The sequence below is a fragment of the Umezawaea endophytica genome (assembly GCF_025061645.1).
GTDB classification, from domain to species: Bacteria; Actinomycetota; Actinomycetes; order Mycobacteriales; family Pseudonocardiaceae; genus Umezawaea; species Umezawaea endophytica.
This window is the reverse complement of the sequence record NZ_JANYMP010000030.1, coordinates 11,946-118,151: the sequence shown is the minus strand read 5'-3', so window position 1 is coordinate 118,151 and position 106,206 is coordinate 11,946. Positions and strand designations below refer to the sequence as shown.

Below are 106,206 nucleotides of genomic sequence, written 5' to 3'. Positions count from 1 at the left end.
TGTTCGTGAGGACCCCCCGATTCACAACCTACTCGACGGGTCCGACAGTTTTTGGAGCTGGAGTGCGGAGGCCGGTGATCACCATGTGGATCATCAGGTCGTAGCTTTCGTTGAGCTTTTCCGGTAGCTGGAAGCCCTGGTCGATCTCCAGTACGGCGAAGCCGTGTGCGACCGCGCGCAGGCAGCGGGCCGCGTGGATGGCGGCGGAGTCTTCCAGGTCGTACGCGCGCAGGGCGGCCAGCATGATGTTGACCAGTCGTTCTCCCGCCTGCTCGACCTGTGGCTGGGGGGACTGGTCCAGTGCTGAGTAGCGGTGCGGGTGGGTCAGCACGTAGTTGCGCCAGGTGGTGAGGAGGGCGCGGATCGCGTCGTCGGCGGAGCGGCCCTGTACGGCTCCGCTGATCTCGTCGTTCAGCTCGTCCAAGATGCGCACCGACAGGAGTGCGCGCAGTTCGGCCAGGTTGCGGACGTGCTTGTAGAGCGACGGGGTGGCCACGCCCGCGCGGGAGGCGACCGCGGCCAAGGTCAGTGCGGTCGAACCCTCCTCGTCGACCAGGCGGAGTGCAACGTCGACCACGGCGTCGGCGGACAGCGCGGCCCTAGCCACGGGTGTTCTCCTTGAGGAAGGACAGGACGGCAGTGGCCACCTGGGTCGGGAACTGGACGTGGGCGTAGTGGCCCGCGCCCTCGATCACCTCGACGCGGCCCAGGCCCGACGGCATGGCCGCGACGATGCCTTCGCCCTCGGCGCGGGCGTCGGTCCAGTCGGGGTCGAGTGAGCCCTCGATGACCAGTGCGGGGCAGTGGATGGCGCCGAGCAGCGCGCCCGCGTCGGTGGGGGCGGACATGGCCATCTTGCTCAGCACGGCCATGCGGCCGGGCCTGCGGAGGTCGGTGTCCAGTGCGGCCAGGTGCTCGGTGAAGCGCGCGGGCTTGGTGCCGGGGTAGGCGTGGTCGAGGTAGCGCTTCCACAGGCCGACGCTGCGGAACACCCCCGTGCCCATGAGCAGCGACATGCCCTTGCGGTAGCGGGCATTGGTGAAGAAGCCGCCGAAGTCGACCTTCTGGGCGCGGGTGAACGGGCTGATCTCGACGACGGCGGTCACCGACTCGGGGGCCTGGGCGGCCGCGATGGTGGCTGAGCCGCCGGTGAACGAGTGGCCGACCAGCACGGCCGGGCCGCCGAGGTGCTTGACCACGGCGAGCAGGTCGGCTGCCGAGTCGGTGCGGGTGTAGGAGGCCCAGCCGGTGCTGGACTCGCCGTGGCCGCGCTGGTCCACGCTGGCCACGCGGTACCCGGCGGCGGCCAACTCGGTGGCCAGCTCGCGGTAGGCGGCCCGGTTGTCGCCCATCCCGTGGGCGAGCACGATCAGCGGTCCGTCGCCGATCACGTCGTAGGCGAGCCGTCCGCCGTCGAGCTCCAGGTACTCGGTCATCGTCATCACCTCAGGGGTAGCTAATGGCTGTAGCTCAAAAGCTAATGTCATTAGCCAAGCCTGTCAACCCGCGCCCGCGCGGCTCCGGGAGGAACAGAGGTGGGTGATCGGCGGGCCCCCTGCCTGCCGACCACCGCACGTCCGCGGTCCCCGCCACCCCCAGCGGTGGGGCTCACCAGGCAAGAGAGGTGAGCGGGCCATCAAATACGCCCGGACTCCGTTCTTCCCCGCAGGTAGGCGTGCCAGTCACCTATGTGGGTGATGTCCACGAGGTCCGGGTTGTCGAGGCAGTCGTTCCGCAGGACGGTCGCCAGGCACGCCGCGCCGTCCTCCAGTTCGATCACGCCGATCTCCAGCTCCGGCGGTTCGGCCGGGAGCAGGTGGTCGCGCAGGATGACGAGCGGGAGGTCGTAGACCTCGCCGACGACGCTGCCGCTTCCGGAGCGGTGCATGGCCGGGAAGCGGTCGCCCACCGAGAAGTAGCGGTACTTCGGGGCGCTGCGGGCCACGCACAGCAGGGGCGTGCCCTGGAGCTGCTCGTGGAGCGGTCCGCCGCGCATGCCGCCGCCGTTGAGGAAGATCAGAGCCACAGTGCCTCCTGGTCAGCGCAGTACAGCGGTGATGGCCTCTACGCCGAAGTAGAGGACGAACAGTCCTGCGATGCTGGTCATGATCCAGCCGATCTCGCGCCACTGGCCCTTGCAGACCTTGATGAGCACGTAGGAGATGAGGCCCGCGCCGATGCCGTTCGTGATCGAGTAGGTGAACGGGATGAGCGCGGCCGTGAGGAACACCGGGATGGTGTAGTCCGCCTCCTGCCACGGGATGCGGCGGACCTGCGCCATCATCAGGCCGCCGATCACGACCAGCGCGGGAGCCGCGGCCTGCGCCGGGACCACGGCGGCCAGCGGGGTGAACAGCAGCGTCGCCGTGAGCATCACGCCGGTGACGACGCTGGCCAGGCCGGTCCTGGCGCCCTCGCCGACACCCGCCGCCGATTCGAGGAACACGGTGTTCGGGGACGAACCGGTGATCCCGCCCGCGATGGCTCCCGCGCCGTCGACCAGCAGGATGCGGCCCATGCCCTCGACCTTGCCGTCCTTGGTCAGACCGGCCTCGTCGGAGACGCTGGTGATGGTGCCCATCGCGTCGAAGAACCCCGACAGCACCAGCGTGAACAGGAAGACCGTGGCCGAGATCGCGCCCGCCGAGGCGAAGCCGCCGAACAGGTCGACCTGCCCGAACAGGCTGAAGTCCGGCGCGGCCACGACGCTGTCCGGCACGGTCGGTTCGACCAGGCCCCAGCCCTCGACGTGGAACACGGAGTTGACCACGACGGCCAGGACGGTCGCCGTGCCGATGCTGATCAGCACGGCGCCGGGGACCCCGCGGCTCATCAGGACGATCATCAGCAGCAGACCGACGGCGAACACGACGATCGGCCACCCGACCAGGTGACCGTCCACACCCATGCGGACCGGGACGGTCGAGTGGGCCGCGTCCGGGGTCCTGGTGACGAAACCCGCGCTGACCAGGCCGACGAACGCGATGTACAGGCCGATGCCGACGGTGATGGCGATCTTCAGCGGAGCCGGGATGGCGTTGATGATCCGCTCCCGCACACCGGAGACGGCCATGACGACGATGCAGAGGCCCTCCAGCACCACCAGCCCGAACGCCTGGGCCCAGGTCATCGTCGGCGCTAGCTGGAACGCGACCACGCCGTTCACGCCGAGACCCGCCGCCAGCGCCAGCGGGGCGTTGCCGACCAGGCCCATCAGGATGGTCATCACGCCCGCGGCCAGCGCCGTGGCGGTCGTGACCTGCTCGATCGACAGCTTCGCGCCGGTGATGTCGGCGGAGGCCCCGAGGATGAGCGGGTTGAGCAATACGATGTACGACATCGCCACGAAGGTGGTGATCCCACCGCGCACCTCGCGGCCCAGGGTGCTCCCGCGTTCGCCAACGCGGAAGAACCGGTCGAGAGGTGTTCGTGCGGGGATGTCATTCCTCAACTGGGTCATGACGTCCTTTCCCATGCCGGTGGGCGCGTTCGGCGGGGCCCGTGCTTGCCGGCCCGGCCCCGTCGACCGCGTTTTCGTCTTGGTGCTCCGGTCAGCACCGGCCTTCTAGTAGTCGACCCGGTCCGTGCGGGACAGCCACGCCGAGAAGGGCGCGTCGTCCACGTCCGTGCTGACGCGGTGGACGGGCAGGCTCCAGTCCTCCCTGGGCTTGCCGAACAGCTCGTAGAACTCGCGGTCGTCGAACCCGGCCGCCGCCGCGTCGTGGCGGTCGGCGGCGAACACGACCCGCTCCACCCGCGCCCACAGCGCCGCGGAAATGCACAGCGGGCACGGTTCGCACGACGACACGAGCACGCAGCCGGTGAGCTTGAAGTCGCCGATCGCCTGGCAGGCGGCGCGGATGGCCACCACCTCGGCGTGCGCGGTCGGGTCGAGCAGCGGGGTGACCTGGTTGGTGCCGGTGGCGATGACCTCGCCAGCGCGGATGATCACCGCGCCGAACGGGCCGCCGCCGTCGGCGACGTTCTTCGTCGCCAGGTCGATGGCCTCGCGCAGCCAGGCCTGGTCGGCGTTGATCGAGGTGGTCATGGGGGTCTCCTCGGGCGTGCTCGTCCACGCCGCGGCCGGGTGGGCCGCGGCGGGACGGGGAACGCCTGCTAGGTCTGGGTGATGTGCTCGGGTCGGACCGGGACGCGGGTGAGCGCCAGGCCGGTCGCGGCCCTGATGGCGGCCACGACGGCCGGGGTGGACGAGATCGTGGGCGGTTCGCCGACACCGCGGACGCCGTAGGGCGCGTTGGGATCGGCCAGTTCCAGGACGTCGATGCTCATCGGCGGCATGTCGAGCACCGTCGGGATCAGGTAGTCGGTGAACGACGGGTTGCGCACCTTGCCGCCGACGGTCTGGATCTCCTCCATGACCGCCAACCCCAGGCCCTGCGCGGAACCGCCCTGGATCTGGCCCAGCACGGCCTGCGGGTTGAGCGCGTTGCCGACGTCCTGTGCGCAGTCCAGCTCGACCACCTTGACCAGGCCGAGTTCCACGTCCACGTCGACGACCGCGCGGTGCGCCGCGAACCCGTACTGCACGTGGGCGTTGCCCTGGCCCGTTTCCGGGTCCAGCGGCTCGGTCGCGCGGTGCCGCCACTCGACCGTCTCGTCGATCACGTCGTCGCCGACGAGGTCGGCCAGGTCCACTTCGGACAGCTCACGGCCACCGGCGAGCTTGGTCAGCTTGTCGCGCACGGCCGCGCAGGCGGCCTTGACCGCGCCGCCCGTGACGTACGTCTGGCGGGACGCCGACGTGGAGCCGCCGTTGCCGATGCTGGTGTCCATCGGCAGGATCGTCACGCGCTGGACGCCGAGTTCGGTGCGCACGATCTGCTGCATGATCGTCACCAGGCCCTGGCCGACCTCGCACGCCGCCGTGTGGGCCAGCGCGACGAGTTCGCCGCCGATGACCTGGACGCGCACGCGGGCCGTCGAGTAGTCGTCGTAGCCCTCGGAGAAGCAGACGTTCTTGATGCCGACGGCGTAGCCGATCCCGCGCACGACGCCTTCGCCGTGCGTGGTGTTCGAGACGCCACCGGGCATCGACCGCAGGTCGAGCGTCGTGGACACGGGCGGCAGGGGCTTGTCCTTGACCAGCTTCAGCAACTGCGCGACCGGCGCGGCCGAGTCGACCACCTGGCCGGTCGGCATGACCGAGCCCTCGGTCATCGCGTTCGCGATCCGCACGTCGACCGGGTCCAGACCGAGCTTCTCCGCGAGCTTGTCCATCTGGGACTCGTAGGCGAAACCCGCTTGCACGGCACCGAATCCGCGCATCGCGCCGCACGGCGGGTTGTTGGTGTAGAGGCCGTAGCAGTCGATCGTCACGTTGTCGACCTCGTACGGGCCGACGCCGAGCGTGGCCGCGTTCGCGACGACCGCGCCGGTGCTGGACGCGTACGCGCCGCCGTCGAGGAAGATCCTCGCCTTGACGTACACCAGCTTCCCGTCACGGGTGGCGCCGTGCTCGTAGTGCAGCACGGCGGGGTGCCGGTGCACGTGGCCGTAGAACGACTCCTCGCGGTTGTAGACCATCTTCACCGGCTTGCGGGTGTGCAGCGCCAACATGCACGCGTGCACCTGCATCGACAGGTCCTCACGGCCGCCGAACGCGCCGCCGACGCCGGACAGCGTGAGCCGCACCTTGTCCAGCGGCATGCCCAGCGCGCTGGCCACCTGGCCCTGGTCGACGTGCAGCCACTGCGTGGCGATGTACAGGTCGACGCCGCCGTCCTCTGCGGGCACCGCGAGACCGGACTCCGGACCGAGGAACGCCTGGTCCTGCATGCCGACCTCGTACCGGCCGGACACCACGACGTCGGCCGTCGGGGACTGGTCGCCACGGCGGATCGGCACGTGCCGCACCAGGTTGCCGCCGGGGTGCAGCGGGGTGTCGTCGGCCGCGGTCTCCATGTCCACCACGGGTTCCAGGACCTCGTACTCGACCTTGATCCGCTTCATCGCGCGGGTCGCGGTCTCCGGGTGGTCGGCGCCGACGAGCGCGACCGCCTCACCCTGGTAGCGCACGACGTCGACCGCGAGCACGGGCTGGTCCTTGTGCTCCAGGCCGTACAGGTTCGAGCCGGGCACGTCCTGGTGCGTCAGCACGGCGTGCACACCGGGCACCTTCAGCGCCTCGGTCAGGTCGATCGACACGATCCGCGCGTACGGGTGCGGGCTGCGCAGCGTCGAGCCCCAGATCATGTCCTCGTGCCACAGGTCCGACGCGTAGGCGAACTCGCCGCGCACCTTGAGGTTGCCGTCCGGGCGCTGGGGGCTGGCGCCGATACCGCCTGCGACGCTGGAGCTGAGTTCTGCGGGGGTGAGACTCATTTCGACACCTCGATCAACTTCGCGCTGGCGGTCCTGAGTTCACGGGCGAGGTCGTCGGCCGGTGCGGTGCGGAGTTCGCCGTCGGCGACCACGGTCTTCCCGCCGACCAGCAGCAGCTTCAACGGCGGTTGCGGCCCGAACACCAGTGCCGCCACCGGATCGGTGATGCCCGCGTGGTCGACGCCGTCGAGCCGCCACAGGGCCAGGTCCGCGAGCTTGCCGGGTTCGATCGAGCCGATCTCGTCCTCGCGGCCGAGGCAGCGGGCGCCGCCCATCGTGCCCAGCCACAACGCTTGGCGGAACGTCATGGCCTTCGGCCCGCCGCGCTGCCGGGCCTGCATGACCGACTGGCGCAGCTCAGCCACCAGTCCACCGTCCTCGTTGGACGCCGCGCCGTCCACGCCCAGACCGACCGGCGCGCCAGCGTCCAGCAGGTCGCGGACCGGCGCGATGCCGGTGCCCAGCCGTCCGTTGGACGTCGGGCAGTGCGCGGACCCCGTTCCCGTCGCACCGAGCCGCTTCACGGCGTCGACGGACAGGTGCACGGTGTGCGCGAGCCACACGTCGTCACCGAGCCAGCCGAGGCGTTCGGCGTACTCGGTGGGCGTGCAGCCGTTCTCGGCCTGGCACTGGTCCTCCTCGTCGATCGTCTCGGCGAGGTGCGTGTGCAGCCGGACCCCCTTGCGGCGGGCCAGTTCCGCGGCGCCGGTCATCAGCTCGGGGCTGACGGAGAACGGCGAGCACGGGCCGACGGCCACCCGGATCAACGCCCCGCGCGCGGGGTCGTGGTAGTCCTCGACCGCCTTCTCGGTCGCGATCAGGGCGGCCTCGGTCTCCTCGACGAGGTTGTCCGGCGGCAGACCGCCGTGCGACCGACCGCGGTCCATCGAACCGCGGATGGCGTGCAACCGGATACCGATCCGCCTGCCCGCGCCGACGAGCGCGTCGAACTGGTCGCCGCCCGCGCGCGGGAACACGTAGTGGTGGTCGGCGGCGGTCGTGCAGCCGGTCACCGCGAGCCGGGCCAGGCCCGCGGACGCGGCGGCGTGCGTGATGCCCGCGTCCAGCCCGCGCCACACCGGGTACAGCTCGGTCAGCCACTCGAACAGGGTCGCGTCCTGCGCGAAACCCCTGGTGGCCCACTGGTAGAGGTGGTGGTGGGTGTTGACGAGGCCGGGGGTGAGCAGGCAGCCGGAGCCGTCGACGTAAGTGTGCGGGCCGTTCTGCGCGGGCGCCGGACCCGAGCCGACGGACCGGATGGTGTCGCCGTCCACCACGACGTGGCCGTACGCGTGCTCGGTGCCCGCCGCGTCCACAGTGGACACCGCGACCCGGTCGATGACGGTGATCATCGGCGGGCCGCCGCGAGCCGGACGGCGTCCAGGATCTTCTCGTACCCGGTGCAGCGGCACAGGTTCCCGGCCAGCGCCTCGCGGATCTCCGGGTCGCTCGGCTGCGGCACGCGTTCGAGCAGGTCGTGCGCCGCGACGACGAGACCGGGCGTGCAGAACCCGCACTGCACCGCCCCCGCCTCCACGAACGCCTCCTGGACGGGGTCGAGCCGGTCGCCGTCGGCCAGGCCTTCGACCGTGCGGACCTCGCGGTCCTGCACCTGGCCCGCGGCGACCAGGCACGCGCACACCGGCACGTCGTCCAGGTACACCGTGCAGGACCCGCACTCGCCCTGCTCGCAGGCGTTCTTCGAACCGGGCAGCCCCAGCCGCTCGCGCAGCACGAACAGCAGGCTCTCGCCCTCCCAGACGTCGTCGGCCTGCCGCTGCTCGCCGTTGACGGTCACGTTCACGCGCATTCGCGGGCCTCCTTGCCGAGGTGGTCCTGCCACGCCCAGCCCAGCGTCCTGCGGGCGAGGACGGCCAGGGCGTGCTTGCGGTACGCGGCACTGCCGCGCACGTCGTCGATCGGGCTGGCCGCCTCCGCGACCAGCTCGCCGAACCGGCGCTTCACCGAGTCCAGCAGCGGTTCCGGCGCGGCCCAGTCCAGTTCGCCCGCCAGGAACTCCTCGGCCGCCGTGGCGCGCCGGGGTGTCGGGGCGGCCGAACCGACCGCGGCGCCGACGCGCTTCTCGGCGGGGTGCAGCGCGATGGCGAACGAGCACACCGCGATCACCATGGCGTTGCGGGTGCCGACCTTCGCGAACTGCTCTGGCCCCGGCGTCGCGTTCAGGTGCACGGCGGCGATCAGCTCGTCGGGCTCCAGCGCGTTGCGCTTCACCCCGAGGTAGAACTCGGCGGCCGGGATCATCCTGGTGCCGCGGGTGGACGCCACCTCGATCACCGCGTCGCCCGCGAGCAGCACCGGGTGCGTGTCACCGGCGGGGGAGGCGGCACCGAGGTTGCCGCCGACGGTGCCGCGGTTGCGGATCTGCGGCGAACCGACCGTGCGCGACGCCATCGCCAGACCCGGTAGCTGTGCGCCGAGCTGCTCGATGATCCGCGTGTACGGCACGCCGGAGCCGACGCGGAGCCTGCCGTCGACGGTCGTCCACTCGCGCAACTCCGCGATCCGGGTCAGGTCGAGCAGCGCCGACGGCCTGCGGTGGTCGAAGTTCAGCTCCACCATCACGTCCGTGCCGCCTGCGATCGGCACCGCGTCGGGCCGTTCGGCCTTGACGGCCAGGGCTTCGGCGAAGGTGTCAGGGCGTAGGAAGTCCATCAGCTGCCTCGGTAGGTCGAGTACGCGAACGGGGACAACAGCAGCGGCACGTGGTAGTGCTCGGCCGGGTCGGCGACGTGGAACGTCAGCACGACCTCGGGGAAGAACGGCGCGAGCGCGCCGGTGGCGAACACCAGCCGGTAGACGCCGACCTCGGTCGCGTCCCAGCCGGTGATCCGGCCGTCGGGGCCGGTCTCCCCGGCCGACACGAGGGTCCCGTCCGCGCGTTCGAGCCGCACGGCGAGCCCGGTGGCGGGCCTGCCGCGCTGGGCGTCCAGCACGTGGGTGGAAATCGTCACTCGCCCTCCAAACGGTGTGTGAGCCAGTACACAGAGGGCGACCATGGAACAGCTACGGCGGAGCGCATGAAGCCAAGGCTCCTACAGACAGGGCTTTTGTGCTTTCCTACAAACTCGATCGGACGATGGAGGTGAACGCGGTGGAGGTGCGCGCCCTGCTCGGCATGCCGGAGCTGCGGTTGCGCCTGAGGTCCGGCGACGAGCTGCTCGACCGGCCCGTGACCAGGCTCTACGGCACCGAGCTGCCCGATCCGGCCAGGTACCTGTCCGGCGGGGAACTGGTGCTCTCCGGCCTGCTGTGGCATCGGGAACCCGAAGATTGTGAAGTGTTCGTGTCTTCTCTCGCGCACGCGGGCGTGGCGGCGCTGGCGGCCAGCGAAGCGGAGTCGCGAGAGCTCCCCCCGGCGCTGCTGGAGGCGTGCGCGCGGCACCACGTGCCGCTGCTGGAGGTCCCGGTCGACCTGTCGTTCGCGACCATCACCGAGCGCGTGGTGCTTGAACTCGCCGCCGAGCGGATGAGTGACGCGGGCACGATGCTCGGGCGGCACCGGCGGCTGCTGACCGTGGTGTCCGACGGCCTGCCCGCGCTCGTCGAGGCGGGCGCGGAGGAGTTGGGCGCGAGCTGCTCGGTGCTGTCCACGACGGGCAGGCTGGTCGCGGGCGCCGAGGTGGACCTGCCCGCCGCGCTGGTGCGGGACTTCCTGCGGGCGGACCGGCTGCCCAAGGTCGTGCGCGGCACGACGCTGCTGCCGGTGGCCGAACGCGGCGGCAGCAGGCTGACGAACTGGATCCTGGCCGTCGCGGGGGACCTGTCGCACGACGAGGTCGCCGCGGAACTCGCCAGCCTCGTCGCGCTGGAGCGGTCGCGGATCGCGCAGGGCCGGGCGATCGAGAACCGGGCCGCCGGGCCGTTGCTGCGGCTCGTGCTGGACGGCTCGGCCGGGCCGGGCGAACTGCGGTCGCGGGTGTCGGCGGCGGGGTTCGACCCGGACGCGCCGCTGCGGGTGCTGGCGCTGTCGACGTCCGACCGCCGGATCGACCTCGCGGCGGCGGTGCTGGAGGAACTGGTCGCGTGGACGGCGCCGCGCGCGCTGGTCGCGACGATCGGCTCCGAGGTGTACGCGGTGATCTCCGCCGACGTCGAACACCCCGCCGACACGGCGCGGAAAGCGTTGCGCGCCTTGGAACCCGGCCTCGACTCGACCCGGCTGCTGGTCGGGATCAGCTCACCGGTCGGCGTCGCCGGACTGCGCGGCGCGGTGGAGGAGGCGTCGCACGCGCGGCGGCTGGGCGTGGCGCGGACGGGCCGCACCTGCGTGGTGGCGGGGGAGGAGATCGCGCTGCACCAGCTCCTCCTGGCCGGTGTGCCGGAGGAACTGCGCGCCTCGGTGCGCGCGCGGCTGCTGGGCGCGGTGCTCGACTACGACGCCGAGCACGGCACGGACCTGGTCGGCACGCTGAGGGTGTTCCTCGACGACTCGGGCTCGTGGACCACGGCCGCGGCGAAGCTGCACGTGCACGTGAACACCCTGCGGTACCGGATCGGGCGGGTGGAGGAACTGCTCGGCGTGGACCTGGGGCACTTCGCCACCAGGGTGGACCTGTACCTGGCCCTCCAAGCCGGGCCTTCCGCGCCGTAGAGGAACCCGTACAGGGCAGGCTCCTCCACGGCGCTTCCGGCGACGGGGGACGTCACCGGGCTTGTTGCCACGGCACTCTCGTCGGGCGCTGGCCGGTCAGGAGGAACTCCTCGATCGCGGCGGCCAGGGTCGGCACGGGGATCTCGCAGTGGGTCGGGAACTCGATCCCCGCGTACACGGTCCGCTGCTGCGGGCCCTCGCCCAACGTGACCCAGGTGCCGTTCGTGGTGTCCGTGTAGAGGATCGCGCCTCGATCGCCCCGCACCCCGACCGTCACCTCGTGGTCCGGGTAACCGGAATCCAGGGTGGGGCGGTCGGTGTGGATGAGGAGGGCGTTGTCGCTGCGGGGATCGGTGAGGCGGTCGAGCAGGCGGTGGACGTCATCGCCCTGGCGCAGCTTGTCGACTTGGCCGAGCCAACTCCGGTTGCCCGCCACGGCCACCGAGTAGTGCGCCTCGATCATGGCCCTACTCCTTGCAGGTCTTGTTGGTGTTGATGCAGTTGACCAGTCGCTTCATGATCTGGTCGGACATGACGTTGGCGAAGTCGTCGTGGTCGGTCAGCGGGTCGTGCTCCTCGGCCGGGAACGAGTCGACCGCGTACTGGCCGTTCTGCTGCACGTCGGCCGGGATGTCGTAGGTCAGGGTGATGCGCAACTGCGGGATGGCCTGGAAACCGTTCTGGCACTGGCCGTTGGCGTCGGCGAACGCGACGTGGTCGCGGTGGTTCGCGCTGTCGGTGTTCTTGCCGTCCCAGCAACCGGGGAAGTCGTGGATCCGCTTGACGTTGGCGCCGTTCGGGCAGATCGGGTACTTGTCGAGCAGCACCTTGTCCTCGAAGCCCGCGCACGTCCAGGAGGCCTTGGTGTTCTTGTCGCCGTTGATGGAGCGCTTCGCGTCGCCGTAGAGGATCTTGAGGAACTTGGGCATCGCGACCACGTCACCGACGGGGCTGCCGCGGAACGTGAGGTCCGCCGCCTTCGGCTCCTGGATCACGCCGTCGTTGCCGGGGAGCTCCTCGGCCGCGTCCTTGCCCAGGTTCGCCTCGTTCTGGGCCGCGTCCTCCGCGGCCTGACCGTCCTGCGCGCCCGCGTTCTGGTCCGCGTTCTGGCCGGCGTTCTGGTTGGCGTTCTCGTCGGCGGCGTTGTCCTTGTTGCCCTGGCCCTGCCTGTTGTTCTGCTGCCCGTTGCGCTGGTTGCCGTTCTGGTCGTTGTCGTTGTCGCGCTGGAAGCCCTGCGGCCGGTCGTTCTGGTTGCCGCCGCGCTGGTTGTCGTTGTCGCCCTGCTGCTGGTTCTGGCCGCCGCGCTGGTTGCCCTGCTGCTGGTTGCCCTGCTGGTTACCGCCCTGCTGCTGGTTCCGGTTGCCCTGCTGCTGGTTCTGACCCGCCTGCTCCTCGGCAGGGGCTTCCCCGGACGCCGCCGCGCCTTCCTCGGCGGCCGCTTCCTCCTCGCCCTTGTCGATCCGGATGACCGGCCAGAAGTAGGCCGACTTGTCGCCGTTCTTGCAGGTGGTTCCGCCCGCCTGGAGGCTCTCGTCGGTGGAGTCGGCGTCGGTCGTCAGGTTGCCGACGTAGTCGTGGAGGTGCTCCGCGCCGTTCTGGACCCCTGGAGCCGCGATGAAGTTGTCACCGTTGAAGTGCTTGTTCTCGTTCAGGCCGCAGTCGACGGTGAACGTGCCGGTGGTCGCGTCCTGCTGCGGTTTCGGGGTCTTGACGTTGGCCTTGACCGTGGTGATGTCGACGAACAGCGATTTGTCAGCGCCGTCAGCACGAGCCTGTCCCTGGTCGCCCGTGGTGGTGAACGCGACGGCCAGACCAACCGTGAGTGCCAATCCGGTCATTCCCGCTGTCAGCTTCGCGCGGCGGGAGAAGGTGTGCCGTCCCTGGGAACGCGTCATGTGATGTGTCACCTCGTCGTTTGGTACGCGCAGAGCGCTTCGATCCCCGGCCGCCTGACGGCGGTGGACACAGGGGCATACGTACCAATGCGCTGCCGATGCTCCTCCGCGATCCCGTCGTTACCTTTCCGTTATCATCCGGAAGGTGGGCAAAACGGACGTACGCGGGGTGTGACGTGGGGTTTCACGATTCCTTCACGCTTGGTGAATGAGCACCGCCTTGAAGCGGATTTAAGGCCGGTGTGACGTGGACGGCGTAGATCGCGCGGTCTGGTGGAAGTCGTTGGGGGACATGGGTTTCCATCCCGAACCCAGCGGCGCGTCGAGAGGCCGGGGGAGCGGGACGGGCTCGACCACCACGTCCCGCTCCGACGCCTCCAAGCCGAGGAGTCGGTGAATCGTCAACCGCAGGACGGTCGCCGCGGCACCCGGCCGGGAGGTGATCGACTTGGCGATGACCTCGTGACCACCGGTCGCGGCGTCGAGTTGCGGCAGCAGCGGCCGGGTGAGGTCGAGCGCCGTCGCCCGCCGCGCCAGCTCGTCGGCCGGACTGCCCGCGCGCACGTCCGGGAACGGGACCAGCGCGATCCGCCGACCGATCGCCGCCGCGTACTGCGTGGTGGACCCGTGGTCGCCGATCACCACGTCGCTCGCGACCAGCGTCGCCCGCCAGCCCTCCTCCGGCGGGATCACCAGCAGCCCGTCGCGCAGGCAGTCCGCCAACCACGCCCGGACCTGCCACGCGCCGTGCACCGACCAGATGTTCGGGTGCAGCACGGCCGCCACCCGGTACCGGTCGTCCGCCTCGTCCAGCAGCCGTCGGTAGACGTCCGGGTGTCCGCCGAAGACCGACCGCTCCGTCCAGGTCGAGCTGACGGTGACCAGCGTCCGCGAGGGTCCGACGCCCAGCGCGCGGCGGTAGTGCTCGCGGTGCGGCAGGCTCGCGACCATCCGGTCCAGGCAGACGTCCCCGGCGACGACGGCCGCGGGCACGGCCTCCGGGCAGGACTCGCGCAGCACGGCGAGTTCGGCCTCGTGCGACAGCACGATCGCCGTCGCGACCACCCGCCCGTCGCGCACCAGCGCTTCCCGCGCCAACCCGTGCGACCGCCACGGCCGCGTCCGGGACTTCATCGCCCCCACCCCGTGCGGCAGCACCAGCACCGGCCCCCGAACCCGGTCGACGCCTCGGTGGCTGGCCGCGACCACCAGGTCGAACCGGATCGCCACCGCCTGCCGCCACGGCAGCACCACACCGCCCAGCCCGCGCACGAACTCCTCGGTCCCGTGCCACGTGCCGTCCCAGTCCGGAACCGTGAACACGACCTGCACCCGGTGGTCCGCCAGCAGCGGCAGCACGTCGACGAGCCTCGTGCCCGCCACCACGTGCGGCACCACCACCAGGACGTTCACCATCCCGACCCGTGTGACCCGGCTCGCTGCTCCCGGCCCGACCGGTGCCTTCAACCACTCCATGGAGCAACCTTGCCCGTGCGGAAGTCACCCATTGGAGCCTTGCTCTTCCCGCAGGTCGAGAGGTTCCCTGGACGAGGGGGGTGAGGGCGTGGCGAATCGAGGTGGCACGACCTCGTCCACGACGGGCAACGCGGTGTCCGGCCAGGTGGCGGGTTCGGTGGTGCAGGCGGGCAGCATCGGCAGCGTGCACCTGCACGAGGCGGTCCCCGTGGTGGTCGTCCCCCGGCAGTTGCCGCCCGCGACGCGCGGGTTCGCGGGCAGGCGGTTCGAGGTGGACCACCTCGGTCGCTGGCTGGACGACGACGGGTCGCTGTGCGTGGTGATCAGCGGCGCGGGCGGGGTCGGCAAGACGACGCTCGCCCTGCGGTGGCTGCACGACGTGCGCGACAGCTTCCCGGACGGCCAGCTCTACCTTGACCTCGACGCGTTCTCCTCCACCGGACCGGTGAGGTCCGAGGAGGCCCTGGAGTGCTTCCTGCTGGCGCTGGGCGTAGCGGCCGACCGCGTGCCCCCCGACCTGGCCGGGCGCACGGCGTTGTTCCGGTCGATCACGGCGGAGCTCTCGCTGGTCGTGCTGCTGGACAACGCGACATCGGCGGCGCAGGTCAGGCCGCTATTACCCGCGTCGCCCACGTGCGCGGCCGTCGTCACGAGCCGGTGGCGGCTGGTCGGGCTCGGCATGGAGGGCGCGCGGTTCCTGGAGCTCGAACCGATGGAGACCGACGCCTCCCTCGAACTGCTCGCCAAGGCGGTGGGGGAGACCCGGCTGTCGGACGAGCGCGGTGCGGCGCGGGAGCTGACGACGCTCTGCGGAGGTCTGCCGCTCGCACTGTCCGTGGTGGCGGCCCGGCTGTCCGCGCACCCCCGGCGTTCACTGTCGCGCGAAGCGGGAGACCTCCGCGCCGAGCAGGACAGGTTCCCCGGCTTGGAGCTGGGGGCGGACGTCTCGGTCGAAGCGGTGCTGGACCTGTCGTACCGGGAGCTGACCTCGGGGCAGGCCGCGGTCTACCGGACCTGCGCGCTGCACCCCGGCCCCGAGTTCGGCACGGAGGTCGTCACGGACGCGCTCGGGGAGTCGTCGACGACCGCGCTGGCCGCCTTGGTCGAGGCGAACCTGCTGGTCGAGGTGGACGAGCACCGGTTCCGCTACCACGACCTGCTGCGGCTGCACGCGTTGCGCAAAGCCGAGAAGGAAACGCTTGCGGGGGAACGGCGTGAGCTGTCCTCGACGATGGTCCGCTGGTACCTCGACACCCTGGTCGCCGCCGACGCCCTGCTGCGCCCGACCCGCCGTCGAGTCGGCCCCCGTTTCGAGGCGCCCGCTGATCGCACAGGGCTGTTCGGCAGTCAGCGGGAAGCGCTGCGGTGGTTCGACGTCGAGCGCGCGAACCTGCGCCAGGCGTGCGTGCTTTCGGTTGACCTCGGCCTGGACGACCTCGCCTGGCAGTTCTGCGAGGCGATGTGGAGCGGCTTCCTGCACACCCGCCACTACGACGACTGGTTTGCCTGCCACGACGTCGGTGTCGCCGCGTCCGTGAGGTCGGTCAACCGCGCCGCCGAGGCCCAGTTGCGCTTGCAGCTCTCGTTCGCCTTCAGCGAGCTGAAGAGGTTCGACGAGGCGTCGGCGCAGGGCACGGCCGCGTTGAAGATCGTGGAGGAGAGCGGTGATCGGGGAACCGCCGCGGCGGTGTTGAACCAACTCGCGGGCATCGCGCAGGCCGGTGGCGACCTGGCGACCGCGTTGTCCCTGCTGCACCGGGTCAGGGAGATCAGGCAAGAGGTGGGCACCCCGCGCGCGTTGGCGTTCTGCGGAAGGCGGATCGGCCAGGTGCTGGCGGACCAGGGCCACTACCCGGAAGCGGAGCGGGAACTGGTCGCCGCCGTCGACGCGATGACGCGGCTGGGTGACCAGGTGCAGCAGGCGTGGTCGCTGGTGGCGCTGGGGAAGACGTACCTGCGATGGGGCAGGGCGGAACAGGCGGCCGAGACCCTCCGGCCTGCCCTGGAGATCATGCGCCTGATGGGAACCCCTTACTACGAGGCGGAGGTGCTGACCGCGCTCGGGGAGGTCGCCGTGGCGCTCGGCGACCTCCCCGCGGCGCGGCGGCACTACTCGGGTGCGCTGGAGCGGTACGTCCAGGTCGAGGAACCCAAGGCCATCGACCTGCGGGCGAGGCTCGACGCCGTGACGGAGGTCCCGTCACAAGTTGCCCGCGACAGCAGGACGTAGGCGAGCGCCGCGCACCGCACGTCGGATCCCGTGTGCCGCAATGAGATCCGCCTGCCGTCGCGTGACCACGCCCGGTCGCCTCCGGTCCGGAGCACCACCGCGCATCCGGGCAGTTCGCGGAAGACCTGCTCCGCCGACCTGGTCGACACGACGACGTCGCCGCACGACCACCGCTCGGGCGGCGCGATGTCCATGAGCACCACCAGGAAGCGGTCGCGCGACCCCCACCGGATCCAGTGCACGCCCGGCGTCACGCCGCGTCCTGGTGGCGCAGCGGGACGGGGAGCGGCAGGAGCGCGGTGCGGGCGGGTACGGCTGGTTCCGGCAGGTCGAGCAGCCGGTACATGGTGGTGCGCAAGGCCCGCGACGCTTCCCCCGGCCTGCTGGACAGCGCCTCGGCCACCGCCGCCCGTTCGACGCTCCTGAACTGGGGCAGCAGCGGGCGGTCGGGGTCCACCCTGGGCGCCGTTCGCGCCAGGACGTCCGCCAGGCTGCCTTCGCGGACGTTGTCGTCCGGGAACGCCGCCAGCAGCACGGGTTTGCCGATGGCTGCGGCGTACTGGGTCGTGGACCCGTGGTCCCCGAGGACCAGGTCGCTCGCGATCGTGGTGGCCCGCCAGCCCTCGTCCGGCGGGATGAGCAGCAGACCGGCGGCGACGTGGTCGTCGAGCCACGCCCGCACCTGCCAGGCTCCGTGCACCGCCCAGATGTTCGGGTGCAGGATCGCCGCGACCCGGTGGTCCCGCCGGGGCAGCTCGTCCAGCAGTCGGCCGCACAGCTCGAACCACGTGCCGAACGCGGAGTCCCGCGACCAGGTCGAGCTGATCGTGACGAGCCGCTGGTCGTCCGCGACCCCCAACGCCCGCCGGTAGTCGGCGCGGCGGGGGGTGCTCGCCACCATCCGGTCCAGGCAGACGTCACCGACCACGACGGCCGTGTCGAGCGCTTCCGGGCAGGACTCGCGCAGCGCCGCGATCTCGTCCTCGTGGGTCAGCGCGATGGCCGAGGGGAGCAGACGGCCGCGGCGGACCAGCGACTCCCGACTCAGGCCTCGGTGCGGGGTCGACGCCTTCCCCGCATGCCGCCCGAACTTGCGCGACGCCAGGCTGCTCGCCCCGTGCGGCAGCAGCAACACCCGGCCGTGCACCTGGTCCAGGTCGTTGTGCCCGGCGGCCAGGACGAGGTCGAACTCGTTCTCGACCGCCTGGTGCCACGGGATGACGAGTCCGCCCTGCCGTCGCACGAACTCCTCCGTTCCGTGCCACAGCCTGCCGGTCTCGGACACGCTGAACACGACTTGGACGCGGGAGTCGTTGCGCAGCAGCGGGATCACGTCGGAGACGAGCCTCGTGCCCGCGGCCAGGTACGGCACCACGACCAGTACCGTCCGGCAGCCCGCCACGGTGACGCGCTTGTCCGCGTCGAGCCCGACGGGCCCGCGGATCCAGTGCTCCCTCATCGCCGGACCCCCTTCAGCGCGTCGCCCGTGCCGCAGTCGAACGTGAGCACGCCGCGGTCGGCCAAGGCCTCGTGGTCCACGGCGCGGTGCCTGGTCATGACCACCACGGCGTCGACGGCGGACCAGTCCACGTCGTCCAGCGCGACGCTGTGCAGGGTCGCGCCGTCGAGCAGGTCGAGGCGCGGCACGTGCGGGTCGTGGTACTCGACCGACGCCACCCGCCTCAACTCCTCGACCACGGTCACCGCCGCCGACCGGCGGACGTTCGGGACATCGGCCTTGTACGTCACACCGACGACGAGGATCCTGCTCCCGCGCAACGCTTTCCCGTTCGCCCGCAGAGCTTCGGCCAAACGGTGGACGGTGTGCAGCGGCATCGCGTCGTTGACGGCGAGCGCCGCGTCGACCACCGGACTCCGCGCCCCCGTCCTGCTCGCGCACAGCGAGAAGAACCGCGCGGCGACCGGAACGCAGTCACCGCCCGCCCCGGCGCTCGGCGCGTGCTCCAGGAACCCGAACGGCTTCGTGCCCGCCGCCCGCAGCACCTCCGCCACGTCAACGCCGTGCACCCGGCACAACCCCGCGAGCTCGTTCGCCAACGAGATGTTGACCATCCGGAACGTGTTCTCGAAGACCTTCACGAACTCGGCGGCCAACGCCGACCCGACCTCCACCACCGGGTTGCCAATGGCTTCCACGAACCGGACCGCACGTTCGGCGCACGCGGGCGTGTACCCGCCCACGACCCGCGGCACCTCCCGGAACGGGTGGGATGCCCGACCGGGGTCGACCCGCATCGGCGCACTGGCGACGGCGAAGTCCACGCCCGCCCGCAACCCGGACCGCTCTTCCAGCAACGGCACCAGGTGCTCGTCCACCGTGCCGGGCGGACACGTGCTCTGCACCAGCACGAGACCGCCCGCCTCGATGACCGCGGCCACCGACTCAACGGCTCCTGTCAGCGCCGTCAGGTCCACCCCGCCACGAATGTCCGGCGGCGTCGGCACGCAGAGCACGTGGGTACGAGCCCGTGGAACACCACCACCCGACACCCGCAGCCGCCCACCGACGACCGCTTCCCGCACAGCGTGCTCCGACGCGGTACCGAGCCCGAAGCCCGGCACCGCTTCAACGATCCGCCGAACCCGCTCCGCCGACACGTCCAGTCCCAACACCGCGAAGCCCGCTTCGGCCGCGGCGAGCGCGGTCGGTAACCCGGTGAACCCCAACCCCAGTACGACGACATCCGGTGTCTCCACAAGTACCTCCACTTGTCCGGTGAGGAGTGACACCACCAGGCTGGGTTCGGAGGTTGTCGAAATGACTTCCGTCGACGGTCACCATGGCGTAACCGGTGGTAGAAGTATTAGTGAGCGATCTTCATGTCGATTCGACCGCTTTATTGCGGTATCTGCCGAGGCTGTCGTCCTTCAAAACTCCTTCAGTGATCTTTCATGCTTCCCGTCACACGATCGCATTAGTCCGAGTGGGCTACTTTCCGTCACATCGTGGTATCGGATGGTGACAAAACGCTGGTAAGAGGATCGGGGCGAGGGCACACTCGAAATCATTCATTGCTTCCGGCGAGGGGTGGCGCTGGTGACCATTAATTTTCGGATCCTCGGTCGAACATGCTTGCGAGTGGGCGACGGGTTCACTTCCGAATGGGGTAAGCCCAAGGAGCGCGGTGTGCTGGCGGCGCTGCTCGCATATGGCGGAAGACCCGTTCCCTCCCGTATTTTGGCAGAGTGGGTGTGGGGTGAGGATAGGCCTCCCGCTGATCCGATCGGCGCATTGTCGACGTACGTGGCCCGGATACGGGTGGCGCTGCGAAAAGCTGGGACGCTGTTCGAACTTCCCGGCGAAGACGGCTCCTACCGCTTGGAGATCGCTCCCGAAGCGCTCGACTACAAGATCTTCTGCACCGCCGTCGGGCAAGCTCGTGCGACGGCTCGCGCGGGCGACGACGTCCAAGCCGCCGCGCTGCTGCGGAAAGCCCTCGCGCTGTGGCGCGGAGATCCGTTGGAAGACCTGAACACGGAGAGGGCGACGAACTGGCGCCGGGTGGCGATCCGGGACGACTGGCTCCCGGCGAACAACGCACTGCTCGACAGCCTGCACCGGTTGGGCGATTTCGAGGGGATGCTCCACCTCCTCAAGGCGATCCAGGTAGAACACGATCAGGATTTGCTGCTCGCGAAGCGACATCTCCAGGCCCTGTACTCCCTCGACCGCAAGGAAGAGGCGATCGAGTACCTCTACGACTTCTACCGGCGTGCTCGGGCGGCGTCCCACGACATCCGGGCCGACGAACTCCGCGGCTACCACAACGAGCTCATCCGACCGGTGAGGCGATCCGTTTCCGCCGTCCACGGCGACTCCCGCCCGGCGCCCCGCAACCTGCCGTACGACGTGGACGGTTTCGCGGGCAGGCGTGACCTGCTCGCCGACCTCGACAACCTCGTCGTGGGCAGTCGGAAGTCCCGTGTCATCGCACTGGACGGACTTCCCGGTGTCGGCAAGACCGCGCTGGCGGTGCACTGGGCGCACCGGATGCGTGATCGATTCCCGGACGGCGCTTGGTTCGTGAACCTCAACGGGTTCGGCGAAGGTCCCGTCATAGATGAGAACGAGGTCGTCGCAGAACTCCTGGAGGCTTTCCAGGCGGCCGCTGACTGCCCGCCCACACCCGTGGCGCGCCGCGCGAAGCTGCGCGAGGTGTTGGACGGGAGGCAGATGCTCGTCGTGCTGGACAACGCCCACGACGCCGAACACGTCCAGTCGCTCATCCCGTTGCTCGCGGGCTCCGTGGTCGTGGTGACCAGCCGGGTCCGGCTGAGCGGGCTCGCACTCGCGCACACCGCCCGCGGCTTCACGGTCCTCCCGTTGGACGGAGACCTCGCGGCGTCCTGGCTCAGGGAAAGGATCGGTGGCCGTGCCCTCGCCGATCCCGAGTCGCTCGCGCGCTTGGCCTCGCTGGCGGGCGGTCTGCCGCTCGCGTTGGGCATCATCGGCGAGTACGTGGCCGCGCAGCAGGGCAAGCCTCTCCGGGACTTCGTCGCCCAGTTGAGGGAGCGTCGGGCCGTGCTCGGTCTTGGCGACAACGGCACGCGCACGGTGATGTCGTTGCGCGCGGTGTTCGACTGCTCGTACCGGGACCTGCCGCCGGAGCAGAAGCGCCTCTTCCGGTTGTTGGGCACGTACCCCGGACTCGACTTCCCGCCGCACGTCGCCGCCGCGCTGGTGGGAGTGCCGCCCGCTCGCGTACGGGACCAGCTCGACGGACTCGTGTGGGCCAGGCTGCTCGAAGCCCACGAGGACGACCGGTACCGCTTCCACGACCTGCTGCGCACCTACGCGAGCGAACGGGCGGAAGTCGAGGAATCCGCCGAGGAACGCGAACGCGCCGCCGTTCGGTTGGTCGACTGGTTCCTGCACACCTGCCACCACGCTGACCGGAAGCTCTTCTCCTACCGGGAGAGCGTCCCGATGACGGCGCTCGCGGACGGCGTCGAACCGCTCGACTTCGCCGACGAGGACGCGGCGATGAACTGGTGCGTCCGCGAACGTGCCGAGGTGGCAGGCGTCATCGACTACGCCTCGTCGGTCGGGCTGCACGAACACGTGTGGCGGCTGGTCCCCGCCGTGGGTGAGGTGATGATGCGGCAGGGCTTCAAGGACGAGGTCCTGCAAAGCCTGCGTGCGGCGGTGTTCTCCGCCCGGAAGGCGGCCAACAGGTACGCGGAGTCCGGCATCCTGGCCAACCTCGGCTTCGCGTACTCCCGGTTCCACGACCACGAGGAGGCCGACAGGTGCTTCCGCCGCGCCTACGACCTCGCCGTCGAGGTGGACGACCGGATCGGCGTGGCGACCGTGCTGCGCAACATGGCCGAGCGTGCGGCGGTGGTGGGCGACCACACGCGGGCGATGGAGATGTTCGGTCGTGCGCTGACGATCGCCAGGGACACCAACAATTTCGACACGGAAGCGGGCGTCCTGCACCGCATGGGCGAGGCGCTGCGGCGGCGGGGCAGGCTCGACGAAGCGCTCACCCACCTGCACCTCGCGTGGGGGATCAGGGAGCGCATCGGCGATGCCGACGGGCGGGGCACGACGCTCGCGCGGATCGCCGCCGTCCACCTGGAGAAGGGCGATCACCACGGCGCCTTGACGTTCGCCCACCAGGCCATCGTGGAGTTGGCCCGCACCAGGCACTTCGGGCTCGAAGGGGAGGCCGCCGCGACCGCTGCGACCGTGCACCGCAATCTCGGGAACCTTGAGGACGCGGCCTTCCACGCCCGGCGAGCGGTCGAGTTGAGCAGAACGGCCCGAGACCCGTTGGGACAGGCCGCCGCTCAGGACCTGTTGGGGCAGGTGATGTGGCGGCAGGGGTCCCACCGGGAGGCGCGGGAGTGTTGGGAAATGGCGTGCAGCCTCTACGCGGACCTGGGTGATTCGAGGTCGGACAGCATACGACTCCACCTCGACGAGCCACCCGACGACAAGGCCGACTCCGCTTGACGCGTGGTGTGTCTGTGGAGTGAAAAGCGCACTTGTGACCACTGGGCAATTTGCGGTGAGATAGGTGCGGATTGTTCAACTTTTTGCGCTGGAGAATTTGTACTCAACTGGGTGACGGGTGTACTTAGAGTGTTCTTTGGATCGCTTGAGACCGCTTTATAGCGGCTAAGGCGAAGGGTCGAGTGACGCCTGATCGGGGTCGGAAACGTACCCTCGTGACGGACCGCTGGTCCAGTGCGGCATGATCACCTCGTGCACAACCCGAACAGGAAGTTCCTCAAGCTCGGACCGCTGGGTCCGGTGGTGCGGCACGGCGTCGCCATCTGCGCACTCGTCGCTGGTCTCGCAGTCGTCTCGGCTGGGCAGGCGAACGCGGCTGAAGAGGTCTCGACCCCGACCTCGCCCACAGTGACCGTCACGGACGACTCGCCTGTCAAGGTCCTCGGGCCGAAGCGCTACTGGGACGTCGAGACATCGTCGTGGCGGTGGGGATAAGGTCATTCGCGCGCGGCTGACAGCTTGATCAGACGCGGCATCTCGTCCACGACGCAAAGGGTCGGCCCGGTTCTGCACGGGCCGACCCTTTGTCGTTGATGGCAACCTTGAGAGCTGTCCCCGGTTGCTGATGAAATGGTTTGCAAGAAGGTGATTGGTACTAGACCAATTGTCAAGAATCAGACAATGCGAGCGCATTCGCCTTGTTGAGCCACCGTGTGTGGATGGCCGCGCAGATGAGGACGAACGTGGTGACCCCGGCTGCGCAGAGGAGTTGGAGGCGGGCGATTGGGTCGGTGGCCATGAGGATGACGATGGTGGCGATTCCTGCCAGGGCCAGGTAGCTGAGGTAGGGGTGGGCCCACATGCGGAAGGTGAGTAGGTGTGGGGTGGTTTGTTCCAGGTGTTTGCGCAGGCGTAGTTGGGAGAGGGTGATCAAGGTCCAGACGATGAGGACTGTGGAGCCCGCTGCGCTGATGAGGACCAGGAAGATGGTGTCTGGGTAGAGGGCGTTCAGTAGTACTGAGAGGAAGCCGAAGGTGGTGGAGAAGAGGACTGCTCTTCGTGGGACTCCGTTGGTGCGCAAGGACTTTGGGGCGTCGTTGCGGTCTGCGAGGTTGGAGAGCATGCGGGAGGCGCCGTAGAGGGTGGCGTTGAGGGCGGAGAGCAGGGCGGTGAAGATGACTGCGCTCATGATGGGGGCGGCGGCTGGGATGCCCAGGTGGGAGAGGACTGCTGTGTAGGGGCTGCTGGAGACGGTGGAGTCGTTGTAGGGCAAGAGGATGACCACTACCGTCAGGGAGCCCAGGTAGAAGATGACCACGCGTAGGACACTGTCCTTGATGGCCTTTGCCACGGCTGCTGCCGGGTTGGGGGTTTCCGCGGCTGCGATGGTGACGACTTCGATGCCGCCGAAGGCGAAGACGACGATGAGCAAGCCTGCTACCGCGCCGGACCAGCCGTTGGGGAAGAAGCCGTGGGCGGTGAGGTTGGTCAGGCCCGGGGAATCGGTGGCTGGGAGTAGGCCGGTGATGGCTAGTACGCCGATGGTCAAGAAGGCGATTATGGCGGCGACCTTGATCCAGGCGAACCAGAACTCGAACTCGCCGAACTTGCGGGTGTCGAAGAGGTTGATGGTGGTGAAGGTGGCCATGAAGAGCAGGACCCAGGCCCACTGGGGGACGGCTGGTAGCCAGCCGGTGGCGATCTTGGCTGCTGCGCTGGCTTCCACGGCGAGGACGACTACCAGGGCCAGCCAGTAGAGCCAGCCGACGGTGAAGCCCGCCCATCGTCCTAGCGCTTTCTCGGCGTGGAAGGAGAAGGAGCCGGTGGACGGGTAGGCGGCGGCCATTTCGCCGAGCATGCGCAGCACAAGGAGTGCGAGGGCGGCGGCTGCGGCGAACGAGATGAGGATGCCCGGGCCGGCCGCGGCGATGCCGGCGCCTGTGCCCACGAAGAGGCCGGAGCCGATGGCGCCGCCCAGGGCGATCATGGTCAGGTGGCGTTGTCGGAAGCCGCTCATCGGGGGAGTGTTCCAGGGCCAGGTGAGACGCAGCCGTTCACGTAGCCGTTGATCACGTGGCCCGCGTCGGTGTGGTCCAGGAGTAATTGGCCGGTGGTCAATAGGTGTTCGGCCAATTCGCGTTGTGATTGCGGGTCGACGGGGGCGGCGCCGAGGATGGCGATGACGAAATCGGTCACGTGGGTGGTGACGTTTTTCAGTTCCGCGAGTAGTTCGCGGTCCTCGTGGATCACGTGTGGCTCTTCGCGGATTCGTAGCAGGCCGGGCAGGTGGGCCAGAGCCACTCGGTCTTGGTGCAGCGCTGGCGGGGTACCAGCAGCTCAAGGCCGCAGAACGTGGTGCCCTCGTCGCCGGGCAGCAGGTCCTGGGAGATCACGTGTCGGCCGCCCTGCGAGGGCTGCCAGCGGAAATCGAACACGGGGTCAGGGTGCCCGGTGGTGGGCGTTGTTAACTACGGGTAAGTGCTTTCTAACAGTTGTCCCCACACTAAAGTGGTAGTGGTTGTTCGACGTGGCGGATCTAGGGTTGTTCACATGAACGACTTCCAGGCGACAATGCTCGAACGCGCCATTGGGCGGACGTTGCGGAAGTGGCGGCGATCGCGGGACTTGAGCCTCGTCGAGGCCGGGTCGTTGCTCCGGTGCTCCAACGCGAAGATCAGCATGATGGAGAACGCCGTGCGGCCGGTGAACCCGACGGATGTGATGGCGGCCGGGTTCGCGTACCAGGTGGGTGGGCCGGAGCGGGACAAGCTGTACGGGGACGCGGTGTGGGCGAAGCAGCACAGGGCATTGGCGGCGGTTGAGGAGAGCCTGCTGTTCGACGCGGCTCGGGACTACGTCGAGTTGGAGTTCGAGGCGTCGCTGCTGCGGATACTCGGGGCCTCGCTGCTGCCGGGGTTGTTGCAGATCCCGGACTACACGAAGGCGGCGATCATCGCCGACGACCCGCTGCGGGCCGAAGTGGTGGCGGAGCAGCAGACGGTTCTGCGGTCGGCGCGGCAGGGGCGGCTCGGAGGGAGGGATCCGCTCCGGGTGGAGGCGGTCTTCACCGAGGGGCTGCTCAACTACGTGGTCGGCGGTCCGGCGGTGATGAGGGCGCAACTGCTCTACCTGATGGAGTTGTCGGAGCGGCCGAACGTGGAGATCCAAGTGGTGCCGTTCCGGGCTGGGGCCTACCCGGCGATGGGGTCGACCTTCACGGTGCTGTCGTTCCCCCACGAGCAGCACGTGGACGTGGTCTACGTGGAGAACTTCATGCAGGGCCAGTACATGGAGCACCCACGGGACCGTGAGCTGTGTAACCTGAAGTTTGCCGCCCTGCGAAGAGTTGCGCTGAGCCCCGGTGAGTCGGTGGAGCTGATCGCGGAGACCGTCGAGCGCTTGTAGGGGGACCGATGAGCGACATCCAGTGGCGCAAGTCCAGTCGAAGCGTGAGCAACGGGGCCTGTGTCGAGGTGGCGGTCCGGTGGCGCAAGTCGAGTCGGAGTGTCAGTCAGGGTGAGTGCGTCGAGGTGGCGTTCGCCGGGATGGTGCGGGACTCGAAGAACCCCGATGGTCCGGTTCTTGCGGTTGGGAGCCGCAATTTTGCGGCGTTCATCGGTGCGGTGAAGCTGGATCGCTTCAGCGCCTGACGCATTTCGCTCACTCCCCGTATCCGTGAAGCTTATTCGCATCTCTAATGGCACTCTTTTGCCATTCTGAGCTGTCGGTTCGCTGAAGAGCGGTGGTTCAGTCGCCGCCACTGCGAAAGACTCCTGGCGTTGCGGGCGCAAACCGCATAAACGACAGGAGTTGGGCATGTCTCGCAGATTCGGCGTGATGGCCGCCGTGGTACTCGGTCTTTCGCTGGTGAGCGCGGTACCGGCGACGGCTGATCACGGTCGCGCGTTCCCGACGGAGTTCGCGCTTCCCAATGGTTTCCTGCCCGAGGGCATCGCGATCGGTCGCGAGCCGACGGCGTACTTCGGGTCGCGGGGTGACGGGTCGATCTACCGGGTCGACCTGCGCACCGGGACCGGTTCCGTGTTCAGCCAGGGGCCCGGCACGTCCTCGGTGGGTTTGAAGATCGACTCCCGGAAGAGGTTGTTCGTCGCGGGTGGTGGGGCGGGCAATGGTCGAGTGGTCGACGCGCGGTCCGGCGCGATCCTGAAGAGCTACCAGTTCTCGCCCGACGCCGACACGTTCGTCAACGACGTCGTGGTCACCGACAAAGCCGTGTGGTTCACGGATTCCCGAAAATCGGTGCTTTACAAACTGGCACTGGGTCGAGGCGGATCGCTGCCCGCCGAAGCGATCACGGTGCCGTTGACCGGCGCCTTCGTGCTGACGCCCGGAGTCAACAACGCCAACGGCATTGCCGAGACGCCGGACGGGCGCGCGTTGCTGGTCGTGCAGAGCAACACGGGCAAGTTGTTCCGCGTCGATCCCAGGTCAGGGGCCACGGAGGAGGTCGACCTCGGTGGCGAGGTGTTGACCAACGGCGATGGCCTGCTGGTGGAGGGGCGCACGTTGTACGTGGTGCAGAACAGGCTGAACACCGTCGCGGAGTTCTCGCTCAACCGCGGTGGAACCAGTGGCACCCTGGTGACAAAAGTGACTGATCCTCGGTTTGATGTGCCGACGACGGTCGCGTCGTTCGGCAAGAAGCTGTACCTGCCGAACGCGCGGTTCACGACGCCGCCGACGCCTGAGACGACGTATAACGCGGTGTCGATCCCCAAGCCCTGACGCGCTAACAGGAGGTAAACCGGGAGGTGACGGGGTCGGCGTTCCCAATTCGGGGATTCCACGTCGGCCCCGTGTTCCCATGCGTCACACGAATGGGTACCCTCTCGCACGCGCCGTGCGAGTGATCGCTGTCTCTTGGTAATGATGATCTTCAGTGTTACCGTTTCGTGGCCAAACGAATGAAGTGGCCGCTGGCGGACTCTCGTGCAGCGCCTGCCCTGGCAAAACCAGATTTCACGAAGCTGCGGAGCGCTGTGAAGCAGAAGAGCAGTTCGGAGACGAACTACAAGACCATCCGGTCACGACTCACCGGTGTCGTGGTCGTCCCGAGCGTCGTGTTGTTGGTGATGTGGGCACTGTTCTCGTCCTACACCGTCTTCGACGGTTTTTACCAGCGCGCGGTCGCGGCCGGTGTGAAGGGCGCCTCGATCCCCGCCGTCTCCACGTTCGCCGCGATCCAGCAGGAGCGCGAGCTGAGCATGACCAGCCTCGGCCAGCCGGGTGCGAGCACGACCGACCTGCGGGCGCAGCAACTGCGGACCGACGAGAAGGTCAGCACCATGAAGGCCGCCTTCGCCGAACTCGCGTCCGCAGCGCCGCAGCAGGTCGTCGACGGCATCAACAACCTCAACGGCCTCCTGACGCAGCTCCCCAACCGGCGCGCGCAGGTCGAGGCCGCGAAGGTCCCCAAGCGGGAGATCTACGACTACTACAACAGCGTGCTCGACGCGGGCATCGCGCTGTTCAACGTCCAGGCGCGCATCGTCCCGGACCCGGAGTCGGTGCAGGGCGCCCTCGCGGGCATCCAGTACTTCCAGGCCGCCGACTGGATGTCCCGCTCGACGTCGCTCGCGTCCGGCGCGCTGGCCTCCGGTGACTTCACCTCCGAGGACCGGGTCGAGTTCGCGAACCTGGTCGGCGCGTACCGGTCGGCGCTCGGCGCCATCGAGCCGTACGCCGAGCCGACCGTGCGCGACCACTACCGCAAGATCACCAGCACCGAGGACTGGAAGAAGACCGAGGCTTACCAGGCCGGGCTGATCCGCAACGAGGAGAACATCGGCAAGGTCGTCGCGCTGCCGGACTGGCAGGCGGCCACGACCCCGGTCAACTCCGAGCTGACCGAGCTGGTCAGCGAGCAGGCCACGGCCGTCGCCGACTTCACGCTGGAGAACGGCGAGAACAAGTTCAACACGGTCCTCATCGGCAGCCTGATCGCACTGCTCGCGGTGATCATCGGCATCGTCGTCGCCGTGCGGATCTCCAACCGCCTGGTCAACAGGGCCCTCATCTCGCGCCTGGTCAAGCTGAAGAACGACTCGCTCGACCTCGCGCACGAGCGGCTGCCGAACATCGTCGACCGCCTGCGCAAGGGCGAGCACGTCGACGTGGAGACCGAGGTCCCGCCGCTGGACTACGGGCAGGACGAGATCGGGCAGGTGGCCGACGCGTTCAACGCGGCGCAGTTCACCGCCGTCGCCGCGGCCGTCAAGGAGAGCCAGGTCCGCGACGGTGTGAACCGCGTGTTCCTCGACATCGCCCACCGCAACCAGGGCCTCGTGCACCGCCAGCTCAAGATCCTCGACAAGCTGGAGCGCGAGGAGGAGAACCCGGACCAGCTCGACGCGCTGTTCCAGCTCGACCACCTCGCCACCCGCGCCCGCCGCAACGCCGAGAACCTGATCATCCTCGCGGGCGAGCAGCCCGGACGTCAGTGGCGCAAGCCCGTGCGCATGATCGACATCCTGCGCGCAGGCGTCGCCGAGACCGAGCAGTACGTGCGCGTGAAGATGAACCCGGTCCCCGAGACCGCGCTGGTCGGCGGCGCCGTCGCCGACACGATCCACCTCATCGCCGAGCTGGTCGACAACGCCACGGCGTTCTCCTCGCCCCGCTCCCAGGTCCAGGTGCACAGCAGTCAGGTGCCCCAGGGCATCGTGGTCGAGATCGAGGACCACGGCCTCGGCATGAGCCCGGAGGACCGGGCCCGTGCCAACGAGATGCTCGCCAACCCACCAGAGTTCGACGCCATGTCGCTCCGCGGGGAGTCGCGCCTCGGCCTGTTCGTGGTCGCCCGCCTCGCCGACCGCCGCAAGATCCGCGTGGAACTGCGCGAATCGCTCTACGGCGGAACCCTCGCGCTCATCCTGATCCCGTCCGACATCATCGCGGGCCCGTCGTCCAGCGTCGAGGCCGCCAACGCGGCCGAGGTCGCGACGCGGCGCGGCGCTCCCGAGCACAACCTCGTCCACTCGGAGGTCGCCCGCCAGGGAGACCTCAGTGAGGACGCCAGGTTTCCCGGACCGGCAGTGGGCGAGTTTTCCAGTGGAGTGGAAGACTTCTGGGCCAAAGCCGAGACGGACGTCGCCGGAGATTCCCACCCAGCGCCGCGATCGTCCGTGATCGCACAGGTGGAGTTGCCCCAGCGACCGAGGGAAGCCCAATGGCCGGTGGACGACCCGGAGGCGCCGGAGACCGTGCAGATCGAGATGGAATCGCCGCGGGACCGGCCGGAGCTGCCCCGCAGACGCCGCCAGCAGAACCTGGCACCACAACTGGCGACCGACGAACACCTCACCGCCCCCGCGCCCATCGCGGAGGCCGAGATCGAACGGTCCGCCGAACGCACTCGTCAGGGCTTGGCCGCCTTCCAAAAGGGCGCGCGCGAGGCTCGTCGCAGCGACAACGACCTCGAACCGTGATTCGTCGTGGATGACGTGAGCCTGGAAGGGGCAATCTCCACATGAACGACATGAACAGCCAGCACCACGAACTGAACTGGTTGTTGGAAGACCTGGTCGGACGGGTGGTGGGAGCACGGCACGCCGTGGTCCTCTCCGCGGACGGGCTCCTCCTCGGCAGGTCCCCCGGCCTGTCGAAGGACGACTCGGACCACCTGTCCGCGATGGCTTCGGCGTTCCAGAGCCTCGCCAGAGGGACCGGGCGGCAGTTCGGCGGTGGCGCGGTGCGGCAGACCATCGTCGAGATGGAGCACGCGTACCTGTTCGTCACAGCGGCGGGCCACGGGGCGTGCCTCGCTGTGCTCGGGGAGGAGGACGCCGACATGGGCATGATCGCCTACGAGATGAACATGCTCGTGAAAAGAGTCGGCACTTACCTCTCCTCGGCGCCGCGGGTAGAAGTGGTCCCGCCCCTGCCCTCGGCTCGTAGGTCGTCCTGATGACCGGCCGCGGCGATTGGTGGTACGACGAGGCCGCCGGCCCGGTGGTGCGTCCGTACGCGATGGTGCGTGGCCGCACCCGCCCGGTGACCGCCGAGCTGCACCTGGTCACCCAGGTGCGCGCGATGCCGTCCGCCTCCGACCCGGAGTCGCTGACGGTGGAGCACCTGGAGATCATGGAGCTGTGCAGGCGCCCCCTGTCGGTCGCCGAGGTCGCCGCCTACCTCGACGTCCCGCTCGTCGTGGTGAAGGTGTTGTTGAGCGACCTCATCCAGCGCGGTGACGTCGTCATCCGCGATCCCGCTCGGATCGCGGAAATTCCGGACAGGAACCTACTTCAGGCGGTGCTGGATGGCGTCCGTGGAATCTGAGCGGCCGGGCGGAGAGCTGCTCGTTCCCACCCCAGTCAAGATCGTCATCGCCGGTGGCTTCGGCACCGGCAAGACGACGATGGTCAAGTCGGTCAGCGAGATCGCCCCGCTGCACACCGAGGAGCTGCTGACCGAGGCGAGCGTCGGCGTCGACGACCTCGCGGGCGTCGAGGGCAAGACCACGACCACGGTCGCCCTGGACTTCGGCCGCATCACGATCAGCCCCGAGATCGTGCTGTACCTGTTCGGCACGCCGGGCCAGGGCCGCTTCTGGTTCATGTGGGACGAGCTGGCGCAGGGCGCGATCGGCGCCGTGGTGCTGGTCGACACCAGGAGGCTGGACAGCAGCTTCCCGTCGATCGACTTCTTCGAGCGCCGCGACATCCCGTTCATCGTCGCGGTGAACTGCTTCGACGACGCCCACAACTACGCGGTGGACGAGGTGCGCGGAGCGCTCGACCTGGACAAGTCGATCCCGGTCGTGCTGTGCGACGTGCGCGACCGCGAGTCCAGCAAGACCGTGCTGGTGGGGATCATCGAGCACGCGATGTCGCGGCTCGACGCGATGGCCTGAGAGCACGACGGCAAAAGCCCCTCACGAGACGCGTGAGGGGCTTTCCGCCGTAGCCGGGGTAGCGGGCCTAGGACTGGTGCGCCACGGGCTCCAGCTTGCAGTTGAACGGCCGCAGCAGGGGTGGCGCGTAGACCATGCGGTAGCCGGGGACGCGCTCCGGGTCCTTCGCGATCCCCTGGATCACCTCGCCCACGTACTCCAGGTGGCTCTGCGTGTAGACGCGGCGGGGGATCGCCAGCCGCACCAGCTCGTACGGCGCGGGCTTGAGCATCGTGCCGTCCTCGTCCAGCTCGCCCAGGTACAGCGAACCGACCTCGGCGCACCGGATCCCGCCCGCCAGGTACAGCTCCAGCGCCAATGCGTGACCGGGGAACCGCTCCGACGGCAGGTGGGGCAGCAGGCGGCCCGCGTTCAGGTAGACCGCGTGCACGCCCGTCGGCCGCACGCTGTGCACGCCGCCCTGCTGGGCCAGGTCCGCGAGGTACGCCGTGGCGGCCGCGCGGGCGCGCAGGTAGGTCGGCTCGGTGACCTCCAACAGGCCCTGGGCCAGCATGTCCAGGTCGCGGCCCGCCAGGCCGCCGTACGTCCGGAAGCCCTCGGTGGCGGTCAGCAGCAGCTCGCACCGCTGGGCCAGCTCGGGGTCCCGCAGGGCGAGCAGCCCCCCGATGTGGACGATGCCGTCCTTCTTCAGGCTCGCCACGCAGCCGTCGGCCAGCGCGAAGGCCTTCCTGGCGACCTCGCGCGGCGTGATGTCCCCGTAGCCAGGCTCCCGCTCGGTCACCAGCCACGCGTTCTCCGCGAACCGCGCGGCGTCCAGGAAGAACGGCACCCCGTGCTTCCTGGCGAGCGCGGAGACGGCCTCCAGGTTCGCCATCGACACCGGCTGCCCGCCGCCGCCGTTGTTGGTGATCGTCATGAGGACCAGGCCGACGTCCTCCGGTCCCGCCAGCACCGCCTCCAGCGCCGCCAGGTCGACGTCGCCCTTGAACGGGTGGTCGCTGTCGAGGTCCTTGGACTCCTCGCACGGCAGGTCCAGCGCCACGGCGCCGATGATCTCGACGTTCGCGCGGGTGGTGTCGAAGTGCGTGTTGCTCACGCACACCTGGCCCGGCTTGAGCAGGGAGGTGAACAGGATCCGCTCGGCGCCGCGGCCCTGGTGCACGGGGTAGATGTGCTCGTACCCGGTCAGTTCGCTGACGACGTCGCGGAAGCGGAAGAACGACCGGGAGCCCGCGTAGGTCTCGTCGCCCCTGATGCCCGCGGCCTGCTGCTCGGCGGACAGCGCGCCGGTGCCGGAGTCGCTGAGGAGGTCGATCGTGACGTCCTGGGCCGTGAGGTTGAACTGGTTGTACCCGGCGCGGGCCAGGGCCAGCTCGCGGTAGGGGCGGGTGGTGATCGGGATCGGCTCGACGACCTTGATCCGGTACGGCTCCATGATGGGCATGGCGGTGTTCTTTCTCCTAGCTGACCAGCGTTGCGACTCGCGGCGAAGCCGTGGTGTGGGCTTCGGACGACAAGTAGACGGTCACACCGGGACGCGGTGCGCCGATGCGCAGCGACACGTGCGCGATGAGACCGACGCCCTCGGCGAGCGGGCGTCGCGCGACGGAGTCGAGCGCGCTCCGGAACGCCGTCGGGTCGATCCCGTGCTGGTCGAGCGTGGCGAGAACCCGCAGGTGGGCCTCGCTGTCATCGTTGACGTAGGACCGCACCGGGACGTAGAGCGAGTAGCCGCTCGGGCGGTCGACGTCGTCGGGCAGGAACGTGTAGCTGGAGATGAGCGGCCGGTCGGTGAACGGCTCGGCCCGGCCGCCGGTGAGCACGCAGAAGTCCCGCACGGCCTCGGGGTCGACGTCGTGGGCCGCGCTCGCGGCCACCACCACGTCGTCCGGGGTGGCGTCCTGGTGCGACAGGTAGACCTTCGCCCGCGAGCCCGAGCTCTCCGTGAGGTCGAGCGCGAAGAACGAGTACCGGTCGAGGCCGTCACCGCGCCTGCGGGCGTGGTCGATGATCGTCTGGTGCGCGGCCCCGTACCCGAGGCGCGCCAGGCCTTCGCCGACCAGCAGCGGGGCCTCGGCCTCGCCGCGCACCTCGGGGTTCAGGTAGACCTTGATGACCGGTGCCCTCGCGGCGGAGAACACCAGCGAGAACCAGAGCGAGAAGTCGCCCTGCGGGTCGGAGGGCAGGAACAGGTCCCGCACCGCGTCGAAGCGGTCCATCGGGAGGCCGTGGCGTCGGGCGAGGGAGTCCAGCACGTCGAGCGCCGCGTCCATGTTGGCCGCCGGGCCGGGCTCGGCGGCGGTGGGCTCGACGAGCACCCTGACCGTCGCGGGCTCGTCGATCCCGAAGGCGGTGGAGAACTCGAACGGCGTGTGGTCGTCTGCCACGCCAGACGGCCACGAAGGTGAATTGGACAAAGACCGAAAACCGCCTGGTCCAAGCGTTTCGATCAGGAGTTCGACTGCATTATTCGCGATATCACCCAGGTGGACCGAATGAAGTAGATCGCTCAGTTGACGGCCGCCAAAATCTCGTATCGAGACGCCTGTGGTGTTCACGATTCGACACTCCTTGTCCGTGGCGTGGGAAAAGGTACGCCCTGTTGGCCGCCCTTGTCCACCCAAATGCCGTTGTCCTGACAGGACTCTGAGTGAACCTCCACACCATTGACTCCCGGTCAAGCGTCATTTAGGGGCCTTTGTGCCGGTGGGGAGGGTGATCGGCGCTGGACTATTCGGGCCGTGGACAGGGCTGCGTTCATTCGATTGCACTAGCCGCACCAGGGGTGAGGTCACCGGTTGTGATATATGAGGATTCTCGACCAGGGAAAACTTAACCCAGGTTGCGGAAACCGCACCTCAAATTGGTATTGGCGCTTCAGCGCGAGTCGTCCGATGGTCCGCTCACCACGGGAGGGAGGCGGACACCCGTCGTTATCGCATCGACGGCTTTCGCGACCCGGACCCACCACCGCAACTCGATCAGCAGGGTCGGCGCCGACGTTACCGGCGGATCCACCGGATCGCCATCGCCGGGTCTCGATCCCGTGCGCCAAGCGGGGAGGCCGACCGCGAACACCTCGGCCGCCCGCTCCGCGGAACCACCGCCGGAGGACGGCGTGATGCCGATCTGGCACAGCAGCACGAGCGCGTCGCGCAGCTCGACCACCGTCCGGTAGGCGTCGCGGTCGGCGCGCGAATCGGGCAGGAACCCCTTGGGCGCCGGGAGATCGGTGTAGACCACGGCGGGCATCGCCGCCGCGACCTCCGTCCACAGTGGATGGACGAGCCGCCGGTGCCGGTGGTAGCGGAAGCGCCGGACGACCGTGCGGGCCTGGCCCCCGCCACCCGCCGCGGCGATGGCGAGACCCAGCAGGAGCAGGCAGGTGCCGAACGGCATCAGCACCTGGTCGACGTCCGCCTCCGGCCACGGCGGCACCACCCCGAAGAGCAGCGCGGTGTTGTACGCGACCATGTGCAGCGCGAAGACGAAGATCGGCACCTCGCCCCACGCGTGCACCACCATCCCGGCCGCGACCGTCCCGCGACCGGTCTCCCTGGCGAGGCGGGCCGTGCGCCGCGACAGCCAGGTCAACACGGCGACGGCCTGGGCGAGGTACGCGCCGAAGGCGATGTGGGCCAGCGCCGCGTACGGATCACCCGGCCCGCCCGCCTCGTAGCGGCCCTCGGGGCTGAACAGCCAGTCCGACGCGTGCGGCCTCACGGCGAAGCACCCGACGACCACCGCGCCCGCGACCCACATCAGCGCCAGGCGGGGCCGGAGGAACCGGTCGATCCCCTCGGGCGACCCCTCGGTGACCCGCGCGAACCCCGACGGCACCAGGTAGGCGGCCCCGAGCGCGGCGACGTGCTGGAGCGTCCACGCCAGGTGCAGCGAGCCGACGGTGAACGTGCGGTCGGGGGCGGCCTGGACGAACAGCGCGACCGTCAGCAGCGTGACTCCGCCCGCGAGGTGCCGGGTCGCCGTGGAACCACCGCGCAGCAGCGCGAACGCCGTGCTCACGACCGCCGCGCCGCCCGTGGCGGTGGCAGCGACCAGGACCCACGACGTCAGTTCCACCCGACCGCCCCGGCGGGTGCCGTGGTCCGGGAGGTCGTGCCGGTGGTGCTCGCGGTCACGACCGCGCCGACCGGCCCGGCGGGTGCCGTGGTCCGGGAGGCCGTGCCGGTGGTGCTCGCGGTCACGACCGCGCCGACCGCCCCGGCCGGCGCAGTGGTCCGGGAGGTCCTGCCGGTGGTGCTCGCGGTCAGGTCCACCTGACCGCCTCCGCGCCCACCATGGCGGCGAGCCGGTCCGCGGCGGCGCGGTCCTCGGGGGTGAGGGTGCCGACGGCGGCGCCCGGCCTGGTCTCGGCCAGCAGGCCCGCCGTGGTGGCGAAGCACTCCGCCTCGACCTCGTCCGGGTCGTCGTAGCCGAGGTGGGGGCGCAGCGCGTTCAGGTCCGCGCCGGGCTCGACGAGGACGCCCGCGTGGCCGAGGACGAGGTGGCCGATCTCGTGCAGGACGCCGTGCCGCTGGTGCACCGGGCTGGAGCGGTCGGCCCAGACGATGAAGTCCGCGTTGTCGCCCGCGATCCACAGGTGGTCGAACCACCAGCCGAACCGCGAGCCCGGCACGAGGTGGATGGGCCTGCCGCGCAGGGCGGCGAGGCGGTCGCACAGCGCGCGGGCGTTCCACGGCGACGGGATGGTGACGCTCTGCCGGCGCAACCCGGCCAGTGCGGCGTCGATGACGGGCTGGACGTCGTCCGGCCGGTCCCGGTCGATCACGTGTCGTCGTAGGCGGCGTCGGTGGCGGCGAAGTGCTCGACCATCGCCTCCAGGGTCTCCAGCGACCGCGGGCTCAGGTGCTGGGCGCGGGCGGCGATGTGCATGGCCCGGCTGGAGTGCGTTCGCAGTGGCGTGGTGGCGACCGGGATCAGGTCGCCGGGGTGGACGGCGAAGACCTCGGCTATCGCCACGATCACGTCCATGGTCGGGTTGTCGCTCTTGCTGTTGCGGAGGTTCGAGATGTACGGCTCGCTCTTGCCGATCAGGCGGCCGATCTCGGCGTTGGAGTAGTAGGGCGACCGGCGGCGGCGGGTCTCGGACGACCGCGCCCGCGGGATGTGCGACATGAGGTGGTCGAACCGCTCCGCGAACGTGGAGAACCCGCCGAGGGCGTCACGGGGGTCGTGCTCCGTCACTCCGGCGCCTCCTGTCGCGCTCCGGGTCGGCCAACTCTCCCACGGGGCGTGGAGTGCCCGCGTCGGCGCGGCAAGTATCAATCCCAGTTAAGGGTTTCCGCAAACCCCCTTCCAGCCGACCTGGTCCATTGGGGTGATTCGGTAACTGGGGATTGGGCTTCGCTCGCGCGGCTCGGGTACACATGATGGTGTGGTTCCGCTCGGCCTCACCGGTCGCGGCGGGGCCACGAGGGGGGCAAGGGGGGTGGGCGTGCGTGGCGCCGGAGGCGCGCGAACCTGCGGCGCCGCGCACGCTCCAAACGAGGGAGGGCCGTCCCGCCAGTGCGGAACGGCCCCCGTGCGACCTTCTGATCAGCCCGCGTAGTTGTGGAAGCCCCGGCCGCTCTTCTTGCCCAGGAGGCCGGCGTCCACCATCCGCAGCAGCAGCGGCGGCGGGGAGTACAGCGGCTCCTTGAACTCGTCGTACATCGACTCGGCGATGGCCTTTGTCGTGTCCAGGCCGATCAGGTCGGCCAGACGCAGCGGCCCCATCGGGTGCGCGCAGCCCAGCACCATGCCGCTGTCGATGTCCTCCGCCGACGCGAAGCCCGATTCGAGCATCCGGATCGAGGACAGCAGGTAGGGGATCAGCAGGGCGTTCACCACGAAACCCGCGCGGTCCTGCGACCGGATGACCTCCTTGCCCAGCACGGTCGTCACGAACTCGCGCGCCCGGTCCTGGGTCTCCTGCCCGGTCAGCAGCGACGGCACCAGCTCCACCAGCTTGAGCACCGGCACCGGGTTGAAGAAGTGCACCCCGATGACCTGCTCAGGGCGGCTCGTGGCCATCCCCAGCTTCATGATCGGGATCGACGACGTGTTCGACGCGAAGATCGCGTCCGGGTCCTCCACGACCTTGTCCAGCGCCGTGAACACGTCCGTCTTGACCTGCTCCTGCTCCGCGACGGCCTCGACGACCAGGTTCCGGTCGGCGAAGTCGGCGATGTCGGTCGTGAACCGCATCCGGTCCAGCGCGGCGTCGCGGTCCTGTTCGGACAGCTTGCCGCTGCGCACGCCACGGCCGAGCGAGGTCGCGATCCGCGCCTTCGCGGCCTCGGTCGCGTCCAGGTTCACCTCGGCGATCAGGACGTCGAGACCGGCTCGCGCGCACACCTCGGCGATCCCGGAGCCCATGAGCCCCGAGCCGACCACTCCCACACGTTGAATGTCACTCACACCGCGATCGTGCCAGGTCGTGGAACGGGACGGGCACGCCCGCCCCGTTCCACCGCTGGTCAGTCGTCGGCCAGCTCCGCCTCGGCCTGCTGGATGGCGGCGAACTCCTCCTCCGGCGCGGCGGCCACGAGCCGGTGGCGGCTGTAGAACCAGAAGTAGGCGAGCGCGATGAGGAAGATGCCCGCCGTGATGCCGGAGGCGAGCAGGTCGACCACGAACGTCGCGACCACGGCGGCGACGGCCAGCACGAGCGCCACGCCGGTGGTGATCGCCCCGCCCGGCGTGCGGTACGGGCGGTCCATGCCGGGTTCGCGGATCCGCAGCACGATGTGCGACACCATCATCAGCACGTACGACACGGCCGCGCCGAACACCGCGATGTTGATCAGCAGCGCGCCGTCCTTGGTGGCGACGGCGAGGATGAACCCGATGGTGCCGGGCACGACCAGCGCCAGGTAGGGCGTCTTGCGCTTGCCGGTCCTGGACATCCAGCGCGGCAGGTAACCCGCGCGGGACAGCGCGAACAACTGGCGCGAGTAGGCGTAGATGATCGAGAAGAAGCTGGCGACCAGACCGGCGAGGCCGACGTAGTTGACCACCTGCGCGAGCAGGTTGTCGCCGCCGTACGCCGCCCGCACGGCCAGCGGCAGCGGGTTGTCCGCGCTCTTCAACGCCTCCGAGCCCGCGCCACCCGGCGTGACGACGAGGATCAGCGCGGCGAACACCAGCAGCGCCGCCATGGCCGCGATGATGCCGCGCGGCATGTCCTTCTTCGGGTCGCGCGCCTCCTCGGCGGCGAGCGGGACCCCTTCCACGGCCAGGAAGAACCAGATCCCGTACACCAGCGCGCCGAGCACGCCAGCGAACCCGAACGGCAGGAACGAACTGGCCCCGACCGCGTCCGTCGGCACGATGTCGAACAGCTTGTCCGCGTCGAACTTCGGGATCATCCCGACGACGTAGGCGAGCAGCGCGACGACGGCGACACCGGTGATCACGAACATCACCCGCAGCGCCTCACCCACGCCGTACGCGTGGATGCCGATGAACACGGCGTAGCAGACCAGGTAGACCGGCCAGGAGTTGGTGAGGCCGAACAGCCCCAGCGTCTCCACGTAGCCGCCGATGAAGATGGAGATCGCGGCGGGCGCGATGGCGTACTCGATCAGGATGGCGATACCGGTGGCGAACCCGCCCAGCGGGCCGAGCGCGCGGCGGGCGAACCCGTACCCCGCCCCGGCGACGGGCAGCGCGGCGGCGAGCTCCGCCAGGCCGAACACCATGCAGGTGTACATGGTCGCCATCAGGGCGGTGGCGACCAGCAGGCCGCCCCAACCCCCTTGCGCCAGGCCGAAGTTCCAGCCCGCGAAGTCCCCGGAGATGACGTACGAGACGCCGAGGCCCGCCAGGAGCACCCAGCCCGCCGCACCCCGTTTCAACTGCCGGTGTTCCAGGTAGTCCTCGCCCACCTTCTGGTAGGCCACGTGTTTGCGTCCCTCGGCGGCCACAGCACTCCCTATTGGAGTCGGGGTAGTCCTTTGACAGGGACTTGAGAGTGGTCCCGGTCACGTGGGAGTGTCAAGCGTCCAAATGCGTGTCTAGCTGCGTAACGCTTGCGTTGACACGACTGTTGCACCCGTGTAGCAATGGTCCTCAATGGTTTCGCATTAGACCATTAGGGAAGGGAACCTCGATGCACAGCGAGGGTTTGCTCAGCGTGGTCGAACTCCGCTCGCACGTGGAGGCGGGCACGATCGACACCGTGCTGGTCGCCATCGTCGACATGCAAGGGCGCCTCCAGGGCAAGCGCTGCGCCGCGCGGTACTTCGTCAACGAGGTCCTGTCGCACGCGACCGAGGGCTGCAACTACCTTCTGGCCGTCGACGTCGACATGAACACCGTCGGCGGCTACGCGATGTCCTCGTGGGACACCGGTTACGGCGACTTCGTCATGAAGCCCGACCTGAGCACGCTGCGCCGCGTGCCGTGGCAACCCGGCACCGCGCTGGTGATGTGCGACGTGCAGTGGGAGAACGGCGACCCGGTCGCCGCGTCACCCCGGCAGATCCTGCGCCGCCAGCTCGACCGGCTCGCCGAACGCGGCCTGCGCGCGTTCGTGGGCACGGAGCTGGAGTTCATCGTCTTCAACGACACCTACGAGCAGGCCTGGGACAAGGCGTACCACGGCCTCCAGCCCGCCAACCAGTACAACGTCGACTACTCGATGCTGGGCACCGGCCGCATCGAGCCCCTGCTGCGCGACATCCGCGTCAGCATGGAGGGCGCGGGGATGCAGGTCGAGTCGGCCAAGGGGGAGTGCAACCCCGGCCAGCACGAGATCGCGTTCCGCTACACCGAGGCGCTGGCCACGTGCGACAACCACAGCGTCTACAAGAACGGCGCCAAGGAGATCGCCGCGAACCACGGCAAGAGCCTGACGTTCATGGCGAAGTACAACGAGCGCGAGGGCAACTCGTGCCACATCCACCTCAGCCTGCGCACCGACGACGACAAGCCCGCGTTCGCCGGTGACCGCGAGCACGGGTTCTCCGAGCTGATGGAGCACTTCCTCGCCGGGCAGCTCGCCCACCTGCGCGAGCTGACGTACTTCCTCGCGCCGAACATCAACTCCTACAAGCGGTTCGTGCCCGGCAGCTTCGCGCCGACGGCCATCGCCTGGGGCCGCGACAACCGGACGTGCGCGCTGCGCGTCGTCGGCCACGGCCAGTCGCTGCGGTTCGAGAACCGCGTGCCCGGTGGCGACGTGAACCCGTACCTGGCCGTCGCGGCGCTGATCGCGGCCGGGCTCAAGGGCGTCGACGCCGAGTTGCCGCTGGAGGAACCGTTCTCCGGCAACGCCTACAGCTCCGGCCGCGACACCGTGCCGACGACGCTGCGCGGCGCGGCGGACGCGCTGGCGGGCAGCGCGCTGGCCCGCGAGGCGTTCGGCGACGACGTGGTCGACCACTACCTCAACGCCGCGAAGGTCGAGCTGACCGCGTTCGACGCCGCCGTCACCGACTGGGAGCGCGTGCGTGGCTTCGAACGCCTCTGAACCCCTCATCGGCCTCACCACCTACCTCGAACCCGTGCGGTTCGGCCTGTGGGACACCAGGGGCGCCGTGCTGCACCAGGCCTACGTCGACTGCGTGCGCGCGGCGGGCGGCAACCCCGTGCTGCTGCCTCCCGGCGGCGACTGGCGACCGGAGACGGTCGGCTGGCTCGACGGGCTGGTGATCACCGGCGGCGCGGACGTGAACCCCGCCGCCTACGGGCAGGAGCCGGGGCCGCTCACCGACGCGCCGCGGCAGAGCCGGGACGACTCGGAGTTCTCGCTCGCGCGCGCGGCGCTGTCGTCGGGGCTGCCGCTGCTCGGCGTGTGCCGGGGGATGCAGGTGCTCAACGTCGTCCTCGGCGGCACGCTGCACCAGCACGTGGAGGGGCACGTCAAGAGCCCCGGCGTGTTCGCGGAGACGGAGGTCGACGTCGTGCGGGGCAGTGCGCTGGAGGCGGTCGTCGGCTCGCGCACGACCGTGCAGTGCCATCACCACCAGGCGCTCGACGTGCTCGGCGAAGGACTGCGGGCCGTGGCCACGGCGCCGGACGGCATCGTCGAGGGAGTGGAGCTGGAGGGGTCCGGATTCGCGCTCGGCGTGCAGTCGCACCCGGAGCAGGACATCGAGGACGTGCGGCTGTTCGCCGCGCTCGTCCAGGCAGCGAAGGAGAGGGCCCGCAGGTGACCAGCACGTTCGACGTGATCAACCCCGCGACCGAGGAGGTGGTGCGCGGCGTCGACCTGACCTCGGTCGAGGAGACCGACGCCGCCATCGCGCGCGCCGAGAGGGCGCTCGTGTCGTGGCGGGCCGTCACGCCCGCCGACCGCGGGCGGCTGCTGCGCCGCTTCGCCGACGCCGTGGACTCCGCGGTCGAGGAGTTGGCCGCGCTGGAGGTGCTGAACTCCGGCCACACCATCGGCAACGCGCGGTGGGAGGCGGGCAACGTCCGCGACGTGCTGCACTACTACTCCGCCGCGCCGGAACGCCTGTTCGGCAGGCAGATCCCGGTCGCGGGCGGCGTCGACATCACGTTCCACGAGCCGCTCGGCGTCGTCGGCGTGATCGTGCCGTGGAACTTCCCGATGCCGATCGCGGGCTGGGGCTTCGCGCCCGCGCTGGCGGCGGGGAACACGGTCGTGCTGAAGCCCGCGGAGCTGACGCCGTTGACGGCCATCCGGTTGGGCGAGCTGGCCCGTGAAGCCGGGATCCCGGAGGACGTGTTCCAGGTCCTGCCCGGCAAGGGGTCCGTGGTGGGCAACAGGTTCGTGACGCACCCGGCCGTGCGCAAGGTCGTGTTCACCGGGTCCACCGGGGTCGGCAAGCAGATCATGGCCGGCTGCGCGGACCAGGTGAAGCGGGTGACGCTGGAACTGGGCGGGAAGTCGGCGAACATCGTGTTCGCGGACTCCGACCTGGAGAAGGCCGCCGCGACCGCGCCCTACGGCGTGTTCGACAACGCGGGCCAGGACTGCTGCGCGCGGTCGCGGATCCTGGTGCAGGACAGCGTCTACGACCGGTTCATGGAGCTGCTGGAGCCCGCGGTCAAGGGTGTCGTCGTCGGTGCTCCCGGTGACGAGAAGACCGAGATGGGTCCGCTGATCTCGGCCGCGCACCACGCCAAGGTGTCGTCCTACGTGCCGTCCGACGCGCCCGTGGCGTTCCGCGGGTCGGCCCCCTCGGGGCCCGGTTACTGGTTCCCGCCAACGGTACTGGCCCCGGTGTCACCCTCGGACCCGGCCGCCGTCGAGGAGATCTTCGGCCCGGTCGTGTCGGTGCTGCGGTTCACCGACGAGGCCGACGCGATCAGGCTGGCCAACGACAGCGCGTTCGGTCTGTCCGGCTCGATCTGGACCCGTGACGTCGGCCGCGCGCTGCGCGTCTCCCGCGGCGTCGAGGCGGGCAACCTGTCGGTCAACTCGCACTCGTCCGTGCGCTACTCCACGCCCTTCGGCGGGTTCAAGCAGTCCGGGCTCGGCCGCGAACTGGGGCCGGACGCGCTCGACTCGTTCACCGAGACCAAGAACGTGTTCATCTCTTCCGAGGAGCAGAACTGATGGTACGACGGCTCGAAGACCGCGTCGCGGTCATCACCGGTGGCGGCAGCGGCATCGGGCTCGCGTCCGCCCGCAGGCTGGCGTCGGAGGGCGCGCGGATCGTGATCGTCGACATCGACCGCGAGGCGGGGGAGGCGGCGGCCAAGGAGGTCGACGGGAAGTTCCACCGGGTCGACGTGACCAACGAGGAGGACGTGCGCTCGCTCTACGCGGCCGTGCACGGGATGTACGGGCGGATCGACGTCGCGTTCAACAACGCGGGCATCTCGCCGCCCGAGGACGACTCGATCCTGACCACCGGCATCGAGGCGTGGGAGCGGGTCAACCGGGTCAACCTCACGTCGGTCTACCTGTGCTGCAAGTACGTCATCCCGTACATGCTCGAGGCGGGCAAGGGTTCGGTGATCAACACGGCGTCGTTCGTCGCCACGATGGGCGCCGCGACCTCGCAGATCGCCTACACCGCGTCCAAGGGCGGGGTGCTGGCGATGAGCCGCGAACTCGGCGTGCAGTTCGCCCGCGACGGCGTGCGGGTCAACGCCCTGAGCCCCGGCCCGGTCAACACGCCGCTGCTCAAGGAGTTGTTCGCCAAGGACGCCGAGCGCGCGGCCCGGCGGCTCGTGCACGTGCCGCTCGGCCGGTTCGCCGAACCCGAGGAGATCGCCGCCGCGGTGGCGTTCCTGGCCAGCGACGACTCGTCGTTCATGACCGCGTCGAACTTCCTGGTCGACGGCGGCATCTCCGGCGCCTACGTGACCCCCTTGTAGTGGCCCAGCCCTGGCAGGAGGCACCGTCCACAGCGGACGCCGCGGTGTTCCGGCCGGTCCGCGCGGGCAACGCGTTCGAGGAGACCGTCGAACGCCTGCTCCAGGCGATCCGGCTGGGCGTCGCGGTGCCAGGTGAACGCCTGCCCGCGGAACGCGAACTGGCCACCCGGCTCGGTGTGAGCCGGGTGACCCTGCGCGAGGCCATCAGGTCGTTGCAGCAGGCCGGGTACGTCGAGTCGCGCCGCGGCCGGTACGGCGGGACGTTCGTCAACGAGGTCCTGCCGCTGCCCCAGCCCACGTCGGACCGGGGCGGCGGCGCGGACCTCGCCGACGCGCTGACGTTGCGGCAGGTCCTCGAAGCGGGCGCGGCGGAAGCCGCCGCGGGCCGGTCGCTCGGCCAGAACGACCGGCGCAACCTGCGCGCCCGGCTCGCCGAGTGCGTCGCGGCGGACGTGGGGGAGTACCGGCGCCGCGACTCGCGGCTGCACCTGGCCATCGCCGAGGCGACCGGGTCGGCATCGCTCACCGCCGCCGTCGCGGACGTCCGGATGAGGACCAACGAGCTGCTCGACGCGATCCCGCTGCTGGAGCCGAACCTGGCGCACTCGAACGAGCAGCACGAGCGGATCGTCACCGCGATCCTGGACGGCGACGCGGAAGCCGCGCGGCGCGAGATGGCCGAGCACCTGTCCGGCACGGCAGCCCTGCTGCGGGGGTTCCTCAGCTAGTCAGCACGTCCCACGCCGCCATGGCGGACTCGACCGCGGACTCCAGCACCGCCTGGTCCACGCCGTCGCGCGCCTCGATCGACAGGCCGTGCAGCACCGTCGCGTAGAACGCCGCCACCCGCGCCGGATCGGTGGTGGCGGGCAGTTCCCCGCTCGACACCGCCTGTTCCAGGCGCAGTTCCAGCGCGCGCACCGTGGAACGCCGGTGGTCCGCGAGGTGGTCGCGGACGGACCGGTTGCGCGGGGCGCAGTTCAGCGCGGACAGCACCACCATGCAGCCGGTCGGGGTCGTGGGGTCGGCGTAGATCGCGAGGTTGCCGCGCAGGACCGCCTCGACCGCCGCGCGGGCCGCCGGCTCCTCGCGCAGGGCGCGGTGCGTGGCCGAGCCCTGCGAGTCGCCGTAGAGGGCGACGGCCTCGTGGAAGAGCTTCTCCTTCGACCCGAAGGCGTTGTAGAGGCTGGGCGGGTTGATGCCCATCGCGCTGGTGAGGTCGCTGAGCCCCGCGCCCTCGTAGCCCAGCTCCCAGAACGTCACCATCGCCTGCCGCAGCGCCGTGTCGCGGTCGAACTTGCGCGGCCTGCCCCGCTCCGCCATCAGCCCTCCGCGGTTCCGCCGTCGATCCCCGTGTGATCCAATACTACTTTATTGATAAGTCACTACAAAAATGGGGAGACGGACATGTCGCAGCTCGCGGGCAAGGTCGCGCTGGTGACCGGGGGCAGCCGGGGCATCGGGGCGGCCATTGCGCTCCGGCTCGCGCGGGACGGCGCGGACGTGGCGCTGACCTACGTGGCCGCGAAGGACCGGGCGGACCAGGTGGTGGAGCGGATCGAGGCGACGGGGCGGAAGGCGGTCGCCCTGCGCGCGGACATGGCGGACGCGGAGGAGGTGGCCGCGCTGCCCTCGCGGGCGGTCGCCGAACTCGGCGGGCTCGACGTGCTGGTGAACAACGCCGGGACGTTCTCCTACGGGCCCATCCAGGACGTGCCGCTCGCCGAGGTGGACCGCATGATCGCGATCCACGTCCGGGGCACCTACCTGGCCACGCAAGCTGCCCTGCCGCACCTGGGGCGCGGCGGCCGGGTGATCAGCATCGGTAGCTGCTGGGGCGTCCGGGTGCCGGTGCCGAACGTGGCGCTGTACTCGATGACGAAGTCGGCCCTGATCGGTTTCACCAAGGGGCTGGCGCACGACCTGGGCCCGCTCGGGATCACCGTGAACACCGTCGACCCCGGCCCGACGGCCACGGAGATGAACGGCAGGGCGCTCGCGGGCGAGCCGGGCGAGGACGTCCGGACCGCCACGGGCACCTACGGCGCCGTCGAGGACATCGCGTCCGCCGTGGCGTTCCTGGCCGGGCCCGAGGCGCGGTGGATCACCGGCACGGCGCTGGCCGTGGACGGCGGGTACACGGCGTAGTCCGCGCCGCGTGCCCCGAGGGCCGGGGCACGCGGCCGTCGGGGGTCAGCGTTCGAAGCGGCCGTGGTCGTCCCAGCGCGGACCGTGGTCACCGCGCGGGCCGGGACCCCGGTCGTCCATGCGCGAGATCCCGGGACGGCCATGGCCGCCGCGGTAGCCGTCGCGGTCGAGCAGGGCCACGAGGCCGCCGCCGATGATCAGGCCGAGCACGCCGACGGCGACCAACTGGGTGGCCCGGTGGGCCGCGACCTGCCGGAACCCGCGGCGCGGGGCGGTCGCGTACACCGGGGCCGCCGCGGGTGGGGGTCCCGGAGGCGCCTCGGCCGCGGAGGCGGTCGTGACCGGCTGCTGGGGGGCCGCCTCGGGTGCGGGCGGGGGAGTCGGCTGCTCAGCCGTGGGCTGGGGTGCGGCGGGCTGTTCGACCGTCGGCTGGGGTGCGGGCTGTTCGGCCGTGGGTTGGGGTGCGGGTGACCCGGTCGCGGGCAGCGGGGTGGTCGGCTGCTCGGCCCTCGGCGGTCGCGCTGTCGGTTCGGGAGTGGGGCCCTGGGGATCCTTCGGGTCGGGCATGGTGCGGTCTCCTGATCTCACGGGGTCGGTCCAGCACCGGTCCCGGTCCCAGGATGCGCCTCTGACCTGTGCGGACCCTGAGCGGAACCTGTCGCTCGTCTGAAGGGCGTAAATGGCGCGACAGGGAGGGCGTCGACGCGGTTCCCTCGACCACGTGGCCATCGTCCGAGCCCTCACCGACGAGTCGACCCCCGTCCCACCCGACGCGGGCCACGCCCGGTGGTGCGCCGCGCACCGATAACATCTGATCTGGTTCGCCCCCTATTCACCCACCTAGGAGTCACCGTGCCCGAGTCGCGTCCCGCAGCCGCCGTCACCCCACCGCGCGTGGTGGTGCCGTCGGGGACTACCGCGGGGGCGGCGGTGCGCGCGGCCGACCTCCCCGGGAAGGGGCCGGACGCGATCGTGGTCGTCCGCGATGCCGAAGGTCACCTCCGCGACCTCTCCTGGGTGCCGCAGGTGGACGTCGAGGTCGAGGCCGTCGCGGCCAACACCGACGACGGCCGCGCCGTCATCCGGCACTCGACGGCGCACGTGCTGGCCCAGGCCGTGCAGCAGCAGTTCCCGGACGCCAAGCTCGGCATCGGCCCGCCGGTCAAGGACGGCTTCTACTACGACTTCCAGGTCGAGAAGCCGTTCACGCCCGAGGACCTGACCGCGCTGGAGAAGCGGATGAAGCAGATCGTGAAGGGCTCGCAGCGGTTCTCCCGCCGCGTGGTCGACTCGGTCGACGCCGCGAAGGCCGAGCTGGCCGCCGAGCCGTTCAAGCTGGAACTGGTCGACATCAAGTCGGACGTGGACACCGCCGAGGTCATGGAGGTCGGCGGCGGCGAGCTGACGATCTACGACAACCTGGACCCGCGCTCCGGCGACCGGATCTGGGGCGACCTGTGCCGCGGTCCGCACGTGCCGACGACCAAGCACATCCCGGCGTTCAAGCTGAGCCGCGTCGCCGCGGCGTACTGGCGCGGCAACGACAAGAACCCGCAGCTCCAGCGCATCTACGGCACGGCGTGGGAGTCGCAGGAGGCGCTGGACGCGCACCTGGAGCTGCTGGCCGAGGCCGAGCGCCGCGACCACCGCAAGCTGGGCGTCGAGCTCGACCTGTTCAGCTTCCCGGACGAGATCGGCTCCGGTCTGGCGGTGTTCCACCCCAAGGGCGGGATCATCCGGCAGGAGATGGAGAACTACTCGCGGCAGCGGCACACCGAGGCGGGCTACGAGTTCGTCTACTCGCCGCACATCACCAAGAGCTCGCTGTTCGAGACGTCCGGCCACCTCGACTGGTACAAGGACGGCATGTACCCGGCGATGCAGCTCGACGCCGAGTACAACGAGGACGGCACGGTCCGCAAGCCCGGCCAGGACTACTACCTCAAGCCGATGAACTGCCCGTTCCACGACCTGATCTTCCGGTCGCGCGGGCGGTCGTACCGCGAGCTGCCGCTGCGGATGTTCGAGTTCGGCTCGGTGTACCGGTACGAGAAGTCCGGTGTGGTCCACGGCCTGACGCGTGTGCGCGGCATGACGCAGGACGACGCGCACATCTTCTGCACGCCCGACCAGGTCCAGGACGAGCTGAAGTCGCTGCTGTCGTTCGTGCTCGGGCTGCTCAAGGACTACGGCCTCGACGACTTCTACCTGGAGCTGTCGACGCGCAACCCGGAGAAGTCCGTCGGCTCCGACGAGGTGTGGGAGACGGCGACCGAGGCGCTGCGCGAAGCCGCCGAGTCCTCGGGCCTCGAACTCGTGCCCGACCCCGGTGGCGCCGCGTTCTACGGCCCGAAGATCTCCGTGCAGGCCAAGGACGCGCTCGGCCGCACGTGGCAGATGTCCACGATCCAGTTGGACTTCAACCTGCCGGAGCGGTTCGAGCTGGAGTACTCGGCCAACGACGGCACCCGCCAGCGCCCGGTCATGATCCACCGCGCCCTATTCGGCTCGGTGGAGCGCTTCTTCGGCGTGCTGACCGAGCACTACGCGGGCGCGTTCCCGGCGTGGCTGGCCCCCGTGCAGGTCGTCGGCATCCCGATCGCCGACGAGCACGTCGACCACCTGCTGGCCGTGCGCGACGCCCTGCGCGCCCGCGGCATCCGCGTCGACGTCGACGCGTCGGACGACCGGATGCAGAAGAAGATCCGCACCCACACCATGCAGAAGGTGCCGTTCATGCTCGTCGCGGGCGGCAACGACGTCGAGTCCGGCGCCGTGTCGTTCCGCTTCCGCGACGGCACGCAGGTCAACGGCGTGCCCGTGGAGAAGGCCGTCGACACCATCGTGGACTGGGTCGCCCGGCGGGAGAACTCCTCGCCGACCGCCGAGTCCGTCCAGTGAGCTCCGAACTGGAGGAACAGGCAGGGGTCGGGGTCCACGACGCGTTGCAGCGCCTGTGGACCCCGCACCGCATGTCCTACATCAAGGGCGAGGGCAAGCCCGTCGGCAGCGAACCCGCGGGCTGCCCGTTCTGCCTGGTGGTCGACCTGTCCGACGCGGACGGCCTCATCGTGGCCCGCGGCGAGTCGGTCTTCGCGGTGCTGAACCTGTACCCGTACAACCCCGGCCACCTGATGGTGCTGCCGTACCGGCACCTGCCGGACTACACGGACCTGACGGCCGAGGAGACGGTGGAGTTCGCGGAGTTCACCCAGAAGGCGATGCGCGTGATCCGGCACGCCGCGGCACCGCACGGGTTCAACATCGGGATGAACCAGGGGGTCGTGGCGGGAGCAGGCATCGCCGCCCACCTGCACCAGCACGTCGTGCCCCGGTGGGGCGGCGACGCGAACTTCATGCCGGTGGTGGCGCAGACGAAGGTCCTGCCGCAGTTGCTGGGCGAGACCCGGCAGATGCTGGCGGACGCGTGGGAGGCGGCGGAGTAGTCACTCCGGCTGTCTGCACTATTGCGTTAGTGCCGTCACCCCAGCAGGTGAGACTGCTGGGGTGACGCACAACGCCTTCTCCGGCAAGTTATTCGGCAACGTCGTGCAGGGGCGCGACATCACGCTGTCCCTCCCTCCCGCGCCACCAGTGGCGGTGGCAGGCCTGCCCGCGCAGCCGGTGTTCGTGGGGCGGGAGCGGGAACTGGCGCTGTTGATCGCCGCGCTCCGCCCGGTGGTTTCCGAGCAGACCGTCGTCGTGTGGTCCCTGGGAGGGCTCGCGGGCATCGGCAAGACGGCTCTCGCCGTTCGTGCCGCTCGAACCGCCCTGCACGAAGGGTGGTTCCCCGGCGGCGTGGTCATGGTCAACATGCGAGGCTACGACTTGCCGGGTGAACGCGTGTCGGCGTCGGCCGCGTTGGCCAGCCTGCTCGGCGCGTTGGGCGTTACGGGCCAGCACGTACCCGCGGACGCCGAGGACCGGGCGCGGTTGTGGCGGTCGGTGCTGGCCGAGCGGGAGCGGACGTTGATCCTCGCCGACAACGCGTCGAGCGTGGACCAGGTGCGGCCGTTGTTGCCGGGCACCGCCGAGCACCGGGTGGTGATCACCAGTCGTCATCGGCTGGCCGACCTCGAAGGAGCCCGGTTGTTCGACCTGGACGTGCTGCCGTTCCCCGAAGCGGTGGCGATGCTCGCCGACGAACTGGCCACCAGCGACCCGGACGACGGTCGGGTGCGTGACGATCCGGGCTCGGCCGACGTCCTCGTGCGGTTGTGCGGGGGTTTGCCGTTGGCGATCCGGGTGGCCGCCGCGCTGTTGGCGTCGGATCCGGCGCGATCCGTGGCGGAGATGGCGAACGACCTGGCCGAGGACCACAGGCGGCTGGAGGAGCTGCACTACAGCGGGAGCCTGGCGGTTCGCGCGGCCTTCGACCTGTCGTACCGGCACCTGGAGGACTCGCACGCCCGGCTGTTCCGCTTGATCGCCGTGAACCCCGGCCCGGAGATCGGTGTCGACGCGGTGGCCGCGCTGGTGGGCTCCGAGGTGTCGGAGGTGAAGCGGCCGGTGCGTGAGCTGGTGCGCGCCAACCTCCTGCAACCCGGCTCCGCCTCCGGGCGTTGGCGCATGCACGACCTGTTGCGGCTGTACGCCGCGGAGGCGGCCGCGAAGGATCCGGAACGGGAAGCCGCCGTGGTCCGCCTGCTCGACCACTACCGGACCTGGAACTACGCGGCCTCGGTGACCTTCGTGGAGCCGCCGCTCCCGGCAGCGGAGCACCCGGTGTTCGTGGACCGGTTCGAGGCGTTGAAGTGGGTGGACGCCGAACGGGCCAACCTGGTGACCGCCGTGTCGCTCGCCTTCACATCGGGCCGCTACTCGGACGCGGTCGGACTGTCGCTGGAGATGCACGAGTACCTGTTCCTGCGGAACCACTGGGACGACGCGCTGGCCGTTCACGACCTGGCACAGGTCGCGGCCCGTCTGCTCGGCGATCGAAGATCCGAAGCCTTGCTCCTCAACTACTCGGGCACGGCCCATCGCCGGAGCGGGCACCTCGACGAGGCCTTGGCCTGTCACCAGCAGGCCGCCGCGATCTTCCAGGAGCTGGGCGACCTCGACGGCGAGGGGTTGGCCCTCCACTACGGGGGGAAGGTGCACCGCGACCTGGGGGACTGGCAAGCGTCGATCGACTCCTGCCGGAGAGCGCTCCTGATCTTCGCCGAAACGGGCCGCCGGTTCGAGGAGGGTGCCGTCCTGTTCAACCTGGCCGTCGCGCTCGGTGCGCTGGGGAGGTTCTCCGAGGCGGTCGAATGCCACCTGAGGGACCTCGAGATATGCCGGAGCCTGGGGTTCCGCTCAGCCGAGGGGCGGACCCTGAACCAACTGGGCGTGCTCCACCGGAAGGCGGGCCGCTTCGCCGACGCGGTGGAGCACCACCGGCAGAGCTTGCTCATCCCCCGTGAGGGAGGCGATCCGAACGGGGAAGCCGACACGCTCGTCGACCTGGGGATCACGTACCGGGATTGGGGTCGTGTGCCCGAGGCGATCGACTGCCTGCGGAAGGGCTTGGAGGTCTACGAGAGACTTCCCGGCTCTGGCCCGGCGATCCTGGCCGCCGAAGTGCGGGAGTTGCTCTCCACGATCGAGTGAGCGAATCCACTCTTCTGGCGGATCAAGGAATACGCAAAGAGGCCCCGCCGTTCGGCGAGGCCTCTTTGGGCGTGGCTGTGGATCAGGACTGGAGGACGGCTTCGATCTCCAGGGAGATGGCGATCTTGTCGCCGATGACCACGCCGCCGCCGTCGAGCGGCATGTGGATGTCCACGCCGAAGTCGTTGCGGGAGATCTCCGTGGTGGCGGAGAAGCCGACGCGGGTGCCGCCGTACGGGTCCGGGCCGAAGCCGTTGAGCTCCAGCTTGAGCGGGACGCTCTTCACGACGCCGTGCAGGTCCAGCTCGCCGTCGAGGACGTAGTCGTCGCCGTCCGCGCGGAGGCCGGTGGAGCGGTAGGTCATGGTCGGGTACTTCTCGACCTCGAAGAAGTCCGCGGAGCGGATGTGGTTGTCGCGGTCCGCGTTGTTGGTGTCGATCGAGGACAGGTCGATCGTGGCCGTCACGGACGACTCGGCGGGGTTCTCCGCGGTGACCAGGGTGCCCTCGAACGTGCGGAAGCTGCCCCGGACCTTGCTGACCATCAGGTGCCGGACGCTGAACGAGACGGCGGAGTGAGCGGCGTCGATGGTCCAGGTGCCGGCGATGTAGCCGGGGATCTGGATGGCGGTGGTCATTGCGGTGTCCTCCGTGATGGGCTGTAGGGATTCTTGTTGAACAGTGAACTACAACGCTTGACGTTTAAAGTGATTCCCAGGTGTGTCATGGATCACTCTCCGAAATCGGGTGATCTATCCGGAACCCGGTTGGCTGATCGTCAAGTCCGACCCCGCTCGATACGGTGCGATTCATGACCGCACCCGAGCGCTCAAGGCTCGCGCGAGATCGACTCTCGCGGGAGTTACGCAGGCTGCGGACCGAGGCCCGGATGACCGGTACGGCCACGGCGCAGGCGACCGGTATGAGCCAGTCGAAGCTCTCCAAGATCGAGAACGGGATGCTCCTGCCGTCCGTGATCGACGTCGAACGCCTGGTGGCAGAGTTATCCGCCACTAGGGAGACCAGATTAGAGCTGGTCGAACTGGCCCGCCAGCTACACGCCGAAGCCGAAACCAGACGGGTGGTCCTGCACCGGGGGGCGCACCGCCACCAGCAGACCGTGGCCCGCATCGAGGCCCGCGCCACCACCAGCCGCTTCTTCCAGCTCGCCGGAGTCCCGTCGCTGTTGCAGAGCGAGAACTACCTCCGCGTCGTGCTGGCCGCGACACCCGGTCGTGAGCAGGACTCCGCCGTGACGACCCTGCGGGCCCGGCGCGCCCGGCTCGACGACCCGAACAAGAAGTTCATCTTCCTGCTCAGCGAGAGCGCCCTCCGGTGGCGGATGGGGTCCGCCGACCTGATGTGCGACCAGATCGACCACCTCTCCCAGACCATGCGCCGCCCGAACGTGTCGCTGGGCGTCGTTCCGTGGTCGGCGGACGCGAACCTCGTTGCGCTGCACGGGTTCCAGGTCTACGACGAGCGCGTGGTGACGATCAGCGTGCTGACCGGGAACGCCACCATCACCGACCCGCACGACGTCCGCGAGTACGTCGCGCTGTACAGCAGGCTGGAGCGGCTGGCGGCCCGTGGTGATCAACTCGAGGCGCTGCTCGCCCGGATCTCCAGGGACCACCGGCAGCTCGGCTGAGCTGGGCGGTTACTCTGCCGTGGACACATCGTCCCCGCCGGTAGGTGCAGTCCCAGCCTCATGCTGAACATCTTCGCCCGCGCTTCGGTCTCGCGCGTCACCGATCCCATCGGGGCGTGGCTGGTCCGACTCGGGCTCACCCCGAACTCCGTCACCGTGCTGGGCACCATCGGCACGGTCGCCGCCACGCTCTGGTTCTTCCCACGGGGCCAACTCTTCGTCGGCACGCTCGCGGTCACCGCGTTCGTGCTGTTCGACCTGCTCGACGGTGCCATGGCGAGAGCCCAGGGCAGCGGCACGCCCTTCGGCGCCGTCCTGGACGCGAGCTGCGACCGGATCGCCGACGGCGCGCTGTTCGCGGCGCTCGCCTGGTACGCGTTCGCCGCGGGCGACCGCTGGTCGGCCGCGGCCTCGCTGGTCTCGCTCGTCGCCGCCCAGGTCGTGTCGTACGTGAAGGCCCGCGCCGAGGCGTCCGGCCTGAGCGCCGACGGCGGCATCGCCGAACGGGCGGAGCGGCTGATCATCGTGCTGGTGGGCGCGGGCCTGTCCGGGCTCGGCGTGCCGTACGTCCTGGAGGTGGCGCTGTGGCTGTGCGCGGTGCTGACCGCCGCGACGGTCGTGCAGCGCCTGCTCCTGGCGCGCGGCTCCGACACGGAGGTCGTCGGATGAGCATCGGGGAGAGACTGGCCGTGCTCGGCTACTCGGCGGGCTGGAAGCTCGTCCGGGTGCTGCCCGAGCAGTGGGCGCGGCGCGCGTTCGACTTCGCCGCCGACCGGGCCGCCGCCCGCGGCGGGGCGGGTGTCCGGCAGCTCAGGGCGAACCTCGCCCGCGTCGTGCCGCAGGCGGGCGAGGAGGAGCTGGACGAGCTGGTCCGCCAGTCGCTCCGCTCCTACGCCCGGTACTGGCGGGAGGCGTTCCGGCTGCCGTCGATGGACCTCAAGGCCGTCTACGCCACGTGCGACTCGCTCGTCAGCGGCCAGGAGAACCTGGACGCCGCGCTGGAGCAGGGGTCGGGCGCGGTCATCGCGCTGCCGCACAGCGGCAACTGGGACATGGCCGGGGTCTGGCTGGTCGGCCACTCCGGCACGTTCGCCACGGTCGCCGAGCGGCTCAAGCCCGAATCGCTGTACCGCCGGTTCATCGACTTCCGCGAGACCCTCGGGTTCGAGGTGCTGCCGCTGACCGGCGGCGACCGCGCGCCCGCGAAGGTGCTGGCGGAGAGGCTGCGGGAGAACAAGGTCGTCTGCCTGCTCGCGGACCGCGACCTCACGGCTACCGGCGTGCCGGTCACGTTCTTCGGCGAGCAGACGATGATGCCCGCCGGTCCGGCGCACCTGGCCGCCACGACGGGCGCGGCGCTGCTGCCCGTCGGCCTGTGGTTCACCGAGGACGGCTGGGTGTTCCGCATCCACCCGCCGATCCGGGTCTCGGGCACCGCGCAGGTCCCGGTGGCGACGCAGGCGCTCGCGGACATCTTCGCGGCGGACATCGCCGCGCACCCCGCCGACTGGCACATGGTGCAGAAGCTCTGGCTGTCGGACCTGCCGGAGAGCAGGCAGCGCGCCCTCGCCCGCAGGCGGGAGTCGCCGTGAAGGTCGGCATCGTCTGCCCGTACTCCCTCGACGTCCCAGGAGGGGTGCAGGCGCACGTCGTCGACCTGGCCCGCGCGCTGATCGGCCTCGGCCACGAGGTGAACGTGCTGGCCCCCGCCGACGAGGACACGGCGCTGCCCGCGTTCGTCACGTCCGCCGGCCGGGCGGTCGGCATCCCGTACAACGGTTCCGTGGCAAGGCTTTCGTTCGGCCCGCTGTCGTACTCGCGGGTGCGCCGGTGGATCACCGACAACGACTTCGACGTGCTGCACCTGCACGAGCCGACCGCGCCGAGCCTCTCGTTCCTCGCGCTGATGGTGGCGGACGGCCCGATCGTGGCCACGTTCCACACCTCCACGCCGAGGTCGAAGATCCTGGCCGCGTTCCAGGTCATCCTCCAGCCGTTCGTGGAGAAGATCACCGCCCGGATCGCCGTGTCCGCGCTCGCGCGGCGGGTGCAGGTCGAGCACCTCGGCGGCGACGCGGTCGAGATCCCCAACGGCGTGGACGTCGGGTTCTTCGCCGACGCGAAGCCGCTCGACGGGTACCCGCGCGAGGGCGGCACGATCGGGTTCGTCGGCCGCTTCACCGAGCCCCGCAAGGGGATGCCGGTGCTGCTGGAGGCGTTCCGGGTGCTGGCCGCCGAACTGCCGGACCTCCGGCTGCTCGTGGTCGGCCGTGGCGACGACGAGGAACTGCTCAAGGACGCCGGACCGGAGCTGGCCGAGCGGATCGTGCTGCTCGGGCAGGTCGACGACGAGACCAAGGCGCGCGCGCTGCGCAGCGTGGACGTGTACTGCGCGCCGAACACCGGCGGTGAGAGCTTCGGGATCATCCTGACCGAGGCCATGTCCGCGGGCGCGGCCGTCGCCGCCAGCGACCTGGACGCGTTCCGCCGGGTGCTGGACGACGGCAAGGCGGGCGTGCTGACGGCCGTCGAGGACTCCGCGGCGCTGGCCGACGGGCTGCGCGACCTGCTCGCCGACACCGGGCGCCGCGCCCAGTTCGTCGAGGTCGCCCGGCAGCGCGTGATGACGTTCGACTGGTCCGTGGTCGCGAATCAGGTCCTGCGCGTCTACGAGAGCGCCATGGCCGCCGATCCCCGCCGCGTCAGGGAGGCGGAGGAGGAGTGACCAGCTCCTGGTTCGTCACGACGCTGCTGGTCGTCCTCGCGCTCGCCGTCCTCGTCGGACCGTGGGTGCTAGGCACGGCGAACCGCCTCGACCGCCTGCACGTGCGCACCGACGCCGCCTGGGCGGGCCTGGACGCCTCGCTGGCCCGGCGCGCCGTCGTGGCCAGGACCGTGGTGACGGCCGAGCTGGACCCGGACGTGGCGACCATGCTGCGCAACGTGGCGGACCGGGCGGAACGCGCGCCGCGCGCCGAACGGGAAGCGGCGGAGAACGAGCTGAGCGGGCTGCTGGCCGACCTGGACCGCAGCGCGCTGCCGCCCGTGCTGGCCGCCGAGTTGGCGGACGCCGAGCAGCGGGTCGTGCTGTCGCGGCGGGTGCACAACGACGCCGTGCGCGACACGCTGTCGCTGCGCAAGCGGAGGGTGTGCCGGTGGCTCAAGCTCGCGGGCACGGCGCCGCAGCCCGAGTACTTCGAGATCGCCGAACCGCTGGAAGCGGCCGAGTCGTCCGTGCTCACGCCCCGCACGTCGGCGCGCGTGCTGCTCGTGGACGGCGCCGGGCGGGTGCTGCTGTTCGAGGGCAACGACCCGGCCCGGCCGCAGGAGTCGTTCTGGTTCACCGTGGGCGGCGGTGTCGACCCCGGTGAGGAGCTGCGCGCGGCGGCCGTGCGCGAGGTGGCCGAGGAGACGGGACTCGAGCTGGCCGGGGACGACCTGGTCGGTCCGGTGTGGAAGCGGCACACGGTGTTCAGCCTGGACGGCCTGAGCTACGCGGCGGAGGAGTGGTTCTTCCTCGCGGCGTCGGAGGGGTTCGAGGTGGACACCTCGGGGTGGGACGACGTCGAACGGCGGACGATCCGGCAGCACCGCTGGTGGAGCGCGGACGAGCTGCGGGCCACGCAGGACGCGGTGTACCCGGTGCAGTTGGCGGATCTGCTGCCGGGGTTGCTCGGTGGGGCTTGGGACGGGTCGCTGCGCGCGGTGCGTTGATCCGTTTTTCGCGGGTGCGTGCCTGCTGGGCGGGGTGTTCTACCGGGGGTGCGTGCCTGCTGGGCGGGGGCGTTGCTACGAACGGGTGTCACCTGTCTTGGGGACGCGCTTCTGCTGGAGATCGGCTTTCCTGGGGTGGGGACTCACGCCGGGGAGGGCGTTGTGGGGGAAGCGGTGGGGCAGGACGAGCGCGTTCGGGTGTTGTTGAGGGCGTTGGTGCGGCGGGTGCGGGAGTTGGGGCCCGTCGAGGGTGGGGCTCCTGTGCTGGACGTGCAGGAGTTGGGGGTGCGGTGCGTGTTGACGCCCGCTGGGTCGGCGGGTGTGGGGGTGTTGAGCCCTCGGGAGCTCGAGGTGGCCCGGATGGTGGGGATGGGGTGTACGAACAAGATGATCGCGGCTTCGTTGGGGATCAGTTTGTACACGGTGTCCACGCATCTGCGGAGGATTTTCGTGAAGTTGGAAGTGCCTACTCGGGCGGCGATGGTGGCTGTGTTGGCTGGGCGGGGGGCTGTGGCTGGGTGAAGGGGGCCGGTGGGGGTCTGGTGGGAGTCCGGTGGGGCTTGATTGGGTGCGCTGGGGGCCTGGGTGGGTCCGTGGTCCAGGGGGAGAGGCACCCCGCTCGCTCAAGTATCTCGATCTTCGCGCCTGGTTTGTCAAGGCGGGAAAGATGCCTTGACAAACCAGGCGCGAAGCTGAGGGCGCTGGGGATCGGGGCGGCCGGGGGAGTGTGGGTGCCTTCCGGTGCGTGTGGGTGCCGGTTTGGTGGTGGTCCTGGTGGTTTTAGAGGTTGGGGATTACCTCGTTGCCGTAGGCGGCCAAGGTTTTGTCCTTGTCGTCGTGCATGAGGTATAGGGCGAAGTTGGTTACGCCCATGTCCTTGAGTTCTTGCAGTTTGTCCACGTGGGATTGGGGTGGGCCGGTTAGGCAGAACCTGTCCACGATTTCGTCCGGGACGAAGTCCGTCGACCTGTTGCCTGCTTTGCCGTGGTGGCTGTAGTCGTAGCCCTCTCGGCCCTTGATGTAGTCGGTCAGGGCCTTGGGGACCACGCCTGAGTCGCCGTACCTCGCCACCAGGTCTGCCACGTGGTTGCCCACCATGCCGCCGAACCAGCGGAGTTGGTCTCGTTGGTGGGCCAGGTCCACGCCCACGTAGGCGGGTGCGGCTACGCACATGGTGATGTCGTCCGCGTTCCTTCCCGCTGCTGTGGCGGCGTCCCTGACCGAGCCGATGGTCCATCTCGCTATGTCCGGGTCCGCTGTTTGCAGGATGAAGCCGTCCGCCTGTTCGCCGACCATCTTGAGGGCTTTCGGGCCGTAGGCGGCCATCCAGATCTCCAGCTTGCCGTCCTTCACCCAGGGGATGCGGACGGGGGTGCCGTGGTGTTCCACCTCCCGGCCCTCGGCCAGTTCCTTGATGACCGTCATGGCCTTGCCGAGGGTGGCCAGTGTTGCCGGTGGTTGGCCGATGACCCGTCTCGCCGAGTCGCCCCTGCCGATGCCGCAGACCGTGCGGTTGCCGAACATGTCGTTCAGGGTGGCGAACAGGGAGGCGGTGACCGACCAGTCCCTGGTGCTCGGGTTGGTGACCATCGGGCCGACCACGAGGTTCTTCGTGTTGGCCAGGATCTGGGAGTAGATGACGAACGGTTCCTGCCAGAGCACGGCCGAGTCGAAGGTCCAGCCGTAGCCGAAACCGTTGTCCTCCGCGGCTTTCATCCCCGCCACGACGTCGCTCGCGGGCGGGTCGGTTTGCAGCACTACGCCGAAGTCCACTGCGCCGCCCTTCCTAGATGAGGTACTGGTTGAGGTCGCGGCCGAGGAACCTGCCGTGGCCCGCGCCGCCGTGGAAGCCCGCGCCGTCGACGACGACCTTGCCCCGTGACAGGACGGTGTCGACCTTCCCGGTCAGCTCCATGCCCTCGTAGGCGGAGTAGTCCACGTTCATGTGGTGCGTGGCGGCCGAGAGGGTCTGCTCCGCAGTCGGGTCGTAGACGACGATGTCCGCGTCCGCGCCCGGTGCGATGACGCCCTTGCGCGGGTAGAGGCCGAACATCCTGGCGGGGGTGGTGGAGCTGATCTCGACCCAGCGTTCCAGCGAGAGTTCGCCGCGCACCACGCCCTGGTGCAGGAGGTCCATGCGGTGCTCGACGCCCGGCATGCCGTTCGGGATCTTGGAGAAGTCGCCGCGCCCCAACTCCTTCTGGTCCTTGAAGCAGAACGGGCAGTGGTCGGTCGACACCAGCGAGAGGTCGTTGGTGCGCAGGCCGCGCCACAGCTCGGTCTGGTGCTCCTTCGGGCGCAGCGGGGGAGAGGCGACGTACTTCGCGCCCTCGAAGTCCGGCTTGGCCAGGTCCTCCAGCGACAGGAAGAGGTACTGGGGGCAGGTCTCGGCGAAGACGTTCTGGCCGGTGTCCCGCGCCTTGGTGACGGCGTCGAGGGCGTGGGACGCGGACAGGTGGACGATGTAGAGCGGGGCGCCGGTGACCTTCGCCAGTGCGATGGCCCGCGACGTCGCCTCGCCCTCCAGTTCCGGTGGCCTGGTGAGGCCGTGCTGGACGGGGTCGGTGTGGCCGTTGGCGAGCGCCTGCGCGACGAGCTGGTCGATCGCGATGCCGTTCTCCGCGTGCATCATGATCGTGGCGCCGGTCTCGCGCGCCTTCTGCATGGCGCGCAGGATCTCGCCGTCCGTGGCGTAGAAGACGCCGGGGTAGGCCATGAACATCTTGAACGTGTTCACGCCCGCGTCGATGCAGGACTCCATCTCCTTCAGCGATGTGTCGTTGACGTCGCTGACGATCATGTGGAACCCGTAGTCGACGGCGCAGTTGCCGTCCGCCTTGCCGTGCCACCTGTCCAGTGTGGACAGCAGCGAGGTCCCCTTCGCCTGCACGGCGAAGTCGATGATCGTCGTCGTGCCACCCCACGCGGCGGCGACCGTGCCGGTCTCGAAGGTGTCCGCGCTGGACGTGCCGCCGAACGGCATCTCCATGTGCGTGTGGCCGTCGATGCCGCCGGGGATCACGTACTTGCCGGTCGCGTCGATGACGGTGTCGGCCTGGACCTCGAAGCCGGGTGCGACGAGGGCGGCGATCTTCTCGCCCTGCACCAGCACGTCTGCGGCCACCGCGCCCGTCGCGTTCACGACGGTGCCGCCGCGGATCAGGGTGCTCACGGCTGCACCAGCGAGTCGTAGCTGTCCGGCCTGCGGTCGCGGTAGAACGCCCACAGGTCGCGGACCTCGGCGAGCAGGTCCATGTCCAGGTCGCGGACGACGATCTCCTCCTCGGTGTCCGACGCCGCCTCGCCGATGAGCTGGCCGCGCGGGTCCGCGAAGTACGTCTGGCCGTAGAAGTCGTTGTCGCCCAGCGGTTCCACGCCCACGCGGTTGATCGTGCCGACGAAGTACTCGTTCGCCACGGCCGCGGCGGGCTGCTCCAGCCGCCACAGGTACTCCGACAGGCCGCGGCTGGTCGCCGACGGGTTGAACACGATCTTCGCGCCCGCCAGGCCCAGCGCCCGCCAGCCCTCGGGGAAGTGGCGCTCGTAGCAGATGTAGACGCCGATGCGGCCGACCGCGGTGTCGAACACCGGGTAGCCCAGGTTGCCCGGCTTGAAGTAGAACTTCTCCCAGAACCCCTTGACCTGCGGGATGTGGTTCTTGCGGTGCTTGCCCAGGTACGTGCCGTCCGCGTCGATCACCGCGGCGGTGTTGTAGTAGACGCCGGGCTGCTCCTCCTCGTACATCGGCACGACGAGCACGACACCGTGCTGCTCGGCGACCTCGCACATCAACCGGGTCGTCGGACCGTCGGGGATCTGCTCGGTGTAGGAGTAGTAGTCCGCGTCCTGCACCTGGCAGAAGTACGGGCCGTAGAACAGCTCCTGGAGGCAGATCACCTGCGCGCCCTGCGAGGCCGCGGTGGCGATGGCCGCGACCGCGTTCGCGATCATCGACTCCTTGTCGCCGGTCCACCTCGACTGGATCAGACCGGCTCGGACGATGTTCGTCACTTGATCACTCCCTCGTTGGTGCGGTCGGGCGCTGTCCGCGACAGTGCCAGGTAGGTGACGAGTCCGCCCACCAGGCCGACCACCCAGTTGTAGTCGTAGAGCGGCTTGAGGAACGGGATCAGCCCGTCGGTCGGGAACGGGCCGCCGTAGGCGCCGCCGACCGCGAGGACCCCGCCGACGAGGGTCGCCACGACCGCCCGCCAGTTCCACCCGCCGGAGAACCAGTAAGCCCCCTTGCCGTCCATGTACAGCGCGTCGAGTTCGATCCGGGTCTTGCCGAGCAGCCAGTACCCGGCGATGAACACGCCCGCCACCGACGCCAGCAGGCCGCCGTAGAAGCCCAGCCACGCGAAGATGTAGATGCTCGGGTCGGAGATCAGCCGCCACGGCTGGATCACCACGCCGATCACGCCGGTGATCAGGCCGCCGACCGCGAACGTGATGCGCCGCGGGAAGGCGTTGGAGAAGTCGTAGGACGGGCTGACGACGTTCGCCGCGAGGTTCGCGGAGATCGTCGCGAGCACCAGCGCCACCAGCGCGACGACCACGACCAGCGGGTTGTCGAACCGGCTCGCCAGCGTCGCCGGGTCCCAGATCGCCTCGCCGTACAGGGCGATGGAGCCGGACGTCGTCAGGATCGCCACGATCGCGATGAACGACATCGTGGTCGGCAGGCCGAGGACCTGGCCGAGCACCTGCTTCTTCTGGCTACCGCCGAAGCGGGTGAAGTCCGGCATGTTCAGCGACAGCGTCGACCAGAACGCGATCATGCCCATCAGCGACGGGAAGAACACCTTCCAGAAGTCCGCGCCCCAACCCAGCTTCGACGGCTCGGACAGGATCGGCCCGAAGCCGCCCGCCTTCACGGCCACGTACGCGAGCAGGATCAGGAAGCCGACCGACACCAGCGGCGCCGTCCAGTTCTCGAACTTGCGGATCGCCTCCATGCCGCGCCAGATGATCAGCATCTGCACGACCCAGAAGCCGAGGAAGCACAGCCACAGCGTCCACTTCTGCCCCAGCACCTCCGGCGCGGTCAGCCACCAGCCGCCGACCAGCTTGCCCACGATCACGTGCAGCGCCAGCCCGCCGACCCACGTCTGGATGCCGAACCAGGCGCACGCGATGAACGCCCTCAGCAACGCCACCAGGTTCGCGCCGCGCACCCCGTAGAACGCGCGGGCGAACACTGGGAACGGGATGCCGTACTTCGTGCCCGCGTGGCTGTTGAGCAGCATCGGGACCAGCACGATCAGGTTGCCCAGTGTGATGGTCATGAACGCCTGGACCCAGTCCATGCCCAGCGCGATCAGCGACGCCGCGAGCGTGTAGCTGGGGATGTTGTGCGCCATCCCCATCCACAGGGCGAAGAAGTTGTACGTGGTCCAGGTCCGCTGCTCCAGCGGCACCGGGGCCAGTTCAGGGTTGAAGTAGCGGCTCTCCGAGATCCCCGAGAAGTCGCGCAGCTCGACTCGGCCATCCGGGTGACTGATCTGCTTCGTCGTCGTGATCTGGCTCGCGGTGGTGGGCTCTGAGGGGTCGACGGCCATCGGTCACATCCCTGTTACGCTGGTGAAACAGCGTGGTCGGTGCGCGCTTTCCATCCCGGAATCCTGGGATGGCGGGTGCGCCGGGGGCAGTGTCGAAGTGTCCACGCTTGCCATGATCAGTGAACACTCTGTCGGTTGCACGTCGATCGCCGGTTCATCGGGTGAGCAGGTCCCGGACGAGGTGCGCGTCGTAGCGGTCGTCGATCTCCTCGAACGCCGCCAGCGCGTCGCGGTAGGCCTCGTGGGCCTCGGTGATCCGGCCCAGTCCGCGGTAGACGGTGCCCAGTTCCCTGAGCGTGACCCCCGCGTGGAACCGGTCGTCGCGGTGCCGGTGGATCCGCAGCGCCGCGAGGAAGTCCTCCACGGCCAGGTCCGCGTTCCCCATGGCGTGGTGGGTCTTGCCGAGTTCGTGCAACGTGATCGCCTCGCCGCCCTCGAACCCGTGGCGCCGCTGCGACTCCAGCGCGGCCCGGTAGTGGGTGATCGCCGTGTCCGGGTCCCCGAGCGCCAGGTGGGTGGCGCCGAGGTTGGTCAGGGTGATGCCCAGGCCGTACTGGTCGTCGATCTCCAGCCTGATCCGCAGCGACCGCTCGCAGCAGAGGAGCGACCGCTCCGGGCGGCCCATGTGCCGGTAGGTCGCGGACAGTCCGATGAGGGTGGAGCCGATGCCGACCTGGTCGCCCGCCTCCTCGTGGAGGCGCAGCGCTTCCTCGGCGAAGGCGATGGCCTGGTCGAACTGCCGCGCGTGCCGGTGCACGGTGCCGAGCCGGTTCAACTGCCTGGCGAGCGTCGCGCGGTCGCCGAACCCGCGAGCGGACTCGACGGCCATCCGCTGGAAGCCGAGCCACGGGGCCAAGCGCTTGCGCTGCGAGAAGTACGGGTGCATCGCGTTGGCGACGGGGACGACGTCGTCGCCCTAGCCGTGCCTGTGGAGCGCCATCACCAGCACGGTTTCGTGGTTGCGGTCCATCCACGCGAGCGACTTCGGGTCGCAGACGTGGTTCTTGATCGTCCGGGAGTGCTCGGCGGCCGCCGCCGGGTAGTACGCGACCAGGCGCCGCAACGCCGACTCGCCGTCCTCGTCGGGCAGATCAGCGTCGGTGAGGCAGTGGAGCGCGTAGAGCCGGACCAGGTCGTGGAACCGGTTGCCCTGTTCGAGCAGGTGCGCCGCTCGCAGGTCCGCGAGCAGCCTGCGCGCCCTCGTGGGCGGCAGGTCGGCCAGAGCGGCGGTGCTCGCCACGTCGATGTCGCCGGGGTGGAGGGAGAGGAGGCGGAACAGGGCGGCGCGTTCGGCTTCAGTCGGCGGGTTTTCGAGGCCGTGCATCCACAGCAGGGAGGAGAGCGCGTCAACGGGTGCGCCCCTGCGTTCCGGGTCGTAGCGCTGGAGGTCCAGGTAGAGCTTGCCTCCGAGGAACGTGGCACGGTGGCCGTAGCGCGGCAGCAGTTCGGTCTCGCCGATGCCACCGATGCCGTGGGCCAGTGGCCGTCCGGGCGGGCACCGGCCTCCTCGTTGCGGCCCGAGGTTTCCCCAGAACGGTGGGATTTCCCGATCGGGTGAGAGGTCGGCCGGGTGTGTCACCCCATCGTGTGGCTATAGATCATCTGCGGTCCTGCCGATGCCAAAGAGGACCACTTCAGGTCCCCTCAAGGTTAGGAACACTGTGTTTCGTACCCGCCCGCGTGGTTCCCTCCGTGCCGCCGCTCTGCTCGCCGTCGGCGCTTCGCCGCTGCTCGCCGGAGTGGCCGCAGCCGCCCCCGCGCCGTCCCTCGACGGCCTGGAAGGTGCGATCGGTGCCGCGCCCGAGCTGACCAGCACCGTCGCAGGCCAGGCAGGCCAGGTCGCGAGCGGTCGGTCCGTGAAGCTGCCCGCGCCGACCGACGTGCAGGACTCCTCCGTGGCGCGGCAGCCCGCCCCGCAGCTCCCGGACCCCTCGCAGGCGCTGCCGAACGTGAGCACCCCGGTCCTCCCCGGCTTCGGCCAGCCGCAGGGCCGGTCCCTCCCCGGCGCGTCCTCGCTGCCGATCGGCGACCAGCTCCAGCTCAACCAGCTCCCGCTGAACCAACTCCCGAGCACCGGCGAACTGCCGCTCGTCTCGCAGCTCGGCAACCTCCCGGTGGCACTGCCCGGCCTGGGCTAGACCTCCGCACCTCCGCAAGCCCATGGCGCAGTGGCACCTGCGTCATGGGCTTGTCGCGTGTGGACGGTCGGCCGGGTCACGAGCCGAGGTCGTGCACCAGCAGCGCCACGTGCAGGGACAGGATGGACACGGGGTCTTCGAGAGAGACGCCCAGCACCTGTTCGATCCGGGCGAGCTGCTGGTAGTACGCCGTGCGGGACAGGTGGGCCGCCGCGGCGGCGGCCGACTTGTTGCCGCCGTGCTCGCACAGGCAGCGGAGCAGTTCGACCAGCCTGCTGCCCTGGTTGGTGTCGCGCGCCAGCAGCGGGCCCAGCTCGCGGTCGGCGAACGCGCGCAGCCGTTCGTCCTCGCGCAGCAGGTGCAGCAGGCCGTGCAGGCGGACGTCGTCCAACCGGTGGTAGAGGCGGGTGCCGGGTGAGCGGAGGGCGGCGCCCGCGATGTGCACGGCCTCGCCGAGGCTGCGCCGGACGTCGGACACGACGGTGACGGTCGTGCCCGCGGCCACGACCACCGGCAGCCCGTGCTGCGTCGAGGCCGCGACGCGGTGCACCTCCTTGGCCAGCCGTCGGAGCACGCCGTCGATCCCGGCCTGCGGCGGCAGGGACAGCAGGGCGCGGACGCTGGTGTCGTCCACGACACCGACGAGCGCGGGCACGGTGACGCGCCGGGCCGCCAGCGCGGTGGCCTCGGCCAGGTCCCGCAGGACCTCTTGCGTGGCCAGGGTTTGCGCGGGCGCCGGGGACGTGCCGGGGCGGATCGCGATGCCGACGAGCTGCCTGCGTTCCAGCGGCACGCCCAGCGCGGCGGCACGGGCGGACAGGTCGGCTGGCGGCAGCGCCTCACCCAGCAGTTGCGCGAGCAGCGTCCGGTGCGTCTGGCGTTCCAGCGACTCGCGGTCGCGGGCCACCAGCCGGTGCACGGCCAGCGCGGACGCGGCGCGTTCGGCGACGACCACGTGCCGGTGCGGCGGCGCCTCCGGGGCGACCATCACCAGCCTGCCCCAGTCGGCTCCGCGCGCGCCGACGACGGTGACGAGCCAGCCCGCGGCCTCGTGGTAGGCCGTGCGCTCGGACACGGTGACCGAACGGGACCGCTGGCCCCAGTCCGCGAGCAGCGCCGTCGGGTCCGCGCCCGCCGCGTCGTAGGCCAGGACCTCGTGGCCGAGCGTCTCCAGCACGACCGGCAGACCCGAGGTCCGGGCCACCTCGCGCAGCACCTCGGCGGGCTCCGCGCCCGCCACGGTGAGCGCGGTGAACGTCTCGTGCACCTGTTCGGCGGCCCGCAGCTCGGCGAGCTGGGCGTCCACGATCAGCGCCACGACGGCCTCGGTCACGGTCACGAACCGGGTCTCCTGGGCGAGCGTGACGAGCGGCAGCCCGTGCCTCTCGGCCGCGGCCACGAGCGAGCCGGGGACCTCCGCGCGCCACCGCCGCACCAGCTCCACCACGAGGCCCGCGGCGCCCACGGCGGCGAGGTCGTCGACGTACCGGGTGAGGCCCGCGTCGTCCGACGGCAGCAGCAGCCCGGTCGTCAGCACGAGTTCACCGCCGCGCAGCAGGTGGGCGATGTCCGCGACCTCGGCGACGTGCGCCCAGCGGACCCGGCCCTGCATCCCGGAGGCCCCGGCGACCACCGTCGGCCCGCCTCGGCGGACCACCGGGAGTGCCAGTGCTTCGGCGACCGTCGGGTACATGGACACAACGTAATGCGGGCCCGGCGAAAGCGGTACAGGTTGTGCATGGCGGCCCGTGGCCGGTGCCAGCAGACTCCAAGCAGGACCTACCTCACGGAGGACGCTGATGGCTGCCCAAGGACAGGGGCTACACCGGGAGCTGCTCGCCCGGCACCGAGCGGTCATGCCCAACTGGATGGCCCTGTACTACGACGAGCCGATCGAGATCGCGAGCGCTAGCGGTAGGCGGGTCACCGACCGCGAAGGCCGCACGTACCTCGACTTCTTCGCAGGCATCCTGACCAACGCCGTCGGCTACGACGTCCCCGAGATCAGCGACGCCGTCCGCGCCCAGCTCGCCACCGGCGTGCTCCACACCTCCACGCTCTACCTGATCGAGAAGCAGGTGGAGCTGGCCGAGAAGATCGCCGAGCTGTCGGGCATCCCGGACGCCAAGGTGTTCTTCACCAACTCGGGCACCGAGGCCAACGAGACGGCGCTCATGCTCGCCACCCAGTACCGCCGCAGCGACCAGGTCATGGCCCTGCGCAACTCCTACCACGGCCGCGCGTTCGCGACCGTCGCGATCACCGGCAACCGCGGCTGGTCGGCCAGTTCCCTCAGCCCGGTCAAGGTGAGCTGGGTGCACGGCGGCTACCGCTTCCGCAGCCCGTTCCGCCACCTGTCCGACGCGGACTACGTCAAGGCGTGCGTCGACGACCTGCGCGAGGTCATCGAGGTGACCACCTCCGGTGACGTGGCCTGCATGATCGTCGAGCCGATCCAGGGCGTCGGCGGGTTCGCCCTGCCGCCGGACGGGCTGTTCGCCGCGTTCAAGGAAGTGCTGGACGAGTACGGGATCCTGCTCATCTCCGACGAGGTGCAGACCGGCTGGGGCCGTACCGGCGAGAACTTCTGGGGCATCCAGGCGCACGGCGTCGTGCCGGACGCGATGACCTTCGCCAAGGGCCTCGGCAACGGGCTCGCGATCGGCGGCGTGGTGGCGCGCGGCGACCTGATGGACTGCCTCGGCGCGAACTCGCTGTCCACGTTCGGCGGCAACCCGGTGTCCACCGCGGGCGCGCTGGCGACGCTGGACTACGTGCTGGAGCACGACCTCCAGGCCAACGCGGCGAAGCTCGGCGCGCTGCTGTTCGAGGGCCTGCGGGCCATCGCGAACGACAACCCGGTCGTCGGCGACGTGCGCGGCAAGGGCCTGATGATCGGCATCGAACTGGTCGACGCGGACGGCGGACCCGCTCCGAAGGCCGCGGTGGCGGTGCTCGAAGGCGCGCGGGAACGCGGCCTGCTGATCGGCAAGGGAGGCCTGTACGGCAACGTGATCCGGCTCGCGCCGCCGATGACGCTGACCGAGGACGAGGTCGCGGAAGCGCTCGTGGCGCTGCGCGGAGCGATCGAGGAGGCGTCCGCGTGAGGATCACGCACCGGATCGGCGGCAAGCCGTGGACCGGCACCGCCGAGCGCACGGGTGACGTCTACGACCCGGCGACCGGTCAGGTCGCCGCCAGGGTCGACTTCGCCAGTTCGGCCGACGTGGACGAGGCCGTGGCGGCGGCGAAGGCGGCGTTCACCGGGTGGCGCGGCGCTTCCCTGGCCCAGCGGGCGTCGGTGATGTTCGCGTTCCGCGAGCTGTTCAACGCCCGCAAGGCGGAGCTGGCCGCGATCGTGACGGCCGAGCACGGCAAGGTGCTGTCGGACGCGGCCGGAGAGATCCAGCGGGCCCTGGAGGCCGTCGAGTTCGCCTGCGGCATCCCGAACCTGATCAAGGGCGGCTTCAGCGAGAACGCCTCCACCAAGGTCGACGTCTACTCGATCCTCCAGCCGCTCGGCGTGGTCGGGGTGATCTCGCCGTTCAACTTCCCGGCGATGGTGCCGCTCTGGTTCGTGCCGAACGCCATCGCGTGCGGCAACACCGTCGTGCTCAAGCCGAGCGAGAAGGACCCGTCGGCGGCGAACTTCATCGCGGAGCTGTTCGCCGAGGCCGGGCTGCCGGACGGCGTGCTCAACGTGGTGCACGGCGACAAGGTGGCCGTGGACCGGATCCTGGAGCACCGGGACGTGAAGGCGGTGTCGTTCGTCGGCTCCACACCGATCGCCCGGTACGTCTACGAGACCGGCACGGGCAACGGGAAGCGCGTGCAGGCGTTGGGAGGGGCCAAGAACCACATGGTGGTCCTGCCAGACGCGGACCTCGACCTCGCGGCGGACGCGGCGGTGTCGGCGGGCTTCGGCTCGGCGGGGGAGCGCTGCATGGCGATCTCCGTCGTGGTCGCCGTCGACCCGGTGGGCGACGAGCTGGTGGGCAAGATCCGCGACCGGATCGCGGACCTGCACGTGGGCGACGGCCGTCGTCAGGGCTGCGAGATGGGGCCGCTGGTCACGGGCACGCACCGGGACAAGGTCGTGTCCTACGTGGACTCCGGCGTCGAGGAGGGCGCGTCGCTGGTGGTCGACGGTCGCGGTCACCCGATCGACGGCGACGAGGGCGGGTTCTGGCTCGGCCCGACGCTGTTCGACCACGTCGGCACGGACATGGGCGTGTACACCGACGAGATCTTCGGCCCGGTGCTGTCCGTGCTCCGCGTGTCGACCTACGACGACGCGGTGGAGGTCGTCAACGACAACCCGTACGGCAACGGCACCGCCATCTTCACCAACGACGGCGGCGCGGCCAGGCGTTTCCAGAACGAGATCGAGGTCGGGATGGTCGGCGTGAACGTGCCGATTCCCGTTCCGGTCGCGTACTACTCGTTCGGTGGTTGGAAGGACTCCCTGTTCGGCGATTCCCACGCCTATGGGCCGGAAGGTGTGCACTTCTTCACCCGGACGAAGGTCGTCACCAGTCGGTGGCTCGATCCGTCGCACGGTGGCATCAACCTGGGGTTCCCGCAGAACACCTGACCTGGGAGCGGTCGTGGGACGGGTGTCCCACGACCATTTCCGGCCACTTGTTTCGATTCTTGATGGATGTGCTTTCGGATTTCCCGGTGGGGTCGCGAAAACGCGCGGCCCCGCCGGGTGGAATACCCGATCGGAATTCCCGGCGAGTTGAACGCGCGCCGAACGACCGCGTACGCTCGTTCCGGACGCGCGCATCGGGTTCCGGGGTCCTGGTGCGTGACGGAAATCGTGCTAGGAGAACCCTGAAGTGGTCATCACGCCTCAAGGCGACCCACCCGGTCTGGTGCTGACCGGCAACATCGACGCGGCGGACCTGGAAGCACTGCGCTCGACCCTCCTCGGCGGCGGGGTCGACTCGCCGTGCGGACAGGTCAGGGTCGACATGCGCCAGGTGCCGTTCCTGCTGCTCGCGACCGTCCGCACGCTGGTGCGCACGGCGGGCGAACTGGCGGAGGACGGGCGCAGCCTCGTGCTGAACCTCGCGCCCCACCACGAATGGGCCATCGGCGCGGTCGGCTGGGCGAACGCCCCCGGCCTGGTCATGGCGAACGGAGAAGAGCCGCGGTGAACAACGAGGACTTCCGGCACGACGCGGCCGTGTACACCGACGAGGACGAGTTCCTGGCGATGGCGGTGCCCTTCGTCGCGGACGGCGTGCGGCTCGGCGAACCGGTGCTCGTCACGACGACCCCCAACAACATCACCCTGCTGCGGGACGCGCTCGGCGAGGACGCGGACGGGTTCGACCACGCCGAGACGGCGTACTTCGGCCGCAGGCCACCCGAACGGGCGACGGAGTTCTTCCGCTACTGGCAGCGGAAGAACCGGTCCGGCACCGGTCGCAACGTGCGCGTGCTGGCCGAACCGCTGTGGGCGGGCCGCACGGAGAGCGACGTGCGGGCGTGGCGGCGCATGGAGTCCGGCCTCAACGTCGTCCTCTCGGGCACCAACGTGTGGATGATCTGCCCGTACGACACGAGGGTGGTGAGCGAGGAGGGCATCGCGCACGCGCTCAAGACCCACCCCGCCGACGTGCGCGGCACCAGGTCGATCCCGTCGCCCGACTACGTCGACCCGCACGAGTACGCGCACGCCTGCGACTCCGTGCCGCTGCCGCAGCGCCCGGCCGCCGCGGTCGTCCTGTCGCTGCGCGGTGACCTGAACGCGTTGCGGCGCTTCATCGTCAGCCGTGCCATCGACCTCGGCCTCGACGAGGAGCGGGCCGCGATGCTGACCGTCGCGGTCGGCGAGACGCTGGCGTTCCTGCGGGACGACGGCCACGTCGCGCTGTGGCCGTGCGACGGCGCGGTGGTGTGCGAGCTCAGCGGCGCCAGCGCGGCGGACCTCGACCCGTACGCGGGGTTCCGCCCGCCCGAGGTGCGCGCGCCGACGGAGTTCGGCGACGGGCTGTGGATCACCCGGCAGATCTGCGAGTCCGTCGACGTGCGCGTCGGCCAGGGCGTCACGGTCTTCCGGCTGCGCATGGCGGGTCCGCGCACGGCGGAACTCGTCCGGTGGTGACGGTCTCGTCCACCGGTTCCCCGTGGTCGCGGGGAACCGGTGGACGAGACCGGCCCGCCCTCACCCCGGCAGCGGGTCGTAGCGGACGAAGCGGCGGGTGAACGTCGCCGTGCCCGACGTGAGCGACCGGAGTTCGATCGCGTACCGCAGCAGCGCGGAACTCGGCACCTCCGCGCGGATCGTGGTGTGCGCGGTCGAGTCCGACTCCGTGCCGAGCACCCGGCCGCGCCTGCCGGACAGGTCGCCGAGCACCGTGCCCAGGTAGTCGTCCGGCAGGTGGACGGTGATCTCGTCCACGGGTTCCAGCAGCGACAGCCCGGTGTTCGCCGCCGCGTCCTTCAGCGCCAGCGAGCCCGCCGTCTGGAAGGCGGCGTCCGACGAGTCGACCGAGTGCGCCTTGCCGTCGACGACGGTGACCCGGACGTCGACCACCGGGTGGCCGTCGCGCAGGCCGCGCGCCAGTTGCGCCTTCACGCCCTTCTCGATGCTGGGGATGAACTGGTGCGGCACCGCGCCGCCGACGACCTTGTCCACGAACTCGAACCCGCCGCCGCGGGGCAGTGGCTCCACGACGATGTCGCACACGGCGTACTGGCCGTGCCCGCCGGACTGCTTCACGTGCCGCCCGTGGCCCTTGGCCCCGCCCGAGAACGTCTCGCGCAGCGCCACCCGCACGGGTTCGGTGTCCACCTCGGCGCCGCCCGCGCGCAGCCGGGCCAGCACGACGTCGGCGTGCGCCTCCCCCATGCACCACAGCACCATCTGGTGGGTCTCGGCGTTGCGCTCCAGCCGCAGCGTCGGGTCGCCCGCCACGAGCCGGTTGAGGTTGCGCGCCAGGTTGTCCTCGTCGCTGCGGCTGCGCGGCACGACCGCGACCGGCAGCAGCGGTTCGGGCATCCGCCACGGCGACATCAGCAGCGGCCGGTCCGGCGCGGACACGGTGTCGCCGGTCTCCGCCGACCCGAGCTTCGTCAGCGCGCACACGTCACCCGCCACGCAGTACGGCACCTCGCGCAGCGCGGAGCCGAGCGGCGAGTAGACGTGCGCGACCCGCTCGTCCACGTCGTGGTCCTCGTGCCCGCGGTCCGCCATGCCGTGCCCGGACACGTGCACGGAGTTCTCCGGCCGCAGCGTCCCGGAGAACACCCGGACCACCGACACCCGGCCGACGTAGGAGTCCACGGCGGTGCGCACGACCTCGGCGACCAGCGGCCCGTTCGGGTCGGCCTCCATGCGCGGCCTGGGTATCCCGTCCAGGCCGGTGACCTCCGGCAGCGGGTGCTCCAGCGGGGACGGGAACGCGCGGGCGATGCCGTCGAGCAGCTCGGGGAGCCCGGTGCCGGTCACCGCGCACACCGGCACCACCGGGTGGAACGAGCCGCGCGCGACCGCCGTCTCCAGGTCGGCGATCAGCGTCGCCTGGTCGACGTCCTCGCCCTCCAGGTAGCGGTCCATGAGCGACTCGTCCTCGCTCTCGGCGATGATCGCCTCGATCAGCTCGGCGCGCTCGGCCTCGAACCCCGCCGTGTCGCCGGTGATCAGCCCGACCAGGCCGTCGCCCTTGGGCAGGTACAGCGGCACGACGCCCGCCCCGAACGCCTCCTGGCAGGCCGCGATGGCGGTGCCCACGTCGGCCCGGTGGTGGTCGGTGCGGGTGATCACGACCGCGCGCGGCATCCCGACGGCCGCGCACTCCGCCCACAGCGAGGTGGTGGAGGCGTCCACGCCCTCGAACGCGTTGACCACGAACAGGGCGGCGTCGGCGGCCCGCAGGCCCGCGCGCAGTTCCCCGACGAAGTCGGCGTAACCGGGGGTGTCGATGAGGTTGATCTTGATGTCGCCGTGCCGCAGCGGCGCGACGGCGAGGCCTACCGACCGCTGTTGTCGCACGGCCGCGGGATCGTGGTCGCACACCGTGTTGCCCTCGACGACCGACCCGGCCCGCGTGAGCACGCCGCTCGTCATGAGCAGTGCTTCCGTCAGGGTGGTCTTGCCCGCCCCCGACGGGCCGACCAGCACGACGTTGCGGACCTTGGCCGGGTCGTCCACAGCGACCGAGCCTGCCGAGTGGCCGTTGTCGTTGTTCTTGGTTCCCATGGAACTGCCCTCCACGACTCGCAGACGCCCTTGAGTGCAAGTGTTTAGTGTTCGATCTCACACCCAGGCGGGTGGAGGGGACAAGACGTGGCGGCGATTCCCGAACATCCCGTGCTCCCCGGTCAACTCCCGTCGGCCCGCCCCGCGCGCGCCGACGTGACGGCGGTGGCACGTGGCGTAGGCCACTACCTGCGGCGGAATGGGAAGTGGACTGCCGGGAACGGGGTGGATTGGACCGCCCCGGCGGTCCACGTCGGTCGTACGATGGCCTGGTCCGAACACCCCTTCTCGAAAGGCTGGCCGTGACCACTTCATCCACCTCCGACACCGGTCAGGTGACCGGGACCTCCCGCGTCAAGCGCGGCATGGCGGAGATGCTCAAGGGCGGCGTGATCATGGACGTGGTCAACGCCGAGCAGGCGAAGATCGCGGAGAACGCGGGCGCCGTCGCCGTCATGGCGCTGGAGCGCGTTCCGGCCGACATCCGCGCGCAGGGCGGCGTGTCCCGGATGAGCGACCCGGACATGATCGACGAGATCATCGCCACCGTGTCCATCCCGGTGATGGCGAAGGCCCGCATCGGCCACTTCGTCGAGGCGCAGGTCCTCCAGTCCCTCGGCGTCGACTACATCGACGAGTCCGAGGTGCTGACCCCCGCGGACTACACCAACCACATCGACAAGTGGCAGTTCACCGTGCCCTTCGTCTGCGGCGCCACCAACCTGGGCGAGGCGCTGCGGCGCATCACCGAGGGCGCGGCGATGATCCGCTCCAAGGGCGAGGCGGGCACCGGCGACGTCTCGAACGCCACCACCCACATGCGCAAGATCGGCGGCGAGCTCCGCCGGTTGCAGAACCTCAGCCCGGACGAGCTGTACGTGGCCGCCAAGGAGCTCCAGGCGCCGTACGACCTCGTCCGCGAGGTCGCCGAGGCGGGCAAGCTGCCCGTCGTGCTGTTCACCGCGGGTGGCATCGCCACCCCGTCGGACGCCGCGATGATGATGCAGCTCGGCGCCGAGGGCGTGTTCGTCGGTTCCGGCATCTTCAAGTCCGGCAACCCGGAGCAGCGCGCGGAGGCCATCGTGAAGGCCACGACGTTCCACGACGACCCCAGCGTCATCGCGAAGGTCTCGCGCGGCCTCGGTGAGGCCATGGTCGGCATCAACGTCGAGGAGATCCCCGAGCCGCACCGCCTGGCGGAGCGCGGCTGGTAGTCCACCGGTTCCCCGGACGGGGCCCGCGCCCGAGGGTGCGGGCCCCGTCCGCGTGCTACACGTGCTCCATCAGCATGATCCCGGTGGTGCCGGGTTCCAGCGCCCGGCAGGTGTGGGCGATGTCGCCGGGGTAGACGAGGTAGTCGCCCACGCCGATCTCGACCGGGTTGTCGGTCGGCCCGGCCAGCATCCGGCCGCTGCTGACGACCAGGTGCTCCACGGTGCCCGCCATGTGCGGGTCGGACTCGCGCGCGGCACCCGGTTCCAGCGCGAGGTGGAAGAGGTCGCGGCGGGCTCCCGGCGGGCAGGACGCGAGCAGCGTCGCCGTGTAGTGGGCGCGTTCGGAGTAGATCGCGGGCCCCTCACCGGCCCTGATCACCTGCACGCGGGCCGCGGGCGGGTCGACGAGCCTGCTGAACGGGACGTCGAGCGCCACGCCGAGGGCCCACAGCGTTTCGACGCTGGGGTTGCCGCTTGCCGATTCGAGCTGGGAGAGCGTCGACTTCGCGATGCCCGCCCGTTTCGCCAGTTCGCTGAGCGAGAGGCCGACGCGTTCGCGCTCGCGGCGCAGGGACGCGGCGATGACCTCCAGCGGTGCGGTGCGGTTCACGGCACTCCTGTGTTCGCTGTGGCGGTCCGCTCGTTCGTCTTGACGAACGAGGATCTGGTGTTCATCGTAGTGGACTATGCGTTCGACATGGCGAACACCCGACCCGGCGCTGCTGCGCGACGTCCTCGCGATAGCGGCGAGCGTGGCGGTCAGCGGCGCGTCCTTCGGGGCCATCGCGGTCGGGTCCGGCGAACCGTGGTGGATCCCGTCCCTCATGTCGGTGGTCGTCTTCGCGGGCGGCGCGCAGTTCATGGCGGTCGGCATCGTCGCGGCGGGCGGCTCGCCCGTCGCCGCCGTGCTCGCCGGGCTGCTGCTCAACCTCCGCTTCCTGCCGTTCGGCCTCGCGGTCGGCGAGGTGCTCGGTCGGAGCCCGGTCGGCAAGCTCGTCGGCAGCCACCTGCTGACCGACGAGACGGTCGCGTTCGCGCTGGCCCAGCGGGAACCAGCCCGCGCACGCACCGCGTTCTGGCTCTGCGGCGGCACCCTGTTCGTGGCGTGGAACGCGGGCGTGGTCGGCGGTACGCTGGTCGGCCGGTCGATCGGCGACCCGGCCGTGTTCGGTCTGGACGCGGCGTTCCCGGCCGCGCTGCTGGCGCTGGTGCTGCCCGCCCTGCGCGACCGGCCGACGCTGCGAGCAGCGCTGGTCGGCGCGGTGGTCGCTCTGGCCACGACCCCGTTCGTGCCCGCGGGGGTGCCGGTGCTGCTCGGCCTCGTCGGGATGCTCGCGCTCCGGCTGCCGGTCCCGGTGCGCCGATGACCGTCCTCGCCGTCCTCGCGCTGGCCGCGGGCACCTACGCCATCCGGCTGGCCGGTCCGCTGCTGCGCGACCGGATCACCCTGCCGGACCGCGCCCGCGAACTGATGTCGATCGCCGCCACCGTGCTGCTGGTCGCCCTGATCGCCACCTCCTCGTTGACGCGGGGCGCTCACTTCGCGGGCTTCGCCCTGCCGATCGGGGTCGCGGTCGGCGGGCTGGCCGCGTGGCGCAGGGCTCCGTTCGTCCTGGTGGTCGTGCTGGCGGCGGCCGTCACGGCGGGGCTGCGGTTCGCCGGGGTCAGCTAGCGGGCCTGGTGATCGGCGCGGCCAACCACGACTCCGGGACGTCGAACGCGTCGACCAGCTCGCGGGCGTGCGGCCGGAGCTGCCCGCACAGCTCGTTGACCGCCCGCGACACGTCCTTCGACCGGTCGGGCGTGAGCCTGCCGTGCTCCAGGAACCACGCGCGGTCCGCCTCGATCACCGACAGCGCGTACAGGTCGCACACCTGGTCCAGCAGGGTGGCGGTCTCCGGGTCGGGGCAGCGGTCCACCGCGGCGACGAACGCCTCCAGCACCACCCGGTCGATGTGCGCGCGGGCCGCGTGCAGCACGTGGTCCTGCGCGTTGTTGAACGTCTCGAACGGGTCCTGCTCCCCGGTGCCCGCCCGCCGCAGCCGACGCGCCAGCCCCTCCAGCACGTGGGTTTCGCGGAATTCGAACTGCCGGACCTGCCAGCCCCGCTCCAGCAGCCCGTCACCGCTGCCGCCGACCAGCCTGGCGATGATCGACCGCGCCGCGGTGCGCTCGATGACCGCGCCGACGAACTGGTCGGCCACGAACCGGACCATGCCCAACTGGTCCAGATCGCCCACGTGGTCCCGATAACTGGTCAGCAGTCCTTTCGCGACCAGTTGCAGCAGCACCGTGTTGTCACCCTCGAACGTGGTGAACACGTCGGTGTCGGCCTTGAGCTGGGGGAGCAGGTTCTCCGCCAGGTACCCCGCGCCACCGCAGGCCTCCCGGCACGTCTGGATCGTCGCCGTCGCGTGCCACGTCGACACCGCCTTGAGCCCGGCGGCCCGCGACTCCACCTCGCGCCGGGCGCGGTCGTCGGTGACGTCGTGCAGCGCCGAGACCAGCTCCTCCTGCGCGAAGTGCAGGGCGTAGCTCGTGGCCAGCGCGGGCAGCAGCCTCCGCTGGTGCGCGAGGTAGTCCAGCACCACGACCTCGCTCCCGTCCGGCCGGGTGAACTGCCGCCGGGTCTCGCCGTACCGGACGGCCAGCGCGAGCGCCTTCTTGGTGGCGCTGCCCGCACCGCCCGCGACGCTGATCCGCCCGCGCACCAGCGTTCCCAGCATCGTGAAGAACCGCCGCGCGTCCCCCTCGACCGGGCTGCTGTACGTGCCGTCGGCCGCCACCGACCCGTACCGGTCGAGCAGCGCCACGCGCGGCACCCGCACGTGGTCGAACGTGATCCGCCCGTTGTCGACGCCGTTCAACCCGGCCTTGTGCCCGCAGTCCTCGATGGACACACCGGGCAGCACCTGCCCGTCCCCGTCGCGCAACGGCACCACGAGCGCGTGCACGCCGTGCTCCTCACCACCCGTGACGAGCTGCGCGAACACCACGGCCACCCGCCCGTCGCGCGCGGCGTTGCCGATGTAGTCCTTGCGCGCCATGGCATCGGGCGTGTGGACCACGAACTCCTCGGTCGTCGGGTCGTAGGTCGCGGTGGTGCGCAGGTGCTGCACGTCCGACCCGTGGCCGGTCTCGGTCATCGCGAAGCAGCCGGGCAGGTCGAGGTTCATGATCGCGGGCAGGTACTCGTCGTGGTGGACCTTCGTCCCCAGCGCCTGCACGGCCCCGCCGAACAGGCCCCACTGCACGCCCGCCTTGATCATCAGCGACAGGTCGCCGAACCCCAGCACCTCGAACGCGACCACGGACCCGCCGACGTCGTCGGCCCCGCCGTACTCCGCCGGGAACCCGGTCAACGGGTGCCCGCCCTTCGCGAGGAGCCCCAACTGCTCGAACACCAGCGCCCGCTGCGCCTCCAGGTCCAGCACCGGCGGCGGCTCCAACGTCCCGACCAGCTCGCGGGACGTCCGCCGGAGATCGGCCCACCGGCCGTCGAGCAGGTCGCGAAGAACGTCGTTCACCATGACCTTTCCTAACACGGGCGTGGTCGCGCCGCCGCGCCGCGAGCGGTGAACGCCGTCACGGCAGCAGCGCGATGACCTCCTCCGTGGTCCCGGTCTCGCCCAGCCTGGGGAAGATCCGCGTCACGCTGTTCTCGTGCGCCTCCGCGCTCAGGTCGGTCATCGCGTCGACGGCGAGCGTCACGTGGTACCCGTTCTCCTGCGCGTGCCGGGCGGTCGACTCGACGCCCGCGGTCGTGGCGATGCCGACGACCACGACCTGCGTGACCCCCTCCCCCCTGAGGTAGGCGTCGAGGTCGGTGCCGGTGAACGCGCCCCACGTCCGCTTGACCACGGTGTGGTCACCGGGCCGCTGGTTCAGCTCGGGCACGAGGTCGGCCCAGTCGGCGGGCATCTCCCGGCGCGGGAAGTTCTGCTCGGTGCGGCCCGGCGCGGTGCCGTGGGCCGTGACCAGCACGACCGGCAGCCCGCGCGACCGGAACGCGTCGGCCAGCGCCCCGGCGTTCCGCACGACCTGGTCGGCCGGGTGGGCGGTGGGCAGCGAGACGACGCCCTTCTGGAGGTCGACGACGACGAGCGCGGTCCTGGGGTCGAGAGCGGTGACCGGCACAGCGGATCTCCTACGAGTCGGCGAGTCGGCGCAGGAGCGCGACGGCGGCACCGAGCTGCTCCTGTTCGGCCTCGGTGAAGGTGGAGCGGACGGCCCGGTGCAGCCAGTTCTCCTTGGCGGCGCGGCTGATCGCGATCTCGGACCGGGCGAAGTCGGTCAGCGACAGGACGGTTCGCCGCCCGTCGCCCGGATCCCGCTCGCCGCTGATCAGCCCGGCGGCCTCCAGCGCGGCGACGGTGGCCCCCATCGACTGCGGGCGCACCCCCTCAGCGCGCGCCAGGTCCGACACGGTCGCGGGCCCGTCGTGCCTCAACCGCATCAGCACCGCGACCTGCGAGGGCGTGTAGTCGTCGTGCCGCGACTCCTCGTGCAGCCGCCGCCGCAGCCGGGAGATGAGCGCGAGCAGCTCCCCGGCGAGGGCTTCGGTGTCGTCCACCCCTCTAACGCTAGTCGATTGTGAAGGCAAACTGCAAAGTCTGCCTTCACATCTCCGGCAGTGGTGGCACGGTGTGCTTGCGGACGTGTTCGAACAGCAGGTTCGTGTGCACCTCGGTCACCTCCCGGCGAGCCGTGAACCGGTCCAGCACCAGCCGCTGGAGGTGCGCCGTGTCCGCGACCGCCACGTGCACCAGGAAGTCGTCCGGACCGGTCACGTGCGACACCGCGAGCGTCTCCTCCAGGCCCAGCGCGTACTCCATGAACGGCCCCACGATCGCCCGCGTGTGCGGCCGGATCCGCACCGCGATGATCGCCTGCACGGGCCGCCCGACGGCCTTCAGGTCGACCTCCGCGTGGTACCCGGTGATCACCCCGCGGTCCCGCAGGGCCCGGTGCCGGACCACGCACGTGGACGCCGCCACGTTCACCCGGTCCGCCAGGTCCTTGTTGAGCAGCCGCGCGTCCTTCTGCAACTCGTGCACGATCGCGGCGTCCACCGAATCCATCACGGTCATCTCCTCCGGTCGCCGCAGCACCTGCGGAAGTTCCCCGCGAAACCTGCCCTGGTCGTCACGATCGTGCCACCGCACCGCACGAACCACGGAGGTCACCATGGCGGGTTTCCACACGATGGCCGTTCACGGGGGCCGCGACGACCTCGCGGCCCTCGGCGTCCACGCCGCGCCGCTCGACCTGTCCACCACCTATCCCGTGCCCGACCAGGTGGCGGGCGGCGAAGCCCTCCAGGCCCTCGCCGACGGCGTGGCCGAAGCGTCCTCGCCGGTCTACGCCCGCCTGCACAACCCGACCGTCGCCAGGTTCGAGAAGGCCTTGGCCCTGCTGGAGGGCACCGAGCAGTCGGTCGCCTTCGGCAGCGGCATGGCCGCGGTGACGGCGGTCGTCCAGGCCGCGGCCGTCATGAGCGGCAAGCCCCACGTCGTCGCCGTGCGCCCGCTCTACGGCGGCACCGACCACCTCCTGTCGTCCGGCCTGCTCGGCGTCCGCACCACCTACGCGGCGGCCGACCGCGTCGCCGACGCGATCACCCCCGAGACCGGGCTGGTGGTGCTGGAGACCCCGGCCAACCCCAACCTGGACCTCGTCGACATCTCCGCCGTGGTGGCGCAGGCCGGTGCCGTGCCGGTGATGGTCGACAACACCTTCGCCACCCCCGTCCTCCAGAACCCCGCCTCCCACGGCGCGACCTACGTGCTGCACTCCGGCACCAAGTACCTCGGCGGCCACGGCGACGTGCTCGGCGGCGTGGTGGCCTGCTCCGCCGACCGCGCCGCCGCGCTGCGGCAGGTCCGGATCGTCACCGGCGCCGTCCTGCACCCGCTCGGCGGCTACCTGATGCACCGCGGCCTGGCGACGCTCCCGCTCCGCGTCGAAGCGGCCCAGCGCAGCGCGGTCGAACTCGCCCGCAGGCTCGCCGAGCACCCGGCCGTCGGCGTGGTGCGGCACCCGAGCCTGCCCGGCGCGGACCCGGCCGGTCTGCTCGGCGGGCAACTGCGCGGCCCCGGCGCGGTGCTGGCGTTCACCACCCGCGAGGCGCCCGCCGACGTGGTCCGCGGCCTGTCCCTGATCACGCCCGCGGTGAGCCTCGGCTCGGTCGACACGCTCATCGAGCACCCCGCCGCGCTCACCCACCGACTCGTCCCCAGCGCCGACCGCAGTGCCTGCGGGGTGCCGGAGAACCTCCTGCGGGTGAGCGTCGGCCTGGAGGACGTGGAGGACATCTGGGACGACCTGGACCGAGCGCTCTCCGCGTTCGCGCCCGGTGACGGCGAGTACCTCGACGCCGGTGCGCGCTCGGCTTCCTCGCGCTGGTGATCGTCCTGCCCGCCACGCGCCCGTGGTGCCCGTTCGCACTTCCACAGCCCTTCACCAGCCGTGATCGCCGGTGGTACTAGGGTGGTGCGACCAGTCCACGACCACTCCGAGGAACCGCACCCGTGTCCGCAGCCCAGCCCGTCGTCGGTGTGCTCGCCCTCCAGGGCGACGTCCGCGAGCACCTCATCGCGCTCGCCGAGAGCGACGTGGTCGCCCGCCCGGTGCGCCGTCCGGAAGAACTCGCCGAGCTGGACGGGATCGTCCTGCCCGGTGGCGAGTCGACCACCATCAGCAGGCTGCTGGCGACGTTCGACCTGCTGGAGCCGCTGCGCGAGCGCCTCGCCGAGGGGCTGCCCGCCTACGGGTCGTGCGCGGGGCTGATCCTGCTGGCGGACAAGGCGATCGACGGCCGCCCGGACCAGCACCAGCTCGGCGGGCTCGACGTCGTGGTCCGGCGCAACGCGTTCGGCCGCCAGGTCGACTCGTTCGAGGAGGACCTGGACTTCGACGGCGTCGAGGGCGGCCCGGTGCACGCCGTGTTCATCCGCGCCCCGTGGGTGGAATCCGCTGGTGGGGGTGTCGACGTGCTCGCGCGGGTGCCGGAATCCCCGACGGCGGGTGACGCCGCCGGTAGGATCGTCGCGGTCCGGCAGGGCTCCGTGCTCGCCACCGCGTTCCACCCGGAACTCACCGGTGACGGTCGGGTGCACCGCCTTTTCGTGGAAATCGTTCGCTCAGCGGGCTGAGCGTGTTGTGTCGCATGTGACGGAGGAAAGATGAGCGGCCACTCCAAGTGGGCTACCACCAAGCACAAGAAGGCCGCGATCGATGCCAAGCGGGGCAAGCTCTTCGCGAAGCTGATCAAGAACATCGAGGTGGCCGCGCGGACCGGTGGCAGCGACCTCGAAGGCAACCCGACGCTGTACGACGCGGTCCAGAAGGCGCGCAAGAACTCCGTGCCGGTCGACAACATCGAGCGCGCCCGCAAGCGCGGCGGCGGTGAGGAAGCCGGTGGCGCGGACTGGCAGACGATCATGTACGAGGGCTACGGCCCGAACGGCGTCGCCGTGCTGATCGAGTGCCTCACCGACAACCGCAACCGCGCGGCGGGCGAGGTGCGCACCGCGATGACCCGCAACGGCGGCTCGATGGCCGACCCCGGTTCGGTGTCGTACATGTTCAGCCGCAAGGGCGTCGTGATCCTGCCGAAGGCCGAGCTGTCCGAGGACGACGTGCTGATGGCCGTCCTCGACGCTGGCGCGGAGGAGGTCAACGACCTGGGCGACAGCTTCGAGGTCGTGTCCGAGGCGACCGACCTGGTCGGCGTGCGCAAGGCGCTCCAGGAGGCGGGCTACGACTACGACTCCGCGGACTCGAACTTCCTCCCGTCCGTGACGGTCGCGCTGGAGGCCGAGGGCGCCCGCAAGATCTTCAAGCTGATCGACGCGCTGGAGGACTGCGACGACGTGCAGAACGTCTTCGCGAACTTCGACGTCTCCGACGAGGTCATGGCCGAGATCGACTAGGACCGCTCGGGACGGGAGGGGCCTCCACCGGTGGTGGGGGCCCCTCCGTCGTTGGGGGACAATGGGGGGCGTGACGATCCCGCCGTACCCCGAAGAGGAAATCCGCCTGCGCGAGTGGCTGCTGAGGGAAGCCGACCTGCACGGCCACGCCACGATCAGCGTGCCGCAGGACGCCGAGGGCGCGCCGTACTCGTTCACGGTGGGTGCCTGGCGGCGGTTCGGCGTCGCGGAGGCGGTCGTCGTCGGCCTGCCGTCCGAGATGGCGACCCTGCTCCTCGCCGCGTACGTGACCCGGTCCCGCGCGGGTGAGCGGTTCGTGCCCGGCCAACTGCACCACGACGTGTTCGACGGCGTGCCGATCACCGTCGAGAAGGTGTTCAAGGGGTTCTACCCGGAGTTCTTCGGCAGCGCGTTCCTGCTCTACGGCAAGGGCGACTTCCCCGCCGTGCAGATCATCGTCCCGACCCCGCAGGGCCACTGGCCGTGGCAGCCGACCGCGCCCGCCGGGTTCGGCGACTGGCAGCTCCTGCTGACCGAGAGCGGCCTGCCCACGAGCTGGGTCTCAGGGGTCAACGGGCCCTGACCGTTGTCCGGAGTGGTTGTCAGGCTTCCGCGCCCCGACACCGGACAACGTCGAGGGGCTAGACAGTTCCTGTGCGGCGGTTCGGGGGTCGTCCGGGGTGGGCGACAGCCGCACGACCGCGGTCCGCTCCCCGGTGCGCAGGGGAGGCGTCGAGGGGAGCGGACCGCGTACACCAGGCATGGTTCGGGAGCCCCGCCCGTTCCAGTTAGGGGTCATGGGGAAGCTCCCGATGGGCAACCCCATGACCCGATCTTCTTCCCGAGGCCTTCAGCGGCTACGTGCCCGGTGCCCCGTCAGGGCGTTCGACCCGTCGCACCGAGCAGCCGGGTCATCGGGTCGGCGCCCTCCGGGACGGCCACGGCCGGTCCGAACACCCCCGCGGCCCGCCACTCCTCGACCTGCGGCTCCAGATGCTCCAGAACGGCCTGCGCCAGGCCGGGGTTGATCCGCTCGTCGACGCCGATGGCCCGCGCGAGGTCCCACGAGTGCACGGCCAGGTCGGTCGTCATCTGCCAGCCGTACTCCACGGCGGTGCTCTTGCCGCTGCTCAGGTGCACCGGCCGCTGGAGCGCCTTCGGCGTGATCCACGCTTCGCGCGCGGCGGCCGCGGCGAGCACCCACGAGTGCAGCGGGTCGCTCCCGAGGTTGTCGTGGTCGAAGCGGTCGCCGACCTGGTCGACCGTGCACCCGGCCAGCAGCTCCGGAGCCCAGAGCTGCTCCTGCACGAGGTGGCCGACCAGGTCTCTGACCGACCACTTCTCGCACGGCGTGCCGAGCGCCCAGTGCTCCGGACGCACCCGCCGCACCCGTCGGTCGAACTCGGTGATGGCCAGCCCGTGTGCCTCGATCAGATCCACGTGACGAGTGCACCAAAGGATTTCGGGGCGCGCACCTCGAAGAAGTGGCCTGGGCCACATGGTGGACCGCCCGGTTCGACCGGTACACCCGTACGGCCTAACCTGCGGGGTCGGCACGTCGAAGTGCCGGTCACGACGCGAGGGAGTCGAGCTTTGAGCGCCACAAGCGCCGCCAGCACCGCCAGGGCACCGCAGCGCGGGTTCTTCGGGCACCCCCGAGGCCTGAGCACGCTGTTCTTCACCGAGTTGTGGGAACGGTTCTCCTACTACGGCATGAAGGCGATCCTCGCCTACTACCTGTACTACTCGGTCTCCGAGGGCGGACTGGGCGTGGACAAGAGCGCCGCGCTGTCGCTCGTGGCGATCTACGGCTCGTCGGTGTACATGTCCGGCGTCGCGGGCGGCTGGCTCGCGGACCGCGTGTTCGGCAGCCAGCGGGCGGTGCTGTACGGCGGTGTGCTGATCATGCTCGGGCACATCGCCCTGGCCGTGCCGATCGGGCTGACGGGCGTGTACCTCGGCCTGGTCCTGATCGTGCTCGGCACCGGCCTGCTCAAGCCGAACGTCTCGAACATCGTCGGCGACCTCTACGACGAGCACGACCCGAGGCGCGACGCGGGCTTCTCGATCTTCTACATGGGCGTCAACCTCGGCGCGTTCGTCGCCCCGCTGGTCTGCGGCTTCCTCGGCCAGCAGGTGAACTGGCACCTCGGCTTCGGCGCCGCCGCCGTCGGCATGGCCTTCGGGCTCCTCCAGTACCAGGTCGGCCGGAAGAACCTCGGCGAGGCGAGCGACCGGCCCGCCAACCCGCTGCCCGAGGCCGACCGCGCCCGGATCCTCGGCCGCGTCGGCGCGATCTCGTTGGGCGTGGTGGCCGTGCTGGCGGTGCTGATCGTGGCGGGTGTGCTGTCCGGCGAGGGCGTCGTCAACCTGCTCAGCGTCGTGTCCGTCGTGCTGCCGGTCGTCTACTTCACCGTCATGCTGCGCAGCGCCAAGACCACGCCGGTCGAACGCACCCGGCTCGTCGCCTACATCCCGCTGTTCGTCGCCGCGGTGATCTTCTGGCTGCTCTACGAGCAGACCTCCACGGTCATCGCCGCGTTCGCCGACACGAGCGTGCGGAACAGCGTCTTCGGCGTCGAGTTCCCGCCTTCGTTCTTCCAGTCCGTCAACCCGGTGATGATCATCGTTTTCGCGCCGTTGTTCGCATTGTTGTGGATGAGGCTCGGCACGCGGCAGCCCGCGACGCCGCGCAAGTTCAGCGGCGGTCTGCTGTTCGTCGGGCTTTCGTTCCTCGTCGCGATGGCGGCGAGCCAGTCCGGCGGCCCGGACGACAAGGTGTCGCCGCTCTGGCTGGTGCTGGTGTTCTTCGTGATGACCTGCGGTGAACTGCTGCTTTCCCCGGTCGGCCTCTCGGTGACCACCAAACTGGCCCCGCGCGCGTTCGCCGCGCAGACGATGGGCCTGTTCTTCCTGTCGAGCGCCGCAGGTCAGGGCATCGGCGCGCAGGTCGTGAAGCTCTACAGCGACGACGCGGCGGTCGCCTACTTCGGCGTGCTCGGCGCGGTCGCCATCGGGCTCGGCGTGCTGCTGCTCGCGTTCTCGCCGAAGATCAAGGAATTGATGATGGGCGTCGACTGAGTCGAAGAGGGGAAATCGCGGTGGCCCGCCGCGGCGGCGGTGCGGCGGGTCATCCGCTTGTTTCCAGAATGCCCTAAGAGTCGAGGCGCCGGGTCTTTATCGCACCAAACGAGTGGGTGACGTCAGCTTTTATCGACGGCGAGTGATCGCTTGGTCACTCCGACGTTCACCGGGAAGTGGAGAGCACCCCTGATAGTGGGGGAGGGGCGCCTGCTCATCGGACCCGCCGCCCGCAGTCCGGGGAACCGGCGGAACAACCCGCGCACCGCCGCCGCGGCCTCCATCCGGGCCAGGTTCGCGCCGAGGCAGTAGTGGATGCCCGACGAGAACGCCAGGTGCTTGCCCACGTCCTCGCGGTCCGGGTCGAACCGGTGCGGGTCGGCGAACACCTTCGGGTCGCGGTTGGCCGCCGCCACGATCAGCATCACCGGCTGGTTCACGGGCAGCAGCCGCCCGGCCAGCTCGACGGGCTCGAACGGCACGCGCGCGACGTACTGCACCGGCGGGTCCCACCGCAGCGTCTCCTCGACGACGCGGTCGGCGTACGCCGGGTCCGCGAGGAGCTTCGCGCGCACCTCCGGGTGCCCGAGGACGGCGTTGGCGGCCGTGCCGATGAGGTTCACCGTCGTCTCGAACCCGGCCACCAGCAGCAGTTCCGTGGTGGCGATCAGGTCGTCCAGCGCCAGGTCGTCGTGCTTGACCAGCTCGCTGACGATGTCGTCACCCGGCTCGCGCCTGCGGTGCTCGACCAGCCCGCCGAGGAACTCGTCGAACTCGCGCAGGGTGTCCTGGAGCAGCCGCAGCTCCCTCGTGTCCCGCACGCCGTCGATGGAGTTGACCAGCGCCGTGCCCCAGCGGATGAAGCTCTCGTGGTCGCTCGACGGCACGCCGAGCAGGTCGGCGATCACCTGCACCGGCACGCGCTTGGCGAAGTCGTCGACCAGGTCGAACGTCCCCTTCCGCTCGGCGAGGTCGAGGAAGTCCTCGATCACCCGCTCGATCGCGGGCATCTGCCGCCGCAGCGCGCGGGGCGTGAACCAGCCGCCGACGTACTTGCGCAGCCGCGTGTGGTCGGGCGGGTTGCGCATCAGGAACGACGTCTTCAACGGGTTCACCAGCACGCGGCCGTCGGCGGTGTAGGCCGTCTCGTCGATCATCGCCATGTCGGACGGCGAGAGGATGCCCCAGCGCGGGTCGCGCAGCACCTCGCCGGTGATGGAGTGCTCCGCCGTCATCAGCAGCCCGAGCCTGGTCGGCACCAGGGTCCCCTTGGCGCGCACCGACTCGTACAGCGGGTAGGGGTCCTTCTTCGAGGACTTCCGGAACAGCTTCGCGCCCGGATCGCCCAGCGCGCCGTAGACGGCCACCATTCCGCGACCCAGTGCGAGGATCGCGCTGTTCTTCAATTGAGACGGCATGCGTCCACGGTGACGCCAACGCGAGAAGTGTTCAAGTACCTCGGCGTGCGGGTTCGCGTTCCCGCCGTGCGGCCTCGCGGACCTGGAAGACCTTGCGCACGCCCTCGGGGATCGTGGTGTGCCGCAGTTCGAGGGTGCCGACGGCGACGTACCGGTGCCACCCGGTCGCGACGGGGACGCCGTCCACGTCGACGTCGAACCCGAGCGTCACCGACGTGGTGCCCATCGACCGCACCCGGACGCCGATCTTGAGCAGGTCGTCGAACCGGGCCGAGCCGGTGAAGCGCAGGGACGCCTCCTCGACGACGAACTCGATCCCGGTGCGCTCCAGTTCCTTGTAGGAGCCCAGTAACGAGCGGAGGGTCTCGACCATCGCGGCTTCGAAGAAGACGGGGTACCGGGAGCTGTGCACCACGCCCCGGTGGTCGCAGTCGGCCGGGCGCACCCGCACCCGGTGGACGTGGGCAGGGCGCGCAGGAGCCATGTCCCGGATACTGGCCGATCCGAACCCGTTGGCCAAGCACGGTTTCGTCACGGTCGGTGGTCGTTCGGTGGCGGTGCTTGACGACGCTGCCTCTCTAGCGCGAGAATCTCGGTTACTAAGATGATTAGCGGACAAGAGGTGATCGTGGTGACCCAGCCGGTGCTCCGGGTGTCGGACCAGGAGCGGGAACAGGCCGTCGTGGTGCTGAACCAGGCCGTCTCCGAGGGGCGGCTGACGTGGGAGGAGCACTTCGACCGCGTCCAGGCCGCCTACACCGCGCAGGTCTCTTCCGACCTCGTGCCGCTGCTCGAAGGCCTCGCCGTGACCGTTGCGCCGCAACGGGTCCACGCCGTCGCGAGCAAGGTCCACAGCGCTCCGGTGTCCCGGCGCATCGAGGCCAGGGCGACCTTCGGCGCCGTCGTGCTCGACCTGTCCGGCCTGCCGGAGGGGGAGCGGTTCGAGGTCGAGGCGTCGTCGTTCTGCGGCAAGGTCACCGTGCTGGTGTCCGAGGCGGCCGTGGTGCTCGACGGCGGCACGGCCAGGTTCGGCAAGCGCGCGCTGCCCGGCGCGCCGACGGCGCTGGGCGGTCCGATCATCACCGTCACCGGCAACTCCACCCTCGGCAACCTCAGGGTCGTCCGCCCCGGCTCGCACTGGGCGCGGTACGCGCTGCACTAGCCGCGAGCCCGAGAGCGGTCGCGACGACCTGCGTCGCGGCCGCCAGCAGGAACACCGCCGACGTGTCGTGCAGCGCGCCGCCGACGGCCGCGCCCACGGCGAACGCGCCGATCTTCAGGCTCGCCCCGGTGGTCGACACCTGGCCGAGCAGGGACGGCGGTGTGTACCGCTGCCGGGCGGTGATGATCGACGTCAGCGTCGGCCCCTGCGCGAGTCCGACGAGCAGGCCCAGACCGAGCAGCACGCCGAGGTCCGGTGCGAGCGGCCACGTCGCCAGCGCCAGGCCGGACGCCGCCACCGTCGCGAACACCACGTGCTCCGGCCGCCAGCGGGGCAGGTGGCGGCGCAGCGACAGGAGGCTGACGACGCACCCGACCTCCATCGCCGCCCACACGAACCCGGCCGCGCCCTCGGGGTGGCCCAGTTCCGTGGCGCGCACCGGGATCGCGGTGGCCAGCAGGCCGATCGCGCCGTGCCCGAGCACCGTGGTGAGGGTCGCGCCGCGCAGCGGGGGAGTGGTCGCGAGGTGCCGCACCCCCTCGCGGATCGCCTGCCGCAGCGGAGGGTGCTCGACCGCCTGGTGCGGCGGCACCCGCAGCGCCAGCGCGCACAGGCCGGCCACCAGCGCCAGCACGCCGATCGCCACCACCGCGCTGTCCCCGCCGACCACGGCGGCCAGCACGCCCGTCAGCGCGGGCCCGCCGAGCGCCGCCGCGTTGAACAGCAGCGCGTCCGCCGCCGTGGCGCGCAGCAGGTCCTCGGGTCCGCCTGCCAGCCGCGGCAGCAGGCTGGTGAACCCGCCGCTGGTCATCGGGAGCGTGGTCCCAGCCAGGAACGCCAACCCCAGCACCACGACCGACGGCGAGCGCCCGACCGCCGCGAGCAGCCCCACCGTCGTCGCGGCGAGCAGGAACTGGTTGCCCGCCAACGCCACCAGCGGTCGCCGGGTCCGGTCCAGCCACGCCCCCAGCAGCGGGCCGGACACGATGGACGGCACGGTGTACGCGGCCACCACCGCGCCGGCCAGTGCGAGGTTTCCGGTGCGCGCCAGCACGAACAGCACCAGCGCGAGCCCGACCATCTCGTCGGCCAACCGGGCGATTCCGGCGGACAGCAGGTAGACGCGCATCCGATCACCCTATTCACGGACGGTCGAAGCGCTTAGCCATTTCGAGTACGTACCGCACCGGGGCGGTGACTTCACGTGTACCGCGTTTTACGGTGATCACATGACTGAGTACACCGACGAGGAACGCCAGACGCTCCGCATCGCGATCTACGGTGCGGCACTGCTGGTGTCCAACGCCGATCCGGGTTCGATGGAGGTCGAGGGCTCCGCGAGCGCGCGTGCGATCAAGGAGTTGTCACCGGAGTTGCAGGAGGCGCTCGGCACCGAGTTCCCCCGGCTCCCGAGAGGTCCGATCGCGCAGATCGAGGACGCGGTGCTGTCCGCGCTGCGCGAGTCCATGGCGATCCTCAAGGCGAAAGCCCCCAGGGTCGGCAGGACGTTCCCGGCGGCGGTCGTGTCGGTGTGCGAGGCGGCGGCCGCGGCCGACGGCAGCGTGTCGCCGGTCGAGAGCGCGGCCATCACCAAGGTGCGCGCCGCGCTCGCGGTCTGAAGCGGGTCAGGGGGTGCGCCGCTGCCGGCGCACCGTCTCCTCCACCACGTCGAGCACGGGCCCGAGGTCGTCGGCGGGCAGGCCCATCGCGAGGTGGGAGACGAGGCCTTCGAGGACGAGTTCGAGGAAGCTGGTGAGCACGGTCACGTCGACGTCGTCGCGCAGGTTGCCCGCTTCCCGCTGGCGCAGCAGGCGTTCGCGGGTGGCGCGGGTGAGCTGCGACGAGCGCTCCGCCCAGCGGGCGCGGAACTCCGGGTCGGTGCGGAGCCTCCGCGACACCTCCAGGCGGGTGCCGAGCCAGTCGGCCGGATGCTCCTCGGTGGACGGCTCCTGCACCAGCAGCAGGTCCCGCATCACCTGCACCAGACCCTGCTTCGCCACCACGTCCGCCATCCGCAGCGCGTCGTCCTCGGCCAGCGCGAGGAACAGCGACTCCTTGTCCCGGAAGTGGTGGAAGATGGCTCCGCGGGACAGGCCGGTAGCCTCCTCAAGCCGCCGGACCGTCGCGCCCTCGTAGCCGTAGCGCGCGAAACAAGCGCGGGCCCCGTCGAGGATCTGGCGGCGGCGGGCGTCGAGATGGTCCTGGCTGACCCTGGGCATCTCGAAATGGTCCCAGCACCGCCCGTGGAAATCCAATCCGTACGTACGGATTGTGACGCTGTGTCCCACCGGGATCCGTCGGGCCCACCGTGATCCTTTGGGGTGGATTAGGTCCGTCGGAGTCGAACTGCCAGGTCAGCCCGCAATATCGTCACGAACCGTGGAAGCACTTGGAGACTTTCGGCCGTCGACCGCCTACACGCGCGAGCTGGGCGACGAGGTGCGGGACGTCCGGACGCGGAGCGGGCTGAGCCTCACGACGCTCGCCGAAGGCCTCGGCTGGTCGAAGGGCAAGCTGTCGAAGTTGGAGAGCGGTCGCAGGGGCGCGGACGTGGTCGACCTGATCAGACTCGTCGGCTACTGCCAGGGCGACGACGCCTCGCTGGACCGCATCCTCACCATCGCCAGGGAAGGCGAGACGGGCTACCTCATCCGGCCCCACCTGGACGGGGTGCCGGACGGTCTCCGAGCGCTGATCGCCAGTGAGCGCAAGGCGAGTAGCATGATCGACTACGAGGCGATGCGCGTCCCCGGTCTCCTCCAGACCGAGGCGTACGCGCGGGCGATCATGATGTCCGGCAGCGATCCCCTGGCGGCGGTGGACGCCGGTGTCCAGACCCGGATGGAGCGCCAGGAGATCCTGCGGCGTCCCGACCCAGCGCAGACCACCTTCTTCATCCACGAGGCGGCCCTGCACTCCTGGGTCGGCGACTGGCAGGTCATGGCGGACCAGATGCTGCAACTCGCGCTCCTGAGCGCCTGGGGCCACCTCCGGATCCGGATCGTGCCCTTCCGGATGGGCGGCCAGGCGTGGACCCCGTTCTCGTTCCGGATGATGGAGTTCAAGGACAGCGAGCCGGTCGTCCACGCCGCCAACCTCACGTTCAGCGTCCTGTCCGAGCGCCCCGAGGTGGTCGAGCGGCACCGCTCGGTGACCGAGCTGCTCCGCGCCTCGGCGCTGGGTGCGCAAGAATCGCGGTTGGAGTTCGCCCGCTGGGCGGACCACTACGAGCGACTGCGGGGCGCGGATGACGGGTCGGGTCGGTTGGCGTAAGAGCAGTTACAGCGACGAGAGCGGCACCAACTGCGTCGAGGTGGCGGGACCGGTCGTCCGGGACTCCAAGAACCCCGGCCCGGTCCTCGCCTTCCCGGCGGCGGAGTGGAGGTCGTTCCTGGCCGCCGTGAAGAGTCGCCCAAACGGGTGAAGCAACCGCTTTCCCTTGACTATAAGGAAACTTTCCTAACTAAAGTTGTCCGAAACCGCCGCCGCGCAAGTCCCACCCCTGCTCGCGGGAGGCACTGAAGTGGTACCGAGGACCAGTCGACGGCTCCGCGCCGTCGGCGCACTGACCGCAGCCGTGGCGACAGCGCTCGCCACGGCGTCCCTGCCGGGGGTGGCCTCGGCCGCGCCCACCCGTTACGAGGCCGAGAACGCGGCGCTGTCCCAGGGCGTGGTGGAGTCGAACCACGCGGGCTTCTCCGGCTCCGGCTTCGTGAACGTCGACAACGTCGTGGGCAGCTCGGTGGAGTTCACCGCGACGGCCGCCCAGGCCGGTCCGGCGACGCTCACCGTCCGCTACGCCAACGGCGGCGCCGAGAACCGCCCGGCGGACATCTCCGTCAACGGCGTGGTCGTCCAGGACGACCTGGCGTTCCCGTCGACGGGCGCGTGGACGACGTGGACCAGCCTGGCGACCACGGCCCAGCTCGCGCCCGGCGCGAACAAGATCCGGATCACGTCCGCCGGGGCGACCGGCGCGGCGAACGTCGACTACCTCGACGTGGACGCCGCCGGCGTGCCCGCCTCGGACTACGAGTCGGAGTCGGCGACCATCGCGCAGGGCGTCGTGGAGTCGAACTGGGCGGGCTTCTCCGGCACCGGGTTCGTCAACTACGACAACGTGGTCGGCAGCTCGGTCGAGTACACCGTGACGGCGGCGCAGGCGGGTGCGCACGTCCTGACCTTCCGCTTCGCCAACGGGACGACCGTCAGCCGGCCCCTCGCCGTCAACGCGAACGGCGGCGCGGCGACGACCGTCGCGTTCCCGCCGACCGGCGCGTGGACGACGTGGCAGACCGCCGCGGTGACCCTGCCGCTGGTGGCGGGCGCGAACAAGGTCCGCGCGGTGTCGACCACGGCCGAGGGCGGCCCGAACGCGGACAAGCTGAGCATCGCCTTCAGCGGCCCGGCGGACACCGAGCGGCCTCAGCCACCGACGGGCCTGCGCTCGACCGGCAAGACCTCGACGACCGTGTCGCTGGCGTGGAACGCGGGCAGCGACAACGTCGGCGTGACCGGCTACGACGTGTACCAGCACGGCCAGCTCGTCACGAGCGTCGGCAACGTCCTCCAGGCGACCGCGACCGGGCTGGTCCCGGACACGGAGTACGACTGGACGGTCTTCTCGAAGGACGCGGCGGGCAACGTCTCCGCGGCCAGCTCCAACGTCCTCGTGCGCACCGACCCCGCGCCCGCGGACACCGTGCCGCCGACCACGCCGGGCACCCTGCGCTCGACCGGCAAGACGGCGACGAGCGTCGACCTGGCGTGGACCGCGTCGACCGATAACGTCGGTGTGACCGGGTACGACGTCTTCCGGGACGGCGTCCAGTCCGGCACCGCGGACGGCAACGCCACGAGCACCACGTCGGCCGGACTCACGGCGGGTACCGAGTACACCTTCAAGGTCCGTGCGCGCGACGCGAAGGGCAACGTCTCGGGCTTCGGCAACGAGGTCAAGGTGACCCCGAGCGCGGGCGGCCCCTCCGGCACGCCGGATCCGGGCGCTGTCAGCACCCTCGCGAGCGGCGTCGACGTGGCGTGGGGCGTGGTGTTCCTGCCGGACGGCTCGGCGCTGTTCAGCGAGCGGGAGACGTTCTCCGTCTACCGCTTGACCAAGAGCGGGCAGAAGACGTTGGCGGGCAAGATCTCCCAGGCCGTCGGCACGGACGGCGAGGGAGGCCTGCTGGGTCTCGAGGTCTCGCCGACGTTCGCCACCGACCACTGGTTGTACGTCTACCACACGGCGTCCGAGGGCAACCGGGTCGTGCGGATCAAGTACGAGAACGGCGCGCTCGTGCAGAACACGTACCAGATCCTGTTGCAGGGCCTGGCCAAGAACCGCTACCACAACGGCGGCAGGCTGCGCTTCGGCCCGGACGGCAAGCTGTACATCTCCTCCGGTGACGCGCAGAACAGCGCCAACGCGCAGAACAACAGCTCCCTCAACGGGAAGGTCCTGCGCATCAACGCCGACGGCTCCATCCCGTCGGACAACCCGTTCGGCAACGCCGTGTGGAGCAAGGGCCACCGCAACCCGCAGGGCCTGGACTTCGACTCGCAGGGCAGGCTGTGGGAGGCCGAGTTCGGCAACACCAGCCAGGACGAGGTCAACCTCATCACCAAGGGCGGCAACTACGGCTGGCCCAACTGCGAGGGCACCGGGGGTTCGTGCGCCGGGTTCATCGCGCCCAAGAAGGTGTGGGCGACCAACGTGGCCTCGCCGAGCGGCCTGACGATCATCAACGACCACGTCTTCGTGGCCACGACGGTCGGCCAGCGCGTCTACCGGATGACCATCGACGGCGGCGGCAACCTGGTCGACCAGAAGATCTACTTCCAGGGCACGTACAACCGGCTGCGGACGGTCGAGGTCGACCGCGACGGCGACATCTGGCTGACCACCACGACCGACAAGGACGGCACGCCGAACAACGACCGGGTGCTGCTGGTCGACGTCGTCTACGCGGGCGGGCGGACGTCCTCCCCGGTCCTCCGGGGATTCCCGGCGGCCTGAGTGGAGCCGGGGGGTCGGTCCACTGAGGACCGGCCCCCCGGACCGCCGTCAGGCCAGCGAGACCGCGATCTCCTCCAGCAGGTCGAGGCCCTTCTGCATCCCCGACTCCATCCCGGACTCGATGTGCATGTCCCGGCCCTCCCGCGTCTTGTGCTCCACCAGCATCCTCAGGAACGTGCGGCCGTCCCGCTCCTCGAAGTCGTACGTGCACAGCGCGGCGTTCTCGTCCGGGTCCGGGATGCCCTCGAACGCCTCCGTGGACACGATCCGCTCGTTCGGCACGACCTCGCGGTACTCGCCGTGGAACGCGACCTCGTACCCCTCCGGCGTCACGAGCGCGTACCGCCACGCGCCGCCGACGCGCAGGTCCACTTCGGCCACCGTCATCTCGCCGTGGCCGCCCGGCCACCAGCGCTTGATCAGCTCGGGCTCCGTGTACGCCCGGAACACCAGGTGCCGCGGCGCGTTGAACTCGCGGGTGATCAGGATCTGCGTGTCGGTGGGCAGGGTGACCACCGCGGTCCCGCTGGTCGTGCTCGTCATCGGTCGTTCTCCTCAGCCTTGAGTTCTTCCAGCACGTCGTCGAGCGCCCTGAAGCGCTCCTCCCACGACCGTTCGTAGCTCTTGACCCAGTCGTGGATGGGTTTGAGCGGGGCCGCGTTGAGGCGGTACACCCGGTGCCGCCCGGAGTCGCGCACGTCCACCAGGCCCACCTCCCTCAGCACCCGCAGGTGCTTGGACACCAGCGGCTGCGCCAGGTCGAGCAGGTCGACGAGGTCGTTGACCGCGCGCTCACCCCCGACCAGGAGGTCGAGGATCTGCCGTCGGCGGGGTTCCGCCACCGCGTTGAAAGCGTCCGTTGTGGTCGCTGCTCGTGCCATGCGAGAAACATATACCCATATGGGAATGTGTCAACCCCGGATGAACGGGAAATGTCCGGTTGTCCCTTATCCGTAAGGTGTTCGCCCCTCCGCGGCGCGTGCGGCTGTCGGTGCTCACGTGTAGCGTCGAAAACCGACGAATGATCACGGGGAGTGCCGGAAGTGACTGCTGTGCGTAACGTCTCGGCTCCGGGGCCCGGCCCCGAGGTGTTCCGGGACCGTGCCGAGGCCGAGGCCTACGTCGCCTCGGTCTGCTTCAAGCACGGTCCACCACGCCTGTTCGGCGTGGAAATCGAATGGACCGTTCACCACCGAGAAGACCCCACCCGACAGCTCGACCCGGCCGTCCTCGCCGCCGCGCTGGGTCGCCACGCACCACCCACCCTCGTTCCGGACAGCCCTCAGCGGCCACTGCCCAGCGGCACCCCGCTGACCGTCGAACCCGGTGGTCAGGTCGAGATCTCCACCCCACCCCGCAGCTCGCTGACCGAGCTGCTGAAGACCGTGGGGGAGGACGTCACCCAACTCCAAGCCCTCCTCGCCGCCGCCGACCTCGTGCTGGGCGGCCGGGGTGCCGACCCGTTCCGCCCGCCGACGCGGATGCTGCGCGTGCCCCGGTACGCGGCGATGGAGCACGCGTTCGAGCCGATCGGGCCCGAGGGCATCACGATGATGTGCAGCACGGCCGGGCTCCAGGTGTGCCTGGACTTCGGGCTGCGGGAGCACCTGAACGCGCGCTGGGCCGCCGTGCACGCGCTGGGCCCGGTGCTGAACGCGCTGTTCGCGAACTCGCCGGGCGTGAACGGGCGGAGACCGGACTGGGCGTCGGCGCGGATGCGCACGCTGTACGGCACCGACCCGGTGCGCACGAGACCCGCCGCGGCCGACTGCGAGGACCCGGCCGGTGCCTGGGCGCGGCGCGTCCTGGACACGCCGGTGATCGTGGTCCGCCGACCGGGTCCGGATTGGATCCCGCCGCACCGGGCGACGTTCGCGGAGTGGATCGACGGCGCGTTCGACCGCCTCCCGACCCGCGACGACCTCGACTACCACCTGTCCCTCCAGTTCCCGCCGGTCCGGCCGCGCGGGTACATGGAGGTGCGCTACCTCGACACCCCGCCGCACGGGCAGTGGATCCCGCCGGTGGTGCTGATGGCCGCCCTGTTCAGCGCACCGTCCGTCGTGGACGAGGTGCTGGCCGCGACGGAGCCCGCCGTCGGCCGGTGGCTCGCCGCCGCGCGCTTCGGCCTCGCCGACCCGCTCGTCGGGCGGGCCGCGCGGGCCGTGGTCGAGATCGGCTGCCGGGCGCTGGCGAACACCGACCTGTCGGTGGGCCAGAACGCCGCCGTCGCAGAGGAACTGCACCGCACGCTCGCCGAGAAGTCCGGAGGGGCCACGCCATGACCAGCATCGACGATCTCGGTACCGACCGCCTCCGCGAGCACGTGGCGGTCCAGCTCGAACGGTCCCGCGCCCGCAGCGTGGCGCTGACGGACGCGGTGGACGAGCACGACCTCGTCCGGCAGCACTCGAAGCTGATGTCGCCGCTGGTGTGGGACTTCGCGCACATCGGCAACCAGGAAGAGCTGTGGCTCGTGCGGGACGTCGGCGGCCGGGAACCGGTCCGCAGCGACATCGACGAGCTGTACGACGCGTTCAAGCACTCCCGGTCGTCCAGACCGGAGCTGCCGCTGCTCACACCCGTCGAAGCGAGGCGGTACGTGGGCGAGGTGCGGAACAAGGTGTTCGACGTGCTGGAGACGGCGAGGTTCGAGGGGCGCAAGCTCCTCGACGGCGGGTTCGCGTTCGGCATGATCGTGCAGCACGAGCAGCAGCACGACGAGACGATGCTGGCCACCCACCAGCTCCGCGTCGGCGCCCCGGTGCTCGACGCGCCCCCGCCGCCGCCCGGCGCGCCGCTCGCGGCCCAGGAGGTGCTGGTGCCCGGCGGGCACTTCACCATGGGCACGTCGACGGAGGCGTGGGCGCTGGACAACGAACGGCCCGCGCACCAGGCGCACACCGACCCGTTCTTCATCGACACGGCACCGGTGACGAACGCCCGGTACGCGGCGTTCATCGACTCCGGCGGGTACCGCGACGAGCGCTGGTGGAGCGAGGCGGGCTGGGCGCACGTCCAGCACGCGAAGCTCGTGGCGCCGCGGTTCTGGGAGCGCGTCGGCGCGGAGTGGTACCGCGACCGGTTCGGCGTGGTCGCGCCGGTCGTGCCGGACGAGCCGGTGGTGCACGTGAGCTTCTATGAGGCCGAGGCGTACGCGCGGTGGGCGGGCAAGCGCCTGCCGACCGAGGTCGAGTGGGAGAAGGCGGCCCGCTTCGACCCGGCGACCGGCCGGTCGCGCCGCTACCCGTGGGGCGACGAGGAGCCGGCGGAGGAGCACGCGAACCTGGGCCAGCGGCACCTCCAGCCCGCGCCCGTCGGCGCGTACCCGGCCGGGGCGTCACCGCTGGGCGTGCACCAGCTCATCGGCGACGTGTGGGAGTGGACCAGCTCGGACTTCCACGGCTACACCGGCTTCGAGGTGTTCCCGTACGCCGAGTACTCGCAGGTCTTCTTCGGACCCGAGTACAAGGTGTTGCGCGGCGGCTCGTTCGGGGCGGACCCGTCGGCCGTGCGGTCGACGTTCCGCAACTGGGACTACCCGATCCGGCGGCAGATCTTCGCCGGCTTCCGATGTGCGCGCGACGCGGAGGCGGCCGAGCTGAGCTGACATGTGCCGCCACTTCGGCTACCTGGGCGCCGCCGTGCCCGTCGCGTCGCTCACCCACGACCCGCCGCACTCGCTGGTGCACCAGTCGTACGCGCCGTCGGACATGCGGGGCGGGGGGTCGGTCAACGTCGACGGGTTCGGCGTCGGCTGGTACTCCGCGCCCGGCTCGGCCGTCCGCTACCGGCGGACCGGTCCGATCTGGGCGGACGCCAACCTGGAGGCCGTGACGCGCGCGAGCACGTCCGGGGCGGTGCTGGCGGCCGTCCGCAACGCCACGGTCGGTATGCCCCTGGTGGAGACGGCCTGCGCGCCGTTCACCGACGGGCAGTGGCTGTTCAGCCACAACGGCCGCGTCGCCGACTGGCCCGAGTCCGTCGCCGACCTGGCGAAGGCGCTGCCGGTGACGGACCTCCTCACCCTCGACGCCCCCACCGACTCCGCGCTGCTGTGGGCCATGGTCCGCACGCGGCTCGCGGCCGGTGACCACCCGACCGCCGCGCTGGCGGCCGTGGTGTCCGACGTGGCCGCGACCGCGCCCGGTTCGCGGCTGAACCTCTTGCTCACCAACGGAACCGTGCTCGTCGGCACGACGTGGACGCACTCCCTGTGGGTCCGCTCCACCCCGGACTCGGTCGTCCTGGCGTCCGAGCCGTGGGACGCCGACGAGCGCTGGCGGGAGATCCCCGACGGTTCCGCCGTCACGGTGAGCGCTCACCCGTCCACCGTGGACATCCGGCCGATCGGCCCACGAGGCAGAACAGGAAACCCATGACAGAGCCAGTGGTGGACGTGCACCTGACACCCGAGGACGCGGCCCGAGCGCTGCGCGCGGAGGCCAGGGCCGGGCTGACGGCGACCCCGAAGTGGGTGTCGCCGAAGTGGTTCTACGACGCGGTCGGCAGCGAGCTGTTCACCGACATCACCCGGCTGCCGGAGTACTACCCGACGCGGGCCGAGCGGGAGATCCTGATCGCCCGCTCCGCCGAGATCGCCACGACGACCGGCGCGCACTCGTTGGTGGAGCTGGGTTCCGGGTCGTCGGAGAAGACCCGGCTGCTGCTGGACGCGCTGCGCGACCACGGGACGCTGAAGGAGTTCGTGCCGCTCGACGTGTCGACGACGGCCCTGACGGAGGCGGCGAACGCGATCCTCGCCGACTACCCCGGTCTGCGCGTGCACGGCGTGGTCGGCGACTTCACCGAACACCTGGCCGGGCTGCCCGGTGACGCGCCGCGCGTGGTCGCGTTCCTCGGCGGCACGATCGGCAACCTGATCCCCGAGGAGCGGCGCAAGTTCTTCGCGGCGGTCCGGGACGTGCTGGGCGCCGGGGAGTGGCTGCTGCTCGGCACGGACCTGGTCAAGGACCCGGACGTGCTGGTCAGGGCGTACGACGACGCGCAGGGCGTGACGGCGGAGTTCAACCGGAACGTGCTGCGGGTGATCAACCGCGAGCTGGGCGGCGACTTCGACGTCGAGGCGTTCGAGCACGTGGCGCTGTGGAACGCGGAGCGGGAGTGGATCGAGATGCGCCTGCGCGCCACCCGGCCGGTGAAGGTGCGGCTGGCGGAACTGGACCTGGACGTGGAGTTCGCCGAGGGCGAGGAGCTGCGCACCGAGGTGTCCGCGAAGTTCCGCACCGAGGGCGTTCGGTCGGAGCTGGAGGAGGCCGGGTTCGAGCTGCACCGGTGGTGGACGGACACCCAGGGGAGGTTCGCCCTCTCGCTCGCACGAGCAGTGGGCTGATCGGGGCAACGGTCGCTGTGCGTGGTCGATTGAGCCGGCACAGCGACCGAAACCCCCCGATCTGCGGGTGTGCCGACACCTGATCGGGTGGCATTCTCCGGCGGTTGCGTCGTAAGCAGCGAGGGGCGACGCACACGGAGACCAAGGGAGCATCACCCGTGGCACTACCAAACGCACGCAGAGCGCTGGCATCGGCACTGGCCCTGGGGGTCGTGTGGTCCGGTCTGGCAGTCGGCGGATCCGCCGCCGCACAACCCGCACCCGAAATCACGTCCGCCAAGCCCGCCGCGTGGGAGACCTGCGCGGCCGACGTGCTCGCGGAGATCCCGGAGGCGCAGCGCGACAAGGTCAGTTGCACCGCCTACCCCGTCCCGCTCGACCACGACAAGCCGCGTGGGAAGACCATCGGCATCCAGATGATGAAGCGCCCGGCCGACGACCAGGCGAACAAGATCGGCTCGCTGTTCATCAACCCCGGTGGCCCCGGCGGCGCGGGCCTCATCTACTCCGCCTACGGCAGCTCGTTCTTCCAGCCGGAGGTCATGAAGCGCTTCGACCTCATCGGCTTCGACCCGCGCGGCGTCGGCCGCAGCGCGCCGCTGAAGTGCTTCACCACCAACGAGGAGGCCGACGAGGTCTTCGGCCGCATGTCGTCCATCCCGGTCACCAGGACCGAGATCCGCGACACCATGGACGCCACGCTCGACTACACCAGGTCGTGCGCCAGGGTCGCGGGGCCGCTGCTCGACCACATGGCGACCGAGGACGTGGCCCGCGACCTCGACCTGATGCGCCAGGGCGTGGGGGACAGGCAGCTCACCTACGTCGGCTTCTCCTACGGCACGCTGCTGGGCGCCACGTACGCGAACATCTTCCCGAGCAAGTCCCGCGCGATCGTGATCGACGGCAACGTCGACCCGACCCTGCGAACGCACAACGGCGCCCAGTACGACCGTGAACGCGCGCAGGGCTTCGAGATCGCCCTGGACGCCTTCCTCAAGCGCTGCGACACCGTGGGCGCCAAGTGCGCGTTCAGCGACGGCGACCCGCGCGCCAAGTTCGACGCGCTGCGCGACCACCTGCGCACGCAGGCCGTCACCCTGCCGGACGGCACGACCGCCACCTACGCGGGTGTCATCGGCCGCGTCGGCAGCAACCTGTACTCGCCCGGCAGCTTCACCACGCTGGCGGCCTACCTCCAGACCATCCACAACGCCATCAACAACGTCGCCTCGCTGTCCACCGCGGCCGTGTCCGACGTGCCGCTGCTGGCGAACAACCGCGGCCTGGCGGACGTGCGGGTCCTCGCCGACACCCCGTACGAGTTCGACGACTCGTACTACGGCGTCAACTGCACCGACAAGCCGTTCGTGCGCGTGCCGGAGCTGTTCCCGCTGGTCGCGAAGCAGTGGGAGCGCGAATCGCCCACGTTCGGCCGCTCGCAGGCCGCCTCCGACCTGCTCACCTGCGCGAGCTGGCCGGTCCGCCACCCCGACCGCTGGTCGGGCCCGTGGAACCGCAAGACCCCGAACCCGGTCCTCGTGGTGGGCAACTACTACGACCCGGCGACCCAGTACAAGTTCGCCCAGCGCATGGCCAAGCAACTCGGCAACGCCCGCCTGATCAGCGTCGACGCGTTCGGCCACTGCATCCTCGGCGACAGCGCCGGGGCCGACACGGTGGCCACCGACTACCTGGTCAACCTCAAGGTGCCCGCCAACGGACAGGTGTTCCAGCCGAACGTCCAGCCGTTCGCCTAACCTGCCTGCCGCCCTCCCCGCCACGACGTGGCGGGGAGGGCGTTCCCCGGCGCGGACTCAACTCCAGCGCGGCGCGTCCGTCCCCCACGACGACGGCGGTCCCACCCAGTCCGCGGGACCACCGACGTAGCCGATCGGGGACAGGGCGTGGCGCAGCGACCCGTACGGCGAGTCGAACTCGGCCACCCACGGCTCCGCCTCGTAGGCCGGGCCCTCCTCCGGGACGGGACGGACGTCGTCCACCAGCCACGAAGCCGTGCCCGCCAGGGAGAACCGGACGTGCCGCCCGCCGCCCTCGGTCAGCGCGCGCAGCACCGCGGCGGCGATCAGGTACCCGGTGCCGTGGTCCAGCGCCTGCGCGGGCAGGGCGCCCGGCCGGTCGTCACCCTCGATGACGGCGATCCCGCACGCGGCCTGCACCAGGCTGTCGAACCCGCGCCGCCCCGCCCACGGCCCGTTCCAGCCCCACGCGCACAACTGCGCGACGACGAGCCCCGGTCGCCGTTCCAGCAGCGCCTCGGGCGCCAGCCCGAACCGGTCGAGCGAGCCGGGCCGGTAGCCGGTGACGACGACGTCCGCCTCGTCGAGCAGGCCGTCGAAGACCCGCCGATCCTCGAACACGGCCAGGTCCAGCAGCGTCGAACGCTTGCCCAGCCCCGAATCCGCGTGGGTGTCGGCCGATTCCGCCAAGCGGGGTGGGTCGACGCGCAGCACGTCCGCGCCCAGCAGCCCGAGGGTGCGGGTCGCGACGGGGCCCGCGATGACCCTGGTCAGGTCCAGCACCCGCACCCCCGCGGCGGGCAGCACGGCCTGCGGGAACACCCGACCGCCGCCGCCGAGGTCACGGGTCTCCACCAACGGGTGCGCGGTGTTCGTCGACCCGACCGCCACCGCGAGTCCACCCGCGGCGTACACCGCCTCCTGGACCCACTCGGCGGGGTGGGCCGCCAGCGCGTCCGCCAGTTCCGCGTCCTCGCGGATCCCCAACGCCGCCAACAGCCTCGCCCGGTGGTGCGGGTAGTTGGCGTGCGTGCGCACCCACCCGTCGGCCGCGCGCCAGAACCCCGACAGCGGCGCGAACACCGTCGGGGCACGACCGTCGATCCGCAGGTGCCGCTCGCTGACGAACGCCGTGCCCACCGCGGCCTCGCTCACCCGCACCGCGGGCACCGGGCCGCCGTTGCGCCGCGCCAGCAGTTCGGCGGCGGCCAGCGAGCACACGCCCACGGTCGCCCGTGCCATCTCGCGCACCGGCAACCGCGACGGCAGCACCCCGCGAGCGGGCACGTACTCCACACCGCCGACCAGGTCGGCCGGACCGCCGAGCGCGGCCCACGCGCTCGCGGTAGCGCTGTCCATCCCCATGTCGACATCCTGCGCCGCCACGGGTGATCGGGGTATACCTGCGCTGTGCCCGACCTTCCCCGACGGGGCGCGGGCGGCGTGCCCGGCGCGCCCGCCCGAACCCACCTGCTCGTGTCCGTCGCCGCTGGTGCGGCGGCGGGGGTGCTCGCGTCGGCCACGGGCGTCCCGTGGCCGTTCGCCCCGCCGATCGGCTGGATCGCGGGCGGCGTCGTGTACCTGGCCTGGATGTGGACCGCGCTCTGGCCGATGGACGCCCCGAGCACCGCCCGGCACGCCGTCCGCGAGGACCCCGGCCGGGCCGCGATGGACGCGGTGGTGCTGACCGCGGCCGTCGCCAGCCTGGCCGCCGTCGCGCTGCTGCTCACCGCGTCCGGCGCGAACCCGGACCTGCGGGCCGGGCTGAGCGTCGGCAGCGTCGCCGTGGCGTGGGCGGCCGTGCACACGACGTTCGCCGTCCGCTACGCCCGCCTCTACTACGCGGGGCCGGACGGCGGCATCGACTTCAACTCCGGCGAGCCGCCCGCGTACACCGACTTCGCCTACCTCGCGTTCACCATCGGGATGACGTTCCAGGTCTCCGACACGGCCATCAGCGCCAGGGCGATCCGGGCCACCGCGCTGCGCCACGGACTGCTGTCGTTCCTGTTCGGCACCGTCGTCATCGCGACGACGATCAACCTCCTGGCAGGCCTCGGACGGTAGGACGTCTGTGAGCAGACGCACGCCTGAACAGGCAAAACCTGCCGGTAGAATCGGTTCAGCATTCAACTACGTTGATCCCGCTGCCCGTCAGGAGTCCGGCTTGACCACGACCCTGGAGCCCACCTCCACCCGTCGATCAACCGGACCGGCGCTCTTCGCCCTCGCGCTCGGCGGGTTCGGCATCGGCACCACCGAGTTCGCCACGATGGGCCTGCTGCCGCAGATCGCGACCACGTTCGACATCTCCATCCCCACCGCCGGCCACGCGATCAGCCTCTACGCGCTCGGCGTCGTCGTCGGGGCCCCGCTGATCGCCGGACTGGCCGCGAAGCTGCCGCGCAAGGGCCTGCTGATCGCGTTGATGCTGGCCGTGGCGCTGGGCAACGGCCTGTCGTCCATCGCCCCGAACTCGACCCTGCTGATGATCTCCCGCTTCGTCGCGGGCCTGCCGCACGGCGCGTTCTTCGGCATCGCCGCCGTCGTCGCCTCCGGCATCGTCGCCCCCGAACGCCGCGGCACGGCCGTCGCCCGCGTGATGGTCGGCCTGACCGTCGCGAACCTCATCGGCGTCCCCTTCGCGACCGCCGCGGGCCAGCAGATCGGCTGGCGCAGCGCGTACGCCGCGGTCGCCGTCGTCTCCGTCATCACCGCGCTCGCGCTGGCCAAGTGGGTGCCGCGGGTCGCCGCCGCCCACGACGCCAGCGTCGGCGCCGAACTCCGCGCGTTCCGCCGCCCGCAGGTGTGGTTCGCGCTGCTCACCGGCACGATCGGCTTCGGCGGCATGTTCGCCGTGTACTCCTACATCTCGCCGACGACCACCGAGGTCACCGGCCTGGGCGCGAACGCGGTCCCGTGGATCCTCGCCGTGTTCGGCCTCGGCATGACCGCGGGCGCGTGGCTGGGCGGCCGGTTCCTCGACCGGTCCGTCATGGGGACGGTCTTCGGCACCCTCATCGCCACCACCGTCGAACTGGCGCTTTTCGGGCTGCTGGCGACCAGCCCGCTGGCGACGTTCCCGCTGCTCTTCCTGATCGGCTTCACCACCACGGTCCTCGCGTCGGCGCTCCAGATGCGCCTGATGGACGCCTCCCCGGACGCGCCGTCGCTGGCGTCGTCGTCCAACCACTCGGCCCTCAACATGGCCAACGGCGCGGGCGCGTGGCTCGGCGGCCTGGCCATCGCGGCGGGCTGGGGCTACCAGTCGACCGCGTGGGTCGGCGTCGCGCTCACCCTCGCGGGCCTCGCCATCGCCGTCCTGTCCGTCGCGGTCGAACGCCGTGCGAAAACTGTCGTACCCGTTTGACATGCTCGGCACATGCCGAACGATCAAGCACGCGCCACCACACCCGAAGACCTGGGCCGGATGTTCGTCGAACGCGCCAACGCGGGCGACATCGACGGCCTCGTAGCCCTCTACGAGCCCCGCGCGGTCCTCGCCCTGCCCGACGGCAGGCGGGCCACCGGGGCCGAGGAGATCCGCGAGATCTACACGATGCTGCTGGAGGACCGCCCGCAGTTCGTGCCGGGCGAACAACGAACCGCCCTGCACAACGGCAACCTCGCCCTCACGTCGACCAGACGGGGCCGCGGGGCGACCGCCGAGGTCGCCCGGAGGCAACCCGACGGCACCTGGCTGTGGCTGCTGGACGAACCCAACGTCCTGGGGTGACGCCCCTTCCCGCACCCGCGGGTCGCCGCACTGGTCCGCACCACCGACTGCCCGGAGGTCCCACCACGCACCAAGCCGTCCGGCCGGGGTCGCCCGAACGAGTGATTTTCGCCAACCCGCACCAGATCGTCGTCCTCTGATGCCCGCGGTGGTGCTCGTCCACGGCCTCTACCACCAACCGGCCCACTTCGACGCCTTGGCCACGATCCTGCGGGCCGCGGGCGTCCAGGTCGCCGTGCCCGCGCTGCACCGCGGCTCCTTGGTGGCGGACACGCGCGCCGTGCAGGCGGCCGTCGACGCGCTGCCGACCCCACCCGTGGCACTGGGCCACTCCTACGGCGGCTCGGTCGTCACCGGTCTGACCGGCGTGGCCGCGCTGGTGTACGTCGCCGCCTTCGTCCCGGCCGCGGGCGAGAGCGCGGCGGGCCAGGGTGGTGCGACCGACCTCCTCCGCGCCGCGGTTCGGCCTGCCCCCGACGGCACGACCTCCATCGACCCCCAACTGGCAACGACCCTGTTCTACGCCGACTGCCCACCCGAGGTCGCGGCCCGCGCGAGCGCTCACCTCCGCCCCCAGGCTCCCGGCTGCGGTCGAGGAGTGCCGGAACGGCAGGCGTGGCACCACGTGCCGTCGACCTACCTGGTCTGCACGAACGACCGGGCCGTCGACCCGGTCGTGCAACGCGCCTTGGCGGCCCGCTGCACGACCACCCTCGAATGGCCGACCGGCCACTCGCCGCACCTGTCCAGACCGCTCGAGCTCGCCGCGCTCGTGCGGCGTGTTCGTACCACCACTTGAGGGGCCGCACGGGTGAAGAACGCGCGGCCACTCGGGTGACGGCGATGGTCCTGGCTAACACGCAGCGTCGGGCCCGGCGATGAGCTGGGCGGACGGAGTGGTGCCGCGGACGAGCTGAGGACGTGGGCGATGTTCAGGCGGAGAGCGCGCAGGATCGCGGAGTTGGAGCAGGTCGTCGCCCGAGTCCTGCGGCGGCTGAACGAGGTCGACGAGCGGTTGGCGAGCATCGCGGACGTCGAGCACGAGAAGGCCCGGCGGCAGGTGGAGGAGCTGCGGGCCGAGGCGGAGCAGATCCTGCGGGACCGGGCCGCGGAGAAGCTCCGGCACGAGAAGGAGCTGGCCCACCGCAAGACCGCGCACGCCATCGCCCTGGCCCACGCGCGGGCGGCGGTCGAGGCGGAACTGGACGACGTGCGCACCCAGATCGCGGAAGCCCGCCAGGAGCTGCGCCTGACGGAACAGGACGACGAGGTCGCCCGCCCCGAGAGCCTGCGCCCGATCGGGGCGGACGAGGCCTTCACCCCACTGCCCCGCGCCGAGGAGCGACGGACCGACGTCCGACTCCCGCTCGGCGACGGCCGCCGCCTGGCGCGAGAGGACCAGGCGGCACCCTGAACCGGCTGAGCGCGGTGCGACGCCAGCACCTCGACCTGGCGAAGGAAGGCCGAGCGCACGCCGATCCCGAAGTGGCACAACAGTTTCCGGTGTAACGCGCGGTCGACTTCCGCGATGACCGACCAACCGCCGCGTTCGGGACCCGGACGCGGTGTTGGAGCGGACAGCGGCGTTGAGGAGCGGTCATGGGCTACGCGGTGGTCGACGTGGAGACGACGGGGATCCACCCCGGACGGCACCACCGGGTGGTCGAGGTGGCGGTGGTCCGGCTCGACACCGAGGGGCGGGTGCTCGACGAGTGGTGCACGCTCGTCAACCCGGAACGGGACCTGGGACCGCAGCACGTCCACGGGATCACCGCCGCCGAGGCGCGGCTCGCCCCGGCGTGGGCCGCGC

At 70.5% G+C, this 106,206-nt stretch carries 105 protein-coding genes; 56 read left to right on the top strand and 49 right to left on the bottom strand.

Features of this window, described 5'->3' with window-relative positions:
- Positions 1 to 28: 28 nt before the first annotated feature.
- The 10 genes from NZH93_RS41070 to uraH all read right to left on the bottom strand — a co-directional run bounded on the left by NZH93_RS41070 (position 29) and on the right by uraH (position 9,359).
- The gene (locus NZH93_RS41070) at positions 29 to 607 is read right to left on the bottom strand and encodes a TetR/AcrR family transcriptional regulator (protein WP_259628734.1); all 579 of its coding nucleotides are present in this window, start codon (positions 605 to 607) and stop codon (positions 29 to 31) included.
- On the bottom strand, positions 600 to 1,436 hold the full coding sequence (locus NZH93_RS41065; protein WP_259628733.1) for an alpha/beta fold hydrolase: 837 nt from the start codon (positions 1,434 to 1,436) through the stop codon (positions 600 to 602). The genes NZH93_RS41070 and NZH93_RS41065 overlap by 8 nt, the downstream gene beginning before the upstream one ends.
- Before the next feature lie 200 nt (positions 1,437 to 1,636).
- The gene (locus NZH93_RS41060) at positions 1,637 to 2,026 is read right to left on the bottom strand and encodes an allophanate hydrolase-related protein (RefSeq protein ID WP_259628732.1); all 390 of its coding nucleotides are present in this window, start codon (positions 2,024 to 2,026) and stop codon (positions 1,637 to 1,639) included.
- A 12-nt stretch (positions 2,027 to 2,038) separates the two neighbouring features.
- Positions 2,039 to 3,460 (bottom strand): NCS2 family permease, encoded by a 1,422-nt coding sequence (locus NZH93_RS41055; RefSeq protein ID WP_259628731.1) that lies wholly within the window; start codon positions 3,458 to 3,460, stop codon positions 2,039 to 2,041.
- Between the two features lie 105 nt (positions 3,461 to 3,565).
- Positions 3,566 to 4,048, bottom strand: coding sequence for a nucleoside deaminase (locus NZH93_RS41050; protein ID WP_259628730.1), 483 nt, complete (start codon positions 4,046 to 4,048; stop codon positions 3,566 to 3,568).
- 68 nt (positions 4,049 to 4,116) lie between these two features.
- A complete protein-coding gene (locus NZH93_RS41045) occupies positions 4,117 to 6,342 on the bottom strand; it encodes a xanthine dehydrogenase family protein molybdopterin-binding subunit (RefSeq protein ID WP_259628729.1) in 2,226 nt (741 codons plus the stop codon).
- Complete coding sequence (locus NZH93_RS41040; protein WP_259628728.1) at positions 6,339 to 7,694, bottom strand: 8-oxoguanine deaminase; 1,356 nt, start codon at positions 7,692 to 7,694, stop codon at positions 6,339 to 6,341. Before NZH93_RS41040 ends, NZH93_RS41045 begins: the two co-directional genes overlap by 4 nt.
- Positions 7,691 to 8,152 carry a (2Fe-2S)-binding protein gene (locus NZH93_RS41035; RefSeq protein WP_259628727.1) on the bottom strand — a complete coding sequence of 154 codons (462 nt, stop codon included), beginning with the start codon at positions 8,150 to 8,152 and terminating at the stop codon, positions 7,691 to 7,693. The genes NZH93_RS41040 and NZH93_RS41035 overlap by 4 nt, the downstream gene beginning before the upstream one ends.
- Complete coding sequence (locus NZH93_RS41030) at positions 8,143 to 9,015, bottom strand: FAD binding domain-containing protein (RefSeq protein ID WP_259628726.1); 873 nt, start codon at positions 9,013 to 9,015, stop codon at positions 8,143 to 8,145. The genes NZH93_RS41035 and NZH93_RS41030 overlap by 10 nt, the downstream gene beginning before the upstream one ends.
- Positions 9,015 to 9,359 (bottom strand): hydroxyisourate hydrolase, encoded by a 345-nt coding sequence (gene uraH, locus NZH93_RS41025; RefSeq protein ID WP_259628725.1) that lies wholly within the window; start codon positions 9,357 to 9,359, stop codon positions 9,015 to 9,017. Before uraH ends, NZH93_RS41030 begins: the two co-directional genes overlap by 1 nt.
- 80 nt (positions 9,360 to 9,439) lie before the next feature.
- Between uraH and NZH93_RS41020 the strand changes: the two genes are divergently transcribed.
- A complete protein-coding gene (locus tag NZH93_RS41020) occupies positions 9,440 to 10,954 on the top strand; it encodes a PucR family transcriptional regulator (RefSeq protein WP_259628724.1) in 1,515 nt (504 codons plus the stop codon).
- 52 nt (positions 10,955 to 11,006) lie between these two features.
- On the opposite strand, the gene NZH93_RS41015 is transcribed toward NZH93_RS41020, so the two are convergent.
- The 3 genes from NZH93_RS41015 to NZH93_RS41005 all read right to left on the bottom strand — a co-directional run bounded on the left by NZH93_RS41015 (position 11,007) and on the right by NZH93_RS41005 (position 14,325).
- Positions 11,007 to 11,417 carry an Imm1 family immunity protein gene (locus tag NZH93_RS41015; protein WP_259628723.1) on the bottom strand — a complete coding sequence of 137 codons (411 nt, stop codon included), beginning with the start codon at positions 11,415 to 11,417 and terminating at the stop codon, positions 11,007 to 11,009.
- A 4-nt stretch (positions 11,418 to 11,421) separates the two neighbouring features.
- Complete coding sequence (locus NZH93_RS41010; RefSeq protein WP_259628722.1) at positions 11,422 to 12,849, bottom strand: DUF1996 domain-containing protein; 1,428 nt, start codon at positions 12,847 to 12,849, stop codon at positions 11,422 to 11,424.
- 231 nt (positions 12,850 to 13,080) lie between these two features.
- Positions 13,081 to 14,325: a hypothetical protein gene (locus tag NZH93_RS41005; protein ID WP_259628721.1), complete on the bottom strand. Its 1,245-nt coding sequence runs from the start codon at positions 14,323 to 14,325 to the stop codon at positions 13,081 to 13,083.
- 88 nt (positions 14,326 to 14,413) lie between these two features.
- Here NZH93_RS41005 and NZH93_RS41000 point away from each other — a divergent pair, with 88 nt between their 5' ends.
- Positions 14,414 to 16,555 (top strand): tetratricopeptide repeat protein, encoded by a 2,142-nt coding sequence (locus tag NZH93_RS41000; protein ID WP_259628720.1) that lies wholly within the window; start codon positions 14,414 to 14,416, stop codon positions 16,553 to 16,555.
- A gap of 250 nt (positions 16,556 to 16,805) precedes the next feature.
- Here the strand turns inward: NZH93_RS41000 and NZH93_RS40995 are convergent, their stop codons facing one another.
- On the bottom strand, positions 16,806 to 18,014 hold the full coding sequence (locus tag NZH93_RS40995) for a hypothetical protein (protein WP_259628719.1): 1,209 nt from the start codon (positions 18,012 to 18,014) through the stop codon (positions 16,806 to 16,808).
- Complete coding sequence (locus NZH93_RS40990; protein ID WP_259628718.1) at positions 18,011 to 19,273, bottom strand: nucleotide sugar dehydrogenase; 1,263 nt, start codon at positions 19,271 to 19,273, stop codon at positions 18,011 to 18,013. The genes NZH93_RS40995 and NZH93_RS40990 overlap by 4 nt, the downstream gene beginning before the upstream one ends.
- Before the next feature lie 535 nt (positions 19,274 to 19,808).
- Here NZH93_RS40990 and NZH93_RS40985 point away from each other — a divergent pair.
- Positions 19,809 to 22,535, top strand: a complete 2,727-nt coding sequence (locus tag NZH93_RS40985; protein ID WP_259628717.1) for a tetratricopeptide repeat protein — start codon at positions 19,809 to 19,811, stop codon at positions 22,533 to 22,535.
- Between the two features lie 252 nt (positions 22,536 to 22,787).
- On the top strand, positions 22,788 to 23,030 hold the full coding sequence (locus NZH93_RS40980) for a hypothetical protein (RefSeq protein ID WP_259628716.1): 243 nt from the start codon (positions 22,788 to 22,790) through the stop codon (positions 23,028 to 23,030).
- A 172-nt stretch (positions 23,031 to 23,202) separates the two neighbouring features.
- On the opposite strand, the gene NZH93_RS40975 is transcribed toward NZH93_RS40980, so the two are convergent.
- Genes NZH93_RS40975 through NZH93_RS40965 form a run of 3 tightly spaced genes read right to left on the bottom strand, consistent with a single transcriptional unit; the run spans position 23,203 to position 24,970 of the window.
- Positions 23,203 to 24,552 (bottom strand): amino acid permease, encoded by a 1,350-nt coding sequence (locus NZH93_RS40975; RefSeq protein WP_259628715.1) that lies wholly within the window; start codon positions 24,550 to 24,552, stop codon positions 23,203 to 23,205.
- A complete protein-coding gene (locus tag NZH93_RS40970; RefSeq protein ID WP_259628714.1) occupies positions 24,549 to 24,785 on the bottom strand; it encodes a hypothetical protein in 237 nt (78 codons plus the stop codon). Before NZH93_RS40970 ends, NZH93_RS40975 begins: the two co-directional genes overlap by 4 nt.
- Positions 24,782 to 24,970 (bottom strand): HC3 family zinc finger protein, encoded by a 189-nt coding sequence (locus NZH93_RS40965; protein WP_259628713.1) that lies wholly within the window; start codon positions 24,968 to 24,970, stop codon positions 24,782 to 24,784. Before NZH93_RS40965 ends, NZH93_RS40970 begins: the two co-directional genes overlap by 4 nt.
- Positions 24,971 to 25,085: 115 nt before the next feature.
- Here NZH93_RS40965 and NZH93_RS40960 point away from each other — a divergent pair, with 115 nt between their 5' ends.
- The 7 genes from NZH93_RS40960 to NZH93_RS40930 all read left to right on the top strand — a co-directional run bounded on the left by NZH93_RS40960 (position 25,086) and on the right by NZH93_RS40930 (position 31,407).
- Complete coding sequence (locus NZH93_RS40960) at positions 25,086 to 25,940, top strand: helix-turn-helix domain-containing protein (RefSeq protein WP_259628712.1); 855 nt, start codon at positions 25,086 to 25,088, stop codon at positions 25,938 to 25,940.
- 8 nt (positions 25,941 to 25,948) lie between these two features.
- A complete protein-coding gene (locus tag NZH93_RS40955) occupies positions 25,949 to 26,185 on the top strand; it encodes a DUF397 domain-containing protein (RefSeq protein ID WP_259628711.1) in 237 nt (78 codons plus the stop codon).
- Between the two features lie 391 nt (positions 26,186 to 26,576).
- Entirely contained in the window at positions 26,577 to 27,281 is a 705-nt protein-coding gene (locus NZH93_RS40950) for an SMP-30/gluconolactonase/LRE family protein (RefSeq protein ID WP_372506984.1), read from the top strand.
- Between the two features lie 254 nt (positions 27,282 to 27,535).
- Positions 27,536 to 29,983: a sensor histidine kinase gene (locus NZH93_RS40945; protein WP_259628710.1), complete on the top strand. Its 2,448-nt coding sequence runs from the start codon at positions 27,536 to 27,538 to the stop codon at positions 29,981 to 29,983.
- 41 nt (positions 29,984 to 30,024) lie between these two features.
- Positions 30,025 to 30,462, top strand: coding sequence for a roadblock/LC7 domain-containing protein (locus NZH93_RS40940; RefSeq protein WP_259628709.1), 438 nt, complete (start codon positions 30,025 to 30,027; stop codon positions 30,460 to 30,462).
- A complete protein-coding gene (locus NZH93_RS40935; RefSeq protein WP_259628708.1) occupies positions 30,462 to 30,833 on the top strand; it encodes a DUF742 domain-containing protein in 372 nt (123 codons plus the stop codon). Before NZH93_RS40940 ends, NZH93_RS40935 begins: the two co-directional genes overlap by 1 nt.
- Entirely contained in the window at positions 30,814 to 31,407 is a 594-nt protein-coding gene (locus NZH93_RS40930) for a GTP-binding protein (protein ID WP_259628707.1), read from the top strand. The genes NZH93_RS40935 and NZH93_RS40930 overlap by 20 nt, the downstream gene beginning before the upstream one ends.
- Before the next feature lie 67 nt (positions 31,408 to 31,474).
- Here NZH93_RS40930 and NZH93_RS40925 read toward each other — a convergent pair whose 3' ends face one another.
- From NZH93_RS40925 to NZH93_RS40915, 3 genes are all read right to left on the bottom strand, one after another.
- A complete protein-coding gene (locus tag NZH93_RS40925) occupies positions 31,475 to 32,851 on the bottom strand; it encodes a tryptophanase (protein ID WP_259628706.1) in 1,377 nt (458 codons plus the stop codon).
- 16 nt (positions 32,852 to 32,867) lie between these two features.
- Complete coding sequence (locus tag NZH93_RS40920; protein WP_308214299.1) at positions 32,868 to 33,965, bottom strand: tryptophan dimethylallyltransferase family protein; 1,098 nt, start codon at positions 33,963 to 33,965, stop codon at positions 32,868 to 32,870.
- Positions 33,966 to 34,284: 319 nt separating this feature from the next.
- Positions 34,285 to 35,487 (bottom strand): DUF6545 domain-containing protein, encoded by a 1,203-nt coding sequence (locus tag NZH93_RS40915; protein ID WP_259628705.1) that lies wholly within the window; start codon positions 35,485 to 35,487, stop codon positions 34,285 to 34,287.
- A gap of 21 nt (positions 35,488 to 35,508) precedes the next feature.
- Here NZH93_RS40915 and NZH93_RS40910 point away from each other — a divergent pair, with 21 nt between their 5' ends.
- Entirely contained in the window at positions 35,509 to 35,688 is a 180-nt protein-coding gene (locus NZH93_RS40910; RefSeq protein WP_259628704.1) for a hypothetical protein, read from the top strand.
- Here the strand turns inward: NZH93_RS40910 and NZH93_RS40905 are convergent.
- The 4 genes from NZH93_RS40905 to eat all read right to left on the bottom strand — a co-directional run bounded on the left by NZH93_RS40905 (position 35,675) and on the right by eat (position 39,311).
- A complete protein-coding gene (locus NZH93_RS40905; RefSeq protein WP_259628703.1) occupies positions 35,675 to 36,196 on the bottom strand; it encodes a hypothetical protein in 522 nt (173 codons plus the stop codon). The genes NZH93_RS40910 and NZH93_RS40905 overlap by 14 nt on opposite strands.
- Positions 36,193 to 36,612 carry a helix-turn-helix domain-containing protein gene (locus tag NZH93_RS40900; protein ID WP_259628702.1) on the bottom strand — a complete coding sequence of 140 codons (420 nt, stop codon included), beginning with the start codon at positions 36,610 to 36,612 and terminating at the stop codon, positions 36,193 to 36,195. The genes NZH93_RS40905 and NZH93_RS40900 overlap by 4 nt, the downstream gene beginning before the upstream one ends.
- A 351-nt stretch (positions 36,613 to 36,963) precedes the next feature.
- Entirely contained in the window at positions 36,964 to 37,827 is an 864-nt protein-coding gene (locus NZH93_RS40895) for a 3-hydroxybutyryl-CoA dehydrogenase (protein WP_259628701.1), read from the bottom strand.
- 59 nt (positions 37,828 to 37,886) lie between these two features.
- On the bottom strand, positions 37,887 to 39,311 hold the full coding sequence (gene eat, locus NZH93_RS40890; protein ID WP_259628700.1) for an ethanolamine permease: 1,425 nt from the start codon (positions 39,309 to 39,311) through the stop codon (positions 37,887 to 37,889).
- Positions 39,312 to 39,520: 209 nt separating this feature from the next.
- Between eat and NZH93_RS40885 the strand changes: the two genes are divergently transcribed.
- Genes NZH93_RS40885 through NZH93_RS40865 form a run of 5 tightly spaced genes read left to right on the top strand, consistent with a single transcriptional unit; the run spans position 39,521 to position 44,432 of the window.
- Entirely contained in the window at positions 39,521 to 40,882 is a 1,362-nt protein-coding gene (locus NZH93_RS40885; protein WP_259628699.1) for a glutamine synthetase family protein, read from the top strand.
- Complete coding sequence (locus NZH93_RS40880) at positions 40,863 to 41,567, top strand: gamma-glutamyl-gamma-aminobutyrate hydrolase family protein (RefSeq protein WP_259628698.1); 705 nt, start codon at positions 40,863 to 40,865, stop codon at positions 41,565 to 41,567. The genes NZH93_RS40885 and NZH93_RS40880 overlap by 20 nt, the downstream gene beginning before the upstream one ends.
- Positions 41,564 to 42,937: an aldehyde dehydrogenase family protein gene (locus NZH93_RS40875; RefSeq protein ID WP_259628697.1), complete on the top strand. Its 1,374-nt coding sequence runs from the start codon at positions 41,564 to 41,566 to the stop codon at positions 42,935 to 42,937. Before NZH93_RS40880 ends, NZH93_RS40875 begins: the two co-directional genes overlap by 4 nt.
- Positions 42,937 to 43,704 carry a 3-oxoacyl-ACP reductase gene (locus NZH93_RS40870; protein ID WP_259628696.1) on the top strand — a complete coding sequence of 256 codons (768 nt, stop codon included), beginning with the start codon at positions 42,937 to 42,939 and terminating at the stop codon, positions 43,702 to 43,704. The genes NZH93_RS40875 and NZH93_RS40870 overlap by 1 nt, the downstream gene beginning before the upstream one ends.
- Complete coding sequence (locus NZH93_RS40865) at positions 43,704 to 44,432, top strand: FadR/GntR family transcriptional regulator (protein ID WP_259628695.1); 729 nt, start codon at positions 43,704 to 43,706, stop codon at positions 44,430 to 44,432. The genes NZH93_RS40870 and NZH93_RS40865 overlap by 1 nt, the downstream gene beginning before the upstream one ends.
- Here NZH93_RS40865 and NZH93_RS40860 read toward each other — a convergent pair.
- The gene (locus tag NZH93_RS40860; protein ID WP_259628694.1) at positions 44,425 to 45,027 is read right to left on the bottom strand and encodes a TetR/AcrR family transcriptional regulator; all 603 of its coding nucleotides are present in this window, start codon (positions 45,025 to 45,027) and stop codon (positions 44,425 to 44,427) included. The two genes, NZH93_RS40865 and NZH93_RS40860, sit on opposite strands and share 8 nt — an antisense overlap.
- 84 nt (positions 45,028 to 45,111) lie before the next feature.
- On the opposite strand from NZH93_RS40860, the gene NZH93_RS40855 reads away from it, so the two are divergent.
- On the top strand, positions 45,112 to 45,852 hold the full coding sequence (locus NZH93_RS40855; RefSeq protein WP_259628693.1) for an SDR family NAD(P)-dependent oxidoreductase: 741 nt from the start codon (positions 45,112 to 45,114) through the stop codon (positions 45,850 to 45,852).
- Positions 45,853 to 45,897: 45 nt separating this feature from the next.
- Here NZH93_RS40855 and NZH93_RS40850 read toward each other — a convergent pair whose 3' ends face one another.
- On the bottom strand, positions 45,898 to 46,419 hold the full coding sequence (locus tag NZH93_RS40850; protein WP_259628692.1) for a hypothetical protein: 522 nt from the start codon (positions 46,417 to 46,419) through the stop codon (positions 45,898 to 45,900).
- Between the two features lie 327 nt (positions 46,420 to 46,746).
- Between NZH93_RS40850 and thrS the strand changes: the two genes are divergently transcribed.
- The 3 genes from thrS to NZH93_RS40835 all read left to right on the top strand — a co-directional run bounded on the left by thrS (position 46,747) and on the right by NZH93_RS40835 (position 51,447).
- Positions 46,747 to 48,753, top strand: coding sequence for a threonine--tRNA ligase (thrS, locus tag NZH93_RS40845; protein WP_372506985.1), 2,007 nt, complete (start codon positions 46,747 to 46,749; stop codon positions 48,751 to 48,753).
- Positions 48,750 to 49,298: an HIT family protein gene (locus NZH93_RS40840; protein WP_259628690.1), complete on the top strand. Its 549-nt coding sequence runs from the start codon at positions 48,750 to 48,752 to the stop codon at positions 49,296 to 49,298. The genes thrS and NZH93_RS40840 overlap by 4 nt, the downstream gene beginning before the upstream one ends.
- A 61-nt stretch (positions 49,299 to 49,359) precedes the next feature.
- A complete protein-coding gene (locus NZH93_RS40835) occupies positions 49,360 to 51,447 on the top strand; it encodes an ATP-binding protein (RefSeq protein WP_259628689.1) in 2,088 nt (695 codons plus the stop codon).
- A gap of 82 nt (positions 51,448 to 51,529) precedes the next feature.
- Here the strand turns inward: NZH93_RS40835 and NZH93_RS40830 are convergent, their stop codons facing one another.
- Positions 51,530 to 52,084 (bottom strand): YceI family protein, encoded by a 555-nt coding sequence (locus NZH93_RS40830; RefSeq protein ID WP_259628688.1) that lies wholly within the window; start codon positions 52,082 to 52,084, stop codon positions 51,530 to 51,532.
- A gap of 173 nt (positions 52,085 to 52,257) precedes the next feature.
- Here NZH93_RS40830 and NZH93_RS40825 point away from each other — a divergent pair, with 173 nt between their 5' ends.
- From NZH93_RS40825 to NZH93_RS51045, 6 genes are read left to right on the top strand one after another with little or no spacing between them, the layout of a single operon-like run.
- Positions 52,258 to 53,097: a helix-turn-helix domain-containing protein gene (locus NZH93_RS40825; protein WP_259628687.1), complete on the top strand. Its 840-nt coding sequence runs from the start codon at positions 52,258 to 52,260 to the stop codon at positions 53,095 to 53,097.
- 60 nt (positions 53,098 to 53,157) lie between these two features.
- A complete protein-coding gene (gene pgsA, locus NZH93_RS40820) occupies positions 53,158 to 53,766 on the top strand; it encodes a phosphatidylinositol phosphate synthase (RefSeq protein WP_259628686.1) in 609 nt (202 codons plus the stop codon).
- Positions 53,763 to 54,689 carry a phosphatidylinositol mannoside acyltransferase gene (locus tag NZH93_RS40815; protein ID WP_259628685.1) on the top strand — a complete coding sequence of 309 codons (927 nt, stop codon included), beginning with the start codon at positions 53,763 to 53,765 and terminating at the stop codon, positions 54,687 to 54,689. The genes pgsA and NZH93_RS40815 overlap by 4 nt, the downstream gene beginning before the upstream one ends.
- Positions 54,686 to 55,822 carry a glycosyltransferase family 4 protein gene (locus tag NZH93_RS40810; protein ID WP_259628684.1) on the top strand — a complete coding sequence of 379 codons (1,137 nt, stop codon included), beginning with the start codon at positions 54,686 to 54,688 and terminating at the stop codon, positions 55,820 to 55,822. The genes NZH93_RS40815 and NZH93_RS40810 overlap by 4 nt, the downstream gene beginning before the upstream one ends.
- Positions 55,819 to 56,811, top strand: coding sequence for an NUDIX hydrolase (locus tag NZH93_RS40805; protein ID WP_259628683.1), 993 nt, complete (start codon positions 55,819 to 55,821; stop codon positions 56,809 to 56,811). Before NZH93_RS40810 ends, NZH93_RS40805 begins: the two co-directional genes overlap by 4 nt.
- 18 nt (positions 56,812 to 56,829) lie before the next feature.
- Positions 56,830 to 57,333 carry a LuxR C-terminal-related transcriptional regulator gene (locus tag NZH93_RS51045; RefSeq protein ID WP_308214298.1) on the top strand — a complete coding sequence of 168 codons (504 nt, stop codon included), beginning with the start codon at positions 56,830 to 56,832 and terminating at the stop codon, positions 57,331 to 57,333.
- 258 nt (positions 57,334 to 57,591) lie between these two features.
- Here the strand turns inward: NZH93_RS51045 and NZH93_RS40795 are convergent, their stop codons facing one another.
- The 6 genes from NZH93_RS40795 to NZH93_RS40770 form a co-directional block, all read right to left on the bottom strand.
- On the bottom strand, positions 57,592 to 58,584 hold the full coding sequence (locus NZH93_RS40795) for a TIGR03842 family LLM class F420-dependent oxidoreductase (protein WP_259628682.1): 993 nt from the start codon (positions 58,582 to 58,584) through the stop codon (positions 57,592 to 57,594).
- Positions 58,585 to 58,597: 13 nt separating this feature from the next.
- Positions 58,598 to 59,983 (bottom strand): dihydropyrimidinase, encoded by a 1,386-nt coding sequence (hydA, locus tag NZH93_RS40790; protein ID WP_259628681.1) that lies wholly within the window; start codon positions 59,981 to 59,983, stop codon positions 58,598 to 58,600.
- Positions 59,980 to 60,822, bottom strand: coding sequence for a nitrilase-related carbon-nitrogen hydrolase (locus tag NZH93_RS40785; protein ID WP_259628680.1), 843 nt, complete (start codon positions 60,820 to 60,822; stop codon positions 59,980 to 59,982). Before NZH93_RS40785 ends, hydA begins: the two co-directional genes overlap by 4 nt.
- Positions 60,819 to 62,372: an NCS1 family nucleobase:cation symporter-1 gene (locus NZH93_RS40780; RefSeq protein ID WP_259628679.1), complete on the bottom strand. Its 1,554-nt coding sequence runs from the start codon at positions 62,370 to 62,372 to the stop codon at positions 60,819 to 60,821. The genes NZH93_RS40785 and NZH93_RS40780 overlap by 4 nt, the downstream gene beginning before the upstream one ends.
- 154 nt (positions 62,373 to 62,526) lie before the next feature.
- Positions 62,527 to 63,258, bottom strand: coding sequence for a tetratricopeptide repeat protein (locus tag NZH93_RS40775; protein WP_259628678.1), 732 nt, complete (start codon positions 63,256 to 63,258; stop codon positions 62,527 to 62,529).
- Between the two features lie 30 nt (positions 63,259 to 63,288).
- The gene (locus NZH93_RS40770; RefSeq protein WP_259628677.1) at positions 63,289 to 63,951 is read right to left on the bottom strand and encodes a hypothetical protein; all 663 of its coding nucleotides are present in this window, start codon (positions 63,949 to 63,951) and stop codon (positions 63,289 to 63,291) included.
- A gap of 82 nt (positions 63,952 to 64,033) precedes the next feature.
- Here NZH93_RS40770 and NZH93_RS40765 point away from each other — a divergent pair, with 82 nt between their 5' ends.
- Positions 64,034 to 64,510: a hypothetical protein gene (locus NZH93_RS40765; RefSeq protein ID WP_259628676.1), complete on the top strand. Its 477-nt coding sequence runs from the start codon at positions 64,034 to 64,036 to the stop codon at positions 64,508 to 64,510.
- Positions 64,511 to 64,586: 76 nt separating this feature from the next.
- On the opposite strand, the gene NZH93_RS40760 is transcribed toward NZH93_RS40765, so the two are convergent.
- Positions 64,587 to 66,203, bottom strand: coding sequence for a PucR family transcriptional regulator (locus tag NZH93_RS40760; RefSeq protein WP_259628675.1), 1,617 nt, complete (start codon positions 66,201 to 66,203; stop codon positions 64,587 to 64,589).
- Positions 66,204 to 66,309: 106 nt separating this feature from the next.
- Between NZH93_RS40760 and NZH93_RS40755 the strand changes: the two genes are divergently transcribed.
- The 4 genes from NZH93_RS40755 to NZH93_RS40740 all read left to right on the top strand — a co-directional run bounded on the left by NZH93_RS40755 (position 66,310) and on the right by NZH93_RS40740 (position 70,625).
- Complete coding sequence (locus tag NZH93_RS40755; protein ID WP_259628674.1) at positions 66,310 to 67,617, top strand: aspartate aminotransferase family protein; 1,308 nt, start codon at positions 66,310 to 66,312, stop codon at positions 67,615 to 67,617.
- Positions 67,614 to 69,104, top strand: coding sequence for a CoA-acylating methylmalonate-semialdehyde dehydrogenase (locus NZH93_RS40750; RefSeq protein WP_259628673.1), 1,491 nt, complete (start codon positions 67,614 to 67,616; stop codon positions 69,102 to 69,104). The genes NZH93_RS40755 and NZH93_RS40750 overlap by 4 nt, the downstream gene beginning before the upstream one ends.
- A gap of 247 nt (positions 69,105 to 69,351) precedes the next feature.
- Complete coding sequence (locus NZH93_RS40745; RefSeq protein ID WP_259628672.1) at positions 69,352 to 69,672, top strand: STAS domain-containing protein; 321 nt, start codon at positions 69,352 to 69,354, stop codon at positions 69,670 to 69,672.
- Positions 69,669 to 70,625, top strand: a complete 957-nt coding sequence (locus tag NZH93_RS40740) for an anti-sigma factor RsbA family regulatory protein (RefSeq protein ID WP_259628671.1) — start codon at positions 69,669 to 69,671, stop codon at positions 70,623 to 70,625. Before NZH93_RS40745 ends, NZH93_RS40740 begins: the two co-directional genes overlap by 4 nt.
- Before the next feature lie 60 nt (positions 70,626 to 70,685).
- On the opposite strand, the gene NZH93_RS40735 is transcribed toward NZH93_RS40740, so the two are convergent.
- Positions 70,686 to 72,722: an elongation factor G-like protein EF-G2 gene (locus tag NZH93_RS40735; protein WP_259628670.1), complete on the bottom strand. Its 2,037-nt coding sequence runs from the start codon at positions 72,720 to 72,722 to the stop codon at positions 70,686 to 70,688.
- A gap of 302 nt (positions 72,723 to 73,024) precedes the next feature.
- On the opposite strand from NZH93_RS40735, the gene pdxS reads away from it, so the two are divergent.
- Complete coding sequence (gene pdxS / locus NZH93_RS40730; protein WP_259628669.1) at positions 73,025 to 73,936, top strand: pyridoxal 5'-phosphate synthase lyase subunit PdxS; 912 nt, start codon at positions 73,025 to 73,027, stop codon at positions 73,934 to 73,936.
- Positions 73,937 to 73,991: 55 nt separating this feature from the next.
- Here the strand turns inward: pdxS and NZH93_RS40725 are convergent, their stop codons facing one another.
- Positions 73,992 to 74,546 carry a helix-turn-helix domain-containing protein gene (locus tag NZH93_RS40725; protein ID WP_259628668.1) on the bottom strand — a complete coding sequence of 185 codons (555 nt, stop codon included), beginning with the start codon at positions 74,544 to 74,546 and terminating at the stop codon, positions 73,992 to 73,994.
- Positions 74,547 to 74,622: 76 nt separating this feature from the next.
- On the opposite strand from NZH93_RS40725, the gene NZH93_RS40720 reads away from it, so the two are divergent.
- Together NZH93_RS40720 and NZH93_RS40715 are read left to right on the top strand one after the other, a co-directional pair.
- The gene (locus NZH93_RS40720) at positions 74,623 to 75,303 is read left to right on the top strand and encodes an AzlC family ABC transporter permease (protein WP_259628667.1); all 681 of its coding nucleotides are present in this window, start codon (positions 74,623 to 74,625) and stop codon (positions 75,301 to 75,303) included.
- Entirely contained in the window at positions 75,300 to 75,608 is a 309-nt protein-coding gene (locus NZH93_RS40715) for an AzlD domain-containing protein (RefSeq protein ID WP_259628666.1), read from the top strand. Before NZH93_RS40720 ends, NZH93_RS40715 begins: the two co-directional genes overlap by 4 nt.
- Here the strand turns inward: NZH93_RS40715 and NZH93_RS40710 are convergent.
- Genes NZH93_RS40710 through NZH93_RS40695 form a run of 4 tightly spaced genes read right to left on the bottom strand, consistent with a single transcriptional unit; the run spans position 75,601 to position 79,026 of the window.
- A complete protein-coding gene (locus NZH93_RS40710; RefSeq protein WP_259628665.1) occupies positions 75,601 to 77,466 on the bottom strand; it encodes an acyl-CoA dehydrogenase family protein in 1,866 nt (621 codons plus the stop codon). The genes NZH93_RS40715 and NZH93_RS40710 overlap by 8 nt on opposite strands.
- Before the next feature lie 55 nt (positions 77,467 to 77,521).
- Entirely contained in the window at positions 77,522 to 78,073 is a 552-nt protein-coding gene (locus tag NZH93_RS40705; protein ID WP_259628664.1) for an isochorismatase family protein, read from the bottom strand.
- A gap of 10 nt (positions 78,074 to 78,083) precedes the next feature.
- On the bottom strand, positions 78,084 to 78,509 hold the full coding sequence (locus NZH93_RS40700; RefSeq protein WP_259628663.1) for a MarR family winged helix-turn-helix transcriptional regulator: 426 nt from the start codon (positions 78,507 to 78,509) through the stop codon (positions 78,084 to 78,086).
- A gap of 46 nt (positions 78,510 to 78,555) precedes the next feature.
- Entirely contained in the window at positions 78,556 to 79,026 is a 471-nt protein-coding gene (locus tag NZH93_RS40695; RefSeq protein WP_259628662.1) for an Lrp/AsnC family transcriptional regulator, read from the bottom strand.
- 97 nt (positions 79,027 to 79,123) lie between these two features.
- Here NZH93_RS40695 and NZH93_RS40690 point away from each other — a divergent pair, with 97 nt between their 5' ends.
- From NZH93_RS40690 to NZH93_RS40675, 4 genes are all read left to right on the top strand, one after another.
- Complete coding sequence (locus NZH93_RS40690; protein WP_259628661.1) at positions 79,124 to 80,344, top strand: trans-sulfuration enzyme family protein; 1,221 nt, start codon at positions 79,124 to 79,126, stop codon at positions 80,342 to 80,344.
- A 122-nt stretch (positions 80,345 to 80,466) separates the two neighbouring features.
- Positions 80,467 to 81,090, top strand: coding sequence for a pyridoxal 5'-phosphate synthase glutaminase subunit PdxT (pdxT, locus tag NZH93_RS40685; protein ID WP_259628660.1), 624 nt, complete (start codon positions 80,467 to 80,469; stop codon positions 81,088 to 81,090).
- A 30-nt stretch (positions 81,091 to 81,120) separates the two neighbouring features.
- A complete protein-coding gene (locus tag NZH93_RS40680; protein ID WP_259628659.1) occupies positions 81,121 to 81,870 on the top strand; it encodes a YebC/PmpR family DNA-binding transcriptional regulator in 750 nt (249 codons plus the stop codon).
- A gap of 61 nt (positions 81,871 to 81,931) precedes the next feature.
- On the top strand, positions 81,932 to 82,453 hold the full coding sequence (locus NZH93_RS40675; protein ID WP_372506983.1) for a DUF4262 domain-containing protein: 522 nt from the start codon (positions 81,932 to 81,934) through the stop codon (positions 82,451 to 82,453).
- Positions 82,454 to 82,746: 293 nt separating this feature from the next.
- On the opposite strand, the gene NZH93_RS40670 is transcribed toward NZH93_RS40675, so the two are convergent.
- On the bottom strand, positions 82,747 to 83,310 hold the full coding sequence (locus NZH93_RS40670) for a TIGR03086 family metal-binding protein (RefSeq protein WP_259628657.1): 564 nt from the start codon (positions 83,308 to 83,310) through the stop codon (positions 82,747 to 82,749).
- A gap of 153 nt (positions 83,311 to 83,463) precedes the next feature.
- Between NZH93_RS40670 and NZH93_RS40665 the strand changes: the two genes are divergently transcribed.
- Positions 83,464 to 84,951: a peptide MFS transporter gene (locus NZH93_RS40665; protein WP_259628656.1), complete on the top strand. Its 1,488-nt coding sequence runs from the start codon at positions 83,464 to 83,466 to the stop codon at positions 84,949 to 84,951.
- Positions 84,952 to 85,073: 122 nt separating this feature from the next.
- On the opposite strand, the gene NZH93_RS40660 is transcribed toward NZH93_RS40665, so the two are convergent.
- Positions 85,074 to 86,369: a cytochrome P450 gene (locus NZH93_RS40660; protein ID WP_259628655.1), complete on the bottom strand. Its 1,296-nt coding sequence runs from the start codon at positions 86,367 to 86,369 to the stop codon at positions 85,074 to 85,076.
- Positions 86,370 to 86,400: 31 nt separating this feature from the next.
- Positions 86,401 to 86,853: an acyl-CoA thioesterase gene (locus NZH93_RS40655; RefSeq protein ID WP_259628654.1), complete on the bottom strand. Its 453-nt coding sequence runs from the start codon at positions 86,851 to 86,853 to the stop codon at positions 86,401 to 86,403.
- 147 nt (positions 86,854 to 87,000) lie between these two features.
- Between NZH93_RS40655 and NZH93_RS40650 the strand changes: the two genes are divergently transcribed.
- Positions 87,001 to 87,531 (top strand): DUF1707 SHOCT-like domain-containing protein, encoded by a 531-nt coding sequence (locus tag NZH93_RS40650; RefSeq protein ID WP_259628653.1) that lies wholly within the window; start codon positions 87,001 to 87,003, stop codon positions 87,529 to 87,531.
- On the opposite strand, the gene NZH93_RS40645 is transcribed toward NZH93_RS40650, so the two are convergent.
- Positions 87,482 to 88,660 (bottom strand): MFS transporter, encoded by a 1,179-nt coding sequence (locus NZH93_RS40645; RefSeq protein ID WP_259628652.1) that lies wholly within the window; start codon positions 88,658 to 88,660, stop codon positions 87,482 to 87,484. The genes NZH93_RS40650 and NZH93_RS40645 overlap by 50 nt on opposite strands.
- Before the next feature lie 100 nt (positions 88,661 to 88,760).
- On the opposite strand from NZH93_RS40645, the gene NZH93_RS40640 reads away from it, so the two are divergent.
- A complete protein-coding gene (locus NZH93_RS40640; protein ID WP_259628651.1) occupies positions 88,761 to 89,150 on the top strand; it encodes a hypothetical protein in 390 nt (129 codons plus the stop codon).
- Positions 89,151 to 89,156: 6 nt separating this feature from the next.
- Here NZH93_RS40640 and NZH93_RS40635 read toward each other — a convergent pair whose 3' ends face one another.
- Positions 89,157 to 89,750 carry a TetR/AcrR family transcriptional regulator gene (locus NZH93_RS40635; RefSeq protein ID WP_259628650.1) on the bottom strand — a complete coding sequence of 198 codons (594 nt, stop codon included), beginning with the start codon at positions 89,748 to 89,750 and terminating at the stop codon, positions 89,157 to 89,159.
- Positions 89,751 to 89,910: 160 nt separating this feature from the next.
- Here NZH93_RS40635 and NZH93_RS40630 point away from each other — a divergent pair, with 160 nt between their 5' ends.
- The 3 genes from NZH93_RS40630 to NZH93_RS40620 all read left to right on the top strand — a co-directional run bounded on the left by NZH93_RS40630 (position 89,911) and on the right by NZH93_RS40620 (position 93,547).
- On the top strand, positions 89,911 to 90,804 hold the full coding sequence (locus tag NZH93_RS40630; RefSeq protein WP_259628649.1) for a helix-turn-helix domain-containing protein: 894 nt from the start codon (positions 89,911 to 89,913) through the stop codon (positions 90,802 to 90,804).
- A complete protein-coding gene (locus tag NZH93_RS40625; protein ID WP_259628648.1) occupies positions 90,779 to 90,955 on the top strand; it encodes a DUF397 domain-containing protein in 177 nt (58 codons plus the stop codon). Before NZH93_RS40630 ends, NZH93_RS40625 begins: the two co-directional genes overlap by 26 nt.
- A gap of 99 nt (positions 90,956 to 91,054) precedes the next feature.
- A complete protein-coding gene (locus NZH93_RS40620) occupies positions 91,055 to 93,547 on the top strand; it encodes a PQQ-dependent sugar dehydrogenase (RefSeq protein ID WP_259628647.1) in 2,493 nt (830 codons plus the stop codon).
- Between the two features lie 48 nt (positions 93,548 to 93,595).
- Here NZH93_RS40620 and NZH93_RS40615 read toward each other — a convergent pair whose 3' ends face one another.
- Positions 93,596 to 94,090 carry an SRPBCC family protein gene (locus tag NZH93_RS40615; protein WP_259628646.1) on the bottom strand — a complete coding sequence of 165 codons (495 nt, stop codon included), beginning with the start codon at positions 94,088 to 94,090 and terminating at the stop codon, positions 93,596 to 93,598.
- Positions 94,087 to 94,428, bottom strand: a complete 342-nt coding sequence (locus tag NZH93_RS40610) for an ArsR/SmtB family transcription factor (protein WP_259628645.1) — start codon at positions 94,426 to 94,428, stop codon at positions 94,087 to 94,089. The genes NZH93_RS40615 and NZH93_RS40610 overlap by 4 nt, the downstream gene beginning before the upstream one ends.
- 162 nt (positions 94,429 to 94,590) lie before the next feature.
- Here NZH93_RS40610 and NZH93_RS40605 point away from each other — a divergent pair, with 162 nt between their 5' ends.
- The 5 genes from NZH93_RS40605 to NZH93_RS40585 all read left to right on the top strand — a co-directional run bounded on the left by NZH93_RS40605 (position 94,591) and on the right by NZH93_RS40585 (position 100,660).
- The gene (locus tag NZH93_RS40605; RefSeq protein WP_259628644.1) at positions 94,591 to 95,832 is read left to right on the top strand and encodes a glutamate-cysteine ligase family protein; all 1,242 of its coding nucleotides are present in this window, start codon (positions 94,591 to 94,593) and stop codon (positions 95,830 to 95,832) included.
- The gene (egtB, locus tag NZH93_RS40600) at positions 95,829 to 97,157 is read left to right on the top strand and encodes an ergothioneine biosynthesis protein EgtB (protein WP_259628643.1); all 1,329 of its coding nucleotides are present in this window, start codon (positions 95,829 to 95,831) and stop codon (positions 97,155 to 97,157) included. The genes NZH93_RS40605 and egtB overlap by 4 nt, the downstream gene beginning before the upstream one ends.
- Position 97,158: 1 nt before the next feature.
- Positions 97,159 to 97,929, top strand: coding sequence for an ergothioneine biosynthesis protein EgtC (egtC, locus tag NZH93_RS40595; RefSeq protein WP_259628642.1), 771 nt, complete (start codon positions 97,159 to 97,161; stop codon positions 97,927 to 97,929).
- A complete protein-coding gene (gene egtD, locus NZH93_RS40590) occupies positions 97,926 to 98,900 on the top strand; it encodes an L-histidine N(alpha)-methyltransferase (RefSeq protein ID WP_259628641.1) in 975 nt (324 codons plus the stop codon). Before egtC ends, egtD begins: the two co-directional genes overlap by 4 nt.
- Before the next feature lie 158 nt (positions 98,901 to 99,058).
- Positions 99,059 to 100,660 carry an alpha/beta hydrolase gene (locus tag NZH93_RS40585; protein ID WP_259628640.1) on the top strand — a complete coding sequence of 534 codons (1,602 nt, stop codon included), beginning with the start codon at positions 99,059 to 99,061 and terminating at the stop codon, positions 100,658 to 100,660.
- A 57-nt stretch (positions 100,661 to 100,717) separates the two neighbouring features.
- On the opposite strand, the gene NZH93_RS40580 is transcribed toward NZH93_RS40585, so the two are convergent.
- Positions 100,718 to 102,046, bottom strand: a complete 1,329-nt coding sequence (locus tag NZH93_RS40580) for a CoA transferase (RefSeq protein ID WP_259628639.1) — start codon at positions 102,044 to 102,046, stop codon at positions 100,718 to 100,720.
- Positions 102,047 to 102,070: 24 nt separating this feature from the next.
- Here NZH93_RS40580 and NZH93_RS40575 point away from each other — a divergent pair, with 24 nt between their 5' ends.
- From NZH93_RS40575 to NZH93_RS40550, 6 genes are all read left to right on the top strand, one after another.
- Positions 102,071 to 102,727: a DUF1345 domain-containing protein gene (locus tag NZH93_RS40575; protein WP_259628638.1), complete on the top strand. Its 657-nt coding sequence runs from the start codon at positions 102,071 to 102,073 to the stop codon at positions 102,725 to 102,727.
- Between the two features lie 100 nt (positions 102,728 to 102,827).
- Positions 102,828 to 104,030 (top strand): MFS transporter, encoded by a 1,203-nt coding sequence (locus NZH93_RS40570; protein WP_259628637.1) that lies wholly within the window; start codon positions 102,828 to 102,830, stop codon positions 104,028 to 104,030.
- A 12-nt stretch (positions 104,031 to 104,042) separates the two neighbouring features.
- On the top strand, positions 104,043 to 104,396 hold the full coding sequence (locus NZH93_RS40565) for a YybH family protein (RefSeq protein WP_259628636.1): 354 nt from the start codon (positions 104,043 to 104,045) through the stop codon (positions 104,394 to 104,396).
- Positions 104,397 to 104,535: 139 nt separating this feature from the next.
- Positions 104,536 to 105,195, top strand: coding sequence for an alpha/beta hydrolase (locus tag NZH93_RS40560; RefSeq protein ID WP_259628635.1), 660 nt, complete (start codon positions 104,536 to 104,538; stop codon positions 105,193 to 105,195).
- A gap of 129 nt (positions 105,196 to 105,324) precedes the next feature.
- A complete protein-coding gene (locus NZH93_RS40555; RefSeq protein ID WP_259628634.1) occupies positions 105,325 to 105,810 on the top strand; it encodes a hypothetical protein in 486 nt (161 codons plus the stop codon).
- A gap of 185 nt (positions 105,811 to 105,995) precedes the next feature.
- On the top strand, positions 105,996 to 106,206 hold a 211-nt coding region (locus NZH93_RS40550; RefSeq protein ID WP_259628633.1), incomplete at its 3' end, for an exonuclease domain-containing protein.

Excerpts from the sequence above, each read along its gene's own strand:
- pgsA (WP_259628686.1), top strand. The coding sequence starts at position 53,158 with ATGCTGAACATCTTCGCCCGCGCTTCGGTCTCGCGCGTCACCGATCCC.
- NZH93_RS40735 (WP_259628670.1), bottom strand. The coding sequence starts at position 72,722 with ATGGGAACCAAGAACAACGACAACGGCCACTCGGCAGGCTCGGTCGCT.
- NZH93_RS41055 (WP_259628731.1), bottom strand. The coding sequence starts at position 3,460 with ATGACCCAGTTGAGGAATGACATCCCCGCACGAACACCTCTCGACCGG.
- NZH93_RS40690 (WP_259628661.1), top strand. The coding sequence starts at position 79,124 with ATGGCGGGTTTCCACACGATGGCCGTTCACGGGGGCCGCGACGACCTC.
- NZH93_RS41015 (WP_259628723.1), bottom strand. The coding sequence starts at position 11,417 with ATGATCGAGGCGCACTACTCGGTGGCCGTGGCGGGCAACCGGAGTTGG.
- NZH93_RS41020 (WP_259628724.1), top strand. The coding sequence starts at position 9,440 with ATGGAGGTGAACGCGGTGGAGGTGCGCGCCCTGCTCGGCATGCCGGAG.
- NZH93_RS40960 (WP_259628712.1), top strand. The coding sequence starts at position 25,086 with ATGAACGACTTCCAGGCGACAATGCTCGAACGCGCCATTGGGCGGACG.
- NZH93_RS40995 (WP_259628719.1), bottom strand. The coding sequence starts at position 18,014 with ATGAGGGAGCACTGGATCCGCGGGCCCGTCGGGCTCGACGCGGACAAG.
- NZH93_RS41065 (WP_259628733.1), bottom strand. The coding sequence starts at position 1,436 with ATGACCGAGTACCTGGAGCTCGACGGCGGACGGCTCGCCTACGACGTG.
- NZH93_RS41045 (WP_259628729.1), bottom strand. The coding sequence starts at position 6,342 with ATGAGTCTCACCCCCGCAGAACTCAGCTCCAGCGTCGCAGGCGGTATC.
- NZH93_RS40855 (WP_259628693.1), top strand. The coding sequence starts at position 45,112 with ATGTCGCAGCTCGCGGGCAAGGTCGCGCTGGTGACCGGGGGCAGCCGG.
- NZH93_RS40885 (WP_259628699.1), top strand. The coding sequence starts at position 39,521 with ATGCACAGCGAGGGTTTGCTCAGCGTGGTCGAACTCCGCTCGCACGTG.
- NZH93_RS40715 (WP_259628666.1), top strand. The coding sequence starts at position 75,300 with ATGACCGTCCTCGCCGTCCTCGCGCTGGCCGCGGGCACCTACGCCATC.
- NZH93_RS40565 (WP_259628636.1), top strand. The coding sequence starts at position 104,043 with ATGCCGAACGATCAAGCACGCGCCACCACACCCGAAGACCTGGGCCGG.
- NZH93_RS40760 (WP_259628675.1), bottom strand. The coding sequence starts at position 66,203 with ATGTACCCGACGGTCGCCGAAGCACTGGCACTCCCGGTGGTCCGCCGA.
- NZH93_RS40645 (WP_259628652.1), bottom strand. The coding sequence starts at position 88,660 with ATGCGCGTCTACCTGCTGTCCGCCGGAATCGCCCGGTTGGCCGACGAG.
- NZH93_RS41035 (WP_259628727.1), bottom strand. The coding sequence starts at position 8,152 with ATGCGCGTGAACGTGACCGTCAACGGCGAGCAGCGGCAGGCCGACGAC.
- NZH93_RS40925 (WP_259628706.1), bottom strand. The coding sequence starts at position 32,851 with ATGCCCATCATGGAGCCGTACCGGATCAAGGTCGTCGAGCCGATCCCG.
- NZH93_RS40775 (WP_259628678.1), bottom strand. The coding sequence starts at position 63,258 with ATGCACCCGTACTTCTCGCAGCGCAAGCGCTTGGCCCCGTGGCTCGGC.
- NZH93_RS40940 (WP_259628709.1), top strand. The coding sequence starts at position 30,025 with ATGAACGACATGAACAGCCAGCACCACGAACTGAACTGGTTGTTGGAA.
- NZH93_RS40975 (WP_259628715.1), bottom strand. The coding sequence starts at position 24,552 with ATGAGCGGCTTCCGACAACGCCACCTGACCATGATCGCCCTGGGCGGC.
- egtC (WP_259628642.1), top strand. The coding sequence starts at position 97,159 with ATGTGCCGCCACTTCGGCTACCTGGGCGCCGCCGTGCCCGTCGCGTCG.
- NZH93_RS40615 (WP_259628646.1), bottom strand. The coding sequence starts at position 94,090 with ATGACGAGCACGACCAGCGGGACCGCGGTGGTCACCCTGCCCACCGAC.
- NZH93_RS40815 (WP_259628685.1), top strand. The coding sequence starts at position 53,763 with ATGAGCATCGGGGAGAGACTGGCCGTGCTCGGCTACTCGGCGGGCTGG.
- NZH93_RS41005 (WP_259628721.1), bottom strand. The coding sequence starts at position 14,325 with ATGGAGTGGTTGAAGGCACCGGTCGGGCCGGGAGCAGCGAGCCGGGTC.
- NZH93_RS40610 (WP_259628645.1), bottom strand. The coding sequence starts at position 94,428 with ATGGCACGAGCAGCGACCACAACGGACGCTTTCAACGCGGTGGCGGAA.
- NZH93_RS40555 (WP_259628634.1), top strand. The coding sequence starts at position 105,325 with ATGTTCAGGCGGAGAGCGCGCAGGATCGCGGAGTTGGAGCAGGTCGTC.
- uraH (WP_259628725.1), bottom strand. The coding sequence starts at position 9,359 with ATGGTCGCCCTCTGTGTACTGGCTCACACACCGTTTGGAGGGCGAGTG.
- NZH93_RS40655 (WP_259628654.1), bottom strand. The coding sequence starts at position 86,853 with ATGGCTCCTGCGCGCCCTGCCCACGTCCACCGGGTGCGGGTGCGCCCG.
- egtD (WP_259628641.1), top strand. The coding sequence starts at position 97,926 with ATGACAGAGCCAGTGGTGGACGTGCACCTGACACCCGAGGACGCGGCC.
- NZH93_RS40695 (WP_259628662.1), bottom strand. The coding sequence starts at position 79,026 with ATGACCGTGATGGATTCGGTGGACGCCGCGATCGTGCACGAGTTGCAG.
- NZH93_RS40560 (WP_259628635.1), top strand. The coding sequence starts at position 104,536 with ATGCCCGCGGTGGTGCTCGTCCACGGCCTCTACCACCAACCGGCCCAC.
- NZH93_RS41050 (WP_259628730.1), bottom strand. The coding sequence starts at position 4,048 with ATGACCACCTCGATCAACGCCGACCAGGCCTGGCTGCGCGAGGCCATC.
- egtB (WP_259628643.1), top strand. The coding sequence starts at position 95,829 with ATGACCAGCATCGACGATCTCGGTACCGACCGCCTCCGCGAGCACGTG.
- NZH93_RS40625 (WP_259628648.1), top strand. The coding sequence starts at position 90,779 with ATGACGGGTCGGGTCGGTTGGCGTAAGAGCAGTTACAGCGACGAGAGC.
- NZH93_RS40675 (WP_372506983.1), top strand. The coding sequence starts at position 81,932 with ATGGGGGGCGTGACGATCCCGCCGTACCCCGAAGAGGAAATCCGCCTG.
- NZH93_RS40860 (WP_259628694.1), bottom strand. The coding sequence starts at position 45,027 with ATGGCGGAGCGGGGCAGGCCGCGCAAGTTCGACCGCGACACGGCGCTG.
- NZH93_RS40830 (WP_259628688.1), bottom strand. The coding sequence starts at position 52,084 with ATGACCACCGCCATCCAGATCCCCGGCTACATCGCCGGCACCTGGACC.
- NZH93_RS40635 (WP_259628650.1), bottom strand. The coding sequence starts at position 89,750 with ATGCCCAGGGTCAGCCAGGACCATCTCGACGCCCGCCGCCGCCAGATC.
- NZH93_RS40640 (WP_259628651.1), top strand. The coding sequence starts at position 88,761 with ATGACTGAGTACACCGACGAGGAACGCCAGACGCTCCGCATCGCGATC.
- NZH93_RS40825 (WP_259628687.1), top strand. The coding sequence starts at position 52,258 with ATGACCGCACCCGAGCGCTCAAGGCTCGCGCGAGATCGACTCTCGCGG.
- NZH93_RS40780 (WP_259628679.1), bottom strand. The coding sequence starts at position 62,372 with ATGGCCGTCGACCCCTCAGAGCCCACCACCGCGAGCCAGATCACGACG.
- NZH93_RS41010 (WP_259628722.1), bottom strand. The coding sequence starts at position 12,849 with ATGACGCGTTCCCAGGGACGGCACACCTTCTCCCGCCGCGCGAAGCTG.
- NZH93_RS40720 (WP_259628667.1), top strand. The coding sequence starts at position 74,623 with ATGCGTTCGACATGGCGAACACCCGACCCGGCGCTGCTGCGCGACGTC.
- NZH93_RS40955 (WP_259628711.1), top strand. The coding sequence starts at position 25,949 with ATGAGCGACATCCAGTGGCGCAAGTCCAGTCGAAGCGTGAGCAACGGG.
- NZH93_RS40935 (WP_259628708.1), top strand. The coding sequence starts at position 30,462 with ATGACCGGCCGCGGCGATTGGTGGTACGACGAGGCCGCCGGCCCGGTG.
- NZH93_RS40755 (WP_259628674.1), top strand. The coding sequence starts at position 66,310 with ATGGCTGCCCAAGGACAGGGGCTACACCGGGAGCTGCTCGCCCGGCAC.
- NZH93_RS40680 (WP_259628659.1), top strand. The coding sequence starts at position 81,121 with ATGAGCGGCCACTCCAAGTGGGCTACCACCAAGCACAAGAAGGCCGCG.
- NZH93_RS41030 (WP_259628726.1), bottom strand. The coding sequence starts at position 9,015 with ATGGACTTCCTACGCCCTGACACCTTCGCCGAAGCCCTGGCCGTCAAG.
- NZH93_RS40850 (WP_259628692.1), bottom strand. The coding sequence starts at position 46,419 with ATGCCCGACCCGAAGGATCCCCAGGGCCCCACTCCCGAACCGACAGCG.
- NZH93_RS40930 (WP_259628707.1), top strand. The coding sequence starts at position 30,814 with ATGGCGTCCGTGGAATCTGAGCGGCCGGGCGGAGAGCTGCTCGTTCCC.
- NZH93_RS40660 (WP_259628655.1), bottom strand. The coding sequence starts at position 86,369 with ATGCCGTCTCAATTGAAGAACAGCGCGATCCTCGCACTGGGTCGCGGA.
- NZH93_RS41040 (WP_259628728.1), bottom strand. The coding sequence starts at position 7,694 with ATGATCACCGTCATCGACCGGGTCGCGGTGTCCACTGTGGACGCGGCG.
- NZH93_RS40870 (WP_259628696.1), top strand. The coding sequence starts at position 42,937 with ATGGTACGACGGCTCGAAGACCGCGTCGCGGTCATCACCGGTGGCGGC.
- NZH93_RS40710 (WP_259628665.1), bottom strand. The coding sequence starts at position 77,466 with ATGGTGAACGACGTTCTTCGCGACCTGCTCGACGGCCGGTGGGCCGAT.